The organism is Actinophytocola xinjiangensis (assembly GCF_001921215.1).
Taxonomy (GTDB): domain Bacteria; phylum Actinomycetota; class Actinomycetes; order Mycobacteriales; family Pseudonocardiaceae; genus Actinophytocola; species Actinophytocola xinjiangensis.
Genome location: NZ_MSIF01000006.1, coordinates 1 through 115,343 on the forward strand (window position 1 = coordinate 1; position 115,343 = coordinate 115,343).

General features: G+C 70.1%; 102 protein-coding genes, 1 tRNA gene and 4 pseudogenes (1 of these 107 running past the window's edge). 48 read left to right on the plus strand and 59 right to left on the minus strand.

Annotated features, from left to right (window positions below):
* Positions 1–3 precede the first annotated feature (3 nt).
* From BLA60_RS46425 to BLA60_RS14625, 6 genes are read left to right on the plus strand one after another with little or no spacing between them, the layout of a single operon-like run.
* A complete protein-coding gene (locus BLA60_RS46425) occupies positions 4–357 on the plus strand; it encodes a fatty acid desaturase (protein ID WP_084734936.1) in 354 nt (117 codons plus the stop codon).
* Positions 347–1,999 (plus strand): AMP-binding protein, encoded by a 1,653-nt coding sequence (locus tag BLA60_RS14605; RefSeq protein WP_075133423.1) that lies wholly within the window; start codon positions 347–349, stop codon positions 1,997–1,999. The genes BLA60_RS46425 and BLA60_RS14605 overlap by 11 nt, the downstream gene beginning before the upstream one ends.
* A gap of 14 nt (positions 2,000–2,013) precedes the next feature.
* Positions 2,014–3,048 carry an SDR family oxidoreductase gene (locus BLA60_RS14610; protein WP_075133424.1) on the plus strand — a complete coding sequence of 345 codons (1,035 nt, stop codon included), beginning with the start codon at positions 2,014–2,016 and terminating at the stop codon, positions 3,046–3,048.
* Positions 3,045–3,989 (plus strand): SDR family NAD(P)-dependent oxidoreductase, encoded by a 945-nt coding sequence (locus BLA60_RS14615; protein ID WP_075133425.1) that lies wholly within the window; start codon positions 3,045–3,047, stop codon positions 3,987–3,989. Before BLA60_RS14610 ends, BLA60_RS14615 begins: the two co-directional genes overlap by 4 nt.
* Positions 3,986–4,873 carry an SAM-dependent methyltransferase gene (locus tag BLA60_RS14620; protein WP_075133426.1) on the plus strand — a complete coding sequence of 296 codons (888 nt, stop codon included), beginning with the start codon at positions 3,986–3,988 and terminating at the stop codon, positions 4,871–4,873. Before BLA60_RS14615 ends, BLA60_RS14620 begins: the two co-directional genes overlap by 4 nt.
* A 12-nt stretch (positions 4,874–4,885) precedes the next feature.
* Positions 4,886–6,262 carry an NAD(P)/FAD-dependent oxidoreductase gene (locus BLA60_RS14625; protein ID WP_075133427.1) on the plus strand — a complete coding sequence of 459 codons (1,377 nt, stop codon included), beginning with the start codon at positions 4,886–4,888 and terminating at the stop codon, positions 6,260–6,262.
* A gap of 63 nt (positions 6,263–6,325) precedes the next feature.
* Here BLA60_RS14625 and BLA60_RS14630 read toward each other — a convergent pair whose 3' ends face one another.
* Positions 6,326–7,336, minus strand: a complete 1,011-nt coding sequence (locus BLA60_RS14630) for a 3-oxoacyl-ACP synthase III family protein (protein ID WP_075133428.1) — start codon at positions 7,334–7,336, stop codon at positions 6,326–6,328.
* Between the two features lie 435 nt (positions 7,337–7,771).
* Complete coding sequence (locus BLA60_RS14635) at positions 7,772–8,182, minus strand: VOC family protein (protein ID WP_075133429.1); 411 nt, start codon at positions 8,180–8,182, stop codon at positions 7,772–7,774.
* 89 nt (positions 8,183–8,271) lie between these two features.
* On the opposite strand from BLA60_RS14635, the gene BLA60_RS14640 reads away from it, so the two are divergent.
* Entirely contained in the window at positions 8,272–9,210 is a 939-nt protein-coding gene (locus BLA60_RS14640; protein WP_075133430.1) for a helix-turn-helix transcriptional regulator, read from the plus strand.
* Here BLA60_RS14640 and BLA60_RS14645 read toward each other — a convergent pair whose 3' ends face one another.
* Both BLA60_RS14645 and BLA60_RS14650 read right to left on the minus strand, forming a co-directional pair.
* A complete protein-coding gene (locus tag BLA60_RS14645; protein ID WP_075133431.1) occupies positions 9,211–10,956 on the minus strand; it encodes an ABC transporter ATP-binding protein in 1,746 nt (581 codons plus the stop codon). It abuts the gene before it with no gap.
* Positions 10,953–12,764: an ABC transporter transmembrane domain-containing protein gene (locus BLA60_RS14650; RefSeq protein WP_075133432.1), complete on the minus strand. Its 1,812-nt coding sequence runs from the start codon at positions 12,762–12,764 to the stop codon at positions 10,953–10,955. Before BLA60_RS14650 ends, BLA60_RS14645 begins: the two co-directional genes overlap by 4 nt.
* Before the next feature lie 176 nt (positions 12,765–12,940).
* Between BLA60_RS14650 and BLA60_RS46220 the strand changes: the two genes are divergently transcribed.
* On the plus strand, positions 12,941–13,873 hold the full coding sequence (locus tag BLA60_RS46220; RefSeq protein WP_211288731.1) for a ferredoxin family protein: 933 nt from the start codon (positions 12,941–12,943) through the stop codon (positions 13,871–13,873).
* 22 nt (positions 13,874–13,895) lie between these two features.
* Here the strand turns inward: BLA60_RS46220 and BLA60_RS14660 are convergent, their stop codons facing one another.
* The 3 genes from BLA60_RS14660 to BLA60_RS14670 all read right to left on the minus strand — a co-directional run bounded on the left by BLA60_RS14660 (position 13,896) and on the right by BLA60_RS14670 (position 16,580).
* A complete protein-coding gene (locus BLA60_RS14660; RefSeq protein ID WP_075133434.1) occupies positions 13,896–15,212 on the minus strand; it encodes an SPFH domain-containing protein in 1,317 nt (438 codons plus the stop codon).
* 97 nt (positions 15,213–15,309) lie between these two features.
* Complete coding sequence (locus BLA60_RS14665) at positions 15,310–15,735, minus strand: NfeD family protein (protein WP_075133435.1); 426 nt, start codon at positions 15,733–15,735, stop codon at positions 15,310–15,312.
* Between the two features lie 35 nt (positions 15,736–15,770).
* Positions 15,771–16,580 (minus strand): DUF3097 domain-containing protein, encoded by an 810-nt coding sequence (locus tag BLA60_RS14670; RefSeq protein ID WP_075133436.1) that lies wholly within the window; start codon positions 16,578–16,580, stop codon positions 15,771–15,773.
* An 82-nt stretch (positions 16,581–16,662) separates the two neighbouring features.
* Here BLA60_RS14670 and BLA60_RS14675 point away from each other — a divergent pair, with 82 nt between their 5' ends.
* Together BLA60_RS14675 and BLA60_RS14680 are read left to right on the plus strand one after the other, a co-directional pair.
* Positions 16,663–17,190 carry an RNA polymerase sigma factor gene (locus BLA60_RS14675; protein ID WP_075133437.1) on the plus strand — a complete coding sequence of 176 codons (528 nt, stop codon included), beginning with the start codon at positions 16,663–16,665 and terminating at the stop codon, positions 17,188–17,190.
* The gene (locus tag BLA60_RS14680) at positions 17,187–17,699 is read left to right on the plus strand and encodes a VOC family protein (protein WP_075133438.1); all 513 of its coding nucleotides are present in this window, start codon (positions 17,187–17,189) and stop codon (positions 17,697–17,699) included. The genes BLA60_RS14675 and BLA60_RS14680 overlap by 4 nt, the downstream gene beginning before the upstream one ends.
* 23 nt (positions 17,700–17,722) lie before the next feature.
* Here the strand turns inward: BLA60_RS14680 and BLA60_RS14685 are convergent, their stop codons facing one another.
* On the minus strand, positions 17,723–18,874 hold the full coding sequence (locus tag BLA60_RS14685; protein WP_245812010.1) for a pyridoxal phosphate-dependent aminotransferase: 1,152 nt from the start codon (positions 18,872–18,874) through the stop codon (positions 17,723–17,725).
* Positions 18,875–19,219: 345 nt separating this feature from the next.
* Here BLA60_RS14685 and BLA60_RS14690 point away from each other — a divergent pair, with 345 nt between their 5' ends.
* The gene (locus BLA60_RS14690) at positions 19,220–20,326 is read left to right on the plus strand and encodes a winged helix DNA-binding domain-containing protein (RefSeq protein ID WP_075133440.1); all 1,107 of its coding nucleotides are present in this window, start codon (positions 19,220–19,222) and stop codon (positions 20,324–20,326) included.
* A 10-nt stretch (positions 20,327–20,336) separates the two neighbouring features.
* Here BLA60_RS14690 and BLA60_RS14695 read toward each other — a convergent pair whose 3' ends face one another.
* Together BLA60_RS14695 and BLA60_RS14700 are read right to left on the minus strand one after the other, a co-directional pair.
* Entirely contained in the window at positions 20,337–21,131 is a 795-nt protein-coding gene (locus BLA60_RS14695; RefSeq protein ID WP_075133441.1) for an SCO1664 family protein, read from the minus strand.
* Positions 21,132–21,134: 3 nt separating this feature from the next.
* Positions 21,135–21,707, minus strand: coding sequence for a DUF3090 domain-containing protein (locus BLA60_RS14700; protein WP_075133442.1), 573 nt, complete (start codon positions 21,705–21,707; stop codon positions 21,135–21,137).
* Between the two features lie 119 nt (positions 21,708–21,826).
* Between BLA60_RS14700 and BLA60_RS14705 the strand changes: the two genes are divergently transcribed.
* Both BLA60_RS14705 and BLA60_RS14710 read left to right on the plus strand, forming a co-directional pair.
* Positions 21,827–23,788 (plus strand): prolyl oligopeptidase family serine peptidase, encoded by a 1,962-nt coding sequence (locus tag BLA60_RS14705; RefSeq protein ID WP_075133443.1) that lies wholly within the window; start codon positions 21,827–21,829, stop codon positions 23,786–23,788.
* Positions 23,785–24,696 carry a S66 peptidase family protein gene (locus BLA60_RS14710; protein ID WP_075133444.1) on the plus strand — a complete coding sequence of 304 codons (912 nt, stop codon included), beginning with the start codon at positions 23,785–23,787 and terminating at the stop codon, positions 24,694–24,696. The genes BLA60_RS14705 and BLA60_RS14710 overlap by 4 nt, the downstream gene beginning before the upstream one ends.
* 53 nt (positions 24,697–24,749) lie before the next feature.
* Here the strand turns inward: BLA60_RS14710 and BLA60_RS14715 are convergent, their stop codons facing one another.
* The 3 genes from BLA60_RS14715 to mptB (BLA60_RS14725) are packed head-to-tail and all read right to left on the minus strand — an operon-like array spanning position 24,750 to position 28,923.
* On the minus strand, positions 24,750–25,865 hold the full coding sequence (locus BLA60_RS14715; RefSeq protein WP_075133445.1) for a glycosyltransferase family 9 protein: 1,116 nt from the start codon (positions 25,863–25,865) through the stop codon (positions 24,750–24,752).
* A gap of 39 nt (positions 25,866–25,904) precedes the next feature.
* The gene (mptB, locus tag BLA60_RS14720) at positions 25,905–27,353 is read right to left on the minus strand and encodes a polyprenol phosphomannose-dependent alpha 1,6 mannosyltransferase MptB (RefSeq protein WP_075133446.1); all 1,449 of its coding nucleotides are present in this window, start codon (positions 27,351–27,353) and stop codon (positions 25,905–25,907) included.
* 22 nt (positions 27,354–27,375) lie between these two features.
* The gene (gene mptB / locus BLA60_RS14725; protein WP_075133447.1) at positions 27,376–28,923 is read right to left on the minus strand and encodes a polyprenol phosphomannose-dependent alpha 1,6 mannosyltransferase MptB; all 1,548 of its coding nucleotides are present in this window, start codon (positions 28,921–28,923) and stop codon (positions 27,376–27,378) included.
* Between the two features lie 80 nt (positions 28,924–29,003).
* Between mptB (BLA60_RS14725) and BLA60_RS14730 the strand changes: the two genes are divergently transcribed.
* Entirely contained in the window at positions 29,004–30,404 is a 1,401-nt protein-coding gene (locus tag BLA60_RS14730; RefSeq protein WP_245811991.1) for an MFS transporter, read from the plus strand.
* Here the strand turns inward: BLA60_RS14730 and BLA60_RS14735 are convergent.
* From BLA60_RS14735 to BLA60_RS14750, 4 genes are read right to left on the minus strand one after another with little or no spacing between them, the layout of a single operon-like run.
* Complete coding sequence (locus BLA60_RS14735) at positions 30,372–32,003, minus strand: dipeptide ABC transporter ATP-binding protein (protein ID WP_075133449.1); 1,632 nt, start codon at positions 32,001–32,003, stop codon at positions 30,372–30,374. The two genes, BLA60_RS14730 and BLA60_RS14735, sit on opposite strands and share 33 nt — an antisense overlap.
* A gap of 5 nt (positions 32,004–32,008) precedes the next feature.
* On the minus strand, positions 32,009–32,911 hold the full coding sequence (locus BLA60_RS14740; protein WP_075133450.1) for an ABC transporter permease: 903 nt from the start codon (positions 32,909–32,911) through the stop codon (positions 32,009–32,011).
* Positions 32,908–33,924 (minus strand): ABC transporter permease, encoded by a 1,017-nt coding sequence (locus BLA60_RS14745; RefSeq protein ID WP_075133693.1) that lies wholly within the window; start codon positions 33,922–33,924, stop codon positions 32,908–32,910. Before BLA60_RS14745 ends, BLA60_RS14740 begins: the two co-directional genes overlap by 4 nt.
* Positions 33,925–33,953: 29 nt before the next feature.
* On the minus strand, positions 33,954–35,855 hold the full coding sequence (locus BLA60_RS14750) for an ABC transporter substrate-binding protein (RefSeq protein WP_245811992.1): 1,902 nt from the start codon (positions 35,853–35,855) through the stop codon (positions 33,954–33,956).
* A gap of 100 nt (positions 35,856–35,955) precedes the next feature.
* Between BLA60_RS14750 and BLA60_RS14755 the strand changes: the two genes are divergently transcribed.
* Both BLA60_RS14755 and BLA60_RS14760 read left to right on the plus strand, forming a co-directional pair.
* Positions 35,956–36,783 carry a M55 family metallopeptidase gene (locus BLA60_RS14755; protein ID WP_245811993.1) on the plus strand — a complete coding sequence of 276 codons (828 nt, stop codon included), beginning with the start codon at positions 35,956–35,958 and terminating at the stop codon, positions 36,781–36,783.
* On the plus strand, positions 36,776–38,092 hold the full coding sequence (locus tag BLA60_RS14760; RefSeq protein ID WP_075133451.1) for a M20/M25/M40 family metallo-hydrolase: 1,317 nt from the start codon (positions 36,776–36,778) through the stop codon (positions 38,090–38,092). Before BLA60_RS14755 ends, BLA60_RS14760 begins: the two co-directional genes overlap by 8 nt.
* A gap of 227 nt (positions 38,093–38,319) precedes the next feature.
* Here BLA60_RS14760 and BLA60_RS14765 read toward each other — a convergent pair whose 3' ends face one another.
* On the minus strand, positions 38,320–39,051 hold the full coding sequence (locus BLA60_RS14765; protein ID WP_211288732.1) for a GNAT family N-acetyltransferase: 732 nt from the start codon (positions 39,049–39,051) through the stop codon (positions 38,320–38,322).
* 3 nt (positions 39,052–39,054) lie between these two features.
* Entirely contained in the window at positions 39,055–40,935 is a 1,881-nt protein-coding gene (locus BLA60_RS14770) for an ABC transporter ATP-binding protein (protein WP_075133452.1), read from the minus strand.
* A 171-nt stretch (positions 40,936–41,106) separates the two neighbouring features.
* Here BLA60_RS14770 and BLA60_RS14775 point away from each other — a divergent pair, with 171 nt between their 5' ends.
* Positions 41,107–44,406 carry a GH92 family glycosyl hydrolase gene (locus BLA60_RS14775; RefSeq protein ID WP_075133453.1) on the plus strand — a complete coding sequence of 1,100 codons (3,300 nt, stop codon included), beginning with the start codon at positions 41,107–41,109 and terminating at the stop codon, positions 44,404–44,406.
* A 2-nt stretch (positions 44,407–44,408) separates the two neighbouring features.
* Here the strand turns inward: BLA60_RS14775 and BLA60_RS14780 are convergent, their stop codons facing one another.
* The 4 genes from BLA60_RS14780 to BLA60_RS14795 form a co-directional block, all read right to left on the minus strand.
* Positions 44,409–44,972 carry a hypothetical protein gene (locus BLA60_RS14780; protein ID WP_075133454.1) on the minus strand — a complete coding sequence of 188 codons (564 nt, stop codon included), beginning with the start codon at positions 44,970–44,972 and terminating at the stop codon, positions 44,409–44,411.
* Between the two features lie 152 nt (positions 44,973–45,124).
* A complete protein-coding gene (locus tag BLA60_RS14785; protein WP_075133455.1) occupies positions 45,125–45,820 on the minus strand; it encodes a histidine phosphatase family protein in 696 nt (231 codons plus the stop codon).
* Positions 45,821–45,832: 12 nt separating this feature from the next.
* Positions 45,833–46,672 carry an undecaprenyl-diphosphate phosphatase gene (locus tag BLA60_RS14790; protein ID WP_075133456.1) on the minus strand — a complete coding sequence of 280 codons (840 nt, stop codon included), beginning with the start codon at positions 46,670–46,672 and terminating at the stop codon, positions 45,833–45,835.
* A gap of 3 nt (positions 46,673–46,675) precedes the next feature.
* Positions 46,676–47,722: an LLM class F420-dependent oxidoreductase gene (locus BLA60_RS14795; RefSeq protein WP_075133457.1), complete on the minus strand. Its 1,047-nt coding sequence runs from the start codon at positions 47,720–47,722 to the stop codon at positions 46,676–46,678.
* 123 nt (positions 47,723–47,845) lie between these two features.
* On the opposite strand from BLA60_RS14795, the gene BLA60_RS14800 reads away from it, so the two are divergent.
* From BLA60_RS14800 to BLA60_RS14810, 3 genes are all read left to right on the plus strand, one after another.
* On the plus strand, positions 47,846–48,823 hold the full coding sequence (locus BLA60_RS14800; protein ID WP_075133458.1) for an aldo/keto reductase: 978 nt from the start codon (positions 47,846–47,848) through the stop codon (positions 48,821–48,823).
* A gap of 151 nt (positions 48,824–48,974) precedes the next feature.
* Entirely contained in the window at positions 48,975–49,985 is a 1,011-nt protein-coding gene (locus BLA60_RS14805) for a YncE family protein (protein ID WP_075133697.1), read from the plus strand.
* Complete coding sequence (locus BLA60_RS14810; RefSeq protein WP_075133459.1) at positions 49,982–50,197, plus strand: DUF5703 family protein; 216 nt, start codon at positions 49,982–49,984, stop codon at positions 50,195–50,197. Before BLA60_RS14805 ends, BLA60_RS14810 begins: the two co-directional genes overlap by 4 nt.
* 11 nt (positions 50,198–50,208) lie before the next feature.
* Here BLA60_RS14810 and BLA60_RS14815 read toward each other — a convergent pair whose 3' ends face one another.
* Together BLA60_RS14815 and BLA60_RS14820 are read right to left on the minus strand one after the other, a co-directional pair.
* Positions 50,209–50,751: a DUF2231 domain-containing protein gene (locus tag BLA60_RS14815; protein WP_075133460.1), complete on the minus strand. Its 543-nt coding sequence runs from the start codon at positions 50,749–50,751 to the stop codon at positions 50,209–50,211.
* A 90-nt stretch (positions 50,752–50,841) separates the two neighbouring features.
* Positions 50,842–52,158: a M20/M25/M40 family metallo-hydrolase gene (locus tag BLA60_RS14820; RefSeq protein ID WP_075133698.1), complete on the minus strand. Its 1,317-nt coding sequence runs from the start codon at positions 52,156–52,158 to the stop codon at positions 50,842–50,844.
* Positions 52,159–52,307: 149 nt separating this feature from the next.
* On the opposite strand from BLA60_RS14820, the gene BLA60_RS14825 reads away from it, so the two are divergent.
* Positions 52,308–52,391: transfer RNA gene (locus BLA60_RS14825), tRNA-Leu, on the plus strand.
* Here BLA60_RS14825 and BLA60_RS14830 read toward each other — a convergent pair.
* A complete protein-coding gene (locus tag BLA60_RS14830) occupies positions 52,373–54,124 on the minus strand; it encodes a recombinase family protein (protein WP_075133461.1) in 1,752 nt (583 codons plus the stop codon). The two genes, BLA60_RS14825 and BLA60_RS14830, sit on opposite strands and share 19 nt — an antisense overlap.
* Before the next feature lie 366 nt (positions 54,125–54,490).
* Positions 54,491–54,928: a hypothetical protein gene (locus tag BLA60_RS14835; protein ID WP_075133462.1), complete on the minus strand. Its 438-nt coding sequence runs from the start codon at positions 54,926–54,928 to the stop codon at positions 54,491–54,493.
* A 146-nt stretch (positions 54,929–55,074) separates the two neighbouring features.
* On the opposite strand from BLA60_RS14835, the gene BLA60_RS14840 reads away from it, so the two are divergent.
* Positions 55,075–56,073: an IS481 family transposase gene (locus BLA60_RS14840; protein ID WP_075133699.1), complete on the plus strand. Its 999-nt coding sequence runs from the start codon at positions 55,075–55,077 to the stop codon at positions 56,071–56,073.
* Here BLA60_RS14840 and BLA60_RS43210 read toward each other — a convergent pair.
* The 4 genes and pseudogenes from BLA60_RS43210 to BLA60_RS14860 all read right to left on the minus strand — a co-directional run.
* Positions 56,056–57,737: pseudogene (locus BLA60_RS43210) on the minus strand (cell division protein FtsK); the annotation flags it as partial. The gene BLA60_RS14840 and the pseudogene BLA60_RS43210 sit on opposite strands and share 18 nt — an antisense overlap.
* Before the next feature lie 17 nt (positions 57,738–57,754).
* Positions 57,755–58,492, minus strand: coding sequence for a hypothetical protein (locus BLA60_RS14850; RefSeq protein ID WP_075133463.1), 738 nt, complete (start codon positions 58,490–58,492; stop codon positions 57,755–57,757).
* Positions 58,489–58,812 (minus strand): hypothetical protein, encoded by a 324-nt coding sequence (locus tag BLA60_RS14855; RefSeq protein ID WP_075133700.1) that lies wholly within the window; start codon positions 58,810–58,812, stop codon positions 58,489–58,491. The genes BLA60_RS14850 and BLA60_RS14855 overlap by 4 nt, the downstream gene beginning before the upstream one ends.
* On the minus strand, positions 58,809–59,129 hold the full coding sequence (locus BLA60_RS14860; protein WP_075133464.1) for a hypothetical protein: 321 nt from the start codon (positions 59,127–59,129) through the stop codon (positions 58,809–58,811). The genes BLA60_RS14855 and BLA60_RS14860 overlap by 4 nt, the downstream gene beginning before the upstream one ends.
* A gap of 367 nt (positions 59,130–59,496) precedes the next feature.
* Here BLA60_RS14860 and BLA60_RS14870 point away from each other — a divergent pair, with 367 nt between their 5' ends.
* The 3 genes from BLA60_RS14870 (at position 59,497) to BLA60_RS14880 (ending at position 61,917) form a co-directional block, all read left to right on the plus strand.
* The gene (locus BLA60_RS14870) at positions 59,497–59,880 is read left to right on the plus strand and encodes a transcriptional regulator (RefSeq protein ID WP_075133466.1); all 384 of its coding nucleotides are present in this window, start codon (positions 59,497–59,499) and stop codon (positions 59,878–59,880) included.
* 172 nt (positions 59,881–60,052) lie between these two features.
* On the plus strand, positions 60,053–61,567 hold the full coding sequence (locus BLA60_RS14875) for a transcriptional regulator (protein ID WP_075133467.1): 1,515 nt from the start codon (positions 60,053–60,055) through the stop codon (positions 61,565–61,567).
* On the plus strand, positions 61,567–61,917 hold the full coding sequence (locus BLA60_RS14880) for a signal peptidase I (protein ID WP_075133468.1): 351 nt from the start codon (positions 61,567–61,569) through the stop codon (positions 61,915–61,917). Before BLA60_RS14875 ends, BLA60_RS14880 begins: the two co-directional genes overlap by 1 nt.
* Here the strand turns inward: BLA60_RS14880 and BLA60_RS44820 are convergent, their stop codons facing one another.
* From BLA60_RS44820 to BLA60_RS14920, 7 genes are all read right to left on the minus strand, one after another.
* Positions 61,918–63,453 (minus strand): transcriptional regulator, encoded by a 1,536-nt coding sequence (locus BLA60_RS44820; RefSeq protein ID WP_211288733.1) that lies wholly within the window; start codon positions 63,451–63,453, stop codon positions 61,918–61,920.
* Between the two features lie 1,553 nt (positions 63,454–65,006).
* A complete protein-coding gene (locus BLA60_RS14900) occupies positions 65,007–66,413 on the minus strand; it encodes an ATP-binding protein (protein ID WP_211288734.1) in 1,407 nt (468 codons plus the stop codon).
* 719 nt (positions 66,414–67,132) lie between these two features.
* Positions 67,133–68,347 (minus strand): hypothetical protein, encoded by a 1,215-nt coding sequence (locus BLA60_RS43220; protein WP_154814357.1) that lies wholly within the window; start codon positions 68,345–68,347, stop codon positions 67,133–67,135.
* 388 nt (positions 68,348–68,735) lie between these two features.
* Entirely contained in the window at positions 68,736–69,197 is a 462-nt protein-coding gene (locus BLA60_RS14905) for a hypothetical protein (protein ID WP_154814358.1), read from the minus strand.
* Entirely contained in the window at positions 69,124–69,450 is a 327-nt protein-coding gene (locus BLA60_RS46535) for a recombinase zinc ribbon domain-containing protein (RefSeq protein WP_075133472.1), read from the minus strand. Before BLA60_RS46535 ends, BLA60_RS14905 begins: the two co-directional genes overlap by 74 nt.
* A gap of 26 nt (positions 69,451–69,476) precedes the next feature.
* A complete protein-coding gene (locus BLA60_RS14915; RefSeq protein ID WP_075133473.1) occupies positions 69,477–70,970 on the minus strand; it encodes a CoA-acylating methylmalonate-semialdehyde dehydrogenase in 1,494 nt (497 codons plus the stop codon).
* Positions 70,971–70,998: 28 nt separating this feature from the next.
* The gene (locus BLA60_RS14920; RefSeq protein WP_075133703.1) at positions 70,999–72,000 is read right to left on the minus strand and encodes a LacI family DNA-binding transcriptional regulator; all 1,002 of its coding nucleotides are present in this window, start codon (positions 71,998–72,000) and stop codon (positions 70,999–71,001) included.
* 100 nt (positions 72,001–72,100) lie between these two features.
* Between BLA60_RS14920 and BLA60_RS14925 the strand changes: the two genes are divergently transcribed.
* The 6 genes from BLA60_RS14925 to iolD are packed head-to-tail and all read left to right on the plus strand — an operon-like array spanning position 72,101 to position 78,470.
* Complete coding sequence (locus tag BLA60_RS14925) at positions 72,101–73,099, plus strand: Gfo/Idh/MocA family protein (RefSeq protein WP_075133474.1); 999 nt, start codon at positions 72,101–72,103, stop codon at positions 73,097–73,099.
* Positions 73,099–73,956 carry a TIM barrel protein gene (locus BLA60_RS14930; RefSeq protein WP_425427064.1) on the plus strand — a complete coding sequence of 286 codons (858 nt, stop codon included), beginning with the start codon at positions 73,099–73,101 and terminating at the stop codon, positions 73,954–73,956. The genes BLA60_RS14925 and BLA60_RS14930 overlap by 1 nt, the downstream gene beginning before the upstream one ends.
* Positions 73,953–74,882 carry a 5-dehydro-2-deoxygluconokinase gene (gene iolC / locus BLA60_RS14935; protein WP_075133476.1) on the plus strand — a complete coding sequence of 310 codons (930 nt, stop codon included), beginning with the start codon at positions 73,953–73,955 and terminating at the stop codon, positions 74,880–74,882. The genes BLA60_RS14930 and iolC overlap by 4 nt, the downstream gene beginning before the upstream one ends.
* Positions 74,879–75,769, plus strand: a complete 891-nt coding sequence (locus tag BLA60_RS14940; protein ID WP_075133477.1) for a Cgl0159 family (beta/alpha)8-fold protein — start codon at positions 74,879–74,881, stop codon at positions 75,767–75,769. The genes iolC and BLA60_RS14940 overlap by 4 nt, the downstream gene beginning before the upstream one ends.
* Positions 75,766–76,632: a 5-deoxy-glucuronate isomerase gene (gene iolB, locus BLA60_RS14945; protein ID WP_075133478.1), complete on the plus strand. Its 867-nt coding sequence runs from the start codon at positions 75,766–75,768 to the stop codon at positions 76,630–76,632. Before BLA60_RS14940 ends, iolB begins: the two co-directional genes overlap by 4 nt.
* Positions 76,629–78,470: a 3D-(3,5/4)-trihydroxycyclohexane-1,2-dione acylhydrolase (decyclizing) gene (iolD, locus tag BLA60_RS14950; RefSeq protein ID WP_075133479.1), complete on the plus strand. Its 1,842-nt coding sequence runs from the start codon at positions 76,629–76,631 to the stop codon at positions 78,468–78,470. The genes iolB and iolD overlap by 4 nt, the downstream gene beginning before the upstream one ends.
* 58 nt (positions 78,471–78,528) lie before the next feature.
* Here the strand turns inward: iolD and BLA60_RS14955 are convergent, their stop codons facing one another.
* From BLA60_RS14955 to BLA60_RS14970, 4 genes are all read right to left on the minus strand, one after another.
* The gene (locus tag BLA60_RS14955; protein ID WP_075133480.1) at positions 78,529–79,854 is read right to left on the minus strand and encodes a phytase; all 1,326 of its coding nucleotides are present in this window, start codon (positions 79,852–79,854) and stop codon (positions 78,529–78,531) included.
* A 91-nt stretch (positions 79,855–79,945) separates the two neighbouring features.
* Positions 79,946–80,686: a GntR family transcriptional regulator gene (locus tag BLA60_RS14960; RefSeq protein WP_154814359.1), complete on the minus strand. Its 741-nt coding sequence runs from the start codon at positions 80,684–80,686 to the stop codon at positions 79,946–79,948.
* A gap of 84 nt (positions 80,687–80,770) precedes the next feature.
* Complete coding sequence (locus tag BLA60_RS14965; RefSeq protein ID WP_211288735.1) at positions 80,771–81,409, minus strand: DUF47 domain-containing protein; 639 nt, start codon at positions 81,407–81,409, stop codon at positions 80,771–80,773.
* Positions 81,406–82,428: an inorganic phosphate transporter gene (locus tag BLA60_RS14970; RefSeq protein WP_084734947.1), complete on the minus strand. Its 1,023-nt coding sequence runs from the start codon at positions 82,426–82,428 to the stop codon at positions 81,406–81,408. Before BLA60_RS14970 ends, BLA60_RS14965 begins: the two co-directional genes overlap by 4 nt.
* A 208-nt stretch (positions 82,429–82,636) precedes the next feature.
* Between BLA60_RS14970 and BLA60_RS14975 the strand changes: the two genes are divergently transcribed.
* The 6 genes from BLA60_RS14975 to BLA60_RS15000 are packed head-to-tail and all read left to right on the plus strand — an operon-like array spanning position 82,637 to position 89,198.
* The gene (locus tag BLA60_RS14975) at positions 82,637–83,821 is read left to right on the plus strand and encodes an ABC transporter substrate-binding protein (RefSeq protein WP_075133482.1); all 1,185 of its coding nucleotides are present in this window, start codon (positions 82,637–82,639) and stop codon (positions 83,819–83,821) included.
* Between the two features lie 30 nt (positions 83,822–83,851).
* Complete coding sequence (locus BLA60_RS14980; protein WP_075133483.1) at positions 83,852–85,708, plus strand: ABC transporter permease; 1,857 nt, start codon at positions 83,852–83,854, stop codon at positions 85,706–85,708.
* A 7-nt stretch (positions 85,709–85,715) separates the two neighbouring features.
* Positions 85,716–86,825: an ABC transporter ATP-binding protein gene (locus BLA60_RS14985; protein ID WP_075133484.1), complete on the plus strand. Its 1,110-nt coding sequence runs from the start codon at positions 85,716–85,718 to the stop codon at positions 86,823–86,825.
* The gene (locus BLA60_RS14990) at positions 86,813–87,595 is read left to right on the plus strand and encodes an HAD family hydrolase (protein ID WP_075133485.1); all 783 of its coding nucleotides are present in this window, start codon (positions 86,813–86,815) and stop codon (positions 87,593–87,595) included. The genes BLA60_RS14985 and BLA60_RS14990 overlap by 13 nt, the downstream gene beginning before the upstream one ends.
* Complete coding sequence (locus tag BLA60_RS14995) at positions 87,592–88,404, plus strand: inositol monophosphatase family protein (RefSeq protein ID WP_075133486.1); 813 nt, start codon at positions 87,592–87,594, stop codon at positions 88,402–88,404. Before BLA60_RS14990 ends, BLA60_RS14995 begins: the two co-directional genes overlap by 4 nt.
* Entirely contained in the window at positions 88,401–89,198 is a 798-nt protein-coding gene (locus tag BLA60_RS15000) for an HAD-IIB family hydrolase (RefSeq protein ID WP_075133487.1), read from the plus strand. Before BLA60_RS14995 ends, BLA60_RS15000 begins: the two co-directional genes overlap by 4 nt.
* A 308-nt stretch (positions 89,199–89,506) precedes the next feature.
* Here BLA60_RS15000 and BLA60_RS46540 read toward each other — a convergent pair.
* Positions 89,507–90,136, minus strand: a pseudogene (locus tag BLA60_RS46540) (recombinase family protein); the annotation flags it as partial.
* Here BLA60_RS46540 and BLA60_RS15010 point away from each other — a divergent pair.
* Positions 90,043–90,650: pseudogene (locus BLA60_RS15010) on the plus strand (response regulator). The pseudogenes BLA60_RS46540 and BLA60_RS15010 sit on opposite strands and share 94 nt — an antisense overlap.
* Positions 90,651–90,802: 152 nt before the next feature.
* Entirely contained in the window at positions 90,803–91,267 is a 465-nt protein-coding gene (locus BLA60_RS15015; protein WP_075133706.1) for a universal stress protein, read from the plus strand.
* 47 nt (positions 91,268–91,314) lie between these two features.
* On the opposite strand, the gene BLA60_RS15020 is transcribed toward BLA60_RS15015, so the two are convergent.
* The 4 genes and pseudogenes from BLA60_RS15020 to BLA60_RS15040 form a co-directional block, all read right to left on the minus strand.
* On the minus strand, positions 91,315–91,569 hold the full coding sequence (locus BLA60_RS15020) for a lysylphosphatidylglycerol synthase transmembrane domain-containing protein (protein WP_075133489.1): 255 nt from the start codon (positions 91,567–91,569) through the stop codon (positions 91,315–91,317).
* 274 nt (positions 91,570–91,843) lie between these two features.
* Positions 91,844–92,035 carry a hypothetical protein gene (locus BLA60_RS15030; RefSeq protein WP_075133491.1) on the minus strand — a complete coding sequence of 64 codons (192 nt, stop codon included), beginning with the start codon at positions 92,033–92,035 and terminating at the stop codon, positions 91,844–91,846.
* Positions 92,032–93,003 (minus strand): zinc-binding alcohol dehydrogenase family protein, encoded by a 972-nt coding sequence (locus BLA60_RS15035; protein ID WP_075133492.1) that lies wholly within the window; start codon positions 93,001–93,003, stop codon positions 92,032–92,034. The genes BLA60_RS15030 and BLA60_RS15035 overlap by 4 nt, the downstream gene beginning before the upstream one ends.
* A gap of 132 nt (positions 93,004–93,135) precedes the next feature.
* Positions 93,136–93,255 (minus strand): annotated as a pseudogene (locus tag BLA60_RS15040) (universal stress protein); the annotation flags it as partial.
* Between the two features lie 118 nt (positions 93,256–93,373).
* Here BLA60_RS15040 and BLA60_RS15045 point away from each other — a divergent pair.
* From BLA60_RS15045 to BLA60_RS15055, 5 genes are all read left to right on the plus strand, one after another.
* A complete protein-coding gene (locus tag BLA60_RS15045) occupies positions 93,374–93,823 on the plus strand; it encodes a GEVED domain-containing protein (RefSeq protein ID WP_075133493.1) in 450 nt (149 codons plus the stop codon).
* Entirely contained in the window at positions 93,796–94,104 is a 309-nt protein-coding gene (locus tag BLA60_RS46625) for a DUF7927 domain-containing protein (RefSeq protein ID WP_483860503.1), read from the plus strand. Before BLA60_RS15045 ends, BLA60_RS46625 begins: the two co-directional genes overlap by 28 nt.
* Before the next feature lie 202 nt (positions 94,105–94,306).
* On the plus strand, positions 94,307–97,177 hold the full coding sequence (locus BLA60_RS15050) for a helix-turn-helix transcriptional regulator (protein WP_075133494.1): 2,871 nt from the start codon (positions 94,307–94,309) through the stop codon (positions 97,175–97,177).
* A gap of 32 nt (positions 97,178–97,209) precedes the next feature.
* On the plus strand, positions 97,210–97,365 hold the full coding sequence (locus BLA60_RS43230; RefSeq protein WP_154814360.1) for a hypothetical protein: 156 nt from the start codon (positions 97,210–97,212) through the stop codon (positions 97,363–97,365).
* A gap of 65 nt (positions 97,366–97,430) precedes the next feature.
* On the plus strand, positions 97,431–101,411 hold the full coding sequence (locus BLA60_RS15055; RefSeq protein WP_162292964.1) for a S8 family serine peptidase: 3,981 nt from the start codon (positions 97,431–97,433) through the stop codon (positions 101,409–101,411).
* A gap of 175 nt (positions 101,412–101,586) precedes the next feature.
* Here BLA60_RS15055 and BLA60_RS15060 read toward each other — a convergent pair whose 3' ends face one another.
* The 5 genes from BLA60_RS15060 to BLA60_RS15075 all read right to left on the minus strand — a co-directional run bounded on the left by BLA60_RS15060 (position 101,587) and on the right by BLA60_RS15075 (position 104,543).
* Entirely contained in the window at positions 101,587–101,865 is a 279-nt protein-coding gene (locus BLA60_RS15060; protein WP_075133495.1) for a PLD nuclease N-terminal domain-containing protein, read from the minus strand.
* Between the two features lie 23 nt (positions 101,866–101,888).
* Positions 101,889–102,179, minus strand: a complete 291-nt coding sequence (locus BLA60_RS45515; RefSeq protein ID WP_245811994.1) for a hemerythrin domain-containing protein — start codon at positions 102,177–102,179, stop codon at positions 101,889–101,891.
* 191 nt (positions 102,180–102,370) lie between these two features.
* Positions 102,371–103,534: an HAD-IC family P-type ATPase gene (locus BLA60_RS15065; protein WP_245811995.1), complete on the minus strand. Its 1,164-nt coding sequence runs from the start codon at positions 103,532–103,534 to the stop codon at positions 102,371–102,373.
* Positions 103,535–103,561: 27 nt separating this feature from the next.
* On the minus strand, positions 103,562–104,101 hold the full coding sequence (locus BLA60_RS15070; RefSeq protein WP_075133496.1) for an Rv1733c family protein: 540 nt from the start codon (positions 104,099–104,101) through the stop codon (positions 103,562–103,564).
* 46 nt (positions 104,102–104,147) lie between these two features.
* On the minus strand, positions 104,148–104,543 hold the full coding sequence (locus BLA60_RS15075; RefSeq protein WP_075133497.1) for an Hsp20/alpha crystallin family protein: 396 nt from the start codon (positions 104,541–104,543) through the stop codon (positions 104,148–104,150).
* A 142-nt stretch (positions 104,544–104,685) separates the two neighbouring features.
* Between BLA60_RS15075 and BLA60_RS15080 the strand changes: the two genes are divergently transcribed.
* Positions 104,686–105,558 carry a DUF302 domain-containing protein gene (locus tag BLA60_RS15080; protein WP_075133498.1) on the plus strand — a complete coding sequence of 291 codons (873 nt, stop codon included), beginning with the start codon at positions 104,686–104,688 and terminating at the stop codon, positions 105,556–105,558.
* Here BLA60_RS15080 and BLA60_RS15085 read toward each other — a convergent pair.
* The 3 genes from BLA60_RS15085 to BLA60_RS15095 all read right to left on the minus strand — a co-directional run bounded on the left by BLA60_RS15085 (position 105,555) and on the right by BLA60_RS15095 (position 110,682).
* Entirely contained in the window at positions 105,555–107,237 is a 1,683-nt protein-coding gene (locus BLA60_RS15085) for a GAF domain-containing sensor histidine kinase (protein ID WP_245811996.1), read from the minus strand. The genes BLA60_RS15080 and BLA60_RS15085 overlap by 4 nt on opposite strands.
* A gap of 125 nt (positions 107,238–107,362) precedes the next feature.
* On the minus strand, positions 107,363–107,980 hold the full coding sequence (locus BLA60_RS15090) for a CBS domain-containing protein (RefSeq protein ID WP_075133500.1): 618 nt from the start codon (positions 107,978–107,980) through the stop codon (positions 107,363–107,365).
* 32 nt (positions 107,981–108,012) lie between these two features.
* On the minus strand, positions 108,013–110,682 hold the full coding sequence (locus tag BLA60_RS15095) for a GNAT family N-acetyltransferase (protein WP_075133501.1): 2,670 nt from the start codon (positions 110,680–110,682) through the stop codon (positions 108,013–108,015).
* A gap of 456 nt (positions 110,683–111,138) precedes the next feature.
* Here BLA60_RS15095 and BLA60_RS43235 point away from each other — a divergent pair, with 456 nt between their 5' ends.
* A complete protein-coding gene (locus BLA60_RS43235) occupies positions 111,139–111,294 on the plus strand; it encodes a hypothetical protein (protein WP_154814361.1) in 156 nt (51 codons plus the stop codon).
* A gap of 23 nt (positions 111,295–111,317) precedes the next feature.
* A complete protein-coding gene (locus BLA60_RS15100) occupies positions 111,318–111,587 on the plus strand; it encodes a DUF1876 domain-containing protein (protein ID WP_075133502.1) in 270 nt (89 codons plus the stop codon).
* A 17-nt stretch (positions 111,588–111,604) separates the two neighbouring features.
* On the opposite strand, the gene BLA60_RS15105 is transcribed toward BLA60_RS15100, so the two are convergent.
* Together BLA60_RS15105 and BLA60_RS15110 are read right to left on the minus strand one after the other, a co-directional pair.
* Positions 111,605–112,186, minus strand: a complete 582-nt coding sequence (locus BLA60_RS15105) for a CBS domain-containing protein (RefSeq protein ID WP_075133503.1) — start codon at positions 112,184–112,186, stop codon at positions 111,605–111,607.
* A 17-nt stretch (positions 112,187–112,203) separates the two neighbouring features.
* Positions 112,204–112,599 carry a universal stress protein gene (locus BLA60_RS15110; RefSeq protein WP_075133504.1) on the minus strand — a complete coding sequence of 132 codons (396 nt, stop codon included), beginning with the start codon at positions 112,597–112,599 and terminating at the stop codon, positions 112,204–112,206.
* Between the two features lie 474 nt (positions 112,600–113,073).
* Between BLA60_RS15110 and BLA60_RS15115 the strand changes: the two genes are divergently transcribed.
* Complete coding sequence (locus BLA60_RS15115; RefSeq protein WP_245811997.1) at positions 113,074–113,796, plus strand: nitroreductase family protein; 723 nt, start codon at positions 113,074–113,076, stop codon at positions 113,794–113,796.
* 25 nt (positions 113,797–113,821) lie between these two features.
* Here BLA60_RS15115 and BLA60_RS15120 read toward each other — a convergent pair whose 3' ends face one another.
* Positions 113,822–114,718: a universal stress protein gene (locus tag BLA60_RS15120; RefSeq protein WP_075133505.1), complete on the minus strand. Its 897-nt coding sequence runs from the start codon at positions 114,716–114,718 to the stop codon at positions 113,822–113,824.
* A gap of 10 nt (positions 114,719–114,728) precedes the next feature.
* Positions 114,729–115,343, minus strand: partial view of a nitroreductase family protein gene (locus BLA60_RS15125; protein WP_084734955.1) — the 3' portion only. It continues 234 nt past the right edge of the window; only the last 615 of its 849 coding nucleotides appear in the window; its start codon lies off the right edge, out of view; it ends in the stop codon at positions 114,729–114,731.

Consider the following 115,343-nt stretch of genomic DNA (forward strand, 5'->3'; position numbering starts at 1 on the left):
TCGATCGGTCATTATTTCGGTCGGCGGCGGTTCGCGACGCCGGATGAGTCACGGAATGTGGGCTGGTTGGCGCTGTTTTCGTTCGGTGAGGCGTGGCACAACAATCATCACGCGTTCCCGAGGTCGGCGAGTCACGGGATGCGGTGGTGGGAGATCGACATCAGCGCGATGGTGATCGGCCTGTTGGAGAAGCTGGGGCTGGCGACGAACGTGATCCGGATCGACCGCGACCGCCAGGAACAGAAGGCGGTGGCCTGGGAGAAACTCGGCGGCGGCCGTCACGCCCGGTCCACACCGGACAAGCCGTTGGCCCACCGCGCCCGCACCGCCACCGTCGGGATCGTCGATGTCGAATAACACCGGCACCCTCTGGGACGCGCTCACCCACCCCGGGCGCTCCACCCTGCACTGCTGGGTCGGCGACCGGTGGGACCAGAACCCCACCACCTGGGCCGGTGTCGCCGCCGACGCCGAACGCATGACCGCCGGTCTGCGCCGCCTCGGCGTCCGCCCCGGCACCCGGGTCGCCACCGTCCTCACCAACGGACCCCACGCCGTACGCGGACTGCTCGGCGTGTGGCTGGCCGGCGGCGCCATCGCCTCCCTGCCCGTCCCCGCCAGAGGCATGGACGCCCACGAGTACACCCGCCAGCTGCGCACCATCTGCGACCAGCTGCGACCCGAGGTGTTCCTCGTCGAGGAACGCATGTACGCCCTGCTCGACGAGGACCTGCGCACCGCCCTGCGCGCCCGCACCTGGGAATCGCTCGCCGGCAGCGGCACCGTCGACCCCAGCCCACCCGGCCAGGACGACCCGGCGTTCATCCAGTACTCCTCCGGCTCCACCAGCGCCCCCAAGGGCTGCGTGCTCACCACCGCCGCCATCCACGCCCAACTCGCCATGATCACCACCATGCTCGACGGGCGGCCGGGCGCGGAAACCACGGTGTCCTGGCTGCCGCTGTCCCACGACATGGGCATCTTCGGCACCCTGCTCACCCCGTGGATCAACGACTGGACCCTCTACCTGTCCACCCCCGAACGGTTCACCTTCGCCCCCCGCACCTGGTTCGGCGACATGTCCGAGTTCCGCGCCAGCATGACCGCCGGCACCAACACCGCCCTGCACCTGGGCTCCCGCCTGGGCCGCTCCACCCGCATGGCCAACGGCCTGGACGTCCGCGCCTGCATCATCGGCGCCGAACGCGTCGAGACCCGCACCCTCACCCAGGTCCTCGACTCCCTGGGCCCCTACGGCTTCCGGCCCGAATCCCTCATGCCCGCCTACGGCCTGGCCGAAGCCACCCTCGCCGTCACCGCCACCCCCGTCCACGAACCACCCCGACACCTCGTCGTCGACTCCATCGCCCTGGCCGACGGCGAACTCGTCGAACTCGACCCGGCGCAGCCCTCCGCGACCGCCGTCGTCGCCGCCGGCACACCCTGCGCCGGCGTCGAGGTCCTCGGCGTCCCCAGCGACCGGCTCGGCGAGATCACCGTCCGCTCACCCGCCCTGGCCGCCGGCTACTTCGCCGACCCGCACCGCACCGCCGACCGCTTCACCGGCGACACCGTGCGCACCGGCGACCTCGGCTTCGTCCGCGACGGCTACCTCTACCCGGTCGGCCGCGTCGACGACGTCATCTCCGTGTCCGGGCGCAAGGTCTACGCCCGCGAGATCGAACACGCCGTCGACGCCATCGCCGACGTCCGCCGGGGCTGCACCACCCTCATCTCCGGCAGCACCGAAAGCGGCACCAACGGCCGCGAACTCACCCTGTTCATCGAGGTCAAACGCGCACTCGACGACTACCGGCCGCTGGCCGAACACGTCGCGTCGGTCGCCATGGCCAAGGCCGCCGTCGCCCTCGACGAATGCGTGTTCCTCACCCGCAACAGCCTGCCCAAAACCCCCAGCGGCAAGATCCAACGCCACCGCTGCCGGCAGATGCTCGACGCCGGCCGGTTCACGCCGCTGGCCACGGTCCGGCTCGGATAACCGGAAGGTTCGACATGGCCAGCACCACCCGCACCATCCTGCTCACCGGCGCCTCCGGGGTGATCGGCCGCGCCCTGCCCGAACACCTCCCCGGCCACCGCGTCATCGGCCTGGTCCACAGCGACACCCAACCGCCCGACCTCGACGAGGTCCTGCGCGGTGACCTCGCCCAACCCCGCTTCGGCCTCGACGACACCACCTGGAACCGGCTCGCCGACGAGGTCGACGTCATCATCCACTCCGGCGCCCTCACCACCTGGGGCCAACCCTGGGCCCGCTACGAGGCCATCAACCTCGGCGGCACCCGCCAGGTCATCGACCTCGCCCGCCGCGCCGGCGCCCCCGTCCACCTCGTCAGCACCTGCTTCGTGCGGGCCATCGAACTCGGCCGCCTCGACGACCTGGGCCCCAGCAACGTCGTGCGCCCCTACATCCGCTCCAAACTCGACGCCGAACACCTGCTCGCCGCCAGCGGCGTCCCGCACACCATCCACCGCCCCACCAACCTCGTCGGCGACTCCCGCACCGGCGCCAGCAGCCAACCCCAGATCGTGCAGACCATGTCCGACTGGTACTGCCGGGGCAAGGCCCCGTTCTTCCCCGCCCACCGCGGAAATCTCGTCGACGTCATCCCCCTGGACGTCACCGCCGTCGCCATCGCCCGTGCGGTCCTGGCCGACGACCTCGGCCCCACCTACTGGCTCACCTACGGCGAGAACGCCATGACCGTCGACGACACCCAGACCATCCTGCGCGCCCACGCCGCCCACCTCGGCCGCGCCATCCCCGAGGTCCCCGTCGTCGACCCCCGCGACCCCCTCCCAGTGACCCTGGACCAGGTCCCGGCCATCTCCCGCACCTTCCTCAAGGTCCTCATCGACGTCAGCGAGGTCACCCACGCCTGCGGCGGCGTCCTGCCCACCTCCCTGCCCACCCTCGCCCAACGCCACGACGTTCCCCAGCCCAGCGACCGCGACGCCTACCGACGCAGCCTCACCTACTGGACCGGCGTGCGGGACACCGCACGCGCGGTGAAGGAGACAGCATGACCACCCCGCAGTGGAGCCCACCGGACCTGGCCGGAACCGTCGCGCTGGTCACCGGCGCCAGCAGGGGAGTGGGCAAGGGCATCGCCGCCGCCCTCGGTGAGGCCGGCGCCACCGTCTACGTCACCGGCCGCAGCGTGCGCGGCGCCACCACCACCGAGGACCTGCCCGGCACCGTCGACGACACCGCCGAGGAGGTCACCGCCCGCGGCGGCACCGGCATCGCCGTGCGCTGCGACCACACCGACGACACCGACGTCGAAGCCCTCTACCAGCGCATCGCCGCCGACCACGGCCACCTCGACCTGCTGGTCAACAACGCCTGGGCCGGCTACGAACGCAGCGACGAACACCGCTTCGACGCCCCCTTCTGGCAGCAGCCCCAGTGGCGCTACGACCTGTTCGCCGCGTCCCTGCGCGGCCAGTTCGTCGCCAGCCGCCTCGCCGTGCCGCTCATGCTGCCCCGCTCCAGCGGCCTGATCGTCAACATCTCCTTCACCGACGGCGAGGTCTACCTCGGCCAGGCCGCCTACGACATGTGCAAGACCGCCTCCGACCGGCTCGCCCTGGGCATGGGCCACGAACTGCGCAAACACGGCGTCGCCGCGCTCGCCCTGCACCCCGGCTTCGTCCGCACCGAACGCGTCGAGGCCGCCTGGGACCTGCTCGGCTCCGGCCCCGCCCAGGTCGTGCACTCCCCGGAGTACGTCGGCCGCGCCATCGCCGCCCTGTCCGCCGACCCCGACGTCCTGACCGTCACCGGACAACGCCTCGCCGTCGGCGACCTCGCCGCCCGCTACGGCTTCACCGACGTCGACGGCCGCCAACCACCCGCGTTCCGGCTCGAGGGCCGGATCACGCTGGCCAGCAGGATGGAACGACTCAACCGGGTCGTGAACCAGGCAGCCAACCAGGCAGTCGTCCGGGCAGGAGCCGCGAAATGACCAGCCAACTCGACTACCAGGGCGCCTCCGCCGAAGCCATCCAGAGCCACTACGACCGGGGCAACGACTTCTACGCCCTGTGGCTCGACGAGACCCGCAGCTACTCCTGCGCCCTGTGGGCCGGCCCCGACGACACCCTGCGCGCCGCCCAGGAACGCAAACTCGACCACCTCGCCACCGGCGCCCGGGCCGGCGGCGCGCGCCGCGTCCTGGACGTCGGCTGCGGCTGGGGCGGCCTGATGCGCCGCCTGATCGACCACCACGACGTCACCGAGGTCGTCGGCCTCACCCTCGCCAACGAACAGGCCGCCCACATCCGCGGCTTCGCCGACCGCCGCTACGACGTCCGCGTCGAGAACTGGGCCGACCACGTCCCGCCGCCGCGCGAGGACACCGCCCCCTACGACGCGATCATCTCCATCGGCGCCTTCGAACACTTCGCCGACTTCGGCATGCCCCGCGCCGCCCGCCTCGCCGCCTACCGCCGCTTCTTCGACGCCTGCCACGACTGGCTCCCCCCGGGCGGGCGCCTGGCCCTGCAGACCAACGTCAAGGGCAACAACACCCGCCTGGACCGCCAGACCGTCAAGGACCTGCTGTTCATCGTCGACCACATCTTCCCCGAGTCCGAACTGCCCTGGACCTCCGAGATCGTCGAGGCCAGCGAACGCCGCTTCGACCTCGTCTCGGCCCGCAACGACGCCGACCACTACGCCCGCACCTGCCAGGAATGGCTCGACCGGCTCGTCGCCCACCGCGACCGCGCCGTCGACCTCGTCGGCGACGCCCGCGTCACCGACTACGAACGCTATCTGCGCGCCTCGGTCGACGGCTTCCGCAACCGCCACCTCGGCCTGGTCCGCATCGTCTTCGAGCGCGTGTGAAAGGGACACGACATGGCCACCATCAGCACCCCCGGACACACCGCCACCACCGGCATCAAGCACTCCATCTACTGGCGCGACACCGAAGCCGTCGAACCCGGCCCGCCGCTGGACCGTGACGTCCGCTGCGACATCGGCATCATCGGCGGCGGCTACACCGGACTGTGGACCGCCTACTTCCTCAAGCAGGCCGACCCGTCCCTCGACATCCACATCGTCGAGATGGACTACGCGGGCGCCGGCGCCTCCGGCCACGCCGACGGCTTCGTCACCCCCACCATCGGCCACAGCCTCGCCGGCCTGGTCCACGGCTTCGGCACCGACCGCGCCAAAACCGCCTACGCCGTCGTCGGCCGCTCCATGCTCGAACTGGACCGCTTCTGCCGCAAACACGACGTCGACGCCGAACTGGAAACCACCGGCTACTTCTCCGTGGCCGCCAACGACGCCCAGATCCGGCTGCTGCGCCGCGACGTCGAACTCGCCGAGAGCATCGGCGCCAAGAACTCCCTGCGCCTGCTCGACGGCGACGAGGCACGCGAACGGATCGGCTCACCGGCCATCCACGGCGCGTTCAAGGTCGGCGGCGCCCTGCTCAACCCGCACCGCCTCGCCAGGGGACTGGCCAGGGTCGTACGCAACCTCGGCGTGCACATCCACGAACAGACCATGGCCACCTCGGTCACCAAGGAGAACGGCCGCCACGTCATCACCACCCCCGGCGGGCGCGTCGTGGCCGACAAACTCGTCCTGGGCACCGACGCCTACCAACACCAGTTCGGCGGCTTCAAACACGGCGTCAAACCGGTGTGGAGCTATGCGGTGGTCACCGACCCGCTCACCGACGAGCAGCTCTCCCGCGTGCACTGGCCCGAGCGGGAAGGGTTCGTCGAGTCCCGCAACTTCATCATCTTCGGTCGGTTCACCAAGGACAACCGCCTGCTCTTCGGCGGCGGCCCGGCACCGTACTTCTACGGCAGGGACATGTCCGAGAACCGACACATGCGCCGCGACCAGGCCACCGCGTTCCTCCGCGGAGCGCTGACCCGCTACTTCCCGGAATGGGACGACGTGCGCATCGCCTACTCCTACGGCGGCTGCGTCGGCATGACCCGCGACTTCGTCCCCCACGTCGGCAACACCGACGACGGCGTCTACCACGCCTACGGCTACTGCGGCAACGGCATCGCCCTGACCCACACCGCCGGCAAGATCCTGCGCGACCTCATCCTGGGCCGCGACACCACCTACACCAACCTGCTGTTCGTCAACCGCAAGGAACGCCGCTTCCCGGTGGAGCCGGTGTCCTGGGTCGGCGCCAAGGGCCTCACCGCTCTGCTGTCCCTGCAGGACCGCTACCCGAACCTGATCCGCGCCCAACTGGTCTGACACAACGGAAAGCGGGGTGCGCCGTGGCGCACCCCGCTTCCGTCCGTGTGGGGGAGCGGGGAGTCAGGAGTTCCAGCGCACCGCCGCCGCGGCCGCGAAATCACCGGCGTGCGCGAACCCCGCCACCACCACCAGATCACCGTCACGGACCTGCCCGTCCCGCACCGCCTGGGCGAAGGTCACCGGCGCACCGGCCCCGTACAGGTTGCCCAACGCGTCGAACGTGTCCAGGTGCCGCTCGGGCTCCAACCCGAGCGCGTCACGCCAGGTACGGAGAAAGATCCGGTTCGGCTGGTTGGTGATCAGCACGTCGATGTCGTCCGGGCTCAGGTCGATCCGCTTGCACAGATCGGTGACCATCTCCGGCACCAACGCGTTGCCCCTGGCGATGATCTCGGCGGTCTTCTCCTCGGCGAAGCGCACGTCCAGCTCACCGGCCCCCGGTTCCCAGAACTTCCGCCCGTCGGAGGTCGCCGGCCCCAGATCCATCGCGAACCCAGGGGAGTTACGGGTCTCCACCCCCAGAATGGGCGAATGCCCACCTTCAGTCAGGTAGGCGACACCGCAGCCGTCGCCCGGCGCCGCCGCGTGCGCCGAGGTCCGCACCCCGGGCTGGGCGAACACCTGACCCGCCGCGTTCTGCACGTTGCACACCAACGCCGTGCGCGCCTGCCCGGAGCCGATGATCGTGCGCGCCAGCTTGAGCATGTACGGGAACGACGCGCAGCCACCGTTGTGCAGATCGATGATCCACTCCGGGGTACACCCGAGCAGCTCGGCGGTCTCCGCGCCACACCCGGTGAACAACGCGTCCGGCAACAGCACGTTGGTGATGAGCACGTCCACGTTGCCCGCCGGATCGATCCCACGACGCGCGAACATCGGCGCGGCCGCGTCCCGGATCATCTCGGCGGCACGGTCACCCGGGGCGACGTGCCGGCGGGTCGTCGGCTGTTTGAACACCGGACTACGGGACATCGGATCGTCCGGAAGGTCCTCACCGAAGAAGAACTCCAGGCCGATTTCGGCGTCGGGCAGGTAACTGCCGAGGTCCACCAGGCTGACAGGTCTCACACGGTCGAGCGTAGGCAGCCCTGCTCAAGGCTCCCCCGCACTCCGGTCGCAATGTTCGATAATCTACATTATGTCAAGTAGTGGGTGCGGGGCACTCTCCCACGTGCGGCTGGACGGTGATGGAGCCTTGCCGGTCACAGTCAGACCCAGCGGCTTCAACACAGTGTGGTTCACCGGCCCGCTCTTTCACCCGTGTGCTTCCGCCGACGGGTCGCGCCGTGGGTCGCCGGGACCTGTCGGCCGACGTGCGCGCCTGTGCCACTCGTGGCCGAGGTTGTCCACAGCCACTGGTCACCCGCCCGACTGGGCCCGTTTCTTCGACTAGCCTGGAAATCGGGGGGCCCCCGACGCCGGTGGGCATCGTCTGTCGGATGGTTGAGGGCCGGCCGGACCGGACAGCGCCCTGGCCGGCCCGTGGGCCTGGCGACGTGGTGGCTACGACTCTCCCCCGGCGACGATGTCCAGGTAGTGCGGGTTGGTCATGACGCCCAGGATGTTGCCGAAGGGGTCGATGACCGAGGCGGTGACGAAACCGGAGCCTCTCTCGGTGCGTGGTTCGTGGTCGGTGGCGCCCAGGGAGTGGAGCGTGTCCAGGGTGGCGTCGAGGTCGTCGACGTGCCAGTACAGGATGGCGCCGCCGGGGGCGGTGTCCTGGTGGGGTGCGTAGCGGCGGTCGATGATGCCCAGTTCGGTCTGGTGGTCGCCGAGGCGGAACTCGACGTAGGCCGGGGGGCCCTGTTCGGGGCGCTGGAAGTAGGGCCTGTCCCCCAGCAGGCTGGCGTACCAGTCCGCGGCGGCGGTGACGTCGTCGGCGAACAGGCTGATGGTGGCGATTCCTCGGAGCATCGGGGTGGTCCTCTCTGGTGGTCTGTTGGGGTGAACTCTGCGCCACAAAGTGCTCATCCTGTGACTACTTTTCTGGGCAGACTGTCCTCATGCGCGCGGACCGCCTGGTGGCGACCCTTCTGTTCCTGCAGTCCCGTGGTCGGGTGACCGCGGCCGAGGTCGCCGAGGAGCTGGAGATCTCGGTGGCCACGGCCCGCCGCGACCTGGAGGCGCTGTCGACGGCCGGTATCCCGGTCTATCCGCAGCCTGGCAGGGGCGGCGGCTGGTCGCTGGTCGGCGGCGCGCGCACGGACCTCAGTGGCCTGACCTCGACGGAGGCTCAGGCGCTGTTCCTGCTGGTGGGTCCGGCGGCGGCGGTGGCGCCGGAGGCGAAGGCGGCGCTGCGCAAGCTGGTGGCGGCACTCCCCCGCACCTTCCGGGAGGACGCGGCGGCGGCGGCCAGCGCGGTGGTCATCGACTCGGCGCGGTGGGGTGATCCGGTGACGCCCCGGCCCGAGTTGGTGGCGCGGTTGCAGAACGCGGTGGTGCGGCGGCTCAGGGTGCGGTTCTCCTACGCCAGCAAGGGAAAGCCGGCCCAGCGGCGGGTGGTGGATCCGTGGGGGCTGGTCGACAAGGACGACTCCTGGTATCTGATCGCGGGGACCGAGCGTGGTCGGCGGACGTTCCGGGTGGACCGGATCAGCGGCGCCGAGGTGACCGACGAGCCGGCGTCGCGGCCGGCGGAGTTCGATCTGGACGCGGCCTGGCGGGAGGTGGTGGCGCGGGTCGAGGACGGGCAGCGGGCGTGTACGGCGGTGGTGCGGGTGCCGGCGCGGCTGGTCAGTGTGCTGCGCCGGCAGTTCGGCCAGCACTGTGTGGTGGTCGAGGAGCGGGACGGGGTGGCGACGGTGCGGGTGTCGGCGCCGGCGCCGGTGATGGTGGCCCAGCATCTGGCGGGGTGGGGTGCGGGGCTGGAGGTGGTGGAGTCGGACGCGGTGCGGGCGGAGTTGGCGCGGATCGGGCGCGAGTTGGCGGGACTGTACGGGTGATCAGGTGTTGCCGTGCCAGGAGCGCCACAGGTCCTCGTACGCTCCCCCGGCGCGGACGAGGTCGTGGTGGCTGCCGAGTTCGGTGATCCGGCCGTCGGCCATGACGGCGACCCGGTCGGCGTGGTGGGCGGTGTGCAGCCGGTGGGCGATGGCGATGACGGTGCGTCCGGACAGGACGGCGGCCATGGCGCGTTCGGCGTGGCGGGCGGTGGTGGGGTCGAGCAGGGCGGTGGCCTCGTCGAGGACGACGGTGTGGGGGTCGGCGAGCACGACTCTGGCGAGGGCGAGTTGTTGGGCCTGGGCGGAGTCGAGGGAGTCGGTGCCGGCGCCGAGTTCGGTGTCCAGGCCGGCGGGCAGGGTGTGGATCCAGTCGGCGTCCACGGCGGTGAGCGCGGTGTGGAGTTGGGTGTCGGTGGCGGTGGGGGCGGCGATGGTGAGGTTGTCGCGGACGGTGCCGATGAACACGTGGTGTTCCTGGGTGACGAGCACGATGCGGCGGCGGAGTTCGTCGGGGGTGAGGTCGGTGACGGGGACGCCGCCGACGGTGACGCGGCCGGCGTGGGGTGCGTCGACGCCGGCGAGCAGGCGGCCGAGGGTGGACTTGCCGGCGCCGGAGGGCCCGACGATGGCCAGCCGCTCCCCCGGTCTGACGGCGAGGTCGACATCGTGCAGGACGTCGCGGCCGGTGGGGCTGTAGGCGTAGCGCACGCCGGTGACCTCGATGCGGTCGTCGGTGGGGGTGCCGCCGGGTGGTGGGGTGCCGGCGGCGTCGGCGATGCCCTTGACCCGGGCCATGGAGGCGGTGGCGCGTTGGATGTTCTCGATGTACATGAGGATGCCGGTGAGCGGGTCGGCGAGTTGGAGGGTGTAGAGGGCGGCGGTGACGGCGGCGCCGAGGGTGGTGAGGTCGTTGCCGTGGAGCAGTCCGCCGGTGAGCAGGACGAGGCAGGCGGCGAGGATGTGGGAGAAGTCGAGGGCGGGGAACAGCACGCTGCGCAGGAACAGGGTGCGCACGCGGGTGCGGTGGGCGTGGCCGACGCGGTCGTCGCCGGCGCGGACGCGGTGGCGGTGCAGGGCGAACGCCTCGACGGTGCGGGCGCCTTCGGCGGTGGCGGCGAGGGTTTCGGACATGTCGGAGTTGGCGGTGCCCTCGGCGAGGTAGGCGTCGCGGGCGCGGCGCAGGTACCAGCGGGTGGCCCACCAGAGGCTGGCGATGCCGGTGAGGGCGGCGAGGCCGAACAGGGGGTGGACGACGGTGATGGCGGTCAGGACGAACAGGGTCTGGAGGGCGCCGACGAACACCTCGGGGGCGGCGTCGCGCAGGGCGGCGCCGATGGTGGCGATGTCGGCGGTGGTGCGGGCCATGAGGTCGCCGGTGCCGGCGCGTTCGACGACGCCGGTGGGCAGGGCGAGGGTGCGGTCGACGAACTCCTCGCGCAGGCGGGCGAGGGCGCGTTCGGCGAAGCGGTGGGCGAGGTAGCGGGCGAGGCGGGTGAGCACGATGGTGGCGAGCGCGAAGGCGAGGATGCCCAGGGCGAGCAGGTCGACGGTGCCCAGGGCGGGGTGGCCGGCTTCGACGTGGTTGACGATGCGGCCGATGAGCCAGGGTGCGCCGAGGCCGGCGGCGGCGGCCAGGGCGGCGGTGAGCAGGACGAGCGCGGCGCCGGTGGGGTCGGTGCGGACGAGGTGGGTGTGGGCGCGGCGGACCTCGGCGCGGGAGGCGACGGGCAGTGGGTAGCTGCTCACCTGGCGGGTTCCTCGTCGGCGGTGTCCAGGTCGGTGTCCAGGTCGGTGTCCAGGTCGGTGTGCGGGTCGGTGTGCGGGTCCTCGCCGCGGTGGACCAGGGCGCGGTAGCCGGGTTCGGTGTCGAGCAGGTCGTGGTGGCGGCCGGTGGCGGCGATGCGCCCGCCGGCGAGGTAGGCGACGCGGTCGGCGCGGTCGGCCAGCAGCGGTGAGGTGCCGACGATGACGGTGGTGCGGCGGCGTGGGTGGTGGTGGCGTGGGTGGTGGTGGCGGTGGTCGCGCAGGCGGGCGGCGACGGCGGCTTCGGTGTGGGCGTCGACGGCGGAGGTGGGTTCGACGAGGATGAGGATCTCGGGGTCGGCGAGCAGGGCGCGGGCCAGGCGCAGGCGTTGGCGTTGGCCGCCGGACAGGTCGCGGCCCTGGGTGTCGACGGGTGAGTCGAGGCCGGCGGGCAGGCCGGTGATGATCTCGCTGGCGGCGGCGGTGTGGAGGGCGTGGTGGACGGCGTCGTCGGTGACGGCGGTGTGGCCGGTGGTGAGGGTTTCGCGCAGGGCGCCGGCGAACAGGTGGGCGTCGTTGTCGGCGACGAGGATGCGGCGGCGGACCTCGGTGGCGGGCATGGCGGTCAGGGGCGCGCCGCCCCAGGTGGTGTCGGAGCGGGTGTAGCGGCCGAGGCGGTCGGTGAGGGCGAGGGCGTCGGCGGGGTGGTCGGGGGCGATGAGGAGCAGCTCCCCCGGGTTGACGGTGAGCCCGGTGGTGGGGTCGTGCAGGGGCGCGGGGTCGGGTGGGCAGGCGGCGGTGGCGTGGTCGTCGATGGTGGGGCGCAGGGTGAGGACGCGGGTGACGCGGCGGGCGGCGACCAAGCCCCGGCTGATGTCCTGGGCGCCTTCGATGAGGAACCAGATGGGGGTGGTGAGCATGGCGACGTAGCCGTAGACGGCGACGAGTTCACCGATGGTGATCTGGCCGGTGGCGGCCAGGCGGGCGCCGAGCCAGGTGACGAGGGCGAGGAACACCATGGGCAGGCCGACGGAGATGGCCTGGATCCAGCTGGCGACGGCACCGACGCGGTAGCCCGTGACGCGCAGGTGGTGGGATTCGTGGTGGTAGCGGCGGGCGAAGCGGTCCTTGCCGCCGATGCCGCACAGCACGCGGAGGCCGGCGACGATGTCGCCGGCGCGGGCGGTGAGCGCGCCCTGGTGGTCGCGGTAGACGGTTTCGGTGGCGCGCAGGCGGTTGAGCATGGGCAGTAGGGCGAGCAGCAGGCCGGGGACGCCGATGACGACGATGAGGGCGAGCGGGGTGGAGATGTCGAGGAGCAGGACGGTGACGACGACGTAGCTGACGATGGCGCCGATGCCGGGTCCGGTGGTGGTCATGGTGCGCATGACGCGGTCGAGGTCGGCGGCGCCGATGCTGACGACCTCGCCGGAAGTGACGCGGCGGGGCAGTTCGGCGCCGACGGCGACGGCGTGGCGGATGACGACCTGGACGGTGCGGAAGCCGGCGTCGAGGCGCACGAAGGTCATGGTGCGGTGGCGTGCGACGCCGATGGCGGCGTTGAGGGCGCCGGCGAGCAGCAGCGCGGCGGTCCAGACGGTGAGCATGGTGGTGTCGCGGGGCTGCAGGCCGTCGTCGATGGCGTGGGCGAGCAGGTAGGGCGGGACGACCATGCCGATCATCCAGGTGCTGCCGAAGAGGAAGCCGAGGGCGACCCGTCCGGGCTGTTTGCGGATGAGCCACAGCAGGTAGCGGCCTGGTCCGCGTGCGTCGGGGGTGCCCGGGTCGGCGTGCGGGACCGTCAGGCGCATGGTTTCACCCTAGGGACGGGGTGAATCGTTTTTTGGGTCTTTCGCCGCCAGCTGAGAGCGCAGGGTGACGGTTCGGGGACGGTCCGGGGCGGTTCGAACGACGGTGGGCAGCGTCTGGCTGGGATCCGGGTCGACGGCGCTCGGGTGCGGGGGCGGGTCGTGAGAGTCTGGTGTGGATGGACATGTCACGCTGCTCGGCGGTGGCCGAGGTGTTGGGTGAGCCGCTGGCCGGGACGGCGGCGACCGCCCGGTCCTGGCTGTGTGTCGAGCAGCCGGGGCCGTGGGGTCGCGACGCGTTGTCGGCCAGTCATCTGGATCCGGGGGTGGCGGCCGAGTTGGGTCGGCTCACGGCGGGGACCGGGGTGCGGGTGGTGTTGATCCGCCGGCCCGGCAGTCATCCCGACCGGCATCGGCCGGTGCCCCAGCGGGTGTATCTGGCGCACACGGCGCCGGGGCGGACGTGGCTGGAGCGGGCGTCGGTGCACGATCCGAAGGAGTTGCTGGACCTGGATTTCGCGGCGGCCGGCGCGGGGACGCGCGGGTTGCTGGGTTCGGTGTCGGCCGATCCGCTGTTGTTGGTGTGTACGAACGGCCGCCGGGACGTGTGTTGTGCGGTGTTGGGTCGTCCGCTGGCGGCGGAGTTGGCGGGTTCGCACGGGGACGCGGTGTGGGAGTGCACGCACATCGGCGGGCATCGCCTGTCCCCCACCGCGGTGTTGTTGCCGACGGGCTACTCCTACGGGCGGCTGGACGCGGTGTCGGGGGCGCGGCTGCTCGAGGGCGGCGCGGCGGTGGTGACGGAGGGCTGTCGGGGGCGTTCGACGTGGCCGGTGGTCGGTCAGGTGGCGGAGTTGGCGGTGCGGGAGTCGACGGGGGTGGACTGTCCGGACGCGGTGGAGGTGGGCGCGGCGGTGGAGTCGCCGGGCGGGTGGGTGGTGCCGGTGTGGCACGAGGACGGCCGGTCGTGGCGGGTATTGGTGACCCAGCGGACGGTGGCCGAGTCGCGGCCGGCGAGCTGTGGGGCGGCGCCGACACCGGCGGTGGCGTTCGAGGTCGGGTCGGTGACAGCGGTGGGCGCCACCCACCGTTCGGTGAGCGGCGCCCGGTAGCGGATTCTCAGTAGCGGATTCCTCAGTAGCGGGGCGGTTCGTCGGACAGTTCGGTCGACTCCGGCGGGCGGCCGTGGGGGCCGTCGGGGCGCGGCGCCGGCCGGGGTGTCGGGCCCGGGGTGGGGTTGGGCGCGGGGGTGCGCTGGGTGGGGGCGTCGACGACCGGTTCTGGCTGGTGCACCGGCTGCGGGGGTTGGGCGGCGGCGAGCGCGGGCGGCCCGGCGGGCTTGACGCCCGCGAGCGGGCTGGGGACCTCCTGGCGGGCGACCGCTTCGGCCTCGCGGACGGCCTGGGCGACCTTGGGGTCGGTGGAGGTGTCGAACCAGGAGGCGATCTCGTCGTCGTCCTGCTCGGGGTTGGCGGGCGGTTCGTAGGCGGGCGGTTCGTAGCGGAAGACGCCGTCGTCGCCGGGGGCGCCGAGGGTGCGGGCGAAGCCTTCGAGGGCCTTGCCGAAGTCGTTGGGCAGCATCCAGACCTTGTTGGCGTCGCCCTGCGCCATCTGCGGGAGGGTCTGCAGGTACTGGTAGGCGAGGACCTCGGGGGTCGGCTTGCCGGCCTTGATGGCGTCGAAGACCTTCTCGATGGCTTTGGCCTGGCCCTGGGCCTGGAGGTAGCGGGCGGCGCGTTCACCCTGGGCGCGCAGGATGCGGGACTGGCGTTCACCCTCGGAGGCGAGGATGGCGGCCTGCTTGGCGCCCTCGGCGGACAGGATCTGGCTCTGCTTCTGGCCTTCCGCGGTCTTGATGGCGGCCTCGCGGGTGCCTTCGGCGGTGAGGATCATGGCGCGCTTCTCGCGGTCGGCGCGCATCTGCTTCTCCATCGAGTCCTGAATGGACGGTGGCGGGTCGATGGCCTTCAGTTCGACGCGGGCCACGCGGATGCCCCAGCGGCCGGTGGCCTCGTCGAGCACGCCGCGCAGCTGACCGTTGATGGAGTCGCGGGAGGTCAGGGTCTCCTCCAGGCTCATGCCACCGACGACGTTGCGCAGGGTCGTGGTGGTGAGCTGCTCGACGCCGATGATGTAGTCGGAGATCTCGTAGACGGCGTCGCGCGGGTTGGTCACCTGGAAGTACACGACGGTGTCGATGGACACCGTCAGGTTGTCCTGGGTGATCACCGGCTGCGGCGGGAAGGAGACGACCTGCTCGCGGCGGTCGATCCTGGCGCGTACCCGGTCGAGGAACGGGACGAGGAAGTTCAGGCCGGGTTCGGCCACCGAGCGGAACCTGCCGAGCCGTTCGACGACCGCGGACTGGGCCTGCGGGATGACCAGGATGGACTTCACCACCACCGTGAGTACGAACAGCACCACGACGACGACGATGATGAGGACTGTCAACGTGCCTCCACTCCGGCTTTGGTTGGCGTGTCCTGGTGGACCCCCGGGCAGTAGATCACATGCACCACCCGTTCACCTGGTAACCGTACGAATCGGGTCAGTCGGAGTCGGCGAGAACAACCGCGGTCGCTCCCGAGATCTCCACGATGGTGACCGCCGCTCCCGGCGAGATGGCCTTGTCGTCGAACGCGCGCGCGGTCCACACGTCGCCGTCGAGACGGACCTGGCCGCCGGCCTGGTTGACCGTCGACAGCGCGACCGCCTTCTTGCCGATCAGCGCGTCGGCGTTGGTGCGCACCAGTTCGCCGTGCATCCGGCGTTTGAGCCACGGTCTGGCGAAGGTCACCAGGCCGATCGCGACGAGCGCGAACACCGCCGCGGCGACCAGCGAGTTGCCCGACACCCACTCGGTGCCCGCGCCGAACAGCGCGCCGACCCCGATCATCAACAGGAAGAAGTCCCCGGAGAGGACCTCGGCCGAGATCAGCGCGATCCCCCCGAGGAGCCAGAACACTGCGGCCATGGCGCCATGATCTCACCAGGGACCGCGCCTGGTCACTACTCCTCACCAGTGGTGACGAAGTCGATCAGGCGTTCCACCGCGCCGATGAGCGGGGTTTCGAGGTCCTTGTAGTCGCGCACACCGGCCAGGACGCGTCGCCACCCGTCGGCGGGCTCGCCCCAGTTCAGGGCCTGGCAGATGCCGGTCTTCCAGTCCTGGCCGCGCGGGATGTCGGGCCAGGCGCGGATCCCGACCGACGCCGGCCGCACCGCCTGCCACACGTCCACGTACGGGTGACCGGTGACCAACACGTTCGGGTCGCGGAGGGTGGTGACGATCCGGGATTCCTTGCTGCCGGCGACCAGGTGGTCGACCAGCACACCCAGCCGCCGGTGTGGCGCGGTGCCGAACCCGGCGACCAGTCCCGGCAGGTCGTCGATGCCGTGCAGCGGCTCCACCACCACGCCCTCCACGCGCAGGTCGTGGCCCCACACGCGTTCCACGAGCTCGGCGTCGTGGATGCCCTCGACCCACAGCCGGCCGGCGCGCGCGGTCCGCGCGGTGTGTCCCTCGACGCGGACCGACCCGGACGCGGACACGGTCGGTCCGGTGTCCGGTCTGGCGGTGGGCCGCACCAGGGTCACGGGGGCGCCGTCCACGAGGAACCCGGCGGGGGTCAGGGGGAACAGCCGGTGGCGGCCGTGCCGGTCCTCGAGCACGACGTTGCCCTGCTCGAACCGGATCACCGCGCCGCAGAACCCGCTCGCCGGGTCCTCGACCACCAGTCCGCGCTCGGCCACCACCTCGGGCACCGCGCGCCGAGGTTTGCGGGACAGGACATCGCCGCCGTACCGGTCGTCAGCCACGGGCGGGACCCTATCGATCGTCCGGGTGAAAATTCCGGAATCCGCCCGTCGGAGTGTCGCGTCCCGGGACGACCATAGGGACGTGAACGCGCCACGCGCGCGGCCCGACCCGGCGTTGGGGCTGCTGGAGCTCTACGAGGAGGCGTTGCCGCACGTCTACGGCTACCTGCTGGCCCGCTGCCGCGACGCCGCGCTGGCCGAGGACCTCACCGCGGAGACCTTCCTGGCGGCGGTGGCGTCGGTCCGCGCGCCCGACGCGGCGGCATCGGTCACGGCACCGTCGGTGCCGTGGCTGATCGGTGTCGCCCGGCACAAGCTCGCCGACCACTGGCGTCGCGTCGCCCGCGAGGAACGCGGACTGCGGCGCCTGGACGGTGAACCGGAGCCGGTGACCGACCCGTGGGAGACCACGCTGGACGCGATCCGCGCCCGCGCGGTGCTCGACCGGCTCGGCGCCCACCACCGCTCGGCGCTGACCCTGCGTTACCTCGACGGGTTGGCGGTGCCCGAGGTGGCGCGGGTGCTGGGCCGGACCGTGCACGCCACCGAGGCGTTGCTGGTTCGGGCGCGGGCGGCGTTCCGCCGCGAGTACCAGGGAGGTTCGCCGTGACCGACCCGTTCGACTCGCTGCACCTACCCGATTCGCCCGTCGATCCGCCGGGTGCGTTCGCCGACCGGCTGCGCCGCGCGCTGGCCGACGCGATCCTGACAGGAGCACCCATGATCAACGCACCGGCGCTGAGCCCCTACCTCGTCGTGGCCGACGCGCGCTCCGCGCTGGCCTGGTACAGCGAGGTTCTCGGCGCCCGCCCGCGCGGCGAGCGGCACGTCAACGCCGACGGCACCATCGGGCACGCCGAACTGGACTTCGGTGGCGCCGTGCTGATGCTCGCCGAGCCCTCGCCGCTGTACCCGGACGTGCCGGTCGGCCCGCCGACCCCGGGCCCGTTCAGCCACACCCTGCACCTGGAGGTCGCCGACGTGGACGCGACGGTGGCCACGGCCCGCCGCCGGGGCGCCACGGTGGAACGCGCCCCGGCCGACGAGCCCTACGGGCGGGCGGCGGTGATCGTCGACCCGTTCGGGCACCGCTGGATGCTCAACCGCCCACCCGCCTGAGCCACCCGGCTCAGCGTCTCGGCTCAGCCGAACGCGGCGACGAACCGCTCCCGCAGGTCGGCCAACCGCTCGACCGGCTCGTTGGCGTACACCAGCCGCAGGTACCGCTCCCCCGACGGGCCCCAGCCGACCATCGGGGTCGCGGCGACCCTGCCCCGTTCGAACAGCTGGGCGGAGGCCTGGTGCGGGGTCAGGCCCATGGCCTCGGTGTCGACCAGCAGCGACCAGCCGCCGTCGGGCCGCACGCACGGATAGTCGGCCAGCTCGCGGGTGATCAGCTCCGCGCGGGCACGCCAGGTGGCGGTGGCGGCGGCGACCTCGGCGTCGGCGTCGGGGGCGGTGAGCGCGTCGGCGACCGCCTGCTGGGCGAGGCCGACCTGGCAGACGACGTTGCTCAGCCCGACCAGGTGCACGTCGGCCATGATCGGCGCCGGGCCGACGACCCAGCCGACCCGCCAGCCGATCATGCGCAGTTCCTTGGAGGCCGAGCCGACGGTGATCGTGCGTTCGGTCAGGCCGGGGTGGCGGGCGGGGTGGTGCGGCCCGCCGGTGAACCGGATCCGTTCCATCGCCGCGTCGTGGATGACCCAGCAGTCGTGTTCGGCGACGGCCGGGGCGAGCGCGGCCCAGTGCTCGGCGCCCAGCAGCGCGCCGGTGGGCATGGCCGGCGACATGACCAGCACGGCGGCGGTGCGGGGGCCGACGGCGGCGGCCAGCTCGTCCGGGTCGGTGCGCCAGCCCTGCTCGGTGGGGTGGCTGCGGACGTGGCGGGGCACGCCGCCGGCCAGCCGGACCCGGTTGACCAGCCCGGCGTAGACCGGGTCGCCCAGGACGACCTCCTGGCCGGGTTCGACGGTCGCCAGCAGCACGTTGAGCACGCCGTTGAGGCCGCCGGCGACGCTGACGCATTCGCGTGCCGGGTCGTAGTGGCGGCCGGCCAGGCGCGACACGTGCGCGGCGGCGGCCGTGCGCAGACTCGTCCTGCCCTGGAAGGGCAGGTAGCTGTTGGCGGTGTCGTCGTCGATCGCCGCGCGGGTGGCGTCCAGGGCGACGCGGGGCGGGCGCAGGTCGGTGTCGAGGTTCTCCAGGCGCAGCAGGCCGGGGTCGTCGGCGGCGTCGGCGGCGTCACCCAGGACGTCGACGCCGATGCCGGGGATGTGGGCGAGACGGGACACGCTCAACGCGGCTCTCCAGGTTCGGGGGTCGCGGCGGCGACCCGGTCGGCGAGGCGGCGGGTCTGGTCCACCACTTCGGGGCGGGCGCGGGACCCGGTCCGGCACGCCCAGTGTGCCCGGCCAGCCATCGCCACTGGTCAGGCCCGGTGGTGCCCGGGCAGGACCGGGCGGGACGGTTCGACGCGGCGCGCCGGCGCGGTCGCGGTGGGTGAAGGCAGACGCTGATGCGCGCGGGCGACCGTGGCGACCACCGCCGGGGTCAGGCCCTGGCCGGCACGTGCGCGCCCTGATCTGGGTCGGTGCGGTGTGCGACAGTGCCCGCACCACCTCTGACAAGGACTTTCCGTGACCACCACCGTTCTGAGTACTCGCGCGCTCAACCGCGCCACGCTGGCCCGCCAGCTGCTGGTCGAGCGCGCCGGTCTGACCGCGCTCGACGCCGTGCACCACCTGGCCGGTTTGCAGGCCCAGGCCCCGTTCCCGCCCTACTACGCGCTGTGGTCCCGGCTGGTGGACTTCGATCCCGCCGAGCTCGCCGGGGCGCTGCTGGAGCGGCGGGTGGTGCGCCTGGCGTTGATGCGGGACACCGTGCACCTGGTCACCGCCGCCGACGCGGGCTACCTGCGGCCCCTGCTCCAGCCGTTGATGGACCGTGGGCTGCGTGCCGCCGACCTGACCGGCCTGGACCTGCCCGCGGTCGCCGCGACCGCCCGGGAGCTGCTCGCCGCGCGCCCGCACAGCGCCAAGGAACTCGGGGCCGCGCTCGCCGCCCGCTGGCCAGAGCACGCCCCCGCCGCGCTGGTGCGAGCGGCCCGGGGCGTCCTGCCGCTGGTGCAGCTGCCGCCACGCGCGGTGTGGGGCCGCAGCGGCCAGACCGTGTACCAGACCGCGCGGGACTGGCTCGGCCAGGACGACCATCCCGCGCCCGACCTCGCCGAGCTGGTCCGCCGCTATCTCGCCGCGTACGGGCCGGCGACGGTCGCCGACCTGCGGACCTGGTGCGGGCTCACCCGCCTCGGGCAGGTCGCCGACGGCATGGAGCTGCTGGAGCTCACCGACGAGCAGGGCCGGCGGCTCCTCGACCTGCCCGAGGCGCCCCGCCCCGAGCCCGACCTGCCGGTGCCGGTGCGGTTCCTGCCCGAGTTCGACAACGTGCTGCTCTCCTACGCCGACCGCACCCGGATCATGTCCGACCCGATGCGCGCCCGATTCGCCGCCGTGCCCAACGGCGTGTTCCCGGCGACGTTCCTGGTGGACGGGTTCCTGCGTGGCGCGTGGCGGATCACCAGGCAGGGCAAGGCCGCGGCGCCGGCGGCCACGCTGACGATCACCCCGTGGGCCTCGGTGTCCACGAAGGACTCGCGGGCGCTGGTCGCCGAGGGCGAACGGCTGCTGGAGTTCGCGGCTCCGCAGGCCACGACCCGTCGGGTGGTGATGGCCGAGACCGGCTAGAACGCGCCGGTCAGAACGCTGGCCACGGGATGGCGCGGTGGTCCTGGCCGGGGGTGGGGAACACGGCGGTGCGCCGCAGTGCCTCCAGCCGGTGGCCGAACGCGCGGACCTCCGCGCGGGTCAGGTGCTCGGCGAGCCGTTCGGCCAGGCCGGTGTCGACCGCGTCGGCCAGGGTCGCGAGCATCGCCTCGGCCTCCTCCCCCAGCGGCTCCCCCAGCCACCCCCACAGCACGGTCCGCAGCTTGTTCTCGGTGTGCAGGCAGATGCCGTGGTCCACGCCGTAGACGTTGCCGTCGGTGCCGTGCAGCACGTGCCCGCCCTTGCGGTCAGCGTTGTTGATCACCACGTCGAGGGCTGCCATGAGCCGCACGCTCGGGTGGTCGGCGTGTACCAGCACCGCCGGGTCACCGTGGCGGTCGTGGGCGCGCAGCACCGCCCGCCAGCCCTTCGGCACGTCCTGGGGCGCGAGCACGTCGACCAGGTCGTCGCCTTCCTTGGTGTCCACCCACAGCTGCACCATGCCCGGCCCGAACGGGCCCTGGCGCAGCACCGTCGGCGGGATCAACGGCACGCCGGCCGCCTGGGACACCAGGTAGGCGGCGACTTCCCGGCCGGCGAGCGTGCCGTCCGGGAAGTCCCATAACGCGCGTTCGCCGCTGACCGGTTTGTACACGCACTGCGCGGCGGCATCACCGCCGCTGATCGCACAGAACAGGGTGGCGTTGGACGCGTCGACCAGCCTGCCCTCGACCTCGATGCGGCCGCGGGTGAGCAGTTCGGCAACGGCCGGATCGGACGGCAGCAAGGGTCAGTCCGTCTCCTCCTCGGTGCGCCGGTAGCCGTTCTGCCGGGGGCACACGTGCCCGGCCGGGTCGAGCGGCTCGCCGCACAGCGGACAGGGTTTGCGGCCGGCGTTGATCACCCGGTCGGCGCGTTCGGCGAAGGCCCGCGCCTCGGCGGGGGTGAGGAACACCCGCACCGCGTCCGGGCCTTCCTCGGTGTCGTCCAGCACGATCGACTCGTCGACCTCGGCCTCGGTGATCGCCAACAGTTCGATCACGACCGCGCGGGTTTCGGAGTCCCAGCCCAGGCCCATCGTGCCGACCCGGAACTCCTCCTCCACCGGCACCCGCAGCGGGTCGGCGTCGACCTGGTCGCCGGGGGTTTCGTCGGGCAGGTCGGCGCCGAAGCGGCGGTGGACCTCCTCCAGCAGTGATCCGATGCGTTCGGCGAGCACCGCCATCTGCTGCTTCTCGAGCGTGACGCTGATCGTCCGTGCGCTCTCCGATGCCTGCAGGTAGAAGATGCGGTCGCCGGGTTGGCCAACCGTGCCGGCGACGAACCGATCAGGTTGGCGGAAGACATGAATGACACGAGCCATGGCACCTCCGACCCTACGGCAAACGACGCGGACGAGCAGGCCTGTTCCCGACCCGACGTTGGTTGCGTCGAACGTTATCGAAGCCACCGGCCGCACCCGAACCGGTTAGGGTTTCGCCCGTGGTGAAGATCGCACACTTCGGAAGCTGGGAGTCACCGCTGAGCGCCGAGGCGGTGGCCGCCGCGGGCGGCGAACCCCGGTGGATCGGCGCACATCGGGGAAGGGTGTGGTGGGCGGAGAGCCGACCGGGCGAAGGGGGCCGGCTGGCCCTGGTGCGCGAGGGCCCCGACGGACCGGTCGAGGTCCTCGCGGCCCCGTGGAACGTCCGTAACCGGGTCCACGAGTACGGCGGGCGGCCATGGGTCGTGATCGACACCCCGGGCGGCACCCCGGGCGGTGAGGTTCTGGTGTTCACCCACTGGGCCGACCAGCGCCTCTACCGCCTGGCGGTCGACGGGCCGGACGGGCCGGGCGAGCCGACCCCGCTCACCGCCGAACCGGACCGGGAGCACGGGTGGCGTTACGCCGACCTGGCGCCAGGGCCGGAGGGCACGGTGCTGTGCGTGCGGGAGACCGTCACCGGTGACGGGCCGACTGACATCAGCCGTGACCTGGTGACCGTCGACGTCACCTCCGGTGCGGTGACGGTGCTGGGCGGCGGCGGGCACCACTTCCTGGCGTGCCCGAGGCTGTCGCCCGACGGCGCCCGGCTGGCGTGGATCGGCTGGGACCACCCGGCGATGCCGTGGGACGGCACCGAGCTGTGTGTCGCGCCACTGACCGACCTGGACTCCTACGCGGTGTTGGCGGGCGGTGAGCGGCAGAGCGTGTGCCAGGTGAGCTGGGAGTCCCCGGAGTCGCTGCTGGCACTCAACGACCCCGACGGCTGGTGGAACCTGTTCCGGATCGGGCTCGACGGGACGGCCACGAACCTCGCGCCGTGCGCGCAGGAGCTCGGTGGGCCGCTGTGGACGTTGGGTCAGCGCTGGTTCACGCCGTTGGGCGGCGGGCGGCACGCGATCCTGCGTTCCGGTCGGCTCGCGGTCCTCGACGAGCACACCGCGACGGTGACCGACGTGGACACCGACCTGTCGTGGTGGTCGGCCGACCTGGTCGTGGTCGACCCGGACGGGCCTGTGCTGGCCGCCGGGGCCGCCACGCCGACCCGGGACGTGACGGTGAACCGCGTCGACCTGGCCACCGGGGCGACGACCCGGGTCAGTGCGGAGCCGGTCGCCCCGGCGGACCCGGCGTATCTGCCGGAGCCGACGTTGCGGCGCTTCGCCGGTCAGGACGGGCGCAGTGTGCCCGCGTGGGTGTATCCGCCGCGCAACCCCGACTACGCGGCGCCGGAGGGCACCGCCCCGCCCTACCTGGTGTATGTCCACGGCGGCCCGACCGGGCAGGTGCGGCCGACGTTGAACCTGGACACCGCGTTCTTCACCAGCCGGGGCTTCGGGGTGGTGGCGGTGGACTACGGCGGTTCGGCGGGCTACGGGCGGGCGTTCCGCGAGTCGCTCAACGAGCGGTGGGGGGTGGTGGACGTGCAGGACTGCGCGTCGGTCGCCACCGCTCTGGCGCGGGAGGGCAGCGCTGAGGGCACCCGCCTGGCGATCCGGGGTGGTTCGGCCGGCGGCTGGACCTCGGCGGCGTCGATGACGATGGTCGACACCTACCGGTGCGGCACGATCATGTATCCGATCCTGGACATGCTGGCGTTCGTCGGCGAGACCCACGACTTCGAGTCCCGCTACCTCGACTCGCTGGTCGGCACGCTCCCCGAGCACGAGGCCCGCTACGTCGAGCGGTCACCGATCAACCGGATCGACCAGCTCGCCGGGCCGGTGCTGCTGCTGCAGGGCCTGGAGGACCAGGTGTGCACGCCGGCGCAGGCCAACCGGTTCGTCGCCTCGCTGGACGGGTCGGGCGTCCCGCACGCCTACCTGACCTTCGCCGGTGAGCAGCACGGGTTCCGCAAGGCGGAGACGGTCCGTGCGGCGTTGGAGGCCGAACTGTCCTTCTACGGGCAGGTGTTCGGTTTCGCCCCGCCCGGGGTGCCGGTTCTGGACCTGCGCTCGTGACCAGGGCGCGTCCGGCGCGGCTGGCGCCGGGCAGCCGGGTGGCGGTGGTGGCGCCGTCGGGTCCGGTGCGGCCCGAGCTGCTGGACCGGGGTGTGGCGGTGCTGCGGGAGTGGGGCCTGGAGGTGGTGCTCGGCGACCACGTCCTGGACCGCCACCCGGATCTGCCCTATCTGGCCGGGTCGGACTCGGCGCGCGCCGAGGACCTGCGGCGGGCGTGGTGTGATCCGGCGGTCGACGCGGTGATCTGCGCGCGCGGCGGCTACGGCACGATGCGCATGGTCGACCTGCTGGACTGGCCGGCGATGGCCGAGGCGGGACCGAAGGTGTTCGCCGGGTCCAGCGACATCACCGCCCTGCACGGCGCGATCGGCGCCCAGCTGGGGGTGGTGACCCTGTTCTCGCCGATGTTGGCCTCCGACCATTTCGACGCGACCGCGCAGAAGCATCTGTGGGCGACGTTGTTCGAGCCGGAGACGATGGTGTCGATCACCGGGCCGACGGTGGCGACGATGGGTCATGGCAGCGCGTCGGGGATGCTCACCGGCGGGAACCTGAGCCTGCTGGCGTCCGGGTTGGGCGCTGGTGACCCGCCGCCGGAGGACGTGATCCTGCTGTTGGAGGACGTCAACGAGGAGCCGTACCAGGTGGACCGGATGGTCACCCAGCTGCTGCGGGCGGGGTGGTTCACCGGGGTCAACGGCATCGCGCTTGGCTCGTGGACGGGCTGTGGCGAGCCGGCCGAGGTGTACGCGGTGCTGATGGACCTGTTGGGAGGGTTGGGGATGCCGATGGTGTGGGAGCTGGGGTTCGGGCATCTGCCGGGGCAGGTGACGGTGCCGTTGGGGGTCCGGGCCACTCTGGACGCCGACGCCGGGGTGCTCACCCTGACCCAACCGGCCCTCACCTAGACCCACACCGGTCCTGTGAGGACGGTCAGTCGAGGACGGTCAGTCGAGGACGGTCAGTCGAGGGCGTCGACCAGGACGTTGTCGATCGACCACAGGCGGGAGCGGTCGCCGCCCAGGGCGGTGAGCATGCGGGTGGCGTGGTCGTGCAGGGCGGTGTCGAAGTCCCAGCGGCGGCCGACCAGCCGGTCGGCGCCCTCGACGATCCGGCCCAGGTCGGCCTCGATCCGGGTGCGGCTCATGCTCGGTGACCGCTCGCCGTCGTCGGTGATCATCGGCGGGTCGCCGGCCATCAGGTTGTAGCAGGGGAAGCGGTCCACGTCGGGGATGACGGTGTAGAAGGGGACGCCGTTGAAGAAGTACTCCGGCCAGCGGTTGCCGCCGATGGTCAGCCACGGGGTGCCCACGGCCAGGGCCACCATGCCGAACCCGGTGTGCGGGGACACCAGCATGTCGCAGGCGGCGACCGCGCCGAGCTGTTTGACCAGCGGTTCGTCGACGACGTCGACCGAGCGGGGCATCGCCGCGCGCAGCCGGTCCAGTTCCTCGCGGGTGAAGGTGGTGGACGTGCGTTCGTCGGGGCGCAGTTTGCCGACCAGACAGAACGTGGCCGTCGGGAACTGTTCGGCGAGCGCGGTGACGATCAGCTCCCACGAGCGCAGCGACGGGTAGTAGGCGCGCGGTGAGCTTCCCCCGGGCAGGATCGCGATCCGCGGGCCGTCGGCCGGGAACCGGGCGGTGTCGGCCGGCAGGGCCAGCCGCAGGTGCTCGCCGGGCGAGTACGGCACCGGTTTGGGGAAGCCGGCGAAACCCTGCTGGCCGCCCAGCCACGCGGTGCTCGCGTCGAACCAGGACGCCAGGCCGGGGAACAGGGAGCGCTGCGCCGGGTCGTAGCCACGGAAGTCCGACACCACGACGTCCCAAGTGGACGGAAGGGTGGCCAGGGCGGCGGAGTGGTCGGCGGCGCCGTCGAACACGTCGACCGGGATCGGGTAGGTCTGCTCGACGAACTCGGCGTAGCCGGCCAGTTCGTGCGCGGTGGCCCGGTTGAGCGCCACGCTGATCCGGCGGTCGGGGTCGGCACGGTGGTAGCCGTGCGCGTAGTGCAGCGCCTCGACGGCGTGCCCGATCGGTTGGCAGTACACGAAGTTCACCAGCAGTGTGGAGCTCACTTGCGCAGACTCCCCCACGACGCGCGCTCCGGCAACTCGTTATCCCGATCCGTTGTCCGACAGCCGCAGCGGGTCCGGGCGCACCAGGGACACGGCGGCCAGGGCCGAGAGCAGGATCGCCGGCGCCATCAGCAGCCACACGTCGGTCAGCTGCTCCCCTTCCGGCGAGTACGGCGCGACCATGAACACGCTGACCCCGACCGCGACCGCGAGCTGGCGGGGCTTCCACGCCACCGCCGCCGCCAGACACAGCCCCCACGTCAGGTACCAGGGCAGCATCGTGGGTGAGAGCAACGCCACCGCGAACAGGGCGATCGCCGCGCGCCGCACCGCGTCCGGGCCGCCGCCGCGCGCCAGCCACCACTGGCGCACCAGCACGTAGACCAGCAGCGCGGTGCCCAACGCGCGGGTGATGGTCACGAACAGGTCGCGGGACACGCCGAACGGGGCGCCGGCGACCAGGTGCACCAGCTGACCGGCGGCCGTGGGCAGCGACAGCCAGTTCACCAGCCGCGAGGACGCGTTGACCATCGTCACCCAGCCGAGGTCGACCCCGGCGGCGACCGTCACCGCGGCGAACACGGCGGCGAACACGGCGACCGCGCCGGCACACGCCCGGGCGAAGTTGCGCCACAGCGTCGAACTCAGGTGCCCGGCCCACACCCACACCAGGAACGGCAGCGCGACCGCAGCGCTGGCCTTGACCGCCACTCCGAGGGTGACCAGCGCGATGCCCGTGGCGTGCCGGCGGTCGAGCACCAGGGCGGTGCCGGCGGCGAGGAACCCGATCATCAGCAGGTCGTTGTGCGGGCCGCCGACCAGGTGCACGACGGTCAGGGGGCCGGCGACCGCGAGCCACACCGCGACCGGCAGGGAGCCGCCGAGGTGGCGCACCAGGCGGGGCAGCGCCCACAGCAGCAGCGCGAGCCCCACCAGGTTGACCAGTTTGGTGACCAGCAGCCCGGCGGTGATGCTGGTGCCGGTGACCGCGACGGTTCCCTTGGCCAGCAGGATGAACAGCGGCCCGTAGGGGGCGGGCGTGTTGTGCCAGAACGGGTGCACGTTCTCGATGAACTCGGGGTCGGCCAGCACCGTTGGCCCCACCGTGAACGGGTCGTGGCCGGCGAGCGCGATCGCGCCCTGGGCGAGGTAGGAGAACACGTCGCGGGTGAACAGCGCGGGCGCGGCGAGCAGCGGCACGGTCCAGCACGCCGAGGCCAGCAGCACCGGGCGGGTGCCGACCTGGCCGGCGATGACCTGGCGGCCCAGCCGGATCCAGCCGAACACCAGCAGCGCGTAGCCGAGGTAGACGGCCAGGGAGGCGAGCAGTTTGCCGTGGCCGTAGCGCAGCCACGAGAGGGGGCCCTCGGCGGTCAGCGGGTCGCCCACGGCCATCGCGCCGGCGCCGAACGCGCCGGCGAGCATCAGCACGGAGCCGACCGTGCCGACGACCAGCGGACCTCGCCAGGTCCTGACCCCGAGCGTCACCGTCGCGTCCTGTGTGGTTGGTTCAGCGGGTCGCACTGGGACCGACCGACACGAGCGGCTCACGGTCGGTGGTGAACAGCTTCAGCGGATCGGTGCGCAGCAACGACACCCCCGCGAGCACCGAAACCCCGGCGGCGCACAGGATGAACATCCAGTCGTAGAGCAGGTCGTCACCGGCCGGTGTGTAGGTCAGCACCAGGAACACCGCCAGGCTGACCTGCACGGCGAGCTGGCGCCGCTTCCACGGCAACGCGGCAGCCAGCATGAAACCCCAGGTCAGATACCAGGGCAGGGTGGCCGGGGAGAGGATCGCGACGACCAGCAGGGCGATCGCGGCGCGTTTGACCGCGTCCGGGCCGCCGTCGCGGGCACGCCACCACTGCTTGAACAGGATGATCACCATCAGCAGCCCGCCGAGGACCCGCATGGTGTTGACGAAGTACACCTTGGGCAGGTCGATCACCAGGCCGACGAACGAGTGGATGATCTCCCCCGCCCCGGTCGGCAGCGACAGCCAGTTCACGATGGCGGTGGGCGCGTCGAGCGCGGCGATCCACCCCAGGTTCACCCCGGAGGCGACCGTGGCGGCGGCGAAGGTCGCCACGAAGATCCCGACCGAACAGGCACAGGCGCGGGCGAAGTTGCGCCAGCGGGTGGAGTCCAGGTGCCCGGCCCACACCCACACCAGGAACGGCAGCGCGACCGCGCCGGTGGCCTTGACCGCCACCCCGACGGTGACCAGCACGATGCCCAGGACGTGTTTGCGGTCCAGCACCAGCGCGGTGCCGGCGGCCAGGAACCCGACCATCAGCACGTCGTTGTGCGGGCCGCCGACCAGGTGCACCACGGTCATCGGGCCGGCGATCGCCAGCCACATCGCCACCGGCAGCGACCCGCCGAGGTGGCGCACCAGGCGGGGCAGCGCCCAGATCACCAGCAGCACACCGATCAGCAGACCCAGGCGCATCAACAGCACACCGGTGATCATGTTCGTTCCGGTGACCGAGATGACCGTCTTGGCCAGCAGGATGAACAGCGGCCCGTAGGGCGCGGGGGTGCTCTGCCAGAACGAGTCGACGTTGTCGACCACCGGGTCGACGTCGAGGTTGCCGGGGCCGACGGTGAACGGGTCGTAGCCGTGCAGCGGCAACGTTCCGTAGGCGATGTAGAGGTAGGCGTCGCGGCTGAACACCGGCGGGGAGGCCAGCATCGGCAGGATCCAGCAGGCGGCGGCCAGCAGCACCGGGCGGGTGCCCACCCGCCCGGCGAGCACGTGACGGCCCAGCCGCACCCACGCCCACACGACGAGCAGGAATCCGATGTAGAGGATGGCGGTGGCCAACATCCGCCCGTGCCCGTACCGGATCCAGGACAGGGCGCCACGCCCGAGGATCGGGTCCTGGGCGAGGATGGCGCCGGCACCCAGCGCGCTGATCAGGATCAGCACACTGCCGACGGTGCCGAGCGCGATCGTGCGGGTGGGAAGCGGATGTGCGCGCCGCATCCCGGAATCCGCTGTGGTCGCGTCGTCGGCGGAGGTCACTGGTGGCGCCCCGGTGGTGGTAGACATGGCGGCTTGAGATTACACAGGGGCGTTGGTCTGTTTGTCGCAGTGGCCGGTTTTCGCTCCTGGCGGGTTACCGTGTGGCCGTGCGATCAGCTCGGGCGGCGCGTGCCGGGACCGCCACCGGGTTGTCCCGGCGGCTGATCACACCGATGGTCCTGGGTGTCGTGCTCAACCCGATCAACTCCTCGATCATCGCGGTGGCGCTGGTGCCGATCGGGGTGGCGTTCGGCGCGCCGGCCTCGCAGACCGCCTGGCTGGTGTCCGCGCTGTACCTGGCCACCGCCGTCGGCCAACCGGTCGCCGGGCGGCTGGTGGACGTGGTGGGCCCCAAACCGCTGTACCTGACCGGCGCGGTGATGGTGGGCGTCGCGGGGGTGGTCGGGGCGACGGCCTCCACGTTGGGGGTGCTGGTCGCGGCCAGGGTGCTGCTGGGCCTGGGCACCTGCGCCGGCTACCCGGCGGCCATGTACCTGATCCGGCACGACTCCGGAGACACCACCCCCTCGGGGCCGCTGACGGTGCTGGCGGTGTCCGGGCAGGTGGTCGCCGCGGTCGGGCCCACGCTGGGCGGGGTGCTGATCGACACCGGCGGCTGGCAGGCCACGTTCCTGGTCAACGTGCCGCTGGCGCTGGCGTGCCTGGTGGTCGGCACCCGGCTGCCGGGCGGGGCCCGGCGCAGGCGGGTGCGGCTCGACACCCCGGGGATGGCGCTGTTCGCGGTGGCGCTCACGGCGCTGCTGCTGTTCATGATGAGCCCCGGGCGCTGGTACCTGGCGCTGGTGGCGGCGCTGGTCGGGGCCGGCTTCGCCGTGCGGGAACTGCGGGTGAGCGACCCGTTCGTCGACCTGCGGGTCCTCGGCGGGAACTGGCCGCTGCTGGCGACGTTCTGGCGCACGCTGCTGACCTTCACCGTGTCCTACTCGTTCCTGTTCGGCTACACCCAGTGGCTCGAACACGGCCGGGGACTGGCGCCGACGGTCGCCGGGCTGGTGCTGCTGCCGATGTTCCTGGTGGCGATCGTGGTGTCGGCCATCACCGGCCGCCACCCGACCGTGCGGGGCAAGCTGGTCGTGGGCGGCGCGACCCTGGTCGCCGGGTGCGCGTCGCTGCTGGTGGTGCACGCCGGGACCCCGGTGGCGGCGCTGGCCGTCATCTCGGCGGTGGTCGGCGTCCCGCAGGGCCTCAACAGCCTGGGCAACCAGAACGCCCTCTACCACCAGGCGCAGCCCGCGCGGGTGGCCGCCTCGGCGGGGCTGCTGCGCACGTTCTCCTACCTCGGCGCGATGCTGGCCGCGGCGGCCGGCGGGGCGGCGTTCGGACACGGCGCCGACACCGACGGCCTGCACGAGCTGGCGTGGCTGATGCTGGGCTGCGCGGTGCTGCTGCTGGTCGCGAGCGTCACCGACCGGTCGCTGCGCCGAGTCGGCACCCAGTCGGCACCGGGTGACCGGTCACCCGGTGGTGGGCAGCGCCGCGAGCAGTGACTTGGTGTAGTCGTGGTGGGGGTGGGCCAGCACCTCGTCCACCGAGCCGACCTCGACCAGCTCACCCTGGTACATGACCGCGACCCGGTCGGCGATGTTCCACGCCAACCCCAGGTCGTGGGTGATGACCAGCGCGGCCAGCCCCAGCCGGGCCCGCAGCCGCAGCAGCAACGCCAGGATCTCCCCGCGCACCGACGCGTCCAGCGACGCCACCGGCTCGTCGGCCACCAGCAGCTGGGGTCGCAGCGCGAGCGCCCCGGCGATCACCACCCGCTGACGCTGGCCACCGGAGAGCTGGTGGGGCAGCAACGGCATGAACTCCTCGGGTGGGCGCAGCTCAGCGGCCTCCAACGCCGCCGCCACATGCTCACGCTCGTCACCGGCGACCCGGTGGATCCGCAGCCCCTCGGCGACCGACTCGTACACGCTGTGGCGCGGGTTGAGGGCGCTGGTGGGGTCCTGGAGCACCAGCTGCACCCGCCGCCGGTAGGCACGCAGACCCTTCGCGGAGGTGGGCAGCTCGGCGCCGTCGAAACTGATCCGCCCCCCGGTCAGGTGCTGCAAACCCAGGATGGTGCGGGCCAGGGTCGTCTTGCCGGACCCGGACTGGCCCACCAGCGCGACGATCTCCCCCGCCCGCACGTCCAGGTCCACCCCGGCCACGGCGTGGGTGAGCGCCCGGCCACGACCGGTGAACGTGACCCGCACGTCCCGCGCCGCCAACAGCGGCTCACCCGGCGACTCGGTAGCGGGCGGCGGGTCCGGCAGACCCAGCTCGTTGCTGGTCGCCGGCGCATAGCGGTACACCGGATCACCGACGGTCGGGAACGCGGCCGCCAACGCCCGGGTGTGCTCGTGCCGGGGGTCGGCGATCACCGCCCGCGACTCGCCCTGCTCGACGATCTCCCCCTCGTACATGACAGCCAGACGCTGGCAGGTGGACGCCAACACCGCCAGGTCGTGGCTGATCATCACCAGGCCGATGTCCTGCTCGGCGACCAGCCGGGTCATCAGCTCCAGCACCTGGGCCTGGACGATCACGTCCAACGCGGTCGTCGGCTCGTCGGCGATCACCAGCCGCGGGTCACACGCCAACGCCATGGCGATCATGACCCGCTGCTTCTGCCCACCGGACAGCTCGTGCGGGAACGCGTCACCCTTGACCGCCGGCAGCTCCACCTGGGCGAGCAGCGCGTCGACCCGCTTGCGCAGCGCCGCGGCCGCCGGCGGGGACGGCGCGTGCAACACGATCGGCTCGGCGATCTGGTCACGGACCCGGCGAACCGGGTTCAACGCGTGCATCGCGCCCTGGAACACCACCGACGCGGTGGTCCAGCGCACGGCCCGCAACCGCCCCCACTTCATCGTGGAGACGTCCTCCCCGTCGAGCAGGATCTGCCCGCCGATCGACGCCGACGCCGGCAACAGCCGCAGCACCGACATCGCCAACGTCGACTTGCCGCACCCGGACTCCCCCGCCAGACCGAGGGTCTCCCCCGCCTGCAAGGTCAGGTCGACACCGCGCACGGCCGCCACCTCACGGGTGCGACCCGTGTAACGCACGGTCAGGTCCCGCAACGCGAGCAATGGGTGGTTCACGGACCTCAGCCCTCCCGCAGCCGTGGGTTCAGGACGGCTTCCAACGCCCGCCCACACATGGTGAACGCCAGCACGACGATCGCGATCGCGATCCCCGGCGGCAACAGGTACCACCAGGCGCCGGCCAGCACCGCGCTGTCCAGCCACGCCGAACGCAGCATCGTGCCCCACGAGGGCCGCATCGGATCGGGGTCACCCAACCCGAGGAACGACAGGGTCGACTCGGCCACGATCGCCGAACCGACCGCCAACGTGGTGTTCACGAACACCAGCGGCAACACCGCCGGCAACACGTGCTTGGTGATCACGTGCAGATGCCCACCACCCAACGCCTTGGACCGCTCGATGTAGGGCCGGGCCTCGATGGTGAGGGTCTGGGCCCGGACCAGCCGCGCCGCCGACGGCCACGACGTCAGCCCGATCGCCAGGATGATCGTGCCGATCCCGCGTTCCATCACCGTGGACAACGCGATCGCCAGCACCAGCGACGGGATCACCAGGAAGAAGTCCGTGACCCGCATCAGACCGGCCGAGACCCACCGGCCGTAGTGCGCGGCCAGGATCCCGATGACCGTGCCGATCGCGATCGACAGCAACGTGGCCACGAACCCGACCAGCAGCGACACCCGCGAACTCCACAGGGTCAACAGCAGCACCGAACGACCCGACCGGTCGGTGCCCAGCGGATACTCCCCGTCAGGAGGGGCCATCGTCCCGCCGGTCGCCTCGGTGACGTCCAAACCGCCCTGGTCGGTGATGACCGGCGCGAGGATCGCCAGCAACACGATCACCACCAGCAGACCCAGACCGACCAGGCCGCTGCGCTGGCTGGCGAACTGGCGCCACCCCGCGGCGAACGCGGCACCGCGCCGGCGCCACGCCAACGCACGGGGCGAGGGGGCCGTCATGAGGCACGCACCCGGGGGTCCAGGACGCGGTACAGCACGTCCGCCAGCACATTCATGATGATCACCGCGCCGGCCAGCACCACGATCGTGCCCTGCAACAACGGCAGGTCACGCACCCGCAGCGCGTCATAGGTCAACAGACCCAACCCCGGCCACGAGAACACCGTCTCGGTGGTGACCGCACCGGCGATCACCATGCCCAGATGCAGGAACACCAACGTCACCGTCGGCAACAACGCGTTGGGCACCGCGTGCCGACGCCGAACCTGGTCATCACGCAAACCCTTCGCGCGGGCGGTCGTCAGATAGTCGGCGTCCATCTCCTCCAACAACGACGACCGCATCACCAACTGGTACTGGGCGTAGATCACCGCCACCAGCGTCACCGTGGGCAACACCATGTGATGAGCCACGTCCAACGCCTGGGACAGAAAATCCGGTGGCGTGTCCGAATACACCAACCCCGCGGTCGGGAACAGGCCACTGGTCGCGGCGAGCAACAACATCCCCAACCAGAACGTCGGCGTCGACCACAGCGTCAACGCCACACCGGTGGAGATCCGGTCGAACCTGCTCCCCCGCCGCCACGCCGACCGGGTACCGAGCCACAACCCGAGCCCCACCGCGATCAGCGTCGCGACCCCGACCAGCAGCACCGTCGGCCACAGCCGCTCCAGGATCTTGTCGGTGACCGGCACGTTGAACACGTACGACTCACCGAGATCACCGTGCAGCAGCCGCCACAGATAATCGAGGAACTGCTCGTACAGAGGCTTGTTCAACCCGAGTCTCGCCTCGGCCTCGGCCATGAGCTCCGGCGTGGCCGGGCGCCCACGGAACATCGACTGGACGACGTCGCCCGGCAGGACACGGAACAGAAGAAACCCCAGCACGATGACCAACGCCAGGCTGACCAGACCGCCACCGATCTTGGTCAACACATAGCGGAGGGTGCCGCCACCACGAGCGGGCGGCGGCACCTCCACCAGAGCGTCCTCGGTCGGGGTGATGATGTCCGACACGTGAACAGCTACTCGCTTTCCTACTCGCGGTCCTCGGCCGTCTTGCGACGGCCTCTGGCGACGAACAACCCACCGACCAGCAACACGACGATCACACCGCCGACGATCGCCAGGACCAACCCCGTGTTGGAGTCCTCCTCGGCCGCCGCGTCGGAGGTCTGCGCGTCACCACCGTCGGTGATCGTGCCGTCGTCGTTGAACTGCGGCACCGGACCCTCACCAGCGGGAGTGGCGCCGTAGTAGCCCCAGTAACCCTGCTGGTTCATGATCACGCCGTTCTCCCGCGGCTGGAGCGGGAAACCCTCGAAGCTGTCCTTGCGGTAGGCCTCCAGAGCGTTCTCGTAACCCAGAATGACCAGCGTCGCCTTCTCGTTGAGCATCTCCTGCATCTGCTTGACGATCTCGATCCGCTTCGCGCGGTCGAACTCCTGCAGCTGCTGGGTGTAGAGCGCGTCGTACTCCTCGTCACACAGGAACGAGTCCGGCGTACCGCCGGTGCCCTGCGCGTTGGGCCGGTTCGCGCACGTCTGCAACGACAACACGTAGTCCGGATCCGGGTTGGCACTCCAGCCGGAGAACGCCAGATCGAACTCGCCGCGCGTCGTGGCCTCGTTCACCTGGGTGTCCGACACCGGCTGCACCGTCACATTGATGCCGACATCGGCCAACCAACCCTTGATGAACGGCCCGGCCACCTCGTCGATCGTGCGTTCGGCGTGCGCGAGCAGCCGCAGGTTCAACGGCTTGCCCTCCTTGTCCAACCGCACGTTGTCCGGCCCCTTGCGGTACCCGGCCTCGTCGAGCATCGCGTTGGCCTTCTCCAGGCTGAACTCCCGCTTCTGGTCCCCCGACGGGGACCAGGCGAAGTCCTTGAACATCGGCGGGATGTACCCGGCGGCCTCCTCGCCGTACCCGCTCCACACCCGCTCGACCAGCGTCTTCGTGTCGATCGCGGTGGCGATCGCCTCCCGGAGCTTGATGTCCTTGAGCGCCGGGTTGCCGTCACCGATGGGCGTACCGTCGGCCGTCGCCGCCCCCGGGTTGATCAGGATCTCGTCGAAACGCCGGTTCTGCGCCTGGTTGAGCACGATGTTCGGATCGGACTTCAACGAGTCGAACTGCTGCGGGGTCAGCTTGTTGACCAGGTCGATCTCACCGTTCTGCAGCGCGGTCACCGCCGCGTCGGCATTGCGGTAGTAGATGAAGTGCAGCTCATCGACCTTCGGCTTGCCACGCCAGAAGTTGTTGTTGGCCACCATCTTGGTGAACTGCGCTTCTTTGAACTCGGTGATGATGTACGGCCCGGACCCGACCATCGGGTACTCCGGCGCCGCGCTGATGTCCGACATCTTCGACCAGATGTGCTCGGGCACGATCGGGATGTCCAGCGACGTCATCGTCGCCTGCGGCACCTTCGTCTTGACCACCAGCGTGGTCTCGTCCGGCGCGTCCACCGACTCGAACTGCGCCACGTAGGACCCGTTCGCCGTGCGCGCCACCTCGTCGGTGAGCATCTTGTTGAACGTCCACGCCACGTCCTTGGCGGTCAACGGCTCGCCGTCGGACCACCTCAGGTCGGGACGGATCGTGAAGGTCCAGGTCAGCTTGTCCTCGGAGGTCTCCCAGCTCTCCGCGAGACTGCCGATCGGCTTCTGCTCCTCCTGGTTGTACACCGTGAGGAAGTCGAACGCCGTACGCAGGATGTCGGTCCCCGTTCGGGTGATGCTGATGAACGGGTTCAGCGAGTCGACCTCCTGGGTCACCCCGACCTTCAGGATCGTGGGCGCCTGGTTGGCGCGCTCGATCTTCGCGTTCGGTGCCGCCTCCGGTGCCGCCACCGCGCCCGGGGACGCCACCAAGGGGCCAGTGACCAGGGCGGACACCAGCAAGGCGATACCGAGCGCGACTCGCCTCGATCTCACGATGATCACCTCTTCCTGATAGTTGAGAGGAAGTAACCACCTGTCGCCTGAAGAAGTCAATCGGTGTCGGCAACGTGTACCAAGCCGTAACGTGTGACCCGTGCGGATCATGATTTCGGCCGACATGGAAGGCGCCACCGGCGTCACCTGGACGGCGGACGTGGCAATCGGGACACCCGAATGGCAACGGCTCCGGCCGGTGTTCACCGGAGACGTCAACGCCTGCATCACCGGCCTCTACGCCGGCGGCGCCACCTCAGTACTCGTCAACGAAGCCCACTCCACCCAACGCAACATCCTCCTCGAAGACCTCGACCCCCGAGCCGTCATGCTCACCGGCAAACACAAACCACTCTCCATGATGCAAGGCATCGACAGCGGCCTCGACGGCGTCGTCTTCCTCGGCTACCACACCGCCGCCGGCCTCGACGGCGTCCTCTCCCACACCTACCTCCCCAACCAGATCACCGGCGTCTGGCTCGACGGCACCCGCGCCAGCGAAGGCCGACTCAACGCCGCCCTCGCCGCCGAACACGGCGTCCCCGTCCTCCTCGTCACCGGCGACAACCTCACCTGCGACGACGCCAACGACTACGCCCCCCACGCCACCACCGTCGCCGTCAAGGAATGCGTCAGCCGCTACGCCGCCATCTGCAAACCACCCGCCATCACCGCCCAAGAAATCACCACCGCCGCCACCACCGCCATGACCCACGCCGGACGCACCACCGCCACCACCACCCCCCACCGCATCGAAGTCGAGTTCGACGCCTCACACCTCGCCGCCGCGGCCGCCGTCATCCCCACCGTCGACCAGATCGACATCCGCACAGTCGGCTTCAACGCCACCACCATGACCGACGCCATGAAAGCCTTCAAAATCGTCACCGCCATCGCCAGCGGCGCCGTGGAGGGAAGCTATGGGTGAGCCAGCCGTCGAAGACCTCTGCGCCCAACTCATCAGGTTCGACACCACCAACCTCGGCGGCGGCTCCTCCCACGGAGAACGCGAAGCCGCCGAATTCGTCGCCGGACACCTCGACGCCACCGGCCACCAACCCACCCTCCTCGAACGCTCCCCCCGCCGCACCAACGTCCTCACCCGCATCCCCGGCACCGACCCCACCCTGCCCCCACTACTCATCCACGCCCACCTCGACGTCGTCCCCGCCGAACCAGCCGACTGGCAGATCCCCCCGTTCGCCGGCGAAATCCGCGACGGCTACGTCTGGGGCCGAGGCGCCGTCGACATGAAAGACATGTGCGCCACCCTCCTGACCGTCCTGCACCGCTGGAACACCCAAGGCCGACGCCCCCGCCGCGACCTCGTCCTCGCCTTCGTCGCCGACGAGGAGGACAACGGCGACTGGGGCGCCCACTGGCTGGTCAAACAACACCGCCACCTGTTCGACGATGTCGGCGCCGCCATCGGCGAATCCGGCGGCTACACCGTCCACACCACCAACGCCACCGGCCAACCCGTACGCCTCTACCCCGTCGCCACCGCCGAACGCGGCACCTCCCACCTCCTGCTCACCGCCACCGGCCGCGCCGGCCACGGCTCACGCCGCAACGACGACAACGCCGTCGTCACCCTCATCGACGCCATCCACCGCCTCGCCCACCACCGCTGGCCCGTCCACCTCACCCCGACCGTACGGGCGTTCTTCCAACGCGCCGGCCACGCCCTGGGCCTGACCGTCGACCTCACCAGCGACGACGCCGTCGACGCCACCCTGCGCCGCTTCGGCCCCGCCGCCAAGATCGCCGAGAACACCGTCCGCAACAGCACCACCCCCACCGTCCTGACCGCCGGCTACAAGGTCAACGTCATCCCCGGCGTCGCCCAGGCCCGCATCGACACCCGCGTCCTCCCCGGCTCAGAACAGGAACTGCTCGCCGAGATCGACCGACTCCTCGGCCCCGGCGTGACCCGCGAGTTCCTCGCCGACCAACCCCCCGTCCAGGCCACCGTCGACTCCCCCTGGTTCACCGCCATGGCCGACGCACTGGTCGCCGAGGACCCCGACGCGGTCGTCGTCCCGTTCTGCATGGGCGGCGGCACCGACGCGAAGGCCTTCGCCCCCCTGGGCATCGACTGCTACGGCTTCGCGCCACTGTGGCTGCCCGAGGGCTTCGACCACCGCCTGATGGCCCACGGCGTCGACGAACGCGTCCCCGTCGAGGGCCTGCGCTTCGGGGTGAACGTGCTGGACCGCTTCCTGTCCACGGTGTGAACCTCCACCTGAGGGTTCATCTCGACACCGGGTCGAGTGTCCCCGCGGTACTCCATGGAGCGTCGCGCCGCTGACGGTCCGGAGTCGACCCCTCCCGTCCTCTGCCTCTTTTGTGGCGCTGGATCGGGAGGGTCCGCCAACCGGCGGAAATATCGGACATCTATATAGTTGATAGATGATAGTTGAAAAATGGGGGACAGGGCAGCGCGAGAGATAGTTGGCTACTCTCAGTTGTTCCTTGTGCGGTAGTGGTAACTGCCCTGGGTGGTGAACCCCGCCTGGGCATAGAGCGCCCTGGCCGCCGCGTTCGCCGCCACCACCTGCAACCACAGCCGCCCGACGCCCTCGGTGGCCGCGTCGGCCACCACCGCCCGGGTCACCGCGCCCGCCAGACCCTGCCGGCGTGCGTCAGGGTGCACCGCCAGGCAGTACAACCCGCCCCACTCCCCGACCAGCGCCAACCTCGCCACCGCCACCGCGCGCCCGTCCCGGCGGACCGTCGCGTAGCGGGCCGGTCCGCCGGTCAGGATCTTGCGGGCCACCGCCAGCGCCGAGGCGTCACCCCGCCCGTCGACCAGCCACCACAGGTCCAGCCACTCCTCGTCCGGCTCCCCGCTCACCGTCGCCGACACCGGCCGGTCCGGCAACCGCTCCAGCACCGTCGCGGTCTCGGCGACCTGCACCAGCGTCGGCGAACCGTAGGCGTAGCCGCGCGCGGCGAGCCGCTCGTCCAGGTCCGCCGGCCTGGGCGTGGGCCCCACCTGGAACACCGGCGGCAGGCCCTCGGCGGCGTAGCGGCGCTCCACCGATGCCACCGCCCGGTCCACGTCGGCCGGCTCGGCGAGCGCGACCACCGAGTTCGCCCGCTGGGTCACCCCGGCCGACACCCGCACCACCCAGCCGTCGACCGGCTTCTCCACCAGCGCCGGCCAGCCCCGGCGCATCACCTCGTCCAACACCGCTCAAGCATTCACCTCGTCCGGGTCCCGCTCGAACTGGGTCCGGTACAGCTCCTCGTACCGGCCGCCCGCCGCCAGCAGCTCCGGGTGCGTGCCGCGCTCCACCACCCGCCCGTCCTCGACCACCAGGATCTGGTCGGCCGCCCGCACCGTCGAGAGCCGGTGCGCGATCACCAGCGACGTCCGCCCGGCCAGCGCCTCGGTCAACGCCGCCTGCACCGCCGCCTCCGACGTGGAGTCCAGGTGCGCGGTCGCCTCGTCCAGGATCACCACCCTGGGCCGGGCCAGCAGCAGCCGCGCGATCGTCAGCCGCTGACGCTCCCCGCCGGAGAGCCGGTAGCCGCGTTCGCCGACGATCGTGTCCAGCCCGTCGGGCAGCGACGAGATCAGCGTGTCCAGCCGCGCCCTGCCCAACGCGTCCCACAGGTCCTCCTCCGTCGCCTCCGGGCGCGCCAGCAGCAGGTTGGAGCGCACCGACTCGTGGAACAGGTGACCGTCCTGGGTGACCAGCCCGAGCGTCTCGCGCATCGCGGCGAAACCCACGTCCCGCACGTCCACCCCGGACAGCCGCACCGTGCCGGAGTCCACGTCGTAGAGCCGCGGCACCAGCGAGGCGATCGTCGACTTCCCCGCCCCCGACGAGCCCACCAGCGCCACCAACTGCCCCGGCTCGACCCGGAACGACACGTCGTGCAGGACCGTTTCGCCGCCCCGGTCGTCCAGCTTCGCGACCTCCTCCAGCGACGCCAGCGACACCTTGTCCGCCGACGGGTAGGCGAAGGACACGTGGTCGAACTCCACCGCCACCGGCCCCTCCGGCACAGTCACCGGGTCCGGCCTCTCGGTGATCAGCGGCTTCAGGTCGAGCACCTCGAAGACCCGCTCGAAGGACACCATCGCGCTCATCACCTCGACCCGCGCGCTGGCCAGCGCCGTCAGCGGCGCGTACAGCCTGGTCAGCAGGAACGACAGCGCCACCACCGTGCCGGCGTCGAGCTCACCGGTCAGCGCGAAGAACCCGCCGAACCCGTAGACCAGGGCCAACGCCAGCGCCGAGACCAGCGTCAGCGCCGTGATGAACACCCACTGCACCATCGCCGTGCGCACCCCGATGTCGCGCACCCGCCGTGCCCGCGCCGCGAACTCCGCCGCCTCCTCGTCCGGGCGCCCGAACAGTTTCACCAGCGTCGCGCCCGGCGCGGAGAACCGCTCGGTCATCTGGGTGCTCATCACCGAGTTGTGGTTGGCCGCCTCCCGCTCCAGGCGCGCCAGCCGGGTGCCCATCCGCTGCGCCGGCACCACGAACACCGGCAGCAGCACCAGCGCCATCAGCGTGATCTGCCACGACATGCCCAGCATCACGATCAGCGCCAACACCAGCATCACCAGGTTGGACACCACCCCGGACAGGGTGTCGCTGAACGCCCGCTGCGCGCCGATCACGTCGTTGTTCAGCCGGCTGACCAGCGCCCCGGTGCGGGTGCGGGTGAAGAACGCCACCGGCATCCGCTGCACGTGGTCGAACACCGTGGTCCGCAGGTCCAGGATCAGGCCCTCCCCGATCCGCGCCGAGAACCAGCGGGTGACCAGGCCCAACCCGGCCTCGGCCACCGCGATCGCCGCGATGATCACTGCCAGGCGGACCACCACCGAGGCGGCCGACCCGCCGACGATCGCGTCCACCACCTGCCCGGCCAGCACGGGTGTCGCCACCGCCAGCGCGGCCGACACCACGCTCAGCGTCAGGAACCAGCCGAGCAGTCGGCGGTGTGGGCGGGCGAACCGGCCGATCCGTGCCAGGGTGCGCACGGAGAACGGCCGGCGGTCGTCCGTGGCGTTCATCGCGTGGTACAGCGATGTCCACGCCGTCGTCTCCATGCTCATCTGTCGCTCCCACCAGTGCGTTCGAGGTTGTGGCCGGCAGTGAACCAGCTCGACCAAGGTGGAGGTCAAGGTGATCGTCCGGATGCGAGGGGCGGGTGGAGCTACCTCACGGGCGCCGGAAATGGGATCATGCGCACCGGCGTCCGCCGACCCTGCGAGGAGTGTCGCTGCATGAGTGCTCGGGGTTTCTTCTCGTCCTTCGAGAACACCGACCCCCCGCTGACCTGGATCGATGCCGTCGACCTCGACCAGAACGGCGCCCAGCGCGCCGCCGGCGCCACCATGAGCACCCGCGAGGGCGCGGGTCCCACCAAGCCCTACACGGCCAAACCGGGCGTCGGGTTCACCGGCCTGCGTGCCCTGCGCTACCAGGGCACCCACTCCGGCCGGGGCGCCGCGCACGTGGTCAACAAGCTGTACCTGGTGGACCTGCTCGTCTCCCGCGACACCGTGCTGGAGTACGTGCTCGCCCCGGACCTGATCGGCGACGACCTGCGCTACCCGAGCACCTACGTGTCGCTGGACCTGGCCTTCGACGACGGCACCTACCTGTCCGACCTCGGCCTGTCCGACCAGCTCGGGTTCCCGCTGACCCCGCGCGGGCAGGGCGAGTCCAAGGCGCTGGCGCCCCACCAGTGGAACCGGCGGTTCACCCGCATCGGCGGCGTCGCCGAGGGCAAGGTCGTCACCCGCGTCCTGCTGGCCTACGACAACCCGAACGGCCCCGCCCAGTTCGCCGGCTGGCTCGACGACCTGGCCATCGTCGACTGGCCAAGGGAAGCGCCCCGCCGGCCGGCCGACCACGTCATCACCACCCGGGGCTCCAACTCCACCAAGGGCTACTCGCGTGGCAACACGTTCCCGGCCACCGCCGTCCCGCACGGGTTCAACTTCTGGACCCCGGTCACCGACGCCGGCGCCACCGACTGGATCTACACCTACCAGCGGGCCAACAACGACCGGAACCTGCCCGCCCTGCAGGCCCTGTCGGTCAGTCACCAGCCGAGCCCGTGGATGGGCGACCGGCAGACCTTCCAGGTCCTGCCATCGGCCGCCGCGCGTCGTCCGCGGGCGAGCCGGCGCCGCCGGGCGCTGACCTTCCGCCACGGCAACGAGATCGCCCGCCCGCACCACTACGGCGTGCGGTTCACCAACGGCATCCGGGTCGACGTCGCGCCCACCAACCACGCGGCGATCCTGCGGTTCACCTTCCCCGGCGAGGACGCGAACCTGATCTTCGACAACGTCACCCGCCACGGCCGGCTGAACCTGGACACCGTCGCCGGCACGGTCTCGGGCCACTCCGACGTTCGCAGTGGACTGTCGGCCGGGGCGACCAGGATGTTCGTGTACGCCACCTTCGACCGGCGGATCGCCGCCGGCGGACGGCTGTGGCGCGGGCTGTCCCGCCGGGTCAGCGGCTACCTGCGGTTCGAACCCGACCCCGACGGCGAGACCGTCGTGACCATGCGGATCGCCACCTCGCTGATCAGCCTCGCCCAGGCCAAACGCAACCTGTGGCTGGAGATCGCCGACGAGGACACCTTCGACACCGTCCGTGAACGCGCCGCCCGGCTCTGGGACGACCTGCTGGAACGCGTCGAGGTCGACGGCGCCTCCGAGGACCAGCTCGTCACCCTCTACTCCAACCTGTACCGGCTGTTCCTCTACCCGAACCGGGCCCACGAGAACACCGGCACGGTCGACAAGCCCGTGTACGCCTACGCCAGCCCGTTCGCCGCACCGGCCAAGAAGGACACCCCGGTCCACACCGGCGCGACGCTGGTCCCCGGCCGGCTGCACGTCAACAACGGTTTCTGGGACACCTACCGCACCGCCTGGCCCGCCTACGCGCTGCTCGACCCCGCGCGCTGCGCCGAGCTGGCCAACGGGTTCCTCCAGCAGTACCGCGACTCCGGGTGGGTCGCCCGCTGGTCCTCCCCCGGCCACGCCGACCTGATGACCGGCACCAGCTCCGACGTCGCCTTCGCCGACGCCCACCTCAAGGGCGTGCCCGATCTCGACGTCCGCGCCGCCTACGAGGCCGCGCTGCGCAACGCCACGGTCACCCCGCCCACCGACGCCCTGGGCCGCAAGGGACTCGAACGGTCGATCTTCCTCGGCTACACGCCGGCCTCCGTCGAGTCGGGACTGTCCTGGACGCTGGAGGGCTGCGTCAACGACTTCGCCATCGCCAACCTCGCCGCCGCGGTCGGCGACCGGGACAACCACGAGTACTTCCTGGACCGCGCCCGCAACTACGTCCACTCCTTCGACCACGACACCGGGTTCTTCCAGGGCCGTAGGGACAACGGCCGCTGGCGCCAGCCGGCCAACTCCTACGACCCGCGCGCCTGGGGCGGGGACTACGTGGAGACCAACGGCTGGAACACGGCGTTCTCGGTGCCCCACGACGGCGCCGGGCTCGCCACCCTGCTCGGCGGGCCGGCCGCGCTGGCCGCCAAGCTCGACGAGTTCTTCGCCACCCAGGAGACCGGCCGCGCGCGGGGCGCCTACTGGCGCACCATCCACGAGATGCCCGAGGCGCGTGACGTGCGGATGGGCCAGTACGGGCACTCCAACCAGCCCTCGCACCACATCATCTACATGTACGCCTACGCCGGCGCGCTGTGGCGCACCCAGGAGAAGGTGCGGGAGGTGCTGTCCCGGCTCTACGCCGGCAGCGAGATCGGCCAGGGCTATCTCGGCGACGAGGACAACGGCGAGATGTCGGCGTGGTGGCTGTTCAGCGCGCTTGGCCTCTACCCGCTGCGTGTCGGCAGCCCGGAGTACGTGATCGGCTCGCCGCTGTTCCGCCGGATGTCGGTGCGCCTGGGCGGTGACGCCCGGCTGGTGGTCAACGCGCCGAACAACAGCCCGGAGAACGTGTACGTGCAGGCCCTGATGGTCAACGGCGCGCCGTGGGAGAAGGCGTGGCTGCCGCACGAGGTCATCGCCGGCGGCGCGGTCCTGGACTTCCACCTCGGCCCCGAGCCCAGCCGCTGGGGCTGCGGGCCGGAGGCGCTGCCCCCGTCACTGACCCCGCCGGGGACCCGGCCGGCCACGATGGTCGACCTCACCTGCGACGTGGACGGCCTCGCCGAGAGCAGCGACGGCCCCAAGCTCGCCGCCCTGTTCGACGACACCACCGCCACCCAGGTCACCTTCCGCAACCCCAACCCGTGGGTGAGCTACCGGGTCGCCGGCGACGGCGCGACCGTGCGGTACTACACGCTGACCTCGGGCACCGGACGGGACGACCCGCGCAGCTGGGCCCTGCGCGGGTCGTCCGACGGTGTGAACTGGGTGGTGCTGGACGAGCGGACCCGGCAGACCTTCCGGTGGCGCCGGCAGACCAGGGCGTTCGCCGTGGCCAACCCCGGGCACTTCACCCACTACCGGTTGGACGTCACCGAGAACACCGGGACCCCGACGGTCACCATCGCCCAGCTGGAACTGCTCGCCCGCTGACCTCAGCGGCGGTGGGGCTGCAGGTACTGCGTGGCCAGCGCGCCCCGAGCGAGCACGATGCAGATCACCGGCATGATCGCGAAGAACACCGCGGCACCGATGAGCAGCGCCTTCGCGCCCTCCAGGACGTCGATCCCGCCGGCGTCCAGCGTCGAGTAGATGATCATGTAGAACAGCGAGATCGCCACCTCGAGCGCCGCACCCACGATCAGCAGCGTGCGACCCTTGCCGGACATCATCTGCAGCCCGCCCATGATGAGCAGCACCACGCCGGCGGTCTGGGCCAGGGCGATCAGCGCCTGCATCGCCATCTCCCCGCCCTCCAGGTTGAACACGCCGATCCACACGATGAGCGTGGTGATCGTCGTGAGACCCGCCTGGACGAACGCCAGCACGGCGGCCGCGGTCACCGCGCCGGGACGCGGAATCGGACCGCCGGTGTACTCCTGGGGTGCCTGGGGCATCGACCCGTAGCCACCCGCCGGTGCCTGCGGCGCCTGCGGATAGCCCTGGTAGTTCTGGTTGGACCCCTGCGGTGGCTGCTGACCACCGTATGGCTGCGACATGACTTTCTCCCTCGGCCCCCGGCCGGCACGCCGCCGGCCCGGCCCGCGTCGATGACTTGTGTGCGATGCGTGTTCGGAACGGTGGACGATACTGGCACAGTCACCCACCTGGACGAACAGGTTTCCCACAAATTGTGAACGTCTGTGCGCGGCTACGCTGACCGGCCGGTCTCGCCCCCGGGAACCGCCTGCCCGGCAGGGGCCTCCTGCTGCTCCGGCGGGACGATGCTGGCCAGCTCACCGCCGGTGTCGTTCATCCGCAGCACGAACGGCCGGGTGTCGGTGTACTGGACCACCGACACCGACGCCGGGTTCACCACGATCCGCTGGAACGCGTCCAGGTGCTGGCCGAGCGCGTCGGCGATGATCGACTTCAGCACGTCGCCGTGGCTGCACAGCAACCACACCGCACGCGGCCCGTGCTCGGCGGTGATCCGCGCGTCGTGCGCCCGCACCGCCGCGACCGCCCTGGTCTGCATCTGGGCCAGGCCCTCCCCCGCCGGGAACACCGCCGCCGACGGGTGCTGCTGCACCACCGACCACAGTGGCTCGGAGAACAGGGTCTTGAGCTCCCGCCCGGTCCAGTCGCCGTAGTCCACCTCGGACAGGCCGGGCTCGGTCACCGGCACCAGCCCGCGCGCGGCCACCAGCGGCGCGACCGTCTGCTCACAGCGCAGCAGCGGCGAGCAGACGACCTCCGCCAGCGGCACCGGCTCCAGCCGACTCACCAGCCGCTGAGCCTGCCCGCGCCCGGTCTCGTCCAGCTCCACCCCCGGTGAACGTCCGGCGAGAACACCGGAACCGTTGGCGGTGGAACGGGCATGCCTGAGCAGAACGACGGTCGCCACCCCGCCAGTAGATCACATGGCCGGGCCGGCATCCGGCTCCAGCACACCGGCCCCGACCAGGACCAGCAACACGATGCCCAACGCGATCCGGTAGCCGACGAACGGCAGGAAGCTGTGCGTCTTGATGAACCGCATCAGCCAGGCGATCACCGCGTAGCCGACCACGAACGACACGATCGTCGCCACGACCGTCGGACCCCACTCCGGTGCCTGGCCGCCGCCGATGTCGGCCAGCTGGTAGAGCCCCGAGGCGAACACCGCCGGCACCGCCAGCAGGAACGCGTACTCGGCCGCCTCCTCGCGCCGGTAGCCCAGCAGCCGGCCGGCGGTGATCGTGCCGCCGGAACGCGACACCCCGGGGATCAGCGCGAGCGCCTGCGCGAAACCGAACCCGATGCCGTGCGGCACCGTCAGGTGGTCCAGGCCGCGGTCGCGCCGGCCCAGGTGGTCGGCGATCCCCAGCACGATGCCGAACACGATCAGCGTCGCCGCGATCAGCCGCAGGTCACGGAAGGCGTGCTCGATCTCGTCCTCGAACAGCAGGCCGAGCACAGCGATCGGGATGGTGCCGATGATCACCAGCCAGCCCATCCGCGCGTCCGGGTCGTCCCGCCACAGCGACGGTCGGCGCAGCGACCGGAACCAGCCGGCCAGGATCCGGCCGATCTTCTTCCGGAAGTACAGGATCACCGCGGTTTCCGTGCCGAGCTGGACGACCGCGGTGAACGCCGCACCGGGGTCGCCCCAGCCGGCGAACGCCGCGGTGATCCGCAGGTGCGCACTGGAGGAGATCGGCAGGAACTCCGTGAGTCCCTGAACAAGTCCGAGAACGAGGGCTTCCAGCCAGCTCAACTACTACCCAACTCCCGCGAGATCAAGAGCTTCCACCGCGACACGCAGGGTCGCGATGCTGTGCTCAAGATCTTGCAGCACCGTGGAAATGGTGAGTGTGGTGACCCCCGACTCGGCGAGGGCGACCATGCCGTCTGCTATACGTTCCTTCTGGCCAAGCAGCGAGGTCTGGTCGATGAACTCCAGCGGCACGGTCGCCGCCGCGCCCGCGTAGTCCTTGGCCAGGTAGCGGTTCTGCACCTCGGCGGCCTCGGCCTCGAAGCCCATCCGGCAGGCCAGGTTGTTGTAGAAGTTCTGCTCCCGGCTGCCCATCCCGCCGACGTACAGCGCCGCGTACGGGCGCACGCTGTCGGCCGCGACCTTCCAGTCGTCGTTGACGATCATCGGCACGGTCGCCGCGACGTCGAAACCCTCCAGGGTCTTGCCGACCTTCTCCCGGCCCTTCGCGATCAGCTCCAGCGACTCGGGGCCGTAGCGCGGCGAGTAGAAGATCGCCAGCCAGCCGTCGGCGATCTCGCCGGTCAGCTCCAGGTTCTTCGGGCCGATGGACGCCAGGTAGACCGGGATCTCCTCGCGCACCGGGTGCACGATCAGCTTGAGCGGCTTGCCGGGGCCATCGGGCAGCGGCAGGGTGAAGTGCTTGCCCTGGAACGACACCCGCTCCCGGCGCAGCGCGCTGCGGACGATCTCGACGTACTCCCGGGTGCGGGCCAGCGGCTTGTCGAACTTGACCCCGTACCAGCCTTCGGAGACCTGCGGGCCGGACACGCCTAGCCCGAGCCGGAACCGGCCGCCGGAGAGGGTGTCGAGCGTGGCGGCGGTCATCGCGGCCATCGTCGGCTGGCGGGCGGGGATCTGCAGGATGCCGCTGCCGACGTCGATCCGTTCGGTGTGGGCGGCCACCCACGCCAGCACGGTCGGCACGTCGGAGCCGTAGGCCTCCGCCGCCCACGCCACCGAGTAGCCGAGCCGGTCGGCCTCCTTGGCGAGTTCCAGATTGTTGGCGTCGTTGCCGGCACCCCAGTAGCCGAGGTTCAGTCCGAGTCGCATCGGCTGACAATACCGACAGTCGCCGCTTCGGTACTGTGATCTACGCACGGTCCCCCGGTGCCGATTTCGGGCTGTTCGGGGGTTCTGCCAGCGGGAACGAGGTCGGCCGCTTAGGCTTCCCCGGTGGAGCAACGACACCTCGGCGCCAGTGGGCTGAGGGTGTCCAGGATCGGGCTGGGCACCATGACGTGGGGGCGGGACACCGACGCCGACGAGGCCGCCAGCCAGCTGGTCGCGTTCGCCGACCTCGGCGGCACCCTGGTGGACACGGCCGATGTCTACAGCGACGGGGAGAGCGAGCGGATCCTGGGCTCGCTGCTCGACGACCTGGTCCCCCGCCAGGACATCGTGCTCGCCACCAAGGCCGTCGCCCGCCGCGGCGAGGGCCCGTTCGGCGGTGGGGCGTCCCGGGGGTCGCTGCTGACCGCGCTGGAGGGTTCGCTGCGCCGACTGGGCGTGGACCACATCGACCTGTGGCAGCTGCACGCGTGGGACGCCGCCACCCCGCTTGAGGAGACACTGGCGGCCGTCGACCACGCGGTGACCAGCGGCAAGGTCCGCTACGCCGGCGTGTCGAACTACACCGGCTGGCAGCTGGCCACGGCCGCGAGCCGGCAGCGGTCGACACCGCTGGCCGCGCCACTGGTGTGCGCGCAGATGGAGTACTCGCTGCTGGAACGCGGTCTCGAACGGGAGGTCGGGCCGGCCGCCGCGCACCACGGTCTCGGGCTGGTGGCCTGGGCGCCGCTCGGGCGGGGTGTGCTGACCGGCAAGTACCGGGCGGCGACCCCGGCCGACTCGCGCGGCGCATCGACCCACTACGCCCCCTACGTCGACCACCACCGCACCGAGCGGGCGGCGCGGATCGTGCAGGCGGTGGTGACCGCGGCCGACGGGCTGGCGACCTCGCCGCTGTCGGTGGCGCTGGCCTGGGTGCGTGACCGGCCGGGCGTGGCCTCGGCGGTGGTCGGCGCGCGCGACACCGGCCAGCTGCTCGGCTCGCTGGTGTCCGAGGAGCTGACGTTGCCGGCGGCGATCAGGGCCGCGCTGGACGATGTCAGCGACCCCGAGCTCGGCTACCCGGAGACCCAGCTGGGCTGACACGGCGTGCTGACGGCCGGTAGTTGCCCCCGGTGCCGACGGCCCGGAAACGGGGGTTAGCGTCCTGGACGTTATTGGAGGATGCTGGAAGGACGTCCCGACGGCGTGACGCACCGTGGTCGCGACCGCCGGGCCGACGTGTCGGAGGTCGATGTTGCGTCGCATGGTGGTCGCGGTCGTCGTTTGTTGCGCCGCGACGGGCACGGCTTGTTCCACAACCGAGCCCAGCGACGAGCTGATGGTGTCGGACAACCCGGTCGCGGCGACCCCCGCGCGCTCCCCCGCGCCGCAGGTCGCCCCGTCGGGCACGGTCACCGCCCTGACCGGCACGCCGACGTCGCTGGCGGTGGACGCCGAGCACGGCGTGCTGGCGGTGGCCGTCGAGCAGCCGCCGTCGGTGCTGCTCTACCGGCTGACCGAGGCCGACACCCTGTCCGATCCGACCACCGTCGAGCTGTCCGCACCGGCACGCTCGGTGACCGTTTCCGGTACCGGCGGGCCGCTGCTGGCCACCACCGACGACGAGCTGGTGCGAATCTCCCTGCCTGACGGGCGGACCAGCACGGCCCCGGTGGAGGGCGAGCTGACCAGCGCGGTCGGCTTCGGCGACGACACCCTGGTCGCGGTGCGTGACCGCAAGGCGGTCGCGGTGGTCGGCGACGACGGGGCGGCCAGGACGATCAGCGGCGGGCTGTTCAGCGCCGACCAGGTGCTCTCGACCGGCGAGAACGCGGTCGTGTTCGACCGGCTGCGCAACGCGGTGTTCATGCTGGACGTGCCGGGCGGGGCGGTCGACGAGGGTCTGCGCGCGGGCGAGGGGTCGACCAACGCGGTCGCCGACCGGTTCGGCCGGGTGTTGCTGGCCGACACCCGGGGCGGGGCGCTGCTGGCGTTCTCGGTGGACCCGCTGCTGATGCGCCAGCGGTTCCCGGTGCCCGGGTCACCCTACGGGCTGGCCTATGACCAGGAACGGGACCTCGTGTGGGTGACACTCACCGAACGTAACGAGGTTGTGGGGTTCGATGTGGCGGGCGGCGAGCCCGTGGAGAAGCACCGGTTCTCGACGGTGGAACAACCCAATTCCGTGACCGTTGACCCGAGCAGCGGGCGTGTGGTCGTCGCGTCCGCGACCGGAAAGGGAATACAGGTGATCGCTGTATGAGTGCTGACGGGGTGATCGACGGGGACTGGGAATATCGGCCGTTGCGGCTCCCGCCGGGTGTGTCCCGGCGCGCGGCGGCCACCCAGCTCGCCATCCACGCCGAGTTCGCCGGGTGGGAGCTGTCCAATGTGCGGTTGTACTCGGACGGGAGCCGACGGGTGCTGCTCAAGCGGCGCCGTTCCGTCGGTCTCCTGCCCGGCCTGAGTACCTAGTCCTGAGGAGGTCAGCCACCGTTGGCCGGTGGCGTGTCCTCCACGAACTCCCACACCAGGCGGGCGCCGGCGTCGCCGACCCGGAAGGTGTGGACGCCGGTGGCCACGGCGAGCCCCACGGTCACCACCGCCGCGACGAGCACGGCGACCTTCGTGCCGCTGGCCTGCCGGGTGGCCACCATCGTGCCGCCGCCGGAGCCGTCCTCCGCGGGTTCCGGCTGGGCCTTCTCCCCGCGCTGGTGCAGCACCATCAGGGCGGTGACGGCCACGAACAGGCCCAGCGCCCACCACACCAGCAGGTCACCGAGCCGGGCGTGCTCCTGGATGCCGGGGTTGGTGCCGATCCGGCTCTCCAGGAACTCCCCGCTGTTGGTGGTGATCGGCACGAGCGCGGTCCCGACGCCGGCCGCCACGACGACGAGCCAGCCGTAGCGGCGACGCACCGCCGGCCACACGGCGATGAGGACCGCCCCGCCGACGGCGATCACCAGGAGCACGACGACGAAGTGCACGACGAGGGGGTGTAGGGGTAGTCCACCGACGAAATCGGGCACCGGTGCCTCCGGGTTCTGGGTCGATTGCTGAGCGTTCCACCGTCGTTACGCCCCAGGACCCGAATCGGTTCACCCCATCGGGGACAAACTTCAACAAGTCCGGAGGAACCGGTCCAACACCCGCGTCCCGAACCGTACGGCGTCGACCGGGACCCGCTCGTCCACCCCGTGGAACAGGGCGGTGAAGTCGAGGTCGGCCGGCAGCCGCAGCGGGGCGAAGCCGAAGCAGCGGATGCCCAGCGTGTGGATGGCCTTGGCGTCGGTGCCGCCGGAGAGCATGTAGGGGATGGTCCGGGCGCCCGGGTCCTCGGCCTGGACGGCGGCGGTCATCGCGTCCACGAGGTCCCCGTCGAACGAGGTCTCGACGGAGGGCAGGTGGGTGATCCACTCCCGCTCGACGTCCGGCCCCAGGATCTCGTCGAGCTCCCGTTCGAAGGCCTCCTGCCGCCCCGGAAGGACCCGACAGTCCACGACGGCCTCGGCGACGGAGGGGATGACGTTGGCCTTGTAGCCGGCGGTGAGCATGGTCGGGTTGGCGGTGTCGCGCAGCGTGGCGCCCACGACCCGCGCGAGCGGCCCGAGCTTCTCCACGGAGCCGGCGAGGTCGTCGTCGTCGAACTCCAGCCCGGTCAGTTGGCTGACCGAGTCAAGGAACGCCCGCACCGAGTCCGTGACGACGATCGGGAACCGATGAGCACCCAACCGAGCGACCGCGGCCGCGAGCTTCGTGACCGCGTTGTCCTCGTGGATCATCGACCCGTGCCCCGCGCGCCCCCGAACCCGCAACCGCATCCAGGCGATCCCCTTCTCCGCGACCTCGATCGTGTAGGCCCGAAGATCGTCGGCGAGCGAGACGGAGAACCCGCCGACCTCCCCCACGGCCTCGGTGACGCCGTCGAACAGATCAGCCCGGTTCTCCACCAACCACTGAGAGCCGTAGGCCCCACCGGCCTCCTCGTCGGCAAGGAACGCGAACACCAGATCCCGAGGCGGCACAACCCCGTCCCGCCTGAACCGCCGGGCGACGGCCAACGTCATGCCGACCATGTCCTTCATGTCGACGGCCCCGCGACCCCAGATGTACCCGTCCTGGATCGCCCCGGAGAAAGGATGAACCGACCACTCCGTCGCATCAGCCGGCACGACGTCCAGGTGCCCGTGGATCAGCAGGGCTCCCCGCGTCCGATCGGCCCCCGCCAACCGAGCGAACACGTTCGTGCGCCCCGGGGCCCCCGAGTCGAGAACAGTGACCTCATACCCCACTTCAGTCAACTTCTCAGCGACATACTCAGCCGCCACCCGCTCACCGACAGTAGTCTCCAGCTCACCGGTGTTGCTCGTGTCGATCCGGATCAACTCACTGGTGAGCTGCACGGCCTCATCCTGCGCCAGCACCGGGGCGCTCATCTGCTCGGTCACAGGGCCTTCCTACCACTGCGCCGGGCGCCTGGTGAGTCCCACCGCCACAAACCCCCACGTCAACCCCGTGATCCACACAAGGAGGTGGCCGGTTGGGCGCCCGTTCGGCCATCCGTTACGCTGTGCACCACCACAGAGTCCGAGTGGCGGAATGGCAGACGCGCTAGCTTGAGGTGCTAGTGCCCGACAAGGGCGTGGGGGTTCAAGTCCCCCCTCGGACACGCACACTATTCACCCGCATCGAAATCTCAGCGGTGAGTGCCTCCGGCTCATACAGAACTTGCAGGTCAGCCCCTGCGTACAGCTCTGCGAGCCCTTCCCCTGTCGCGTCGTTGAGCTTGGTCGCGACGTCGCCAAGCATGTCGATCCGCGCTTGGACCTCCGCCGCGTCCATCAGGTTCGGTGCGGGGGCGTTGTCGACCTCAGCTTGGGCCGCGACCCGTTCGGCTTGCGCGGAGTTGATCACCTCGACCAGCGCCGCCGGATCCACGCCGGCCGTGATGGCTGCCTGGTACTTCCTGAGTCGGCTCTCGGCATCTGCCAGCCGCTTCCGAGCAGCCTCTCCTCCGTCCCGTCTCTGCGACGCACCCTCCTGGGAGGCCACGAGAGCGGCCACCGTGCGATCCACATTGTCACGGTCGAACAGCTCCGCGAACCAGCCGTTCACGGCGTCCCGGATCGTGTCCTCACGCAGATAAACGGCCGGCGGATGAAGAGCCAGAACCGAAGATTCCGGCGCGAGCGTGCGCGCGGGGCAGCGGTAGTACATGGCGTGCTTGCGTGGACTGCCTTCCATCTTCCGCGAGCACACCGCACACCTGATCCGGCCTCGGAACAAGTACGGCCGCTTCACTGGTCGGCCCGTTCGCTCGGTCTTCCGCGCTGTCTGCAACCCGCCGGCCGCCTTCGACCGACGAAGCAACTGAGCTTGGGTGAAATCCTCAACCGAGATGATCTCCGGGTGGGCCGGGCGCCGTGACCGGACGACCCGCTCCGGTGTGGAGCGGCGGAACCGCACCACGTGTCCGGCCGCGACGTCGTCCGGGTCCATCAGGACTTCGTGTTTGGTCCACCGTCCGAACACCGCGTAGCCGGTGTAGCGCGGGTTCTCCAGAATCGACCTGATGGTGCTGCCTTGCCACCCATCGGCGAGCCGGTGCGTGTTCTGCTCAGGCCGACGCGCGGACGGGCAAGGGATACCGTCACGGTTCAGCCCATTCGCAATGGCTCGGTCACCACGCCCACCCAGGTACTCGGCGAAGATCCGCCGGACAACCTCGGCCGCAGGCTCATCGAGCGCGAGCAGCCGCATTCGGTAGCCCTCCGCCGCCTTACGCGGATTCGGGTGCGGCCCACCGTCCACCGTCACGTACCCGTATGGCGCTCTGCCTCCCTGGTGCCGGCCCTCGTTGACCACCTGCGCGTCCATCGCCGCGCGCACCCTGGCTTGGACGTGTTGGCGTTCCGATTCGCTCATCGCGCCGAGCTGGCTCATCAGCATCTTGTGCGAGGGGTTGCGCGGGTCGAACTTCCCACCCAACTCCGGCACCCACAGATCCACCCCGTAGGCGGCGAACTTCGGAGCGATCAAGGAGAACTGGTTGCCGTACCAGCACCGAGTGCCTTCTCCCACGACAACACCGGACCACCCACGATCCGGCCGCTTCAACTCAGCCAACAGCCGGCCCGACTCCGGCCGACGCTCCCACGGCACTGACCGCGAGAACCCGATATCGAAGAACTCGGCGACGATCTCCCCGCCGCGCGGCTCGACGACGTTCCGCGCGTTGGCGACCTGCCACGCACGTGATGTCGTCGGGTCCTGGTTGTCCTCGGTCGAGCACCGTCCGAAGAACGCCAACGGACCGACTCCCTCATCGGTCGCGTCAACCACCTGGATACCCATGATCTCGTCCAGCGTCGCCCACGGATCACGGCTGATCTCAGCGGTCATCTCGCACCTCTTCCCCCGGCCGATCCAGCACCGGCACCTCGGTCAGCTCCACCAGTATCGCAAGTAAGGACGCGGCTACGCGGGATGTCAGCCGGGGAAGCTCCGCCGGCAGACGCACGATCACGCCGTCATGTGCCGAGCTGATTTCAGTTCTCCTGGGCCTCCTACCCGTGACGGCACGCCCATGACGTCCCAGTCCGGGCGCGAGCGAGCGGGTTTCTGGCCGGTTGTGACGGCAATCGCGGATACCGTCACAGCTGTCACAACCACTGTTTTCGCAGCTCACGCTATCTTTGTTGCTGTCACAGTCGCTGTGACGGCAAGACGGCATCGAACGTCCGTTGTGACGGCATTCGGGCTGTGCTGTCACAGGGCACCGCCAAGATCGCGCACGTCATCGGCCGCCGTGAACAGGTCAGCCGTGAGGTAGCCACGGGCCTGCCTCACCCGGCCGTCCTCGGAGGTGACGCGCTCTCGTGTCGACCGGCAGCCCAGTTCGGCGAGTCGCCGGCCGAGCCACGCTGGGTCGAAGTCGAGCAGCTCCGCAAGATCGGCGTTGGAGACGAACTCCGGTGCCTCATCACCCAGCTCATCGAGGTGGTCAACAACGCTGGCCAATGGATCAGGTACGCCAGCCGACCGCGCCGGTTGAGGCGCGGCACCCGTCCCGATCGCCCGAACCGCCGCCGAGTGGTCGAGCGCGGGCACCTGTTCGTCACCGGCCGCCTGTCCGCTGAGCGTGCCCTCGGCCTCCCGCAGTGCCCGCCCGCGCTGGCAGATGACCTGCCAGTCCTCGTTCGGCATGTAGTACGTCCGAACCGTCAGCGCTAGCTGTATTGCCCCGGGAGGTTGTGAACTCGGGGACACGTGATCGGATGATCTTGGAATGAGGAGGGCCTCCGGGTTCGGTGTGGATTGCGACATCTGCACCGGTGACCCAGGAGGCCCTCATTCCTCACGCTAACGCACCCCTGACCGAGTTGGGCAGGCTGCGCCTGGCCCGGTGTGTCGTGGATGACGGTTGGCCGCTGCGTCAGGCCGCGGACCGTTTCCAGGTCTCGGTCAGCACGGCGAAACGATGGGCCGACCGCTACCGCGTCGAGGGCTCGGCGGGCATGGTCGACCGGTCTTCACGCCCGCGTACCAGCCCTCTCAGGACCCCGACACGGACCGAACGGCGGATCGTCAAGGTCCGGTTGGCCCGCCGCTGGGGTCCCGCCCGCATCGCCTACCTGCTCGGCCTGAACCCAGCCACGGCGCATCGGGTGCTGGTCCGCTACGGCCTGGCCCGGCTCGCGCATCTGGACCGGGCCACCAGCCAGCCGATCCGCCGCTACGAACGTGACGCCCCCGGCGATCTGGTCCATGTCGACATCAAGAAGCTGGGCAACATCCCCGACGGCGGCGGCCACAAGATCCATGGCCGCGCTGTCGGTGGCCGCAACAGCTCGGCCCACCGCGACCTCGCCCGTCCCCGCAAGATCGGTGGCCGCCCGAACCTGGGCTACAGCTACCTGCACAACGCCGTCGACGACCACTCACGACTGGCCTACACCGAAATCCTGCCCGACGAGACCAAGGAAACCGCCGCCGCGTTCTGGACCCGAGCCCAAACCTTCTTCCACACCAACGGAATCACCGTCGCACGCGTGCTCACCGACAACGGATCCTGCTACCGCTCACGGCTATGGCGCAACACCCTCACCGACGCCGGGATCACCCACAAACGCACCCGCCCCTACCGGCCCCAAACCAACGGCAAGGTCGAACGGTTCAACCGCACCCTGCTCGACGAATGGGCATACGCCCACCCCTACAAAACCGAGACCGAACGACGCCAAGCCCTCCCACGATGGCTACACACCTACAATCACCACCGCGGCCACACCGCACTCGGCGGCCTACCACCCGCCAGCCGCGTTCCCAACCTCACGGGTCAGTACAGCTAGCACGTCGGCGCCGGCTTGCGTGTCGCCGTCCGGCCGAAGGATGCCGACACCCTTGTGCGAAGCCAGCAGACGACTGCTGTCGTACCCACGGGTGTTCATCTGCTCCCCGAGCACGATGTTCGAGTCCCGCCAGTCCATCACCCGCAACGCGAACCGCGACCCAACACCGCCCGAAGCCCACTCGGAATCGTCTTCGAATCCGGCCGCTGCGTGGCCAACACCAACACGATCCCGGCAGCCGGCCCCTTCTTGGCCAGCCACGTCAGCAGTTCCCCGACGTACTCCCCCGCCGCCAGTCGCTTGCCCTGCACGTCGACCGGCGTCCGGTCCTCCAACGGCACCTGCACCTCATCGACGAACACCGCCGTGACCGGCATGTCCAGCGCCCTGTCACGCGACATCGCCGGCGTGACCTTCGACTCCGGACACGTCACGTCGTCCAACTCCCGCATCCGCCGATACCGCCCCTGCACCTCGGCCACCAGCTCAACCAGCCACCCCACCAGCTCCACCACGTGCGCCGACTCGTCACCCGACATGAACCGATACGCCACCTGACCCGCCGCGTCCCAGTCCTTCCCCGCCTTGAAGTCCGCCACATACAGCCGCGTGTACGGGTCGAGCACGAGCCCTGCCGCCGCCAGCCGAGCAGCGAAGGTCTTCCCCTGCCGTGGAATCGCCCCCACCAGCAACGACGTCCACACCAACGGCAGATCGATCCGCCGGTCCCGGGCGTCCCGCCCGAACGGCACCGGCCGCCACGCGTCCCACCGCTCCGCCCTCAACAACGGCGTCCGAAGTGGAGGCGACGCGTACGGGTCCGAGTCAGCCACCCACATCGACACCCGCCCGGCGTGCCCGCCGTTCCCCCGGACCCGCTCCACGATCAACTGCACCTCATCGACCGCCAACGCGGACGCCAACGCCTCACGATGCTTGATCACATCCGCCGCCTTGCGCGTCGCCGGCAGGTCGACAGTTACCGCCCACCCGTCACCGACCCGCGTAGCCCGCTCGACAAGCCGAAGCGTCTCGTCCTTCCCGATCAGCTTCGCGTCCCGGAACGCGTCCACCAGCACCTGAGGGTCCATCGTCCAGGTCAACGTGCGCGGCCCAGCCAACACCGCCTTACGCCCAGGACTCCCCTCCCGCCGCCGACCCAGCACCGCGAGAGCCACCGCCCCGGCCGCGACCGTGAACCACAACCAGCCCCGCCCATGGACCAGGTCCACCAACGCCAGCCCAAGCCCGGCGACCACGACAACAGCACCCGTGACCCGCCACCGGAACAGCGTCAGCGCCCGAATATCAGCGAACTTGTCCGCCAGCTTCTCGGACTGCTCCGCGGCCTCCCGAAAGTCCTGAACGGTCACCCACCGCCGCCACCACCGAACCCCGGCGACCACGCCACGCACCACCGCCCCGACGAACCGATCGGGTGCCCGCACCACAGCAACCGCCAGATCCTTCAACGCCTGAACAGCCTGCCGCCGACTCTTCAACCACACCGGCACCCGCGCCGACCGCAGCCACCACGACGCGAACCACCCCAACCGAGGCGAGCAGTAACGAGCCTCCTCGACCAACTCCCCGTCAAGCACCGGATCACCAGGCACGACCTCCCGCGATCCCGCCGGCACCGGCAACGACTCGTGGCTGTTCATGGACGATTCATGAACGCTCACCGCCGACCACCAACCTCATCGGCAAGAGCCCGAGCCACCCGAGGCGCCAACCCACGCGAACACCCGGTGACCTCACGCACCCAACTCGCCGAGATCACCACCTCGGACGACCACGCCTCCCGAGCCTCACCGAGGTAGTCCGCGAACAGCTTCCGCCGCCCAGCCAGCTCCGCCCCACGAGGCCCACGCCCGCCGGCCTCGGCATGAGCCACCGCAACAGCCTCACTCAACTTGTCCCGCAGATCCGTGATCGCCTCGGCCGCCACGAACACCACCAACGGCGGCACCAAGTGCAGCACGATCGCCGACGGCGACCCGGCGGCGTACGACGTCCACGTGTTCATCACGTACGTAGCCGTCAAGGTCAACCACTTCGCCCGCCGAACCCACGGCCCCGTCCGCACCCGGTACCGAGCCGTCACCTGCTCCGCCCGCAGAATCGCGATCAAGATCAACGACACGGTTGGATCAAGCACCCACGCCGCCAACCAGGCCAACGACCACACCGGACTATCAGCCGACGCGAACACCTGAACGTTCGTCATCGTGAACGCCAACCCGAGCCCGATCCCGGTCCAACACATCCAGTCCACCTGCGACCGAACCCGCTCGATCCGCAACGCCACCACATCCGGATGCGTCAGATACGCCCGTACCTCGGCAGCCTCGGCCGCGTCCTGGGCGAGCCGCTGCGCACTGGTCAACGGCACATGCCGCGCGTCCCGCGTGCTCATCGCCGCTCACCCCGCCGCCGGTCCACCGTCACGGTCAACGCCCGAGTGAGCACGTACGACGCGAACAGCGCCGGCAACCCCAACACCGCCAGCACCAGCCACTTACCCGCCGACGGGTGACTGATCACCAGCCACTGAACCCCCACGATCAGCCCGGCCGTGAACAGCACCCGGCCACCGAGCGAGAACAACCGCGCCCCCGACCGAGCCGCGTTCGCCGCCGCCCGAGCCCGCCGAGCACCCGCCCGCCACACCCACAACAGCGAGACCAGCACACCCACACCCGCGAGCAACTCCGTGTAAGTCAGGTCGAACGTCATCGCGCCCGCCCTTCCCGCCGAGCGCGCCACACCAGGTAGAGCGCCCGCAGGTCCTCCGCCGGCAGCGCACCCCACACACCCAACGACCGGCCCTTCGACGTACGCAACTCCAGCTCCAGGCACGCCAACCGCTCGGAACAACCGGCACAGATCCGCGCCGCCACCTCCCGATCGGTCAGCCCCGCCCAGCCCGGCTCAAGCTCGTTCTCGTACAGCCACGCACACGTCCCGTCCCGGGTCACGATCTCCCACAGCACCTGGTCAGGAACCTGTTCGAACCGATCGAGCCGAGCAGCCAACTCCTCAAAGTCGATCAAGGTCGGTCACCCCCGACCGGCTCACCGAGCAGCCGCCTGACCACGTGGCCCGGCACAACCAGCCGACCGCGACGCGAGACCGCCGGGATGGACCCGACCCGGACACCCCGGCTCACGACCGACTCAGGGACACCGAGCAGCCAAGCGGCCTCCCGTACCCCGTAGAACTCACGCCCGGAATCGGGCACAGCAGCATTCATCAGGAAAGTCCTTAAAGGCGCGAAGAGCTAATTTCAGCTCTCAATTGATAATTTCAGCTTGCCGAACGACAGATCTGTCCGGCCGCGACGCGAAACGCGCGGTTACTACCCCGTGGAATCAGCCAAAGCCGCTAATGTCAGCGCTGAGGCGGAGCGCGGAGGAATAGGTGTCGGAGGACTGGGCGGCAGTCGCCAAGGCGATCAACGAGCGCGTGAACGAGCTGGGCTGGCGCCAACGCGAACTCGCCGAACGCTCCCGCGTCTCCCAGGCGATCGTCCGCGAGCTGCAACACCACACCGTCGAACGTCGCCGCAGCACCAGGACCCTCGAGTCCCTCTCCGTGACCCTCGGCTGGCACCCCCAGCACCTGGACGCCGTCCTGCACGGCCGCCGCCCACCCGAGGTCAACGAGCCCATCACCGACCAGGGCGACACCCTCTGGTCCCGCCTGGACGCTCTCGAACAGCGCCTCGAAGAGATCACCGAGCGCCTCGACGACCTCAAGTCCGGCATGACCACGGTCATCGACAACGTCCGGCCCGGTAAGTAGGCGGTTGTTGTTTTCCATGCCGTCAATTCCACGCCGGATTCACCGGGCAACCCATGACCAAGCGACGCACAACCAGTGCGGAACCGATGCGTAACAAGACAACGGGGGTCAGCAAGGCGTGGAATCGGTAGACGGCTGGACCGGCCGCACCGCGTGCGCACTCCAGACGGCAATGCGCCTCAGCAACGACGCATTCGCGAAACGCCTCGGCATCGGCGTCCGAACCGTCGCCGGCTGGCACCAGAAACCGACCCTCCGCCCCCAGTCGGCAATGCAAGAGATCCTGGACACCGCGCTGGAACAGGCGTCCCCGGCGGTCCAGGCACGGTTCGCCGCGCTCACCACCGAAGCCCCGGCCCCAGCCGCCGCCGAGAGCACACCCGACGCCGAACACCGCCTCGGCGCTGACCCCAACATCAGCGCGGCCCTGCACTGGCTCGACGAACACGCCCACTGGTCACCAGGCACCGCACGTCGAGAAGTGGCCGCCCGCCTGACCCAACTCGACCAGCGCCAACTACACGACCGAGCCGCACGGCGAGGCCGCGTCGACCAGTGGCGCATAGCCGACGCCTTGCACACCTACTACCCGGACCGGACGACCGGCCACGGCCAGTACGTAGCCGCCCTCCACGGCGAAGAGGCGCTGACCAGCGTCCTCACCCACCCTGACTGGCTCGACCTCGCCTGTCCCCTGCTGCCTCCCGCCGACAAGATCACTGTCACGAACACCACCCCGGACAACGACCTCACACTCGACGCCAACAGCGCCGGCCGAGCCGCCCAACGCATCGCCGAGACCCTCGCGCTGAACATCCGCATGCTCGACGGCCCGTTGTTCCGCCTCACCCAGGTAGCCCCTCGCGCGGGCGAGATCGCCGCAACGACCGAGGTCACCCGGTTCGTCCGTTACGCCCTCACCATGGACCTCCTCGAAGGCGAGTTGGTAGACGCCCTGGCCACCAACGAGCCGCTGGAACCGGGCTCGCTCCCGCTCCGAGACAAGTACCTGCCCAACATCAAGTCGGTGCTCGACCTGCCCGAACGCCTCTGCTGCGGCGGCACCCTCGCCCTCTGCGCCATAGCCCGCCCCGCGGACCCACTCCGCGGCCCCGCTGACTACGTGCTCCTGGTCCAGGAACGATCAGGCCACGTCGTCAACGCCGCCCGCCGCCTGGCCGTGATCCCCAAGGGCTTCCACGAACCCCTGACCGACTACCGCGCCGACGCCCACATCGGCGCCACCCTCCGCCGCGAGATGGAAGAGGAACTCTTCGGCCGCGACGACATCGACAGCACCAACGGCCTACCGCTCCGCGCCGACCCCATGCACCCCAGCCGCCAGTCCGAACCGATGCGCTGGCTCATGGCCGAACCCGGCCGACTACGCATGGAATGCACCGGCTTCGGCCTCAACCTGGTGAGCGGCAACTTCGAGTTCGCCGGCCTGATCGTCATCGACGACGAGGAGTTCTGGCAGCACTACGGCGGCCACATCGAAGCCAACTGGGAAGCGACGTCCCTACGCCAGTACTCAAGCCTCGACCGCTCCATGCTCACCGAACTCATCGGCGACGGCGCGTGGAGCAACGAGGGCCTGTTCGCCCTGTTGCAGGGCCTTCGTAGGCTAACCCAGGTCGGCGGCAACCGAGTCGACGCCCCGGAGATCGAGTGGGAGATCCGCTAGTGGCAACGAACTGGCGCTTCGGCAACGCACCGGAGGAGACGAAGGACAACCGAGGCTGGCTCCTCGGTCACTTCATCACCCCGCCTGACGACATCCTCCACAGCAAGGACGTCGAAGTGAAGTGGGCCGTCCACCCAGCCGGCGAAAAGCGCGCCGAATGGACCGTCGACGACCAACGCACAACCCTCGTACTCCTGGTCGACGGCGAGTTCCGCATAGACCTCACCGAGGGCAGCCGCACCCTCCGAACCCAGGGCGACTACGCCCTCTGGGGACCAGGCATAGACCACTCCTGGAAAGCCCTGACCGACTCGACGGTGATGGTGGTCCGCTGGCCCTCAGCCACCTGATCACAGCTCGACAGCCGGCAGCTTCACCCGCCGCCCACCGACGTCCCGCAACCGCCGAAGCCCTTGCAGGAACGCAAAAAGCCCCTCGTTACTCCAGCTCTCGTCTCCAGCCAGCTTCGCCAGCAAATGATCATCCAAACTGGAGTACACCCGAAGCCCAGCCGACTCCCAGTTGGCCTCGACAACCCCACCGAACTGCGGCCAGAACTCCTCATCCTCGATCACGACCAGACAGGCGAACTCGTAGTTCCCGCTGACCAGGTTGAACCCGAACCCGGTGCACTCCATCCGCAGCCGTGCCGGCGACGCTGTGAGCCACCGCATCGCCTCCGAGAGCCGACTCGAATGCATCGGCGCCGCCGCCCGCCGCCCGTCGGCGGTGCTATCCAGCTCCGCCCTTCCGAACAGTTCCTCTTCCATCTCGCGAACCAACGTCGCCCCGATCCGAGCGTCCCCCGCGACGTCCGTCAACGGCTCATGGAACCCCTTCGGTATGACAGCCAGCCGTCCTGCCGCGTTCACCACCTGCCCTGACCGCTCCTGCACGAGCAACGCGTAGTCGGCCTCACCCCGGTAGGCGTCCGCCGGCCGAGCGATGGCACACAGAGCGACAACGCCACCCGCGCAAAGCCGTCCATGCAGGTCAAGCACGGTTTCGACGTCGGGAAGGTACCGATCCCGCAGGGGAAGGTCACCCCGCCCAATCGGCCGACCGTTGACCAGCGCGTCAGCCAGCTCCCGTTCCAACAGGTCCATGGTCAGCGCATACACACCGAAGGGCGCAAGCCCGACGCTGCCCGAGATCACGCCGCCCCGAATGTCGACGTCCAGCAACCGATACAACGGCTCGTTCGTGATCCGTACCCCGAGCATCGCCGCCTCGGTGAGCCGGTCCACCGCGTGTCCCCGCTCGATACGCCCGACGCTGTCCAACTCCACGTCAGCCAGCCCGATCCGGTCGGTGTCCGGACCAAGTGGGATGCTCAGGTCCAGCCACTCCGCCCGGGTCAGCACGGATGTCGCCACCCGATGCCCGTCCACACTCGGTCTGTACAACAAGCCACCCGACGCAGCGTCGTAGTAGTCCGCCAGGGCGGCCGCAAGTCGGCTCCGCCTGACACCCCGTAGCCGCACTCCCCGATCTTGAACTTCGTCGAGGCTCAACCCGTCGACCAGCGCCGCGACCTCCTCCCGGGTGGCCTCGGGAACCCAACCGCCAACCGTGTCCCCCGCTTCCTTCGGGACGAGCCCCGCGCCCTCCAGGTCGACTTCGTGATCATCGGTGGCGGAAGCAAGCAGCTCGTCCACCGTCACGCCCAACATGCGTTCAAGCAGGCGAGCGGTGGCCGGACGGACGGTTCCGAGCGGTCTTCCACCCGGGCCACGCCCCGAGACCAGCCGCTGCAAGTGCCGCACACTGATCGTGCCCGGCTCCCCATGCTCCCGAGCGAACAACTCGACGGACTCGGCGAACTCTTCAACGGTCTGCCGCCGCTGCCAGATCAACTTCTCCAGCACGGTGCGAAACGTCCGCATCAGGCCCCTCCCCGTCACCCGTCCATGGGTGTCGCGACATGTCGTGTCCATGTCGCACCAAGATCGTTGAGCTGATCCCAAGCTGATGACATGGTGATTTCAAGTGAAGCACAACAGTCACCGCAGGTCACAAGCCCACCCACGTCACCAATCAGAGGCACCCATGCCCAACGAACTGCCTCCCATCCCCTGCATCCCGCCCCCGGACCAGGCCGCCCACGACGACGGCGTACTCATGCACGACCTCACCGTCCTCAACGCCAAGCTGAGCCGCTACGTCCTCCGCTTCCTCGACGCCGACTCCCAGCGAGCCACCCCAGACGCCCCAGCAGCAGAAATCGCCCTAGCCAACTGCCTCACCAACGCGGCCAACGCGCTCCGATCCCGAGCCTCCCGCCGAACCCCGCTCATCCCAGACAGCAGCCACCAGCCCCAGTAACACCAACTCCCCTGCCCGCCTTCACACCAACAATCGGATCCGCATGACCTCCCCTCGACCAATCTCCAACAACTCCCAACCGGACAACAGCCACATCATCGCTCCATACGTCACCGCATGGAGCGAAGAAATGTTCACGCAAGCCAAGATAGTAAGAAGGCCGTCCGGTGGAATCGCCTACGCGGACGAGAAACTCACCGACCGAGACAACAACGGCATCCTCTGGCCCCGAACGCCCCACCGCCCCGGCATCGGCCGCCCAGAATTCGGCGCCGTCCACCCCCTGCGCCAACGCCGCGCCATGCGCCGCCTCCTGTGCCAGGTCTGCGCAGGCCCTGCCGACCAAACCCCCGACGGCACCCTCTGGCTACTCCAAGATCACCGCGAAGACTGGCCAAACTGGCCAGAGAACATGGCCGTAACCGAACCCCCAGTCTGCCGAGACTGCGTAACCCTCTCCACCCGCCTCTGTCCCGCCCTACGCAAAGGCTCCGCAGTCATCCGCGCCCGACGATTCCCCATCGTCGGCGTCTACGGCGTTCTCCACACCCAGGACCCCACCCCGACCCCGGTAGGCACCGTAACCCTGTCCTTCGACAACTCCGCCGTCCGCTGGCTACGAGCCGGGGGCCTCGCCCGCGAACTACACGACTGCGCCATCCTCACCCCCGACGACCTCCACCGGTGACCCCATGCCAATGCTGAATCGCGAGGTAATCCGCGACTGGCTAGCCGAACACAATTGGTCGGTATCCAGACTGGCCGCCGAATGCAGCGCTCTCGGAGAAGACACCATCTCCGAAGGAACTATGCGTAACGCCGTCAATGGCATCGACCCGATGCGCCCCGGTCGAATCCACGTAATCTCCCAAGTAACCGCCAAGTACGGCGATGGTATCCCTTACCACCGACTCGCGATCAGTGCACCCTGAGCATTGGTTTGACGACAATGCACATTCCGCCGAAATATAAGACCCTTTAGTGTCATTCTCACCGCATGCTCACACTGTCGGAATTATTTGGAATACAAAACCAGGCGCGGATTGCTATAAAGGCACCATGATGGTGGCCTGCCTGCAGCCGGGTCAGGCCATCTCACAGAGGAGTGGCGGAGTTAGTTAGAATCAGACTGTGGAGATCCGAGCAGGTATGCAGTGGCACTACCTCTTCTTGAGGGGTCGCGGTAGATCTGTCCAGCATCCATCATTTTCTCAAAAACCCGCTTCATCTTATTTTCGGAACCTTCGCCGGTCAACTCCCGAGCCTTCGAGTTATTAATCTCGCCATTGGCCATGAGATATTCCAGAATCTGTTCCTCGTAAGATGCGAGGCGCTCATGTCGAATGCGCACGACCACCCTACTGTCATGCTCTTCAATTGATGGCGGCTTGAGTCCAATCTCTCGCATTTTTTGAAACGCTGTGTTGAGCCCTTCTCCAACGTCCTTATTTGGTGGATCGGGGAACTTGTTGATCAGTCGTACAATCTTTCCGTTGCGCGCGAACTGTTCATCGAGCATATTCGCGGTAGTTATATGCCCGGGAAGCCTCCCTGGACTGTCGACCTCAATCCGGTTATCAAAGATACGAATCTGAACATCAGTTGCAATTGAATAATCACGGTGAAGCACCGCATTAGTCACGATCTCATGCAATGTTTCCGGGGGATATGATACAGAAACAAGGCCGCCCGTAGTCTGCACTTGGCTTGATCCGACAATCTCTGCAACGGCATGCACGGCATCGCGAATCTGTTTTGTCAGTGGTCCTTCAATTGTGATCGGATTGCCATCCAACTGATCACGATAGCCCTCTTTGCTCGACGATTTATAGCGAAGAATCTTGATCGCTGATCGCTTCGGGAGAATCACCTGAGGCTCGTCGGCATAAAGCAGAACAGCTGCCACTGTTGGGCGGTCATTGATTATGAGGCGCTGGCTTCGGAGCCAAGGATCTGGTTCGGAAACTGGCACAGACTCGATCATAAACTCTGTGACCGTGAGAGAATCACTGACGAGTGGAATGTCGACCGAGTCGAGTGGCATATCCTCGTAGGTCGCAAGACCCTTGTCGAGCTTGAGGCGCTCGATAGAGACGTGGTTCTGGAGCTTTACGGGCAATTTCTGCGCACTCGCCCGAATATAGATCCCGCCATCGGCGGTTTCGAGCATCTCCCGAGATTTTTCTATGATAATATGCAGCACGAAACCGACGACACCTGCCCCCCTCAGGAATCGAATAGATGCTAGGTCATTACCTTCAAATAGATTGTGAAGTACCTGAACATGACCGTTTGCATCCTCGATCGTGTCAAATCCTCTCCATCGACGTTGAGATGCAACCTCATCAATTCCAACGTATATTTCACCGCCAGCGCTATTGCCGAATGCAGTGGCATGCACGGCAACCTTTGCTGGCATAATCTCGCGCGCCTTAATATCCTGGAAGTGATTTTCTTCCAGTAGTAAGAGCCTGCCGACTGTTTCAGCATCAACATCGACAATCCCGAGATCTCGGATCACTACCCACTCCATTCATTTAGATCATTTCAGTAGAAATTTAGAAATACCGGGCCGCATTGCCTCATCCTATATCAAGGACGCGCGCAACCTTCGTGAACGCTGTCCGCATACACTTGCTCAGACTGAGCTTGTCGATCAAACGTGACTCCAACTCGGTAGAGATTGATGATCTGTATTTCAGATCTCGGGACTTGCTACCTGGCCTGGAAGACCCGGAAGCACATTATACGGGACAATAGACGTAGGCATACTGCGACATGCCACTGGATGACACGTCGCGTTCGAATAGTGATGGGCCAGGTTAGATGTCCTGTGCCACGACACGCCGAGCTTCGTATCCGGCTTGGGCGCGGTCTTCTTCGCGCGCGCCGAGCAGCCCATGTTTGCCCCGGTAGCTCCTGTGGACTCCTAGAGTCGGTTAACCCGTCTCGTCCCGATACTCCGGCGAACACCATTCCCAGCCGCAGGCCGAGCACCGATCGTTCCGGAAGGTAAACGTTCATTCGCCGCCGTACCCGCAGCGCACATGCCCCGCAGCGGGTAGGCACGCCTCGTGTCTTCGGCCCACGGATCCGAGCTTCCGACTCTTTCGGCCAGCCGTCAACCGCGCGTCGAACGCCGCCGCAACTGCGTCTCGGTGAACGCCCCACATCAACAGTCCCCGGACAACTCTGCGAAGAGTCCTCATGTACGCCGGACCATCCCTTCTGTGGCGGTAACTATCCAATGCGCCACAAAATTTGAAAATTAGCATGCTTCTCTGAAACTGATCGCTTGGCACGCTCCATCAAGCAATAGTCAAATGCCGCCATTTCGGATGGACAATTGGGGTCGAGTCGAAAGATTTCGCTCGCCGCCTGAACGACGCGCAATAGCTCAATCAGGTCCAGTATGTGCCACATGGAATCCGTTTCTCGGTGGTTTTGCCTGAAGAACTCAGAGCCAAATTCTGCGAGACCCTCGAGAAGGGAGAGGTCGGGCACCAGAATGATTGCATGAGGAATCACATTCGATTCCAGTGGAAGGCGGTCGCCTTGTTCGTCTCGTATCTCCGCCCCCATGCGGATGCTTCTAATTGCACCTTTGAGCTGCTTGGCAGCTTTTCGGATATGCTTCGCCGTATCCGCACCGAGCTTGTCTCTACTGGGCAGGTTCGCCCTATTAAACACTGCAAGAGCTTTGGATTCGATCAAGAATAACCCTGACTTGTATGTCATAAGTAAATCTGTAAGTTCTCTTCTTTGGCCGTTTGTGTAGACTTGAGGACTATGGACCGATCCGGCGACGTGGAGGCTATCTACTAGCCATACGCCGACCTCCTCCTGCTGGCGCCCTTCATCTGTGGCAAAGAAAGAAGTTTTACTCCACGATTTATTATTTCGGAGAACCATCACATCTACATCTCGCCAATCCGATGCAAAATGGGCTTCCATCGAACTTGACTGACCTGTCGCTACGCGATTCCCGCGGATGCGTTCTATCGCCGCTTCTGCAACCTGGTTGTCATTTTGACGCGCTGAATGGAGGCCGGTTTGTGACAGCAGTGTTTCGATATCTCCCGCCACTACCCGAAAGTTTTGTTCAGAGTGTGCGACAGGAATCGCCAATTCATTAAATATGATGACATCACAGCTATAGCCAGAGGACAATAGTCTTAACGCCTCCCTCTCTTCCGGCTTCTCTACTAGTGACCAAACGATTCCAGAATCGATCGGATCATCTTGCAGGTCGACCCAATAACCTAGCCATTCCTCGGCAACGCGAAATGTAGATATATGACAGTATTTCTTCTTAGTAAGGTATTTGAGGGCGAGCGTGCGCGCCTTAATTAAAAGCGTTGGTTTCGGGCCATCTTCATTCAATGTCACAGTTAAGCGTGCGACTTCCGGAGTGGAGAGAAACTCCTTCCGATGGTCATCGGAAAGCAAATACACGATACTCTCTTCCTTTCGGCTGGTACGCCCATGCTGCGAAGGCAAGGATACGACATGGCGTCCTTCGGACTAGTTAGGCGCACCGGCGCCTTAAGACACGCAAGGCGCGAGTTGTCGTTGTTGCGGGCCACCGAGGCGAACAGCCGCCCAACTATGTTCTATCCAGGGCCGCGCCACACAGCCTCGGTGAGCCGCCTGACCGATCGTGGATCGTCCCCCAAGCTGGCAGCAGGGCTCGGGTGACCGTGTCCAGCTCTCGCGGACGCTTCATGGGTTGTGAGTCATGGGGGACCCGGGGTACAAGCCCTGGTCATGTCCCTAGATGCGAGGTACGGGAGTCCTCTCGCGTCGTAACGTGCAAGAGCGAGGATCGTGGGTCGATCACACCTCACCGGTTCAGCGAGCGACGGGTGAATAGTGTGCAAGTCCGGCCTCGGACACGTTCACTAACCACACGCGGTGAGGCCGACACATACACGGCCTGTTCCTGGGGTTCGTACCGGAGCTGCAACCGCAAACTCTCGTAAAGCCTGGTCAGATCGTCCGGCGCGCCACCCTTCAAGGTCGCGCCGACGTCGCCGAGTGAATCGACCATCGCGTACACCTCGGCATCGGTGAGCGCGTCAGTCCGGCCCACGGTCGCCAAGGTCGCCTGTACGGCTTCCCGTGCTGCTTGCGCGGCGTTGATCACCTCAACGAGAGCCGCCGGGTCAACACCCGCCGCGATAGCGGCTTGGTGCCGCCGCAACGCGGTCTCGACCTCCGCGAGCCGCTTCCTAGCAGCTTCGTACTCGACCGCTCCCCCACCACCGTCTTGGGATGCCACAAGTTCGGTGACCGTCCGGTCCACGTTGCTCCGGTCGAACAAGTCGCCCGATCCAGCCGTTCAACGGCTCCAGAAGATGGTCCTCCCGGAGGTTCACCGTTCGCGGATGATCAGCCAACGCCGCCGCGCCTGGCGCCAGAGTCCGTGCGATGCACCGGTAGTACACGTCTTTGCAGATGCTCGCGCCTTGCATCTTCCGCTGGCAGATCCCGCACCGCACCAGCCCACGCAGCAGATACGGCCGTCGTCGCCATCGGCGGTGGTGGCTGGATCGCACCGGGCCAACCGCCGACTCGCCGTGCCTCAGGCGTGCGCGGGGAACCCCAGGTCGATCCCGTGGTGGAGTGGCCAGCGGGCGGTGACGGCCTTCGCTCTGGTGTAGAAGTGGACGCCCTGCGTGCCGTGTGCGTGGGTGTCGCCGAACAAGGAGTCCTTCCAGCCGCCGAACGAGTAGTAGGCCATGGGCACCGGGATCGGCACGTTGATGCCGACCATGCCGACGTGTACGCGCCGCTGGTACTCGCGTGCGGCGAGGCCGTCGCCGGTGTAGACGGCGGTGCCGTTGCCGTACGGGTTGGCGTTCACCAGTGCGATCGCCTCGTCGAGGGTGTCGACTCTCAGGACGGAGAGCACCGGGCCGAATATCTCGTCCGTGTAGATCGACATTCCGGTGCGGACGTGGTCGAACACGGTGGGCCCCACCCAGAACCCGTCGTGGCCGGATACGGCGTGTCCTCGGCCATCGACGACCAGGGTCGCGCCCGCCGCTTCGCCCGCGTCCACGTAGGACACGACGCGGTCCCGTGCGGCGGCGGTGACCAGGGGGCCCATCTGTGCCATCGGGTCGGTGCCGGGCAGCGTGCGCAACGACCGGGCGCGCTCGGCGATCCCGGCCACGAGGTCGTCCGCGATGTCGCCGACCGCGACCACGGCCGAGATCGCCATGCAGCGTTCGCCCGCGCTGCCGAAGCCCGCCGACACCGCGGCGTCGGCGGCCTGGTCGAGGTCGGCGTCCGGCAGGACGACCATGTGGTTCTTCGCGCCGCCCAACGCCTGGACCCGCTTGCCCGCCGCCGTGCCGCGGGCGTACACCTGCCTGGCGATCGGTGTGGAGCCGACGAACGAGACCGCGGTCACGTCGGGGTGGTCGAGCAGCGCGTGCACGGCGGCCGCGTCGCCGTGCAGGACATTGAGCACCCCGTCGGGCAGTCCCGCCGCCGTGAACAGCTCGGCGAGCCGCACCGGGGCGGACGGGTCGCGTTCGGAAGGCTTGAGCACGAAGGCGTTGCCACACGCGACCGCGATCGGGAACATCCACATCGGCACCATGACGGGGAAGTTGAACGGCGTGACGCCCGCGACGACACCCAGCGGGTGCCGGACCGAATAGGCGTCCACACCGCGGGAGACCTGCTCGGAGTGCTCACCCTTGAGCAGGTGCGGAATGCCGCAGGCGAACTCGACGACCTCCAGGCCACGCTGCACCTCACCCGCGGCGTCGTCGAGTACCTTGCCGTGTTCGGCCGTGATCAGCTCGGCCAGCTCACGCCGGTGTTCGTGGAGCAACTGCCGGTAGGCGAACAGGACCCTGGTCCGCTGCGACAACGACGACTCCGCCCACCCGGCCGCGGCCTTGCCCGCCGACGCGACCGCCAGGTCCACATCGGACTGTCCGGCAAGCACGACCTCCTTGTGGGCGACACCGGTCGCGGGGTCGAACACCGGGGCGGTGCGGCCGGCCGTGCCGGGGGTCCGCGCACCGTCGATGTAGTGCGGCACGAGCTGTGGTGAGTTCACGAGAACGTCCCTTCAGGGAGCAGTGTGGTCATGGCGGCGGTGGTGCCGTCGTCGCGCGGACGACGAGGGTCGACTGGAGCAGGTGCCGTACCGGCTCGTCGCGTTCGCCGCGCACGCGTTCGAGCAGCGCCGCGACGGCCAGCCTGCCGACCTCAGCGCGGGGCTGATCGATCGTGGTGAGGGAGACGTGCCCCATGGCGGCCAGCGAGGTGTTGTCGTAGCCGACCACCGACACGTCCCGCGGCACCCGCAGGCCGATCTCCTCGAGCGCGGAGATCGCGCCGATGGCGTTGAAGTCGTTGCCGGCCAGGACCGCCGTGGGCGGGAGACCACCGGACTCGCCCCAGACCTGGCGCACCGCCTTGGCGCCTGCCACGTCGGTGTGCTCGCTTGCCACGACGCGCGGGTCGAGCCCGTGCCGTCGCATCGCGGCCGTGTACCCCTGCCTGCGCGCGGTCGCGACCGACGCCCTGCCCCCGTCGAAGTGCGCGATCCTGGTGTGCCCGAGGCGGACCAGGTGGTCGACCGCCAGCGCCGCGCCGGTCGCGCCGTCGTCGTTGACGGTGTCGACCGAGGACAGCCTCGTGGTCCGGGACACCAGCACCAGCGGGCCCTGCCCACTGGCCTCGGTGATCGCCGCCGCGGACAGCACCGGCGAGAGCAGCACGATCCCGGCTGGCCGGAACGACAGCAGGCTGCGCAACGCCACCCGTTCCCGAACGGGACTGCGGCCACCGGTGTTGATCACCATCTCGAAGCCGGCGACCCGTGCGGCCGCGTCGATGCCCTCCACGACGTCGACGAAGAACGCGTTGCGCAGGTCGGAGACCATGACGCCGAGCACGGTGGACGTGCGGCTGGCCAGCGATCGGGCCATCTGGTGCGGCGTGTAGCCGAGTTCGGCGGCGGCCGCGAGCACCGCGTCGCGCCGGAGGCTGCTCACGTTCGACGAGCCGCGCATCACCAGCGAGACGAGTGCTCGGGACACCCCCGCCAACTCCGCCACGTCCGTCATCGTCGGCCGGGCCATCCAAACCTCCTGCTTGACACCGTGGAAACCCACCATACATCGTTAGAGCGCTCTAAAGAATAGAGCGCTCTAATCCTTCTCCTGGACGGAGATCGAACTGATGCGTATCGGAGTGGCGGGCGTCGGCCGGGTCGGCGCCATGCACGTCGCACACCTCGCCCGAATGTCCACAGTCGACGAACTGGTGCTGTTCGACCCGGCCCCCGGCCGCGCGGCGACGGCGGCCGGGGACATCGGCGCACGCGCCACCGCGGACCTCGACGCGCTGCTCGCCGCGTGTGACGGCGTGCTGATCGCGACGCCGACGGCGACGCACCCGGAGGTGGTTCGCCGTGCGCTCGCCGCGGGCGTGCCCGCCCTGTGCGAGAAACCGATCGCACGCTCCTACGAGGAGATGCACGCGCTCGTCAGGGACATCGACGCGGCGGGCGTCGAGGTCGTGGTCGGGTTCCAGCGCAGGTTCGACCCGGCGGTGGCGGAGTTGCACCGCCGTGTCCGGTCCGGCGAGGTGGGTACGGTCTACCTCGCGCGGTCGACGGGTCAGGACGCGGCGCCGCCGGACTTCGGCTACCTGCCAGTCTCCGGCGGCATCTTCCACGACCTGTTGATCCACGACCTGGACGCGGTGCCGTGGCTGGTCGGCGAACCGGTGGTCGAGGTGTACGCGGCCGGTTCGGTGCTGGTGCACGAGGCGTTCGCCGCCGAGGACGACGTCGACAACTGCGTGGTGGCACTCACCTTCGCAGGCGGTGCGCACGCGCTGCTGTCCGGTGGCAGGCACAACGGCGCGGGCTACGACCACCGGCTGGAGGTGTTCGGCAGCAGGGACTCGCTGGCGGTTGGCGTGGACGCACATACCCCGTTGCGTTCCCTCGAACCGGGCATGCCCGCGCCGACGGCGCCCTACCAGGGCTTCCCCGAGCGGTTCCGGCGAGCGTACGAGAACGAGATGGCCGTGTTCGTGGACGTGGTCGCCGGACGTGCGGCGAATCCCTCCCCCGCCAGGGAGAGCCTGGTGAGCCAGCGGCTCGCGGACGCCTGCGACGCGTCCCGCCGCAGCGGCGCACCTGTCCGCGTCACCGAGGCGGTGCCCGCATGATGCGCGTGGCTGCCGCACCGATTTCCTGGGGTGTGTGCGAGGTGCCCGGCTGGGGCCGGGTGCTCGACCCGGACACGGTGCTCGACGAGATGGCGCGGCTCGGCATCACGGCCACGGAACTGGGCCCGCCGGGCTATCTGCCGGGGTCACCGGAGGAGCTGGCCTCGGCGTTACGCGGGCACGGGCTCGGGCTGGTCGGCGGGTTTCTCGCGGTGCCGCTGCACACCGGCGACCCGCGGCATCTGGCCGAGGCCGACCGGGTTGCGGCGCTGCTCGCCCGAGCGGGCGGCGACGTCCTGGTCCTCGCCGCCGCGACAGGGCTCGACGGCTACGACGAGCGGCCGGACCTGACCGACGACGAGTGGCGCACGCTGGTCGGCACGGCAGCACGGATCACGAGCCGCGCCGAGGCACACGGTCTGCGCACAGTGCTGCACCCGCACGTCGGCACGCACGTCGAACGGGCGCACGAGGTCGAACGCTTCCTCGCCGACTCGCCGCTGCCGCTGTGCCTGGACACCGGGCATCTGCTGATCGGCGGCGCGGACCCGGTCGAGGTCGCGAGGCGGTGGGCCACGCGCGTCGGGCACGTGCACCTCAAGGACGTCCGGCACGACGTGGCCGCCAGGGTGCGTTCCGGCGAACTGGGCTACACCCAGGCCGTACGAGAGGGCGTCTACGTGCCGCTCGGGGACGGCGACGTGGACATCGCCGCGATCATCGGGCACCTCGACGCCGCCGGTTACGACGGCTGGTACGTGCTCGAACAGGACATCGCGCTGTCCGAGGACAGCCCCGTCGACGGACCGCGCGAGGACGTGGCACGTAGCCTCGCGCACCTCGGAGTCCGGCCATGAGCCTCGAACTGCTCACCGTCGGCCGGGTGGGAGTGGACCTGTACCCGACCCGGAGCGGCGTGCCACTGTCCCAAGCGGACACCTTCGCCAGATCGCTCGGCGGCACCGCGACCAACGTCGCGGTCGCCGCGGCCCGGCTCGGCCACCGCACCGCCGTGCTCACCAAGGTAGGTCCGGACGGCTTCGGTGGCTACGTGCGCGACGCGCTGACCGGGTTCGGCGTCGCGGCCGAGTACGTCGGCACCGCGCAGGACCTGCTGACCCCCGTGGTGTTCTGCGCACTGGACCCGCCGGAGGACCCGCCGCTGCTGTTCTACCGCCTGCCCACCGCACCCGACCTCACCCTCATCGAGGACGACGTGCCGTGGGACGTGGTGCGCGACGTGCCCGCGTTGTGGGTGACCGGCACCGGCATGAGCGCGGAACCGGCGCGCGGCACCCAGCGGGCCGTGCTGGAACACCGCGCCCGGCGCGCCCACACCGTGCTGGACCTGGACTACCGGCCGATGTTCTGGCCGGACCAGGACACCGCCAGGGCCGAGTACCGGTGGCTGCTCGACCACGTCGGCGTCGTCGTCGGCAACCGGGCCGAGGTGGCCGTGGCCACGGGCACCGACGACCCCGAGGAAGCCGCGAACCGGTTGCTGGCGCACGGGGTGGAACTCGCCGTCGTCAAGAAGGGCGCCGACGGCGTGCTCGTCGCCACCGTCGACGGGACGTGGACGGTGCCGCCGCACCCCGTCGACGTGGTGTGCGGGCTCGGCGCGGGCGACGCGTTCGGCGGCGCACTCGTGCACGGTCTGCTGTCAGGGTGGCCACCGGAGACGACCGCCCGGTACGCCAACGTCGCGGGCGCGCTGGTCGCCGGACGCCTGGCCTGCGCGGACGCGATGCCGACCACCGCCGAACTCGAGGAGGCACTGTGATCACCGACGGGCAGTGGGCCGACCTGTTGCACACGAGGGCGACCGAGCCGGGCGCGATCCGCGCGGCGTACGCGTCCCGGCGGCGCCGCGAGCGCCTGCTGACGGACGCGGGCACGCTGTTCCTCGTCGCCGCGGACCACCCGGCGCGCGGTGCGCTCGCCGTCGGCGACCGCCCGCTGGCCATGGCGGGCAGGCGTGACCTGCTGGACCGGCTGCTCGTCGCGCTCGCGAACCCGCACGTCGACGGCGTGCTCGCCACCCCGGACGTGGTCGAGGACCTGTTGCTGCTGGACGCGTTGCACGGCAAGGTGGTCATCGGCTCGATGAACCGCGGCGGGCTCGCGGGCGCGGGCTGGGAGATCGACGACCGGTTCACCGCCTACGACACCGCCGCGATCGCGGAGTACCGGCTCGACGGCGGGAAGATGCTGCTGCGCATCGTCGACGACGACCCTGGCACGGTGCCCACCCTGCGGGCGTGCGCCGACGCAGTGTCCGCCCTGGCGGACCGCGGGTTGCCCGCGCTGGTCGAGCCGCTCCCCTACCGGCGCGTCGACGGCACGCTCGTGCTGGGCAAGGACGCGGCGTCGCTCGCGCGGGCGATCACCGTCGCCTCGGGACTCGGCCGGACCTCGGCGTACACGTGGCTGAAGCTCCCCGCGCCCGAGGACCTCGCCGTGCTGGACGCCACGACCCTGCCCTGCCTGGTACTGGGCGGCGTGCCGTCCGGTGACACCGCGGCGGACCTCGCCGCATGGGGCACCGCGCTCACCCACCCGGTCGTGCGCGGTCTCGTGGTCGGCCGGACCCTGCTCTACCCGCCGGGCGACGATGTCGCGGCGGCCGTGGCCGCGGCGGCGGACTTGTTCACGGCGGCGCGGTCATGACCGCCCTGCACCACCCGCGGGGAACGCTCGCGGACGGCGACGACCCGGTACTGCTGACGCCGGACCACGCGGGCTGGACCTACACGGGTCTGCGAGTGCTCACGGTCGCGGCAGGCGGCACCCGGACCGTGCGCACCGGCGAGTTCGAGGCGTTCGTACTGCCGTTGCGTGGTGGGTGCACGGTCGCGGTGGACGGCGAGTCCTTCGCGTTGCGCGGGCGGGGGTCGGTGTTCACACGGGTGACCGACTTCGCTTACGTGCCACGGGATGCAGAGGTGACCGTGCACAGCTGGGAGGGCTGCGAGCTGGCGTTGCCGATGGCGCGCTGCACCCGCAGGATGGCGCCGAGGTACGGGCCGGCGGAGGACGTGCCCGTCGAGGTGCGGGGCGCGGGCAACGCCACCCGGCAGGTCACCAACTTCGGCGTGCCGGGGGTGTGGGACCACGCCGACAAGCTCAACGCCTGCGAGCTGATCACCCCCGACGGCAACTGGTCCTCGTACCCGCCGCACAAGCACGACGAGGCAAGCGAGTGCGAGGTCGTCAACGAGGAGATCTACTACTTCCGGATCGCGGGCCGTGACGGCTTCGGCCTGCACCGGACCTACACCGCAGACGGGGCCATCGACGTGGACACCGCGGTGCGGGACGGCGACGTCTTCCTGATACCGCGCGGGTTCCACGGTCCGTGCGTCGCCGCGCCCGGCTACCCGATGTACTACCTGAACGTGCTCGCCGGCCCGGGCCCCGAGCGGTCCATGGCGTTCTGCGACGACCCCGCGCACAGCTGGGTCCGCGACACCTGGGCAGGCCAGGAACAGGACCCGCGCTGCCCGGTCACCACCGCGGAAGGACGGACATGAGACTCACCACCGCACAGGCACTGGTCCGCTGGCTCATCGCCCAGCGCACCGAACTCACCGACGGCAGCGAAGCACCGCTGTTCCCTGCCGTGTGGGCGATCTTCGGGCACGGCAACGTCCTCGGCATCGGCACCGCGCTGGAGGAACAGCGCGACCGCATCCCGGTGTGGCGCGGGCACAACGAGCAGGGCATGGCGCTCGCCGCGGTCGGGTACGCCAAGGCCACACACCGCCGCCAGGTCGGCGTCGTCACCTCGTCGGTGGGGCCCGGCGCGACGAACATGGTCACCGCGGCCGGGGTCGCGCACGCCAACCGGCTGCCGCTGCTGTTGCTGCCCGGCGACACGTTCGCGAGCCGCGCACCGGATCCGGTGCTGCAGCAGGTCGAGCACTTCCACGATCCGGGCGGCTCGGTGAACGACGCGTTCCGGGCGGTGTCCCGGTACTTCGACCGGATCACCCGGCCGGAACAACTCCTCGCCACCCTGCCCCAGGTCGCGCGCGTGCTCACCGACCCGGCGGACTGCGGCCCGGTCACCCTCGCGCTGCCGCAGGACGTCCAGGCGGAGACGTTCGACTTCCCCGGCGCCCTGTTCGAACCGGTGTCGCACCGGCCACTCCGGACCCGGCCGGACACGGACGCGCTCGTGGCCGCGGCCGCGGTGCTGGAGTCCGCCATGCGGCCGCTCATGGTGCTCGGCGGTGGCGTGCGGTACTCGGACGCGGCCGCCGAGGCGCTGCGGTTCGCCGAGGCGCACGGCATCCCGCTCGCCGAGACCACCGCCGGCCGCACCCTGGTGCCGCACGACCACCCCCTGTACGCGGGGCCGCTCGGCGTCACCGGGTCCGCGTCGGCGAACGCGCTGGCCGCCGAGGCCGACGTGGTGCTGGCGGTGGGCACGCGACTGCAGGACTTCACCACGGCGTCGTGGACGGTGTTCGCACCGAACGTCCGGGTGGTCACGGTGAACGCGGCACGGTTCGACGCGGTGAAACACGGCGCGCTGGCGGTGGTCGGCGACGCGCGGGCGGCACTGTCCGAACTGGACTGTGCGCTGCGGGTGACCCCGGCGTGGCGGACACGGGCCCGCGCAGAACTGTCCGCATGGGACAGTCAGGTCGACGGGTTGCGCTCGGCGGCCACCGAGCTGCCGACCTACGCGCAGGTGGTCGGCGCGGTGAACGAGGCGTCCGGTCCCGAGGACTACGTGATGACCGCGTCCGGTGGCCTGCCCGGCGAACTGGCCGGCGGGTGGCGTGCGACCGGAACATCCACAATGGACATCGAGTACGGCTTCTCCTGCATGGGTTACGAGCTGGCCGGTGCGTGGGGCGCCGCCATGGCACGACCCGGCGGCGTGGTGACCACACTGCTCGGCGACGGCTCCTACCTGATGCTCAACGCTGAACTGTACTCCGCGGCGTTCGCCGGGCACGGCTTCGTCGCGATCGTCTGCGACAACGACGGGTACGCCGTGATCGAACGCCTCCAGAACGGGCAGGGCGGCGCCTCGTACAACAACATGTACGAGACCTGCCGCACCACCGTGACGCGGCCCCCGCGCGTCGACTTCGCCGCACACGCCGCCGCACAGGGGTGCGCCGTGTTCACCGCCACCACCGTCGACGACCTGCGTGCCGCCTACGCCAAGGCCCGTGCGGCGGCCACCGACCGCCCCGCCGTCGTGGTGGTCCGCACGGCCCCGTCGTCGTGGACCGAGGCGGGTGCGTGGTGGGAGGTCGGTGTCCCGGAGGTGAGCCACCGCGACGAGGTCCGCTCCGCCAGGACGCGACTCACGGCCGGGAAGGCCGGGCAGTTGCGCTACCTCGCACCCTAGCCACCGCACAAGGGAATGCTCCGGCACGAACACTCGTGCCGGAGCATTCCGTTGTGCGTCAGTCGCGCGGGTGCCAGCCCTCGGTGTCGATCCTCAGGTCGGCCGGGAAGGCGGTGGCGACGCTCTCCCAGGGCACGTACTTGAAGTTCGTGCCCTCGCGGACCTCACCGTTCTCGTCAACCTCGTGTGGTGTGTTGTCGCCGTCCTGCACGAGCATCACTCCCTTGCGGAACTGGGCGACCGGCACGTTGGTGACGAAGAAGCTGTCGGTGTTCTGGGTGCCGTCGACAGCGGGCCCGTCACCGATCCGGAACTGGCCGAGATGCCGGTTGCCCGGCACCCGGTCGTAGACGGCGTAGGTGCTGTCGCCCTGACTGGACGCGATCAGGTACCCCTTGCGGTCGGCCCGGTGGTAGATCGACAGGCCCTCCACGTCGGCGCTCAGGTGCGTGCCGCCGTAACCGGGGTCCGGCCCCGCGACGCACTCGTCGGCCACCGGGTCGTAGGTGCCGGGCACACCGAACTCCCTGACCTTGTCGATCAGGACCGGCGCGAACGACCGCAGGTCCGCGTTGGCACGCCAGATGCCCACGCCTTCCTGGGAGATGTAGACCAGTCCGCGTTCCTCGTCGACGACCATGCCCTCAGCGTGCGGTTCCTCGCCGGGATCGGTGCACGGGGTCCACGAGGTGCCGTCCGGCAGCGTGAAGGAGTCGGGCAGCGCCGCGCGGCGCACGAGCCGGTAGCCGACCGTGCCGTCGCTGTTCGGGGTGAGCCGGAACAGGGCCAGGTCCGTGCGGTCGGAGCGGGTGACGATGACGTACACGGTGCCACTGTCGGACTTCCACGTGGTCAGGCCGTAGGCGGTGTTCTGCTCGTTCACCTCGTCCTGGTTGGCGGAGAACAGGTACGGAGCGTCGGACGCGGTGATGTCGGTGACCGGGTCGTCACGGTTCTCCGCCGCGTCCTCGTCGATCCTGAAGATGTGCAGCTTGTCGAGTCCCCGGTCGCTCACCACGGCGATGTCCTCGTCGTGGTCGTCGATCGGCACGTCGTAGAGCACGTCGAGGTTGTTGAGCCTGCCGCCCTCGTCACCGGGCCGCGGCGGTGGGGCAGGCTCGACGTGCTGCACGACGGCGCCGTGCATGTCGAACACGGTCATGCCCGCCTCTTTCTCGGCGCCGAGAACGAGGCTGTCGTCGGTGTCGTCGGGGTGGATCCACACCTCCGGGTCGTCGGAGTCGACATTGCCGCCCGCGTCGTCGTTGAACGTGGCCGGTGTCTCCACGGTGGGGACGGCGGTCGGCAGCGTGGCGCCGCCGGCCACCGGTCCTAAGTGGACAACCAGCGCGGGCAGTGTGACGGCGAGAGCCGCCGAGAACATCCTGACTTCTTTGCGCATGACAGTAGAGCGCTCCAATCTTTGTCGTGAAACAATTCTGGAACTTCTGGGTGTACTGGAAACGAACCGCTTCCTACGGGTTCGTGGCGCTCATGTGGATGGTGTAGAGCGAGGCGCGGTAGAGGTCCCTGCCGTACTCCACCGGCCTGCCGGAGGTGTCGTGCGCGGTGCGTTCGACGGTGAGCAGCGTCGCGTCCCGCTCCTCGTCGAGCAGACTCGCCTCGGCGGCCGTCGCCTTGCGCGCGCCGACCAGCTGGTCGATCGACCGTACCGCGCTCCCGAGATCGCGCAGGATCTGGTACAGCCCACGGTCGGCGAGTTCGTCCTCGGTGACGCCGAGGTCGGCTCGCAGGTAGTTGCGCAGGATGGCGAGCGGCTCCCCGTCGGCAAACCGGAGCCTGCGGATCGACAGGACGTCGGCCCCCATCGGCACGGCCAGCGCGTCGGCCACCTCGGCCGCCGCGGGCACCACCTCGTAGGACAGCACCCGCGTGCTCGGCTTCCGCCCGGACCGCTCAAGGTCCTCGTAGAGACTGGTCAGCTGGGTCATCCTGCGCACCCTGGTGCTGACCACCGTCGTGCCGATCCCCCGTTTGCGGCTGAGCAGCCCCTGGTCCACGAGGAGCTGCATGGCCTGGCGCACCGTCGGCCGGGACAGGCCAAGCTGCGCGGCCACCTCCATCTCGTTGTCCAGCCGGTGCCCCGGCTCGAGCCTGCCGGACTCGATGAGCTCACGGATCCGTGCGGCCATCTGGAAGTACAACGGGACCGGGCTCATCCGGTCGATCTTCACCAAGTCGCTGAGCGCGGTCACCAGGGCCTCCCGTGCCCGGCAACGGTTGCCGGGCGGCTGTCCGAAATCTAGTGCAGTTGTGCGAACGTCCTGACAAGCACGGGTTCAGTGGCCCCGTTTCTGCATCGCGTCGGACAACGTCGCCGCGCTTTCGGCGAGCCGCAGGCCGACGATGTCCAGGCGTCTGAGCAGTTCGCGACGCTTGAGCATCTCGCTGGACAGCTCCCCGTCGAACAACGCGGCGACCGAGTTCTGATAGTGCTGTCGTACGCGGGCGGCGCACTTGCGTGCCGCCAGAACACTGTCGATCACCGCGCCGGGCGCGGGGATGAGCTGGTCCATTCCCCGGCGCAGATGGGTGAGCCCGTCGGCGACGGCGAGCACGGCCTCGGTGTCGGCCGGGTCGGGCGTCGCCTGGTAGAGGTCGTTCTCCCGCACGAAGTCGCGCACGTTGTCGAGCACGTCGTCGACCGACCGGGACAGCCGGTAGAGGTCCTCGCGGTCGATCGGCGTGGTCAGCGCCGAGGAGATCTCCGAGATCAGGCGCACCCGCAGCGCGTCACCGGCGTGCTCGGCCTCGACCATGCCCGCGCGGGCCTGTGCGGGCGCCAACTCACCCGCCGTCATCCGCGCCGCGAGCCGGACGCCGTGCACCGTCGCGTCCAGCTGTTCGGCCAGCACCTCGACCGCACGCCGCTGCGCCCGCCCGGTCAGGTCGGCGAACATCCGCCGCACTCCCGTCACGCCACGCCGTTCCACAGCATCACCCCTTCCAGACCGAGCCCCACGAGGAACCCGGCGCCGAAACCCGCGGGCAGCGTGACCACCCACGCGACGAACATCGGCACGCTGAACTGCCAGCGAACGCGCGTGCGGCCCTGTGTCAGCGCCGCACCGACCAGGCCGCCCGCGGTGGACTGCGTCATGCTCACTGGCATCCCGAACATGCTCGAACCCAGCACGGCGACCGAGGAGGCCACCTCGGCGGACACCACGTGCCACGGCCGGGCGGCCACCAGCGCGGTGGTGGCGCCGCGGCCGATCCGGCGCAGGCTCACGACCGAACCCACGGTGAACACGACCCCGATCGCGAGCGAGATCCATCCGATCGGCACCGCAGCCGCGTACCCGAGCGCGGTGGTCGTCGCGGTCATGGCGACCGCCACGACCGCGAACATCTTCTGACCGTCGTTGGCCGCGTAGGCCAGGCACTGTCCGGTGAACGCGAGCACCTGCGCCACCCGCACCCGCGCGGGCATCGACGCGGTGCCGGGTATCCGGCGTGCGGCGAGGCCGAGCAGGTACCCGACGAGCACCCCGCAGAACGGCGCGGCGACCCCGACGGCCAGCACGACCGCGAGCTGGCGCCACGCGGGTGTCGCACCGAGTCCCAGTGCCGCACCGGACAGCGCCCCGAGCAACGCCAGGGTGATGCTGGTCGGGATGCCCCGTGCGGTCAGGTGCAGCACGAGTCCGGTCGCCGCGCCCACTCCCGCCAGGAACACCAGGTCAGCGTGTCCCTCCGGGTCGGCGAACAGCCGGTCGGTGAACGTCCTCGCGACCGCGAGACCGAACAGCATCGGCGCGGCGGCCACAGCGGCCCCGAGCACCAGGAGCACCGCGACGCGCGCCCTGGCACGGTGCGCGACGGCGACGACGAGCAGCGCGCCGCCGTCGTTGGCCCCGCACAGGAACACGAACGCGGTGGCAACGCAGAGCAGGCTCACCGGCAGCAACACCAGACCACCCGCCTTCCGTCGCATATGTCAGGACAAAGTATGTCAGAGGGAAGTTCTACCAGCACAGTCGCTCCAGAGGAAGCCCCCGATCTCCACTTTCACGACAGTATGTCTTGACATATGCGACGCCGGTGGGCAATCGTTCAGCCCCGAGGCCCGCCGGTGAGCCGGGCCACAGGTCATGACGGCACACAGCCCCCCGGCGATCAGCCGGACATGCGCAGGAGGTCCCATGCCCAGGTCGTCCATCCCGGTCCACAGAAGGTGGTTGACCGCGTTCGCCGGGCTCGCGCTCGCGGTCGCGGCGTGCGCGCCGGGCCCCGCCGAGACAGGCGCCGGAGCCGAGAGCGCCGCGCTGCCCGCACCGGTCATCGACCGCGACATCGACCTCGACAAGTTGGTCGCCGCGGCCAAGAAGGAAGGGTCGGTGACCGTCTACGACTCCTCCGGCGACATCGTGGAGGTGGCCAAGGCGTTCACCGACAAGTACGGGATCCCGGCGACGGGCGTGAAATCCGACGTCGGCGAGACCCAGGAGAAGCTGACCCGCGAATACCAGTCCGGCAACACCACCATCGACATGGCGCTCTACGAGAGTGGTCCGTCCCTGGTCGGCGAACTGCTCCCGCAGAAGGTCGTCTACACCTACCTCCCCGGCGACCTGATCGATGACGTCCCCGACGCGAACCGCAATCCGCTGACCGTGTTGTCGAAGGCGATGGTGTGGGTCTACAACCCCTCGGTCTTCCCGGAAGGCTGCCCGGTCGACAACATCTGGGACGTCACCACGCCGGAGTGGAGCGGCAAGACGCTCATGCAGGACCCGCTGGGCAAGCCGTACCTCATCGAGTGGTTCAACCAGATGGCGAGCGGCTACGACAAGCAGTTGCGTGCGGAGTACGAGGAGAACTTCGGCAAGCCGCTGGACACCTCCGCCGAGTCCGCCGCCCACGAGTGGGTGGCCGGGTTCGCCGGGAACAGCCCCGTGCTCACCAGCGCCGACGACGACGTCTCCGCCGCGGTCGCCGCACCCAACCAGACCGAGCCACGGCTGGGCTTCCTGTCCATCGCGAAGTTCCGCGACGTGAAGAACAAGGGCTACAAGATGGCGGTCTGCGACGACATGGCGCCGTTCGTCGGCTTCCAGTACCCCAAGTTCGGGGCGATCGCGACCCGCGCGGCACACCCCAACGCCGCCAAGCTCTTCATGCACTTCGTGCTGACCGAGGAAGGCATCTCCCCCGAGATGCACGCGGGCGGCATCTCCGGCAACTCGGCGGTGCCCGTGTCGAAGAACAACCCCCCGGGGCTCGACGACTGGGACGCGCAGCTCGTGTCGTTCGACCGCACCGAGTTGCTGAGCGACTTCCGCAACATCGAGCCGATGCAGGACCACTGGCGGCTGAGCAAGGGCTGACGGCCCTCAGCACGGCGAGAAAGGCCGGCCATGACCCGGACACTCCGCGGCACCGAGGTGGATCCGCCTCCTGAGAAACCACCCGCACGCACCGGGCGCGGGGCGCGACTGCGCTACCGGCTCGGTGTCGCCCGGCGCGAACCGACGCTGTTCCTCGGCATCGGACTCGTGCTCGTGTTGCTGTACCTGGTGATCGCCCCACTGGTGTCGATCATCTCGGACGGTTTCGCCGTCCACTTCGGCGACGACTTCAAGGCAGGGCAACCGGTGGGCGCGCTCACCGGCTACTACCTGTGGCGGGTCTTCCGCTCGCCGGTGAGCACCGAGTTGTTCTGGCAGCCACTGGTCAACACACTCATCGTCGCGGTCGGCGTGACGGCCGTGGCGCTCGTGCTCGGTGGCTTCGCGGCGTTCCTGCTGACCCGAACGGACGTCAAGGGGCGCAAGGCACTCGCGAACGCGTTGGTCGTGCCGTACATGCTGCCGTCGTGGACGTTCGCGCTGGCCTGGCTCGCGTTGTTCAAGAACGGGCGATCCGGCGGCCAGGTCGGGCTGCTGCAGGCGTGGGGTGTCAACACCCCGGACTGGCTGGCCTACGGCGCGGTACCGATCGTCATCTGCCTGGGGTTGCACTACTTCCCGTTCGTCCTGTTGTTGTTCGGCAACGCACTGCGCAGACTGGACGCGCAACTGGAGGACTCGGCGCGCATCCTCGGCGCGTCCCGGGGAACCGTGCTGCGCAGGATCACACTGCCGCTGATGTTGCCGTCGCTGTCGTCGTCGACGCTGCTCGTGTTCGGGCGCATCCTCGGCACGTTCGGCACGCCCTACATCCTCGGCCTGCCGGTCGACTTCAACCTGCTGTCCACCTCCCTGTTCTCCGCCGTGCGCAGCGGGCAGCAGGGCGTCACGGCGGTCCTCGCCACCGTGATCGTGATGATCGGCGTCGCGATGGTCCTGTTCGACGCCCGGTTGGTGCGCCAGACCCGCAGGTTCGTCACCGTCGGCGCGAAGGGCGCGATGGAACGCACCATCGCGCTCGGCCGCTGGGCCGGGCTCGCCGCCACCGGCGCGTGGACGCTGTTCGCGCTCTCGGTCGTGGTGCCGGTGGCGACGCTCGCCCTGACGACGGTCACCATCACACCCGGGGTGTTCAGCGCGGACAACTTCACCCTCGCGTTCTGGACCGCCGAACACCTCCCCGGCGCACCCGGCTTCCCGCACGGGGTCCTGCGCGGCACCGAACTGTGGTCGGCGGCGTGGAACAGCGTGCGTATCGTCGGCATGGCCGCGCTGATCTGCGGCCTCGCGGGGTTGTTGATCGGCTACGTCGTGGTGCGGGCCGACCGGTCCCCGATCGCGAAAGTGCTGCGGCAGGTCAGCTTCCTGCCGTACCTGGTGCCGGGCATCGCGTTCGCGGCGGCGTTCCTGTCGCTGTTCGCCGTGCAGCGCGGGCCGATCCCCGCCCTGTACGGATCGATCGCCCTGCTCGTGGTGACACTGGCGGTGACGCACCTGCCGTACTCGTCCCGGTCCGGGATCAGTGCCATGACCCAGCTCGGCCGGGAACCGGAAGAGGCCGCGCAGATGGCGGGCGCGCGGTGGCTGACCCGCATCCGGCGTGTCGTCGTGCCGATCCAGCGCGGGCCGCTGATCACCGGGATCGTCCTGCCCTTCGTGTCGGGCATCAAGGAACTGAGCATCGTCATCATGCTCACCACCGGCGGCACCCAGCTGCTCACCACGTTGTCGATCAACCTGGTCGACTACGCCTACGCGCAGATGGCCAACGCCGTGATCCTCATCATCGCGGTGCTCAGCTTCACCATCACCTACCTGACCCAGCGGCTCACCCGGACCAGCCTCGCGTCCGGCCTCGGAGGTTGACGACACGATGGCATCCACGGCACCCACCATCTCGCTCAAGGGCGTCACCAAGAGCTACGGCACCGGACCACTCGCCGTGGACAACCTCGACCTCGTCATGCCCGCCCGGTCGTTCACGTGCCTGCTCGGCCCGTCCGGCTGCGGCAAGACGACGACGCTGCGGATGATCGCCGGGCTGGAGAACCTCACTGACGGCACCATCACCATCGGCGACCGGATCGTGGACTCGGTGCCGGACGGGGTGTTCGTGCCGCCCGAGAAACGCGGCATGGGCCTGGTGTTCCAGAACTACGCGCTGTGGCCGCACCTCACGGTCCGCGCCAACGTCGAGTTCGGACTCCGGATCCGCAAGGTGGCCGCGGCGGAACGCAGGAAGGTGGTCGACGACGCGCTCGCGACGATGCAGATCGGCTGGGCCGCCGACCGGTACCCGTCGCAGTTGTCCGGCGGGCAGCAGCAACGCGTTTCGCTGGCCAGGATGCTCGCCGTCAAACCCGAGGTGCTGCTCCTCGACGAACCACTGTCCAATCTGGACGCACGGCTGCGGCTGGAGATGCGGGCGGAGCTCAAACGGCTGCACGAGGAGACCGGCCACACCGTCGTCTTCGTGACGCACGACCAACTGGAGGCGATGACCATGGCCACGCACGTGGCGGTCATGAAAGACGGTGTGCTGCAACAACTCGCGGCGCCACTGGAGGTGTACCACCGACCCGCCAACACGTTCGTCGCGGAATTCGTCGGCAGTCCGCCCATGAACCTGATCGACACGACGACCGCGATCGGTGCACAGGCGTGCGCATACCTGCGGCCGGCCGGTGATGTCGCGACCGTCGGCGTCCGGCCGGAACACGTCCGCGTTGTCACCGGACCGGCGCCGGACGACGCGTTCACGTTCGACGCGACCGTAAAGGCGGTACTGCCGACCGGCTCGTCCTGGACGGTGTCGGTGCTCACCGGTGACACCGAGATCTACCTGGTGTCGACCGAACCAGTCGCGGCACGCGGCGGGGAGACACTGCGCTGTGCCGTCGCGGCGGGCAGCCTGCACACCTTCGGCAAGGACGGCGCGCGGCTCGCCGGGGACAACGCCATGGAGACCGAATGGGCGCGCTGACCCCGCCGCGCGCGCTGCTGCTCGACTTCGGCGGCGTCGTCGTGACCACGACCGGGAAGCCCGACTGGCCGGACCGGCTCGCGCTCGAGATCACCGCGCGCCTGAACCTGGTCCCCGGCAACGAACTGTCGACCACCCAGGTCGCGACCGACATCCGCAACGGCGCCGAGGCCGACGCACGCTGGAAGGACGCGATGTCCCGGCCCGCCGAGCCGAGGGAGCTGACACACCGCGAGTTCTGGGCCGACTTCGTGGCCGCGGACTGGCCTGCCTCGGCGCGTGCATGGGTCACCGCGGAGGCCACGGCGCTGTGCCGGCGGATGGGCGAACTGCGCCAGCACCGGGAGTTCCGCCCCGGCCTCGTGTCGCTGCTCGACGCCGCCCACCAGCGCGACGTGCCCGTCGGCGTGGTCAGCAACGCGCTCAGCGGCACGGTGCACCGCGACCACATCGACCGGGGTGGGCTCGGCGACCGCTTCGCCGTGCAGGTCTACAGCGACGAAGTCGGCATCCGCAAACCCAACCCGCGCATCATCGACCTGGCCGCGACGGCGCTCGGCGTGCCGACGAGCGCCGTCTGGTACGTCGGCGACAACTACGACCGCGACGTGTTGTGCGCACGGCGCGCGGGTGCGGGCGCGGCGATCCTGATCGAGGACAAGAGCACGTTCTGTCCGCCGTACCCGCCGCAAGTGGCACCCGACGCACAACTGCCAAACCTGACCGAGCTGTGCCGCCTGCTCGCCGACGCCTGCGGAGGACGACCGTGACCGAACTCGACGATCTCGCACGCCGCCTGGCCGACGTCGGGGTCGCGGCCGCCACCGCGGTGGCGGAACCGTTGCGCGAAGCGTTCCGCACGGGCGTCACCGTGGACTACAAGCGCGACCACCACGACCCGGTGACCGTCCACGACAGACGGGCCGAGGAACAGATCCGCGAACACCTGACCACCGCGGTGCCGGACAGCGTCGTCGTCGGTGAGGAGACCGGCGCGTCGGGCGCGGGGCGGGTCCGCTGGTATGTCGACCCGATCGACGGCACCGCGAACTTCGCCGCCGGACTCGCGTTCTTCTGCACGTCGATCGGCGCGGTCGTCGACGACGTGATCGTCGCGGGCGCGATCGTCGACCCCGTCGGCGGCACCGTGTTCCGCGCCGACACCACCTCGTCGACGTGTAACGGCCAACCGTTGCGCGCGGCCGGGGTCACCGACGAGGAACGCGCGTTGCTGATCACCGGCTACCCGAACGCCCGCGACATCGCCCGCGACGGCGAGCAGGGACTCGCGCGCTATGCCGAGCTGGTGACGAGCTTCGCCACGGTGCGCAGACCCGGCAGTTCGGCCCTTTCGATCGCGCACGTGGCCGCGGGCTGGGCCGACGCCGCGCTCGGCACTTCCGTAAGCGCATGGGACATCTGCGCCGCACAGCTCATCCTCACCGGGGCCGGTGGCGTGTACGTCCCGTTCGGCGGGGACGGCGGCTGGGACCAGCCGGCCTACCTCGCGCACAGCCGAGACCTGAAGCCGATGGCGCTAAGCCGTTTCGTCGAGCGGCACCAGGGCGGTACCGCGTGACCGGCTCGGCGTTCGACTGGCTGGTCACCGATCTCGACGGGACGCTGGTCGACCGGCAGATGCGCATCGTGCCGCGCAACGCCAGGGCGCTGGCCAGGTTCCGCGAGGCGGGAGGCACGGTGGTGATCGCGACCGGCCGCAACGAGGAGTCCGCGGGCCGTTACCACGCCGAACTCGGCCTTGACACGCCGATGATCCTCTACAACGGCGCCCGCGTCGTCGCCCCGGCCACCGGCGAACGCCTGCTCGACCTGGACCTGGGCGACACGTGGCCGTTGCTCGCCGGGTCGGTGATCCCGGCGCTGCCCGCCGGCGTCGGTGCCGTCGGGTTCAGCGGCCACGCGGCCTACGTGCTGCGCGACGCCCCAGCACTGGTGGACTACGCACGCCGCGACGGCATCGCACTGTCCGACGCACCCGTGTCGGGCCCGGTCACCAAGATCATGTTGATCACACCGACCCCGGGGATGGACAGCCTGACCGACCTGGTCCGGGTCCAGGCCCCGGACGTTCGGCTACTGCAGTCGGAGAGCACCTACCTCGAGGTGCTGCCACGGCACGCTGGCAAGGGCGCCGCGCTGCGCTTTCTGGCCGCACGCAACGGGATTCCCCTGCACCGCGTGGCCGCCATCGGTGACAACCCGAACGACCTCGACATGCTCCTGGCCGCGGGCCTCGGCGCCGCCGTCGGCGACGGCCACCCGTCGGTCCGCGACAGTGCGGACATGGTCATGTCCCCCTGCGCGGACGGCGCGGTCGCGGACCTGGTCGACCACATGCTCGCCGGCACGTGAACTCGGTACGCCTGTCGAGGCCGGGTATGCGGTGCGCGCCAGTCGGTACGGGGCGAGACGCGTCTACGAACCCGGCCTTCTCGGTCCTGCCGCTGAACTCGATGCCGCCACAGCGGCAGTAACGCGCTCCCCTGCTCTGCTGGCCGGGCATCCGCCGACCACACAACCCGCAGTGCAGCAAACCCCGCAGCACATACCGGTGCCGGGTGCGACGCCGCTCGCGAGTGTTCCGGCCCGCGCCCTTTCGCGGCCATGACCTGCTGAACCCGTTCGAACATGTCAGTGTCGATCAACGGCTCGTGCACCACGTCACCAGACCAGACCCACACCGCAGCGTCGTTGTGACGCATCCTGCTCACATGGCCCAGCGCCACATCATCGACATCGACATCGACATCGACATCGATGAGGACCTCATCCTTACGTTGCTTGTTCCACACCTGCCGACCGGTACAGCGGGGATTGACCAGCATGGTGCGAACCGCGCCCTTGGACCACGCAACACCCCTCCGATGCGGGTTCCGTCGCCGATCATGAGCCAACGGCGAAGGAACATCGTCACGGGTAAGCGCCTCAGCGATCGCGAAAATGCCCCGCCCGGACACGTACTCCCTCCACGCTGGTCTGCGCGGCCATCGCCGAGCGAACCCGGATCTTGATCCTGTTCCTCTCCCCCTTGCACATGCCACCAAAGACCGACATGACCAGATCGTGCGCCTCGGACTCGGGATCCACGGCACCACCGGACGGTTGCCGGCCGCCGGACCGTGGTAATCCGGGAGCGGTGCCGGACGGGGAGGCCGTGGTGACCATTCGGGTTCTGCTGGTCGATGACCACTAGGTCGTGCGCCGGGGCATCTCCGACCTGCTGGGGCACGAGACAGACCTCGAGGTCGTCGGCGAGGCCGCCTCGGTGGCCGAGGCGTTGGTCCGCGCACCGCAGGTGGAGCCCGACGTGGCGGTCCTGGACGTACGGATGCCCGACGGCTCGGGCATCGAGCTGTGCCGGGAGCTGCGCTCCCGCATGCCCCACCTGAACTGCCTGATGCTCACCTCCTACGCCGACGACGACGCCCTCTTCGGGGCGATCCTGGCCGGCGCGTCCGGCTTCGTGCTCAAACAGATACTCGGGATGGACCTGGTCAACGCCGTCCGAGTGGTCGGCTCCGGCGGCTCGCTGCTCGACCCGAAACCACCGCCTCGCTGATGAACCGCATCCGACGTGAACGCGAGACGCGCGACCCACTGGCGGTACTCACCGAGCAGGAACGGGCAGTGTTCGACCTCATCGGACAGGGAATGACCAACCGCAAGATCGGTGAGCAACTCTTCCTGGCCGAGAAGACCGTGAAGAACTACGTCTCCCGCCTGCTCAACAAGCTGGGTATGCAACGCCGCACCCAGGCCGCCGTGCTCGCCGCCGAACTCCGCGCCAAGAAAGGTGACGGTTGAACCCGCCCAGGCATCTGTGATGGGACAAGGTCCCGGCCTCACCGGGCCCAACGACCGTGTCCGGCGCGGTCACGGACGAGAAGGATGGGACACGGCGGCGAGCGTCGCACCCGTGCAGGCAGCGGACGAACAACGACCACGGAGTGAGCGAGATGGCCTGTCAGGAGAACGGAATCGTGGTCGGCGTGGACGGTTCCTCGGCCAGCATCGCCGCCCTGCGATGGGCGATCGCCCGCGCGAGGGTTGAGCGGTGTCCGGTCACGGCCGTCGAAGTACGTTCCCCGGAGCACTACCTGCCGGGCACCTCCTACATGCTGGCGCCCTATGGCACCGCTCCCCCGGCTCAGCGGCGTACGCGTCGACTCGACGCGACCGTCGCCGCGGTGACCGCGACCGAGCCCGGGAGTCCAGCAGTCACCCAGATCGACGTCGAGGGTGCGCCGGAGATCGAGCTGGTCCGGATCGCCAGCAACGGAACCATGCTCGTTCTGGGCCACAACCCGCACGGCCGCCTCGTCGAGGCCTTGCTCGGACGGGTCGCCAGCGGATGTCTGCGCCGGGCCACCCGGCCCGTCGTCCTGGTGCCGGTCGACCAGTCCGTTCACGAGTCCTGTTGACCGTCTCATCGACGTTGCTCCGGCTGCCGTGGTGCGACGCCACGCGGTCATCCGGGGGCATGCGGCCTGGCCCGACCGCGCAGCGGGCCCGCACGCAGTGACAGGAACGCCAGGCCGCCCACCGGGGTGGGCAACCAGAAGTTCACCAGGCGCCACGTGAGTACGGTGAGGATCGCCTCGCCGTGGGGTGTTCCCGCGCCTGGTGTCAACGGAATCGCACCGGCGATGTTGGCCAGACCGTAGGCGGCGAACACCCGGTCGGGGGCGATCAGATGGTCGAACGCGGCGACCAACACCCACACGCGGCGGCATCGAACAGCCAGTTGAGCGCCGCCCAGGTCATCGCCCCGGCGAGAGTCCGCCGGTTCTCGCTCAGCCTCCGCAACTGCTCGGCGAACCGACGGACCTGGGCCACCGCCCGTTCCGCGTCGAGCCGAGAGACCCTGACTGCCAGCGCCCGCACCCGCGACGCGGTCCACCGCTGCTCTCGATGCAATGCGAACACCACCGCCCCCGCCACCAAGAGCATGACCAGCCCGGCGGTTGCGGCGACGGTGAACCCGGGCCCACGCCACCTTAGGAGACCAGCGCCGCCGCCTCCGGGACCACCACCAACAGGAACACCGGCAGCCACACCTGGCCCACCAGACCCACCGAGCGCCTGATCCCGCTCAGTTGTTGCACGATCACGTACTCGATGGCGGGCGCCAGAACGACGACGTTCGCCCCACGGGTCAGCCCGCGCGGACGTCGGCCGGCGGTTGTCACGGAACCAGGACAGCCGCGCCGTGGACCCTGTCGGCCGCCAGGTCGGCCAGCGCACGGTCGGCTTCGGCGAGCGGATACGGCGTGGTCGCGACCGTCAGCCGATGTCTCTGGGCGAAAGCGAGGAACTCCCGACCGTCCACCCTCGTGTTCGCAGTGACGCTACGTAGCTGACGTTCGTAGAACAGCTCCCGTTCGTAGTTCAGCGGCGGGACGTCGGTCAGGTGGATGCCCGCGACGGCGAGCGTGCCGCCCCGGTCGAGTGCGGCGAGGGCCGGCGGCACCAGGTCACCGACCGGTGCGAACAGGATCGCCGAGTCCAGGGACTCCGGCGGTTCGTCGGCCGCACCCCCGGCGGAGGCGGCTCCCAGGTCGATGGCCAGCGTGCGGGCGCGTTCGTCGCGCGTCAGGACGTGCACGACGGCGCCGCGCGCCAACGCGACCTGCATGGCCAGGTGCGCGCTCGCCCCGAAACCGTAGATGCCCAGACGCCCCCCGGCGGGCAGGTCCGCCCGCGCCAGCGCCCGGTACCCGATGATGCCCGCGCACAGCAACGGCGCCAGCTCAACGTCGGTGTAGCCGGACGGTAGCTGGTAGGCGTAGGCGGCGGGCACCGTCGTGTACTCGGCGTAGCCTCCGTCGGCGTCCCACCCGGTGTAGATCGACCGAGGGCACAGGTTCTCCGCACCCCGGCGGCAGTACCGGCACTCGCCACACGTACCCCGCAACCACGCGATACCCACCCGCTGACCGAGCGCACCACCCGCGACGACCTCACCGACCACCTCATGCCCCGGAACGACCCCGGCCCGGTGCGCCGGCAGGTCCTCGTCGACGACGTGCAGGTCGGTCCGGCACACGCCGCACGCCAGCACCCGGACGAGCAGTTCACCCGGCTCCGGGCCGGCCAGCGGCTCGTCCAGCAAGGTCATCCGTCCCGGCCCGGCCGTACGCCAGACCCGGGTCGTCATCGCGGCGTCACTCGTCGACCTTCACCTCGATCCTCCGGCGGGCCGATGCCCGCGCCCTACCACGGCCACCCTCTCCCACGGGAGCGGCGCCCGCCACACGACGATCCACCCCATGGTCACGCCGCTGAAACCTCAGTCGTCCCGGATCACCGCCATCGGGCACAACGCGTGGTCCAGCAGGTACTGACTGGTCGACCCGAGCAGCAAGCCGCGGAACGCGTCGTGTCGCCGCCGGGTGACGACGACCAGTTGCGCACCGCGCGAGAACCGGGTTCATGCGCGGATCGCGGGCAGGTTCACCCGGTCTGAGCCCCGTGCCAGTCGACCGGACCCGCCCGACTACGACCCCGACACCGGCACGCCACCGTGGATGCTCGGGGCCACCGTCAACCACGAGCCCGACGGCCTTCCGACACCCGGCGCCGACCGTGACGACGTCACCGACCGCGATGACGAGGACGCCGTGGACAGCCCCGTGGTCATCGCCCTCGGTCGCCAGGCGCACCTGCCGGTGACCGTGACCAACACCAGCGACTCCGACGCGACGCTCGCCGGATGGATCGGCCTGGACCACGACGGGGAGCTCACCGACGACGAGCGCCGGACCGCGGTCGTCCCGGCGAGTTCGGGCACGAGCACCGTCACGCTCTCCTTTCCCGAAGCGCAGCGGACAGGCGAAACGTACGCGCGCCTGCGCATCATGCCCACCGTCGACGAGTCGCCCTCCCCGGTCGGCCGCACGACAACGGAACCACCTCCTACATCGAACCGATCCTGTCGTGGTCCGGCCCCCTGGCGCCCGGCGAGACCGTCACGGTGACCTACACCATGACCGTCAACGACCCCGACCAGGGCGACCACGTCCTGCACAACACGGTGCTGGGGCCACCCGAATCCAACTGCGCCCCCACCGACGAGCCGCCGCGGGACTGCCGTACCACCACCCGCGTCCGCCACACCCCACCTCCGCCACCCACGCCCGCAGCCCAGCCCTCTCCCGGGGGGACTGGCGACCACCGGCAGCACACCTCTCGTTCCGCTCGGCATCGCCCTGCTGCTCCTCCTCGCCGGCTCGACGGCGGTGATCGCCGCGCGGCGTGATCGCAGAATCTGACTGGTGGCGCGAGGGGCCGGCCGGCCCTGGGCTTGGTTCGTCCCGGGCGATGCGGTTCACCCACCTGCTCCGCTGTTCTCCTGGCACGCGCGCCCGGTCGGACGCTGGCGATGGCCGGGGTGCGTCGTGCCTGTTCAACGGCTTGTTAGCCTCGTCGCCACGGTTCGCCGCACGGAGGAAGGTGACAGCATGATGACCTCCTACCGCGCGGGCTCAACGATCGTCTCGCCCAGTCTCGTCGGGCGCGCCGCCGAACTGCGTGCGCTGGTGGACGTGCTCGCCGCGCCCCCGGCCGTGGCCGTGGTGGTGGGTGAGGCCGGCATCGGCAAGAGTCGTCTGGTCGCCGAACTCTCCCGTCACCTCACCGGCCGGCAGGTGATCCGCGGCTGGTGTCGCCGGATCCGCGAACCGTTCCCCCTCGGCCCGGTTATCGACGCGGTCCGCTCGCTCGGCGAGGACCTCTCCGGCGCCCGACTGTCCCCGGTGGTCGGCACGCTGCGACCGCTGCTGCCCGAACTCGAGCACCTGCTGCCGCCCCGGCCCGATCCGCTCGACGACCGGGCGGCCGACCGGCACCGCCTCTTCCGTGGCCTGGTCGAGCTGCTGGCGGCGCCCGGCCCGACCGTGCTCGTCATCGAGGACCTGCACTGGGTCGACGAGCTGACCGTCGACTTCCTCAGCTACCTGATCACCGACCCGCCACCCGGCCTGTCGGTGGTACTCACCTACCGCGCCGAGGAGATCGACCCGCAGGTGCGTGCGCTCACCGCCGTCGCGCCCCACAGCGGCGGCCGGATCGCGATCGACCTTGCCCCGCTCGACGCGGACCAGACCGGTGAACTGGCGGCCGCCGTGCTGGGCACCGACGCCGTCTCCGCCGAGTTCGCCGACTACCTCTGCGCGCGGGCCGCCGGCCTGCCCTTCGCCATCGAGGAATTGCTCGCCCTGCTGCGCACCAAGAACCTGCTGGTGCGCTCGCCCAGCGGCTGGGCAAGACGGGAGATCGAGGAACTGAACGTGCCGTTGCGGGTCCGTGACTCGGTGCTCGACCGGCTGGCCGGGCTGGCGCGGGACACCCGCACCGTGATTCAGGCGGCCGCTGTCCTACAGGGACCGGTGCCGGCCTCGGTGCTGGTCGCCACCGCCGGGGTCGCGCCCACCGCGCTCGGCCCGGCCCTGGCATGCGGGCTGCTTACCGAGACAACGGACGCGGCGCCGGCAACCCTGCCGGAAACGGTCGCCTTCCGTCATCCACTCGCCGCCCAGGCGATCTATGAGGACTTGTCTGGTGAGACCCGCCGGGAATTACACAGCCATGCTGCCGCCGCGCTGGACACGCTACGGCCGGTCCCGCTCGGTCAGCTCGCCCACCACCTGCGCCTCGCCGGGCGGACCGGGGAATGGGCCACGGTCGCCGAACGGGCGGCGGTCCAGGCGATCGAGCTCGGCGATGACGCTGAGGCGGCCCGGCTTCTGCGTGAGGTGCTGACCACCGCGCTGCTGGCGTCGGAGCCCAGGGGTCGGGTCGCGGCTCTGTTCGCGCAGGTCGCCTCGGAGGCCTACGTCGGCCCCGAAGCGTTCGACCTGGTCGCGCCAGTGCTCGAGCAGGACATTCCGGTACCGGTCCGCGGTGAGCTGCGCTTCCGTGGTGCCCTGCTGCTCAACCAGTTGAGCCAGGACAGCATCCGGGTCTTCGACCTGTTGATCAGTGCGTCCGAGGACCTTGACCACCGCCCCGACCTCAAGGCCTGGGCCCTGGCCTGCCTCGGCGCCCCGCTCGCACCCGGGCTGCCGCTCGCCGAGCGCGTCGGTCACCTCAGCCAGGCCCGTGCCCTGCTCGACGAGGTCGACGACCGGGTGTTCGAGGTCTTCCTCCTGGGCAAGATCGGCTCGTTCCTCGCGCCGACCGGGCATCCCAGCTGGCGGGACGTGACGGAGCGGATGGTGGCCCGCGCCAGGAGCGCCCCGGCCAGCCGCCGTGAACTCGGCGCCTACAACTCCGCCACCGTCGCGTGCTGCGTTCTCGGCGACCACGCGACGGCCCGCCTTTTACTCGATCAGGCAGGACCGGCGGTGGCCCGCAGCGAGAGCCCGCGGATGGAGTTGCGCTACGAGGCGGCCAGGGTGCTGCACGACTACTGCACCGGTGCGTGGACGGATCTACGGGCCCGGGCGCGGACAGCCTACGACGGGCTGGACCTGGACGTCTGCACCCGCCATGACGTCGAAGCGGTGGTCATCTGCCTGGACGTCGCCCAGGGCGGGCTGAAACCGGGGCGCGGTGGGCTCGGCGCGGCCGCTCGGCGCTGGGCGGGCATCGGCGTCGACCAGAGCGCGATCGTGTTCGGGGCGCTCGCGCGCGCGGCGGTCGCCCGCGACGACACCGAGGGTGCGCTGGCCTGCGTCGATCACCTGCTGGCTGAGGCACGCGCCAGGGACCTGTGGGCCCCGGTGGGGCAGGCGCTGCCGGCGTTGGCCGCCGCGCTGATCCACGCCGGCCGCGCCGCCGAAGCCGACGAACTGGTCGACACGTTCGCTGACAAGGTACGGGGCATGGACGTCCCGTTGGCACCCGCCGCCGTGGGACACGCACGTGGCCTGCTCACCGGGTCGTCGGCTGACCTGCTGGCCGCTGCGGAGTCCTACGGGGCGCTCGCCCACCCGTATCTGGCCGCGCAGGCGCGTGAGTCGGCGGCCGAGGTGTTGCTCACCACTGGCGGTCCTACCACCGCCGGCCCGCACCTGGCCGCGGCGATCTCGACCTACCAGCGGTTGGGCGCCCGCGCCGACGAGAACCGGGCGAGCGGCCTCGCGCGGCGGAACGGGATCTCCGTGCCGGCCCGCCACCGCGGCGGCCAAGGCGGCTACGGTGGCGCGCTCTCGCCCCGCGAACGGGAGGTCGCCGCACTCGCGGCCGGCGGGCGGACCAACAAGGAGATCGCGGCGACGCTGCACGTGTCCACCAAGACCGTCGACAAGCATCTGAGCGCCACCCTGCGCAAGCTCGGCCTGCGTTCCCGGGTCGAACTGGCCCGCCGGAATGGGGAATCTTACCCATAGCGGTTGGCCGCCGGTTCCCGAACACTCACCCCGTGCGCGGATCCGATGTGGACGATCAGGACACCGAGCCCGGGGACACCGAGCCCCAGGACACCAGCGGCCAGCCCGCCGCACCGGCGGACGGGCAGTCGGACGACGACGGTAACGACGTCGGTAACGACCTCGAGGACGGTTGGGTCCAGGTGTGACGCGCACCGTGAGAACAACCGACTCGAAAGGCGAATCCGTGCGCGTACACAGACCTCGACAATGGGTGCCACCCTTACGGAGAGCGGGCCGGCGCCACCGCACCCTGGTGGGCTCGGCGCTGCTGGCAGCGGCGGCCTCGGTGGCGCTGGCGGTGCCCGCGATCGGCCAGCCACCACAGGCGACGGCCGCGCCGGACACCCCGGCCGGCGACCCGCCTGCACCCGTGGCGATCGACGGACTGGCGCCCGGTTCGCACACGGTCACCCTCGTCACCGGAGACCGGTTGCGGCTCGACGGCGCGGGCGGCCGGTTCACCGTCTCGTTCGAACACCTGGCGCCGCGTCCGGCCGGGCAGCAGGCCACCACGGTCACGGTGACCAGCGTCGGCGACACCGTCCACGCCATCCCCGGAGACGTCGCCGACGCGGTGGCCGCCGGGCGGGTGGACAGGCGCCTGTTCGACCTCGGCTACCTCGCCGAGCACGACCTGACCGACGCCGACGCCGCGACCTGGCCACTGATCGTGCGCTACGACCGGAAGCGTGCGTTCTCGACCGCGCGGGCACTGCCCGCCAGCGACGCGACGCTCTCGCTGGAGAGCATCGACGGCGCGGCGCTCAGCGTGCCCCGCACCGGTGCCGACAGGTTCTGGGCCGCCGTGCGCGGCGGCACGCCGACCACCCTGGCGGCCGGCCTCGAGAACGTGTGGCTGGACGCGGACGCCGAACTGTCCCTGGACGTGAGTGTGCCGCTGGTCGGCGCGCCGCGGGCCTGGAAGTCCGGGTTCGACGGCACGGGGGTGACGGTCGCCGTGCTGGACTCCGGCGCCGACCTCGACCACCCCGACCTCGCCGGGCAGATCGCCGAGAGCAAGTCGTTCATCCCCGGCAGGACCGTGACCGACGAACACGGGCACGGCACGCACGTGGCCACCACCATCGCCGGCACCGGGGCGGCGTCCGGCGGCAAGTACCGGGGTGTGGCACCGGGGGCCAAGCTGATGGTCGGGCGGGTCTGCGAACTCACGAGCTGCCCGAACTCGGCGATCCTCGAAGGAATGGAGTGGGCCGCGTCCAGCGGCGCCGACGTGGTGTCGCTGAGCCTGGGCGGTGACCCGTCCGACGGCCTCGACCCGCTCAGCCTCGCGGTCGACCGGCTCACCGCGTCCAGCGGCGCACTGTTCGTCGTCGCCGCCGGCAACACCGGTCCCGGGGCGTCCACCGTCGCCAGCCCCGCGACCGCGACCTCGGCGCTGGCCGTCGCCGCGACCACCAAGGACGACGCGGTCGCCGAGTTCTCCAGCCGGGGCCCGAGGCTGGGCGGTGGGCTCAAGCCCGACCTGGCCGCACCGGGCGTGGGCATCGTCGCCGGGCGTGCCGCCGGTACGTCCATGGGCGCGCCGGTCGACGAGCACTACACCGCCGCGGACGGGACCTCGATGGCGACGCCGCACGTGTCCGGTGCCGCCGCGATCCTCGCCCAGCGGCACCCCGACTGGCCGGCGGAGCGGCTCAAGGCCGGGCTGATGAGCGCCAGCGCGAAGGTCGACGGTTCGGTCTACGAGGTCGGGGCGGGCCGGCTGGACGTGGCGAAGGCCGTCCTCCAGCAGGTGACGACCACGACGCCGTCGGTGGACTTGGGGCAGACGACCTCCGGTCAGGACACGGGAGCGGTCAGCCGCGAGGTTGGCTTCGCCAACCTCGGCGACGCCCCGGTCACCCTGCGGTTGACCAGGGAACTGGGCCGGGTGGGCGGCGAGCCCGTCGCCGCCGACCGCTTCACCGGCGAGGACACGGTGACCGTGCCTCCGGGCGGGTCCGCGACCGCGACCGTCGCCCTCGACCCCGCGGGCCTTGCCGACGGCCACTACTCCGGCGCGGTGACCGCCACCGACGAGGCCAGCGGCGAGACGCTGACCGTCCCGGTCGGGATGGACCGCCAGCCGCCGAGGTACGAGGTGACCATCACTGTGATCGGCTCCGACGGCGAGCCGGTGTGCTGCGCCACCCCGAGCATGATGGCGGTCGACGTTCCGAATGTCACCACCATCCTCCCCCAGCCGACCGGCCAGGGGACGTACCGGGCCTCGGTGCTGGCCGGCACCTACAGCGTGACCAGCTACCTCCACTTCACCGACCCCGTCGACGGCCGACGCACCGTGGCGTTGCTGGTCAGACCGGAGTTCGAGGTCAGCGGGCCGACCACGGTCGAACTCGACGTGCGGGACGCGCGGGAGGTCACGATGCGCACGCCACGACCCAGCGTGCCCTACGGCCAGACCCTCACCACCACCCGCAGCGTCTGGAACGGCCTGATCGGCACGATGACCCAGCTGGGCGGCTACGACTTCGGTCAGTACCGGGTGTTGGCCACGCCGACCGAGCGGGTGCGTAGCGGGTTGTTCGACCTCACCGTCTCCCGGATGCTGGCCAATCCCCAGATCACCATGACGGTCGACGGCCGTGACGGGTTCAGCCTCGATCTGCTGCACCGCGGTTATGCCGACCGGGGTGACCGGGTGTACGGCGACCACTGGCTGCCCTGGGCGGCGACCAACAGGAAGGTCGAGTTGGTCGACGCCGGCTTCGGCACCCCGGACGACCTCTCCGGCAAGGATCTGCGTGGCAAGCTCGCCGTGCTGCGGTGGGGCGACGACCGCCCCGAACTCGACGCCGGGGGACCGAACGGCCGGCCCAACAACGCGATCTGGACCGACCGGGTGCAGGCGCTGCGGGACGCGGGCGCGATCGGCTACCTCGCGGTGTCCAGCCCGCCGGCGGGCTGGGAGGACGACCTCGCGTCCGGCACTCCGGTCAACACCGTCGGTATCGCCCCGAACAGCCCGGACACGATCACCCTGCCCGAGGCGCAGCTGGACCGTGACCAGGGCGGGAAACTGCTGGACATGCTCGCGCGTGGACCCGTGTCGGTTCGGCTGACCGTCGACCCGAACGTCAACTACACCTACCAGCTGTACATGAACCACAGCCAACAGGTGCCGAGGTCGATGGCCCTCACCGTCGGGCAACGCGACCTCGCCCAGGTCGACGCCAGCTACCACGGCGCCGAGCGGTTCGTGTTCCGTTCGCTGCTCGGCGCGTTCACGCCCGGCCAGATGGTCAGCGGCGCCAGCACGCTGCACAGCGTCGGACCGGTCACCCGCACGGACTACTACGGTCCGGTCGACGGCCGGGTCGTGCTCGGTCGCAGCCGGGAGCCCGAGGGCGCGCTCGGGTGGAACGCGTACACCGCCTACCCGAGGGTCGAACGCACCCAGGAGCGCTGGTTCACGCCGGTGACCACCGTCGGCACCAACGACCTCGGCGACGCCTGGGCCGCGCACGACCCACGCGCACCCCGGCCGTGGTATCTGTGCACGATGTGCCGCGAGGGCGACGTGCTGTGGCCGCTGTGGTTCGAGAGCGTGGGATCCAGCTACGTGGGTCCGCCACGCAACGGCGGCACCCGGCTGTACCGGGAGGGTGGCGAGGAGATCGCGCTCACCCCGATCCCGGAGGGCGCCAACGTCCCCGGCTACCGGCTGCCCGAGCAGAGCGGCTGGTACCGGCTCACCCACGAGGCGCCCGGCAAGCGGACGACCTGGCGGTTCCACTCGGCCACGCCAACGGAGGACAACTGGATGCCGGGCGCCCCATGCGTGCAGGACTACCGGGGACAGGACAGCACCTGCGTCCAGGAGCCGGTGATCTTCCTCAGCTACGACCTCGGCCGGTCACTGCGACTGGACAACACGGTCAGCGCTGGCGGGCGACACGAGTTCACCGTGTCCGCCAAGCACGGCACGACTCCCAGCCCCCTGCCGAGGATCGCCGGCATGCGTGTGTGGACCAGCACCGACGACGGCGCGACCTGGCAAGGCGCCGATGTCGACCGTGGCCGGGACGGTGAGTTCACCGTGCGGACGAGCTACCCACGCGGGGCGTCGGCCACCGGCGGGGTGAGCCTCAAGGTCGAGGCCTGGGACAGCGCCGGCAACCGCGTCGAACAGGTTCTCGACCGAGCGTTCGTCCTGGCGGCGAGGTAGTCGACCGGTGGGGGCCGGTGGCACCATCACAGATGTCACCGGCCCTCACTGCCTCGGCATGCGCCGCGCCAGCACGTCCGTGCGAGGGTGTCATGGACGATTCGGGCGAGAGACCACGTCGGCGGCACAGATACGTCAACGGTAAGATCCGCTGCCGAGGAAGTGTCGGGCGCGGTCAACCAGCACGACGCTCGACCGGCCAGGACGACCGGGTGGCCCGGCGCGCCCGGCGCTCGTCGCGTTCACGGCCGAACCACAGATAGGCGATCGGTCCGACGAAGTTCACCGTGATCGCTGCAGCCCACAAGGGTTTGCGGCCGTGCACCATCTCTTGTGGACGGCGGGCCAAATCGATCCAGGCGATGGCAGCGAGAGCGAGCTGCACCCCGCCCGCCGCCAGGAAACCCCGTTGCTGGGCCGGTGTCAGGTCCCGCCACCGTTCGTGCTTGGTCATCTCCGTTCCTTTCACCGTTCGCGCTAGGCGAGCGCGAAGTAACTTTCCTCCTCCTGGGCGAGGTGCAGGGCGAGCAGGGCGTCCAGGCCGTACAGGGTGGCGCGCAGGTCGGTCACCTGGTCGGCGGCCAACGGCCCGCGCAGGTGTCTGCCAAGTCTGGCGACGAGTCGCTCGATCTCGACGTGGCCCCGGCTCATCGGCGCGATCCCGAGTGGGCCGCCGACCATCGGCGCGACCGCCGGATACAGTTCGTTCTCCTCGGCCCGCTCGTGCGGCAGCACACGGTCGACGAGCACGCCGTGGGCGGCGCGCACGATCGTCTCCCCCCTCCGGGGTGAGCCCGGTGGACAGCGCGTCCGCCGCCTGCCGGACGGCGGCGCGGGCGTCGACGAGTCCGGTGTGTTCCTCGCGGAACCGGTCGAGCAGCGCGCGAGTGCGCGCCGGGACCGGCAGGCGCCGGGCACCCCGAGCGCGCGCAGGGCGTTGCCGACGGCAAGCACGTCGATCAGTTCCTGGACGAGCGCACCAACGGCGGGGGCCGGCAGGCCCGCCGCCGCGGTGGCGGCCAGTACGTGCGGCGACCCTGTTCCACCGCGGCGGCCGGGCGCAGCGCCTCCCGCGCGACCACGCCCGGCGCGGTGACGGTCTGGACGACCTGGGGACGTCCGACGGTCAGCGTGCCGGTCTTGTCGAGCACCACGGTGTTCACCCCGCCCAGCCGTTCCAGTACCGCCCCGTCCTTGACCACCACCCCACGGCGCGACGTCGCCGACATTCCGGCCGTGATCGCCGCGGGTACCGCGAGCAGCAGCGGGCACGGCGTCGCGGTCACCAGGACCGCCACGGCCCGCACCGGATCGCCCGACCACCACCACGCTCCCCCGGCGAGCAGCAGCGCCGCTGGTACCAGCAGCCGTGCGAAGTGGTCCGCGATCCGAACCACCGGAGCCGTGTCGGCCAGCGCGGCCCCCGCGAGCCGCACGATCCCGGCATAGGCGCTGTCGGCCGCGGCGCGCACCGCGCGCAGCGTCACGACCGCCCCGGCGTCACACACCCCGCTGCGGACGAGTTGGTCGCGGCCGCGCGACACCGGCAACGACTCGCCGGTGAGCGCGGACTCGTCGAACACCCCTGGTTCGGTCAACCGTCCGTCGACCGCGACCACCTCCCCCGGTCGCACCACCACCAGGTCTCCGACCTCGACGCTGTCGGCGGGCACGGACACGACCTGGTCCCCGTGCCGGACCCGGGCGGTGCGGGGAGCCCGCGCCAGCAGCTCATCGAGGTCCCGGTGTGCCCGCCGCCTGGCATAACCCTCGAGCGCCTGTCCGGTGGCCAGCATCAACGCCACCAGTGCCCCCGCCAGGTACTCCCCGACGAGCAGGGTTCCCGCGAGGCTCACCGTGGCGAGCACGTCGGTGCCGAACCGCCGGGCCCGCAGGTCGCGCACCACGAGCTGGAACGAATAGCCGAGGGCGATCAGCGTCGCCACGGGCCAGGCCGTCGGCCACACCACGCCCAGCCCCGTTGCCACCGCGAGCACGGCCAACAGCAGTACCTGCGTCCGGAACGAGTCCACCACGGCCAGGCGCGCCGGCCGGCCCCGCACGGGACCGACACCGGCTCCGGAGGCCGGTGGGATCACGCGTTCCTGACGATGGTGAACCATCTGGGTTCCTCCAGGTCGCCGGTCATGTCACCGGAACTGGTTACGCCACTTCGGTTCGACGCGTTCCCACTCCTCCTGCCACGCGCGGAGGCAGCCCCTGTCGAGCAGGCGCACGGCCGCCAGGCCCACCAGTGCCACCAGGCCGGTCGCGCTCAACCACCCCGTCACGGCGACGAACACTCCCGCGACCAGCGCCTGCTCACCGTTGATCGGGCCGACGACCGGACTGTTTTGCTCGTCGAGCCAGACGACGACCTTGTCGCCGGCCCGGGTACCTCGGTCGACGGGCGCCTGCCCGGTGTGGATGGTCCCGTCGGTGTCGCGCCAGCGCGCCGTGACCCAGACCCCCGATCCGAGCGGCTCGGACTGGTACGGGCCGACTCCCAACGTGTCTTCCGTGGACACGGCGACGACGCGATGCCAGGTCCGGGTCTGCTGTTCTCCCTTGGCCACCAGGTTGTCGTGGACGACGGACCCGAGCCCGGCCATGACCGGGACCACCAGCAGCGCCAAGACCACGGCGGCGACCCGGATCGCCGTCCGCATACGGTCCTGCGGCCGGGCCATCGGCCCACGACCTGGTTGCGGCCACGACGACCCGGACACGAGCAGGTCACTTGGTCGTCGTCACCGCGACCTCGCGGCCCTCCGGCGACCGCAGGGGCACCTTCACCTCAAGGATGCCCGCGTTGTAGTGCGCCGCGACCTCGTCGGTCCGCGCGCCGTCCGGTAGCCGGACAGTCCTGGCGAACTTGCCGTAGGTGAACTCGGTGTGGTCGGTGTCGTGCTGTTCGAGGGTCCGCTCCGCCGTGATGACCAGATCGTTGCCCCGCACGGAAATGTGAATGTCCTTCTCCGGATCCATGCCGGGAAGTTCCGCGCGCAGCACGTAGTCGCCGTCGTCACGGTAGCCCTCGACGCGGACCGGATGGTGGTCGGTGAACGGCCAGGCCTCCAGCATCCGTGCGAAGTCCGGGAAGACCAGTGAACGGGGGATCAGGCTCGTCATGGTGTTCTCTCCTCTCGGTTCGGCACCTCCAGCCAAGCCGGGAGACCCTTCTCCGCCCAGTGGCGTTCGTCGTCTCGCGCCGGGACCTTCGGCCGTGTGCGGGCCGACCGACCTGGCGGACAGTGGTGGCGAGGAGGCTCTGATGGGCTACGACACCGACACCGAGATCATCGAGACCGCGCCCGGCGAGGTGCTTGAGCTGCACCGCCTGATCGACGCCGACCGTCTCGCCGCTGAGGTGGGCGACGCGCTGACCGACCTGCTCGACAGGGCCAGCGAGGCTGGCCTGCAGGTGTCCGGCCCGCCCTCGGTCACCTACCAGGGCCGCACGGCGTCGGGATCCCTGGAGATCGATCTGAGCGTGCCGGTCGCACCCGGTGTCGGGCGCGACGAGGTCGGCCCGGACGCGCGGGTGACCGCGCGGCGTCCCCAGCGGGTCGCCCGCACGATCCACCAGGGCGACTACTCCACGATCGGCACCGCGTACGAGGAGTTGGGCTCGTGGGTCGAACGGCACGGGTACCGGCCGGTCGGTCCCCTGTCGGAGACCTACCTGGTCGGCCCGGACACCGCGGACCCCACCGGCTACCGAACCGAGGTACTCCTGCCGGTCGCGCCGGCACTCGGCCCGACGGTCCACCTCGACACCGACGTCCCCACGGCCTTGGCCCACACCAAGGAAGCCTTACGCGACAACGGTTTCGGTGTGCTGAGCGAGATCGACGTGCGGGCGACGCTCTGGGAGCGCATCGGCGCGGAACTCGAGGACTACGTCATCCTCGGTGTCTGTGCGCCCACGCTGGCCAAGCGCGCCCTGGACATCGACCGGGAAGCCGGCTTGCTGCTGCCGTGCACGGTCGTGGTCCGCGCCAGGGACGCTGGTTCGGCGGTGACCTTCCTCGATCCCGCGCTGATGGTCCGGGCGACCGGCATCGCCGATCTGGCCATCGTGGCAGTCCAGGCGCGGCAGGCGCTGGACGGCGCCATGGCGGCCCTGCGCGCCGTGGCGGACTAACCGGCGGTCAACGGAATCCGCCACACCAGCCGGGTCCCCCCACCAGGGCGGGGTTCGACAGCGGCCGAGCCGCCGAGGTCCACGGCGCGGCGTTCGACGTTCAGCAGGCCGCTGCGTACCACATCGGCCGGCAGACCGATGCCGTCGTCGGAGACGTCGATCGTCAGCTCGGTGCCCGCCTCGACCGTGACCGTGATGTCCCTCGCCCGGGCGTGCCGCACCGCGTTGCTCACCCCCTCGGTCAGCACCGCCAGCGCGTGCTCGGCGATCACCTCGGGCACCAGCGTGTCCACCGTCCCGGAGATCCGCACCGAGGGCGACACCTCGACGTCGGTACTCAACTCGGCGACGATGTCGAGCATCCGGCGACGCAGGCTCACCGGCCCGGCGGCGTCGGTGGTGTGCAGATCGAAGATCGAGGTACGCAGTTCACGCACGGTCTCGTCCAGGTAGCCCACCACATGGGTCACCCGGCTCCGCGCCTCCGGCTCGTCGATCAGCCGGACGATGCCCTGCAGGCTCATCCCGGACGCGAACAGTCTCTGGATCACGTGGTCATGGAGATCACCGGCGATCCGGTCCCGGTCGGCGAGCACGTCGAGCAACCGCTGCTGACGCTGCTTGTCCGCCAGTTCCAGCGCGAGCGCCGCCTGATCGGCGAAGGAGGCCAGCAGCGACAACGACTCCCGGCCGAATCCACTTTCCCCCTTGCCCCGCAACGCCATCAGCACACCGCGTGCGTTGCCGGCGCCGCCGAGCGGCACCACGTTCGCCGGTCCGAACCCGACGAAATCCGGATTCCCGGCACCCACCACGTCGGCTAGGTCCGCCACGATCCTCGGTTCACCACCGTCGATCACGTCCGCGAACGGCTGCACCGTGACAGGAAACGTGACGCCGACCAGCCGATCGCCGGGTGCCCCGACCGACGCCCGCACCGACAGCATCTCCCCGCACCTGTCCTCCAGCAGGAGCAGCGCGCAGTCCGAATCGGACAACTCCCTGGTGCGGTCCGCGATCAACCGCAACGCATCCTCTGTGGACGCACCGCCGAGCAGCAGCGAGTTGACCTCGCTCGACGCGTGCTGCCACCGTTCCCGCAGCCGCGTCTGCTCGAAGAGCCGGGCGTTCTCCACGGCCACCCCCGCGGCAGCCGCCAACGCCTCCAGCACCACCTCGTCATCCGCGGTGAACTCGGCCTCACCCACCTTCTCGGTGAGATAGAGATTTCCGAACACCTCACCACGCAACCGCACCGGGGTACCAATGAAACTGCACATTGGCGGGTGGTTGGGCGGGAAGCCGACCGACGACGGATGCTTGGTCAGGTCTGCCACCCGGATCGGGTACGGGTGCTCGATCAGGTGCCCGAGCAGCCCCCGGCCCTCCGGCAGGTGACCCATGGTCGCCCTGGTCTCGCTGTCGATCCCGGTGTGCACGAACTCCGAGAGCCCGTCCTCGCCGAGCACGCCCAGAGCGCCGTAGCGGGCGTCAACCAGGTCGACCGCGGTCTCCACGATGCGCTGCAGCGTGCCTTCCAGCTCCAGGCCGGTGCCGATCGCCACCACCGCGTCCAGCAGGACCTGGAGACGGTCCCGTGTTCGGGTGAGTTCGGTCAGTTTGTCCCGCAGGTCGAGGAGTAGTTCGTCCAGCCGCAGACCGGCCAACGACACCCCCACCTGCCGTCTCCCGGAGTCATGTGCCGAGTCCGCCACCGTCACGCTCCCGCTGGAGCACCGGCGACCATCGCGGGATCCGATCCGTCCACACTTTCACGGTAATAGTCGGATTCCGGAATGGCACGTCATCGCCGCTCACCGTTCGACGCGACGGTGTCGGCCCGCACGACGCCGGGAACTGCCTCGGCGAGCACCTTGGCGACGTGCCGGTCGGTGTCGTCATCGAACGTGTCACTGATGGTGACCACCCCGTCGTGGACCTCGACCTGCCAGCGACCCGTTCCGCCGTAGACCTCCAGCCGCCGGCGCACGTCCGTGGCGATCGTGTCGTCCTCGCGGGCGATCGTGCGGACGATGTCGCGCCGGGTGACGATGCCGACGAGCCGCGAGCCGTCGACCACGGGAGTGGTGCGCTGGTGGGTCTCGAGCAGGGTGGCAGCCAGGTCCGCGACGTCCGTGCCGGGTTCCACGGCGACGGCGGGGCTGGACATGACCTCACCGACCGTGGTGCTGACCGGACCGTCGGCCGAGGGCGGATGGACGCTGATGTGGGCACGGGGGTCACTGGGCACCCGGTCGCGGACCAGATCGGCCTCGGTGACCATGCCGACGAGGTGCTCGTCGGAGTCCACCACCGGCAACCCGCTGAACCCGTACTCGGCGAGCAGCGCCGCGGCCTTCTTGATCCTGGTCTCCGGCACCACCGCGATCACCGGGCTGGTCATGATGTCTCGGGCACGCATGTCTCCTCCTTCCAGGGGCCAGGTGCGGTTCGTCAGGTACGCAACCCGCGCAGAAGTGGGTCGACGGGTTCACGCGGTGCCAGTCGCACACGCGCGTCCAGTACCTGGCACCCGGCCTGACTGACGACGACAGGGTTGAGGTCCAGTTCGGTCACCTCCGGGAGAGCATCGGCCAGACAGCTGGTTCTGGTCAGGATGTCGACGAGACCATTGGTCGGCAGCGGTCCGAACAGGGTTTTCGAGCAGCGCAGTCCGTGCACCATGCGGTCGGCGTCGACCTCGGTCACCGGGGTGAGGCGAGCGACCCGGTCGGCGATCAGGTCGGTGTCGGTGCCGCCGAGGCCGAACACGACCAGCGGGCCGAACACCTCGTCGGAGCTGACCCCCACGATCAGCTCGCGGCCCGGCTCGACCATGGGTTGGACCGTCACGCCTCGCAGTCGCTTACCGAACCGCCCGGCGAACGTGGCGAACGCGTCCCGCACGGCTGACTCGTCCCGCAGATCCACGAGCACCCCGCCGGCCCGGCTCTTGTGCAGTACGCCGGTGACGATCGCCTTGAGCACCACCGGGCCGCCGAGCTCCGCCTGGACCGCGGCTGCCTGCCCGGCGGTGCCGGCCTCCACCGTCGACACCGTGGGAACGCCGAACAGGCCGAGCAGGCGCACGGTGGCCGCCGGTCCCAGCCAGCCGCCGCCCGGGGAGGCGGTGAGGAACTCCCGAACCAGTGTCGTGGCCTCGGCGAGCCGGGCGGGGTCGGGGGTGAGCACCGCACCGGACCGTGCTCGCCGCCAGGTGGCATAGCGGGTGACCCGACCGAGCACCGCCGAGGCAGCGGCCGGATCGGCATAGCTGGCCGTCGCCGGAGGGCCACCGCCGGTGGCGACCAGGGCGGTCACGGTCTCCAGCTGGCCGGGCCGGGCCACCAGCACCGGTTTCGTCCGGTCGGCGGCGATTCCGGCCACGGCGGTGAACGGATCGCCGAGCGCGGTCGGCACCCCGGTGACGAGCACCGCGTCGATGTCCTGGTCGGCGAGCAGGACCCGCAGACAGGAGCCGAGGACCTCGGCGGACACGCCGGCGGTGGTATCGACCGGGTTCGCGACGCTGGCCTGCGCCGGCAGCAACGCCGCCAACCGCTCGCGGGTTCCTTCCCCAGGTGCGGGCAGCCGAAGTCCGGCGCGCACGCACGCGTCGGCGGCGAGCACCCCCGCACCCCCGGCGTTGCTGAGGATCACCACCCGGTCACCGGCCGGGAGCGGCTGCCAGGCCAGCGCGGCCAGCGTGTCGACGACCTCACTGATCGCGTCCAGGGCGATCACCCCGGCCTGCTCGAACAACGCGTCCCTGGTCACCGTCGGGGTCGCCGCCGCCGCGGTGTGTGACTCCGCGGCGGCCTGCGCCTCGTCGCTGGCCGCCGACCGCACGGCGAGCACGGGTGTCGTGTGGGCCAGCCCCTGGGCGAGCCGGCTGAACTTGCGCGGGTTGCCGAAGGACTCGAGGTAGAGCACGGCGGCCGAGGTGTTCGGATCGTGACGCCACCACAACAGCAGGTCGTTGCCGCTGACGTCGTACTTGTCGCCGGTGGACACCACCGTCGACACGCCGAGTCCCAGGTGGCGCAGCGACTCGATCAGCGCGATGCCCACGCCCCCGGACTGGGTGACCACACCAACCGTGCCGCGCGGCACGTGTCCCCTGGTGAAGGTGGCGTCGAGCCGGACGCCAGGGCCGGTGTTGACCACCCCGACGCAGTTGGGCCCGACCAGCCGCATGCCGTGCCGGCGCACCGAAGCCAGGATCCGCGCCGCCAACGGCGTTCCGGACAGTCCGGCCGAGACGACCACCACGGCCCGGACACCGCGACGCCCGCACTGCTCCACCACCTCCGGTACCGCCCCGGCCGGCACGCACACCACCGCCAGTTCCACCGGGGTGGGCAGCTCCGCCACCGACGGCCAGCACGCGACGCCCGCGATCCGGTCGGCATGGGGGTTCACCGCTACGAGCGTCCCGGTGAAGTCGCCGTCGAGAAGGTTGCGCAGCACCGCGTGTCCGACCGAGCCCGGCCGGCGTCCCGCCCCCACGACGGCCACCGACGCCGGGCACAGCACCGAAGCCAGGCTGGCGACGTCGGAGACCCGGTCGCGCTCGTCCACCGCGGCGGCGTACCGCTCATCGGTGCGCAGGGAGATCTCCACGTGCCGTTCCGGTCCCTCCTCGGTCATCCGGTACGGCAGACCGGCATCACGGAAGACCTGGATCATGCGGCGGTTCTCCGCCAGGACCTCGGCCACGAACCGCACCACCCCGTGCCGGCGCGCGATCGAGGCGAGATGCTCCAGCAGCAGCGTGCCAAGCCCTCGGGCCTGCACGGCACCGTCGACCACCATGGCGACCTCGGCGCTGGTCCGGTCGGCGAGCACCTCGTAGTTCGCCACGCCGATCAGCCTGCCGCCCAGGTAGCCACCCAGCGCGGCGTTGCGGTCGTCGGTCCCCCTGCTGACCAGGCCGGCGACCGAGTTCAGCGTGGAGTCCGCCGCGGCACCGAAGAACCGCAGGTAACGGTCCTCGCCGGACAGTCGACGGTGAAGTTCCCGCACGGCTTCGGTGTCAGCGGTATCCAACTCGCGCAACGACACGATCCGCCCGTCGGTCAGCACGGCGTGTACACCACTGTCCCGTGCTCCCGTCACGATCATCGCGAGTCCTTCGATGTCTGGTCGTCGACGCCGGTCAGCCGTCTGTTCATCCTGAAGTCTTTCCCACCCACGGCCCCGCGCGGCAGAGCACCAGGCACTCGCCGGCTCCGCCGAAGGTCCCCGCCGTTGGCCCTCAACCCGGGGACCTTCGGCCGTTGCCCGCGAGCGATACCGGTCACCGGCTGTCGCTCGTACTCCCACCCACCGCGGCCGGCCTCCAGCGCACCCACCCCGTCACGGTCGATCGTCTCGAACGGAGAAACCGGGAACACACGCTGCCCCAGGTAGGCCGGGAGGATGGCCGCAGTGCCGAAGGAGACCGCTTCCCGGGACCAAGGTCACCCGTGACCCGCACGAGGCCGTTGGTCATCGGGATCGAGGGCACAACTGCCCTGTGACTCCGCTCTGGCGCGGTCCACCCTGAACAGGGTGAGCTGACGTACAGGAGAGGACACCATGTCGGTCCGTGTCAACGACATCGCAGAACCGGCGTCGCTGGTGATCCTGATGCGGCACGACTCCACCTACCGGCCGTGGACCATCGTCCACGGCCACACCAACGACCAGAACCTGCTCGACAGGCCTGATGGCGCGAACCCTGTGACCAGATGACGTGACCGGAGGAGGCCGCAACCATGTCCACAGCGAAACGCTGGACGATCAACATCAGTATCGACGAGCACGAGGCCAGGACCCGAGCGACGGCCAGGCTGGACAACCAGGATCGGACCGGGCTCACCGGTGTCGGCCTGGCCAGGCTCAACCCGGCGGACGCCAACGTGCCCGAGATCGGTGACGAACTCGCCGTCGCCCGCGCGCTCGCCGATCTGGCACACCAACTCCTGGACACCACGTCCGCCGACATCGAGGAGATCACCAGCCGGACGGCCCACCTCACCCACTGAGAACCCGCCAGTCGCGTTCAGTCGTCCCAGGTCAGCGGCGTTGGCTCGGTGGCAATGAGTTCCACCGAGCACACGCCCGGCACGGTCCGGGCCAGCGCGCCGATGACGTCGCGTTCCGCGATGTCGGCGAAATCGCCCTCGATGGTGGTCGCGCCGTTGGTGACCTCCAATGACCAGCGCCGGCGGCTACCGGCATAGTCGTCGAGCAGATGGCGCAGCTCGGCCTTGACGACGTCGTCGTCGCGCACCACCGTGCGAATCAGGTCGTGCTTGGTCACCACCCCGATCAACAACCCTTCCTCCACGACCGGCAGGTTGCGCAGATGACCGGCGAGCATCCGCTCGGCGATCACCCGGACGTCGGTCGCCGGCCCCACCACCTCGACCGGGCTGGTCATGACCTCGGTCACCAGCCGGTCCTGACCCGGTTCGATGCGCAGCGCGTCGGACTCGCTGAAGATCCCGACGACCCCGCCGCCGTCATCGACCACCGGAAGCGCCGAGAACGGGTGCTCGGCGAGGACGGCGGCGGCCTCCCGAACGCCGGTGCGAGTGTCGACACTCACCACCGGCCGGCTCATGACATCCCGTGCACGCATCGTTCCTCCTCGTGTGTTCACGACCGCCTCGATCGGGCGACCACGACCGGACAGGCGCTGTGGTGGATGAGGGTCCGGCCCACCGAACCGAACAGGGTGGCGGTCGGCCGTCGCCGGCCACGGGAACCGAGGACGAGCAACGCCGACTCGTACGACAGGCGGGCGAGTGTCTCGCCCGGACACGCCGATACGGCGTACCGCCCGGCACGGTCGAGCACGCAGTGGGCCGTCGCGGGCAGGTCGGCCACGCCAGAACGCACGTAGGTGTCCGGAACAGGGTGCGGTGGCACCGCGGCCACCAGGCGTAGCCGCGCGCCACGGGAGACCGCCTCGGTCGCCGCCCACCGCACCATCGGCTCCCGCCGCTCCCCAGGAGACACCCCGGCGACCACCACATGCTGTTCGTCGTTCATCACGTCTCCGTTCACGCCAGGCACCTGCCTCCACTCTTCCGACCGGCGGGTCGTCCCGACAGCGTCGACATTCCCCATCTGGCAGGGCATTTCGTCCCGCAGGACAACGGCGGGTCCTTGGTCACGCCCGGGTAGGAACAACGGCACTTCCCGCGCCGGGTGGACGAGCGGCGACCGTGGAAGTCGTGAACACGCACATGCCGGACCAGCAGACGGTGCTCAGTGCCATCGAGTTGGCCAACCGCGCGCCCTCGGTGCACACACCCAACCGTGGCACTGGCTGATCGGCACCACGTCGATCCACCTGATGGCCGACCTGACCCGCCGGGTGCCCGTGACCGACGCCGACGGCCGCGACCTGCTGCTCAGCTGTGGCGCCGCTCTCGACCACCTCCGCGTCGCGTTCGCGGCGTGCGGGTGGCTGGCGGCGTTCCACCACCTGCCCAACGCCGTCAACCCGAACACCTCGCCGCGGTGGAACTGGTCGCGCGCACTCCGTCCGAGGAGGACATCGCCCTCGCGGCCGCCATCCCGAAGCGACGCACCGACCGGCGACGATTCACGTCGTGGCCGGTGCCGCGCGGACATCTCGACCTCATGGTCGACCGCGCCGCGGAGGCCGGTGCCCTGCTCATCCCGGTCGTCGGGCAACTCACCCGACTGCGGCTGACGACCGCGATCGACCAGGCCGCCCTGCGCCAGCAGGAGGACCCCGAGTACCAGGCCGAGATCGCGGGCTGGAGCGGACGTGGTCGGCTCGCCGAGGACGGGGTCATGGCCGGCAGCGCCCAGCCCGCGGGGCGCGTCCACGGCGACACCGCGATGCGTACCTTCTCCGGCGGCACCCTGCCCGATGCGCGGACCGCCCGGGACGAACCGGACGGCGGCCAACTGCTGGTGGTGGCGACCCTGGCCGACAATCCCACAGCGATCCTGCGAGCCGGTGAGGCCGCCAGCATCGCCCTGCTCACCGCCACCGGCCGAGGGATGGCGACCTGTCCGCTGTCGCAGCCGTTCGAGATCGCCGACACCCGCGCCATCCGCGACGAGGTGCTCGACGGCGCGGCCCACCCGCACCTGATCCTGCGCACCGGCTGGCTGCCCGTCTCGACACCACCGCCACCACGCAGCCCTCGCCGCCAACTCATGGACACCGTCGACCACATGCCCGCCGCCTGGCCACCACGGCCGAGGTGACAGCGGCCGTGGTGGCCAGGCGGTCTCAGGGCCCGTTGCGGATGACCGCGATCGGGCACAGCGCGTGGTGGAGCAGGTACATGCTGGTGGACCCGAGTACCAGGCTGCGGAACGCGTCGTGGGGGCGCCGGGCCACGACCACCAGTTGGGCGCCGTGGGAGAACCCGCGCAGTGCCCTGCCCGGCCGGTCGTGCACGACCTCGTGACGCACCCGCACGCCCGGATACTTCTCCTGCCAGCCCGACAGACACTCGGTGAGCGCCTCCAGCGCGCGGTGCCGATGTTCCTCCAGGTCGACGCCTTCGATCTGGTCGACGTCCGCCGCGTCCAACAGCGACTCGACCCACGCGTGCACGGCGACCAGTTCACCGCCCCCGGCGGCTGCCTCGGAGAACGCGTAGTCGATCGCGGAGTCGTTGACGTGGTTGAGATCCACGCCGAGGACAACCGGACCGGAGTCGTTGGGCGCCTCGTCGACACCCGCTCCCCGGACGACCACCACCGGGCAGTCGGCCTGTCCCGCCACGGCCACCGTGGTGCAACCGACCAGCAGGCCGGTCAGCGCGCTGAGCCCGCGCGTGCCGAGCACGACCACCGACGCCGACGCCGACTCCCGCAGCAGCAGTCTCGACGCCGGCCCAGCCCGGAACACGACCTCGATCGGTGGGTGCGGTTCGTTCTCGGTGGCGACCTCGCGTGCCCGGGCGATCCAGCGCCGGCCCTCCTCCCGTGCCCTGTCCAGCATCGACTCCCGCACCAACGCCCTGGAGGGATAGTCCAAGGGCAACTGGTAGGCGTGCACGAGTCGCACGGGCACCGAGTCACGCAGAGCGACGCGGGTGGCCCAGCGCACCGCCTGCAAGGCTGACGCGGAGCCGTTGACACCGACCACGACGGCCATCGGATTGTGCGATGTGGACATCGGACGCTCCCTAGTCCTTGGGGGTACCGAGCCGCAGAACGGCCTGCGGGAACCCGGGAAGGTTCAGGCCCTCGACGAGTCCGGAGCGGACCTCGGGGAGCCGAAGTGGGTTGGTGATGACCGCGCAGGTGAACCCGGCGGCGGTCGCGGTGAGCCAAGCGTTCTGCACGGCGACCCCGGCTCGGAGGTGGTCCACCGGCCCGTCGTCAGGAGTCTCGGCGACCAGCAGTGCCTCCGTGCGCGGACTGGTCCGCGCTGCGGAGGCACCGGGAGCCGTGTCACGCTCCAGCACCGAGGCGAGGACCGGAACCTCGTCGTCGCGGACCGGACGCAGCCGCACGCCGTCGGTGCCGGAGGACTCGACCAACCGTTCGCGCGTGGTGGCACTGACCGCGTTCCTCCCCGACGACCAGCCGTCGGCCCGGACGAAGATGGCCGAGTACCGGGACAGTTCGGACTCCGTGGGCGACCGCCGGCGACGCACGGTGACCCGGGCGAGTTCGCCCGCCGGGCCGGGGCGCAGGACGGTCTCCGGGACCCAGCCGAGGATCCGTGTGGCCAGCCGCAGATTCTGCAGAGCGGCGCCGCAGCGGACCAACCGGTCACGACCGGGCACCCCCGGCTG

Coding starts and splice junctions, on each gene's coding strand:
- BLA60_RS14605 (WP_075133423.1), top strand. CDS start 347: ATGTCGAATAACACCGGCACCCTCTGGGACGCGCTCACCCACCCCGGG.
- BLA60_RS14610 (WP_075133424.1), top strand. CDS start 2,014: ATGGCCAGCACCACCCGCACCATCCTGCTCACCGGCGCCTCCGGGGTG.
- BLA60_RS14615 (WP_075133425.1), top strand. CDS start 3,045: ATGACCACCCCGCAGTGGAGCCCACCGGACCTGGCCGGAACCGTCGCG.
- BLA60_RS14620 (WP_075133426.1), top strand. CDS start 3,986: ATGACCAGCCAACTCGACTACCAGGGCGCCTCCGCCGAAGCCATCCAG.
- BLA60_RS14625 (WP_075133427.1), top strand. CDS start 4,886: ATGGCCACCATCAGCACCCCCGGACACACCGCCACCACCGGCATCAAG.
- BLA60_RS14635 (WP_075133429.1), bottom strand. CDS start 8,182: ATGCTCCGAGGAATCGCCACCATCAGCCTGTTCGCCGACGACGTCACC.
- BLA60_RS14640 (WP_075133430.1), top strand. CDS start 8,272: ATGCGCGCGGACCGCCTGGTGGCGACCCTTCTGTTCCTGCAGTCCCGT.
- BLA60_RS14650 (WP_075133432.1), bottom strand. CDS start 12,764: ATGCGCCTGACGGTCCCGCACGCCGACCCGGGCACCCCCGACGCACGC.
- BLA60_RS46220 (WP_211288731.1), top strand. CDS start 12,941: ATGGACATGTCACGCTGCTCGGCGGTGGCCGAGGTGTTGGGTGAGCCG.
- BLA60_RS14665 (WP_075133435.1), bottom strand. CDS start 15,735: ATGGCCGCAGTGTTCTGGCTCCTCGGGGGGATCGCGCTGATCTCGGCC.
- BLA60_RS14700 (WP_075133442.1), bottom strand. CDS start 21,707: ATGGCTCGTGTCATTCATGTCTTCCGCCAACCTGATCGGTTCGTCGCC.
- mptB (WP_075133447.1), bottom strand. CDS start 28,923: ATGTCTACCACCACCGGGGCGCCACCAGTGACCTCCGCCGACGACGCG.
- BLA60_RS14740 (WP_075133450.1), bottom strand. CDS start 32,911: ATGACGGCCCCCTCGCCCCGTGCGTTGGCGTGGCGCCGGCGCGGTGCC.
- BLA60_RS14760 (WP_075133451.1), top strand. CDS start 36,776: ATGGGTGAGCCAGCCGTCGAAGACCTCTGCGCCCAACTCATCAGGTTC.
- BLA60_RS14770 (WP_075133452.1), bottom strand. CDS start 40,935: ATGAGCATGGAGACGACGGCGTGGACATCGCTGTACCACGCGATGAAC.
- BLA60_RS14775 (WP_075133453.1), top strand. CDS start 41,107: ATGAGTGCTCGGGGTTTCTTCTCGTCCTTCGAGAACACCGACCCCCCG.
- BLA60_RS14780 (WP_075133454.1), bottom strand. CDS start 44,972: ATGTCGCAGCCATACGGTGGTCAGCAGCCACCGCAGGGGTCCAACCAG.
- BLA60_RS14795 (WP_075133457.1), bottom strand. CDS start 47,722: ATGCGACTCGGACTGAACCTCGGCTACTGGGGTGCCGGCAACGACGCC.
- BLA60_RS14805 (WP_075133697.1), top strand. CDS start 48,975: ATGTTGCGTCGCATGGTGGTCGCGGTCGTCGTTTGTTGCGCCGCGACG.
- BLA60_RS14810 (WP_075133459.1), top strand. CDS start 49,982: ATGAGTGCTGACGGGGTGATCGACGGGGACTGGGAATATCGGCCGTTG.
- BLA60_RS14820 (WP_075133698.1), bottom strand. CDS start 52,158: ATGAGCGCCCCGGTGCTGGCGCAGGATGAGGCCGTGCAGCTCACCAGT.
- BLA60_RS14830 (WP_075133461.1), bottom strand. CDS start 54,124: ATGACCGCTGAGATCAGCCGTGATCCGTGGGCGACGCTGGACGAGATC.
- BLA60_RS14835 (WP_075133462.1), bottom strand. CDS start 54,928: ATGCCGAACGAGGACTGGCAGGTCATCTGCCAGCGCGGGCGGGCACTG.
- BLA60_RS14850 (WP_075133463.1), bottom strand. CDS start 58,492: ATGAGCACGCGGGACGCGCGGCATGTGCCGTTGACCAGTGCGCAGCGG.
- BLA60_RS14855 (WP_075133700.1), bottom strand. CDS start 58,812: ATGACGTTCGACCTGACTTACACGGAGTTGCTCGCGGGTGTGGGTGTG.
- BLA60_RS14875 (WP_075133467.1), top strand. CDS start 60,053: ATGCGCCTCAGCAACGACGCATTCGCGAAACGCCTCGGCATCGGCGTC.
- BLA60_RS44820 (WP_211288733.1), bottom strand. CDS start 63,453: ATGCGGACGTTTCGCACCGTGCTGGAGAAGTTGATCTGGCAGCGGCGG.
- BLA60_RS14920 (WP_075133703.1), bottom strand. CDS start 72,000: ATGGCCCGGCCGACGATGACGGACGTGGCGGAGTTGGCGGGGGTGTCC.
- BLA60_RS14925 (WP_075133474.1), top strand. CDS start 72,101: ATGCGTATCGGAGTGGCGGGCGTCGGCCGGGTCGGCGCCATGCACGTC.
- BLA60_RS14930 (WP_425427064.1), top strand. CDS start 73,099: ATGCGCGTGGCTGCCGCACCGATTTCCTGGGGTGTGTGCGAGGTGCCC.
- iolC (WP_075133476.1), top strand. CDS start 73,953: ATGAGCCTCGAACTGCTCACCGTCGGCCGGGTGGGAGTGGACCTGTAC.
- iolB (WP_075133478.1), top strand. CDS start 75,766: ATGACCGCCCTGCACCACCCGCGGGGAACGCTCGCGGACGGCGACGAC.
- iolD (WP_075133479.1), top strand. CDS start 76,629: ATGAGACTCACCACCGCACAGGCACTGGTCCGCTGGCTCATCGCCCAG.
- BLA60_RS14955 (WP_075133480.1), bottom strand. CDS start 79,854: ATGTTCTCGGCGGCTCTCGCCGTCACACTGCCCGCGCTGGTTGTCCAC.
- BLA60_RS14970 (WP_084734947.1), bottom strand. CDS start 82,428: ATGCGACGGAAGGCGGGTGGTCTGGTGTTGCTGCCGGTGAGCCTGCTC.
- BLA60_RS14975 (WP_075133482.1), top strand. CDS start 82,637: ATGCCCAGGTCGTCCATCCCGGTCCACAGAAGGTGGTTGACCGCGTTC.
- BLA60_RS14980 (WP_075133483.1), top strand. CDS start 83,852: ATGACCCGGACACTCCGCGGCACCGAGGTGGATCCGCCTCCTGAGAAA.
- BLA60_RS14985 (WP_075133484.1), top strand. CDS start 85,716: ATGGCATCCACGGCACCCACCATCTCGCTCAAGGGCGTCACCAAGAGC.
- BLA60_RS14990 (WP_075133485.1), top strand. CDS start 86,813: ATGGGCGCGCTGACCCCGCCGCGCGCGCTGCTGCTCGACTTCGGCGGC.
- BLA60_RS15015 (WP_075133706.1), top strand. CDS start 90,803: ATGGCCTGTCAGGAGAACGGAATCGTGGTCGGCGTGGACGGTTCCTCG.
- BLA60_RS15035 (WP_075133492.1), bottom strand. CDS start 93,003: ATGACGACCCGGGTCTGGCGTACGGCCGGGCCGGGACGGATGACCTTG.
- BLA60_RS15045 (WP_075133493.1), top strand. CDS start 93,374: ATGCTCGGGGCCACCGTCAACCACGAGCCCGACGGCCTTCCGACACCC.
- BLA60_RS15050 (WP_075133494.1), top strand. CDS start 94,307: ATGATGACCTCCTACCGCGCGGGCTCAACGATCGTCTCGCCCAGTCTC.
- BLA60_RS15060 (WP_075133495.1), bottom strand. CDS start 101,865: ATGACCAAGCACGAACGGTGGCGGGACCTGACACCGGCCCAGCAACGG.
- BLA60_RS15065 (WP_245811995.1), bottom strand. CDS start 103,534: ATGGTTCACCATCGTCAGGAACGCGTGATCCCACCGGCCTCCGGAGCC.
- BLA60_RS15070 (WP_075133496.1), bottom strand. CDS start 104,101: ATGGCCCGGCCGCAGGACCGTATGCGGACGGCGATCCGGGTCGCCGCC.
- BLA60_RS15075 (WP_075133497.1), bottom strand. CDS start 104,543: ATGACGAGCCTGATCCCCCGTTCACTGGTCTTCCCGGACTTCGCACGG.
- BLA60_RS15080 (WP_075133498.1), top strand. CDS start 104,686: ATGGGCTACGACACCGACACCGAGATCATCGAGACCGCGCCCGGCGAG.
- BLA60_RS15090 (WP_075133500.1), bottom strand. CDS start 107,980: ATGCGTGCCCGAGACATCATGACCAGCCCGGTGATCGCGGTGGTGCCG.
- BLA60_RS15095 (WP_075133501.1), bottom strand. CDS start 110,682: ATGATCGTGACGGGAGCACGGGACAGTGGTGTACACGCCGTGCTGACC.
- BLA60_RS43235 (WP_154814361.1), top strand. CDS start 111,139: ATGTCGGTCCGTGTCAACGACATCGCAGAACCGGCGTCGCTGGTGATC.
- BLA60_RS15100 (WP_075133502.1), top strand. CDS start 111,318: ATGTCCACAGCGAAACGCTGGACGATCAACATCAGTATCGACGAGCAC.
- BLA60_RS15105 (WP_075133503.1), bottom strand. CDS start 112,186: ATGCGTGCACGGGATGTCATGAGCCGGCCGGTGGTGAGTGTCGACACT.
- BLA60_RS15110 (WP_075133504.1), bottom strand. CDS start 112,599: ATGAACGACGAACAGCATGTGGTGGTCGCCGGGGTGTCTCCTGGGGAG.
- BLA60_RS15120 (WP_075133505.1), bottom strand. CDS start 114,718: ATGTCCACATCGCACAATCCGATGGCCGTCGTGGTCGGTGTCAACGGC.